The 115,343-nt window shown below is 68.2% G+C and carries 82 protein-coding genes, 1 tRNA gene and 2 riboswitches (2 of these 85 cut by a window edge); of the genes, 49 read left to right on the top strand and 34 right to left on the bottom strand.

Annotation, left to right across the window (positions count from 1 at the left end; translation table 11 throughout):
• On the bottom strand, positions 1-590 hold the start of the coding sequence (locus tag J2X58_RS12145; RefSeq protein WP_310048487.1) for an LTA synthase family protein. 1,303 nt of this gene lie to the left of the window's left edge; 590 of the gene's 1,893 nt are visible here — the first part of the coding sequence; its start codon is at positions 588-590; its stop codon lies off the left edge, out of view.
• Positions 591-765: 175 nt separating this feature from the next.
• On the opposite strand from J2X58_RS12145, the gene glnE reads away from it, so the two are divergent.
• The 4 genes from glnE to J2X58_RS12125 all read left to right on the top strand — a co-directional run bounded on the left by glnE (position 766) and on the right by J2X58_RS12125 (position 6,521).
• On the top strand, positions 766-3,654 hold the full coding sequence (glnE, locus tag J2X58_RS12140) for a bifunctional [glutamate--ammonia ligase]-adenylyl-L-tyrosine phosphorylase/[glutamate--ammonia-ligase] adenylyltransferase (protein ID WP_310048486.1): 2,889 nt from the start codon (positions 766-768) through the stop codon (positions 3,652-3,654).
• Positions 3,655-3,702: 48 nt separating this feature from the next.
• Complete coding sequence (locus J2X58_RS12135; protein ID WP_310048484.1) at positions 3,703-4,632, top strand: nucleoside hydrolase; 930 nt, start codon at positions 3,703-3,705, stop codon at positions 4,630-4,632.
• Between the two features lie 84 nt (positions 4,633-4,716).
• Positions 4,717-4,962, top strand: a complete 246-nt coding sequence (locus J2X58_RS12130; RefSeq protein WP_090056306.1) for a type B 50S ribosomal protein L31 — start codon at positions 4,717-4,719, stop codon at positions 4,960-4,962.
• A 263-nt stretch (positions 4,963-5,225) separates the two neighbouring features.
• Positions 5,226-6,521, top strand: a complete 1,296-nt coding sequence (locus J2X58_RS12125; protein ID WP_310048483.1) for a citrate synthase — start codon at positions 5,226-5,228, stop codon at positions 6,519-6,521.
• A gap of 166 nt (positions 6,522-6,687) precedes the next feature.
• Here the strand turns inward: J2X58_RS12125 and J2X58_RS12120 are convergent, their stop codons facing one another.
• Together J2X58_RS12120 and J2X58_RS12115 are read right to left on the bottom strand one after the other, a co-directional pair.
• Positions 6,688-7,350 (bottom strand): hypothetical protein, encoded by a 663-nt coding sequence (locus tag J2X58_RS12120; RefSeq protein WP_310048481.1) that lies wholly within the window; start codon positions 7,348-7,350, stop codon positions 6,688-6,690.
• Positions 7,351-7,408: 58 nt separating this feature from the next.
• On the bottom strand, positions 7,409-9,970 hold the full coding sequence (locus tag J2X58_RS12115; protein ID WP_310048479.1) for a penicillin-binding protein 1A: 2,562 nt from the start codon (positions 9,968-9,970) through the stop codon (positions 7,409-7,411).
• Positions 9,971-10,206: 236 nt separating this feature from the next.
• Here J2X58_RS12115 and J2X58_RS12110 point away from each other — a divergent pair, with 236 nt between their 5' ends.
• The 11 genes from J2X58_RS12110 to J2X58_RS12060 all read left to right on the top strand — a co-directional run bounded on the left by J2X58_RS12110 (position 10,207) and on the right by J2X58_RS12060 (position 23,644).
• Positions 10,207-11,265 carry a pilus assembly protein PilM gene (locus J2X58_RS12110; protein ID WP_310048477.1) on the top strand — a complete coding sequence of 353 codons (1,059 nt, stop codon included), beginning with the start codon at positions 10,207-10,209 and terminating at the stop codon, positions 11,263-11,265.
• Entirely contained in the window at positions 11,265-12,014 is a 750-nt protein-coding gene (locus J2X58_RS12105) for a PilN domain-containing protein (RefSeq protein WP_310048475.1), read from the top strand. The genes J2X58_RS12110 and J2X58_RS12105 overlap by 1 nt, the downstream gene beginning before the upstream one ends.
• A complete protein-coding gene (gene pilO / locus J2X58_RS12100; RefSeq protein ID WP_310048472.1) occupies positions 12,011-12,661 on the top strand; it encodes a type 4a pilus biogenesis protein PilO in 651 nt (216 codons plus the stop codon). Before J2X58_RS12105 ends, pilO begins: the two co-directional genes overlap by 4 nt.
• Positions 12,661-13,188 carry a pilus assembly protein PilP gene (locus J2X58_RS12095; protein WP_310048470.1) on the top strand — a complete coding sequence of 176 codons (528 nt, stop codon included), beginning with the start codon at positions 12,661-12,663 and terminating at the stop codon, positions 13,186-13,188. Before pilO ends, J2X58_RS12095 begins: the two co-directional genes overlap by 1 nt.
• A 19-nt stretch (positions 13,189-13,207) precedes the next feature.
• Entirely contained in the window at positions 13,208-15,487 is a 2,280-nt protein-coding gene (gene pilQ / locus J2X58_RS12090; protein WP_310048468.1) for a type IV pilus secretin PilQ, read from the top strand.
• A gap of 1,155 nt (positions 15,488-16,642) precedes the next feature.
• Complete coding sequence (locus J2X58_RS12085; RefSeq protein WP_090175365.1) at positions 16,643-17,635, top strand: MoxR family ATPase; 993 nt, start codon at positions 16,643-16,645, stop codon at positions 17,633-17,635.
• Positions 17,632-18,549: a DUF58 domain-containing protein gene (locus J2X58_RS12080; RefSeq protein WP_310048466.1), complete on the top strand. Its 918-nt coding sequence runs from the start codon at positions 17,632-17,634 to the stop codon at positions 18,547-18,549. Before J2X58_RS12085 ends, J2X58_RS12080 begins: the two co-directional genes overlap by 4 nt.
• A complete protein-coding gene (locus J2X58_RS12075; RefSeq protein WP_310048465.1) occupies positions 18,549-19,064 on the top strand; it encodes a DUF4381 domain-containing protein in 516 nt (171 codons plus the stop codon). The genes J2X58_RS12080 and J2X58_RS12075 overlap by 1 nt, the downstream gene beginning before the upstream one ends.
• Positions 19,051-20,037 (top strand): VWA domain-containing protein, encoded by a 987-nt coding sequence (locus J2X58_RS12070; RefSeq protein WP_310048463.1) that lies wholly within the window; start codon positions 19,051-19,053, stop codon positions 20,035-20,037. The genes J2X58_RS12075 and J2X58_RS12070 overlap by 14 nt, the downstream gene beginning before the upstream one ends.
• Positions 20,034-21,953: a tetratricopeptide repeat protein gene (locus J2X58_RS12065; RefSeq protein ID WP_310048461.1), complete on the top strand. Its 1,920-nt coding sequence runs from the start codon at positions 20,034-20,036 to the stop codon at positions 21,951-21,953. The genes J2X58_RS12070 and J2X58_RS12065 overlap by 4 nt, the downstream gene beginning before the upstream one ends.
• Entirely contained in the window at positions 21,950-23,644 is a 1,695-nt protein-coding gene (locus J2X58_RS12060; protein WP_310048459.1) for a BatD family protein, read from the top strand. Before J2X58_RS12065 ends, J2X58_RS12060 begins: the two co-directional genes overlap by 4 nt.
• A 130-nt stretch (positions 23,645-23,774) precedes the next feature.
• Here the strand turns inward: J2X58_RS12060 and J2X58_RS12055 are convergent, their stop codons facing one another.
• Positions 23,775-24,284: an O-acetyl-ADP-ribose deacetylase gene (locus tag J2X58_RS12055; RefSeq protein WP_310048457.1), complete on the bottom strand. Its 510-nt coding sequence runs from the start codon at positions 24,282-24,284 to the stop codon at positions 23,775-23,777.
• A 61-nt stretch (positions 24,285-24,345) separates the two neighbouring features.
• Here J2X58_RS12055 and J2X58_RS12050 point away from each other — a divergent pair, with 61 nt between their 5' ends.
• The 3 genes from J2X58_RS12050 to J2X58_RS12040 all read left to right on the top strand — a co-directional run bounded on the left by J2X58_RS12050 (position 24,346) and on the right by J2X58_RS12040 (position 29,187).
• Positions 24,346-24,822, top strand: coding sequence for a MarR family transcriptional regulator (locus J2X58_RS12050; protein ID WP_255364447.1), 477 nt, complete (start codon positions 24,346-24,348; stop codon positions 24,820-24,822).
• Between the two features lie 120 nt (positions 24,823-24,942).
• A complete protein-coding gene (locus J2X58_RS12045) occupies positions 24,943-26,076 on the top strand; it encodes an efflux RND transporter periplasmic adaptor subunit (protein WP_310048456.1) in 1,134 nt (377 codons plus the stop codon).
• Positions 26,077-26,088: 12 nt separating this feature from the next.
• Positions 26,089-29,187 carry an efflux RND transporter permease subunit gene (locus J2X58_RS12040; RefSeq protein WP_310048453.1) on the top strand — a complete coding sequence of 1,033 codons (3,099 nt, stop codon included), beginning with the start codon at positions 26,089-26,091 and terminating at the stop codon, positions 29,185-29,187.
• Between the two features lie 45 nt (positions 29,188-29,232).
• On the opposite strand, the gene J2X58_RS12035 is transcribed toward J2X58_RS12040, so the two are convergent.
• The 3 genes from J2X58_RS12035 to J2X58_RS12025 all read right to left on the bottom strand — a co-directional run bounded on the left by J2X58_RS12035 (position 29,233) and on the right by J2X58_RS12025 (position 32,023).
• Positions 29,233-30,675, bottom strand: coding sequence for a M20/M25/M40 family metallo-hydrolase (locus J2X58_RS12035; protein WP_310048451.1), 1,443 nt, complete (start codon positions 30,673-30,675; stop codon positions 29,233-29,235).
• Between the two features lie 194 nt (positions 30,676-30,869).
• Positions 30,870-31,265, bottom strand: coding sequence for a large-conductance mechanosensitive channel protein MscL (gene mscL / locus J2X58_RS12030; RefSeq protein WP_310048450.1), 396 nt, complete (start codon positions 31,263-31,265; stop codon positions 30,870-30,872).
• Between the two features lie 71 nt (positions 31,266-31,336).
• A complete protein-coding gene (locus tag J2X58_RS12025) occupies positions 31,337-32,023 on the bottom strand; it encodes a fumarylacetoacetate hydrolase family protein (protein WP_310048449.1) in 687 nt (228 codons plus the stop codon).
• A 121-nt stretch (positions 32,024-32,144) separates the two neighbouring features.
• On the opposite strand from J2X58_RS12025, the gene J2X58_RS12020 reads away from it, so the two are divergent.
• From J2X58_RS12020 to J2X58_RS12005, 4 genes are read left to right on the top strand one after another with little or no spacing between them, the layout of a single operon-like run.
• The gene (locus J2X58_RS12020; protein ID WP_310048446.1) at positions 32,145-33,404 is read left to right on the top strand and encodes an efflux RND transporter periplasmic adaptor subunit; all 1,260 of its coding nucleotides are present in this window, start codon (positions 32,145-32,147) and stop codon (positions 33,402-33,404) included.
• Between the two features lie 18 nt (positions 33,405-33,422).
• Positions 33,423-34,109, top strand: coding sequence for an ABC transporter ATP-binding protein (locus J2X58_RS12015; RefSeq protein ID WP_090056357.1), 687 nt, complete (start codon positions 33,423-33,425; stop codon positions 34,107-34,109).
• Positions 34,110-34,126: 17 nt separating this feature from the next.
• Complete coding sequence (locus J2X58_RS12010; RefSeq protein WP_310048443.1) at positions 34,127-35,293, top strand: ABC transporter permease; 1,167 nt, start codon at positions 34,127-34,129, stop codon at positions 35,291-35,293.
• A 13-nt stretch (positions 35,294-35,306) separates the two neighbouring features.
• Positions 35,307-36,629 (top strand): ABC transporter permease, encoded by a 1,323-nt coding sequence (locus J2X58_RS12005; RefSeq protein WP_310048441.1) that lies wholly within the window; start codon positions 35,307-35,309, stop codon positions 36,627-36,629.
• A gap of 237 nt (positions 36,630-36,866) precedes the next feature.
• Here the strand turns inward: J2X58_RS12005 and yedA are convergent, their stop codons facing one another.
• The 3 genes from yedA to J2X58_RS11990 all read right to left on the bottom strand — a co-directional run bounded on the left by yedA (position 36,867) and on the right by J2X58_RS11990 (position 39,104).
• Positions 36,867-37,781: a drug/metabolite exporter YedA gene (gene yedA / locus J2X58_RS12000; protein ID WP_310048439.1), complete on the bottom strand. Its 915-nt coding sequence runs from the start codon at positions 37,779-37,781 to the stop codon at positions 36,867-36,869.
• A 94-nt stretch (positions 37,782-37,875) separates the two neighbouring features.
• The gene (locus tag J2X58_RS11995) at positions 37,876-38,757 is read right to left on the bottom strand and encodes a methylated-DNA--[protein]-cysteine S-methyltransferase (RefSeq protein ID WP_310048438.1); all 882 of its coding nucleotides are present in this window, start codon (positions 38,755-38,757) and stop codon (positions 37,876-37,878) included.
• Positions 38,758-38,825: 68 nt separating this feature from the next.
• Positions 38,826-39,104, bottom strand: a complete 279-nt coding sequence (locus tag J2X58_RS11990; RefSeq protein ID WP_310048437.1) for a hypothetical protein — start codon at positions 39,102-39,104, stop codon at positions 38,826-38,828.
• An 80-nt stretch (positions 39,105-39,184) separates the two neighbouring features.
• On the opposite strand from J2X58_RS11990, the gene J2X58_RS11985 reads away from it, so the two are divergent.
• Entirely contained in the window at positions 39,185-39,526 is a 342-nt protein-coding gene (locus J2X58_RS11985; protein ID WP_310048435.1) for a Rieske 2Fe-2S domain-containing protein, read from the top strand.
• A gap of 98 nt (positions 39,527-39,624) precedes the next feature.
• On the opposite strand, the gene J2X58_RS11980 is transcribed toward J2X58_RS11985, so the two are convergent.
• The 4 genes from J2X58_RS11980 to J2X58_RS11965 all read right to left on the bottom strand — a co-directional run bounded on the left by J2X58_RS11980 (position 39,625) and on the right by J2X58_RS11965 (position 45,115).
• Entirely contained in the window at positions 39,625-41,442 is a 1,818-nt protein-coding gene (locus tag J2X58_RS11980; protein ID WP_310048672.1) for an SLC13 family permease, read from the bottom strand.
• A gap of 229 nt (positions 41,443-41,671) precedes the next feature.
• The gene (gene poxB / locus J2X58_RS11975; protein ID WP_310048434.1) at positions 41,672-43,405 is read right to left on the bottom strand and encodes a ubiquinone-dependent pyruvate dehydrogenase; all 1,734 of its coding nucleotides are present in this window, start codon (positions 43,403-43,405) and stop codon (positions 41,672-41,674) included.
• A gap of 53 nt (positions 43,406-43,458) precedes the next feature.
• Positions 43,459-44,184, bottom strand: coding sequence for a tRNA (guanosine(46)-N7)-methyltransferase TrmB (trmB, locus tag J2X58_RS11970; RefSeq protein ID WP_310048433.1), 726 nt, complete (start codon positions 44,182-44,184; stop codon positions 43,459-43,461).
• Positions 44,185-44,404: 220 nt separating this feature from the next.
• The gene (locus J2X58_RS11965; RefSeq protein ID WP_310048432.1) at positions 44,405-45,115 is read right to left on the bottom strand and encodes a hypothetical protein; all 711 of its coding nucleotides are present in this window, start codon (positions 45,113-45,115) and stop codon (positions 44,405-44,407) included.
• A 135-nt stretch (positions 45,116-45,250) separates the two neighbouring features.
• Between J2X58_RS11965 and J2X58_RS11960 the strand changes: the two genes are divergently transcribed.
• Positions 45,251-45,324: transfer RNA gene (locus J2X58_RS11960), tRNA-Gly, on the top strand.
• Positions 45,325-45,386: 62 nt separating this feature from the next.
• On the opposite strand, the gene J2X58_RS11955 is transcribed toward J2X58_RS11960, so the two are convergent.
• From J2X58_RS11955 to J2X58_RS11935, 5 genes are all read right to left on the bottom strand, one after another.
• Entirely contained in the window at positions 45,387-47,054 is a 1,668-nt protein-coding gene (locus J2X58_RS11955; protein ID WP_310048431.1) for an XVIPCD domain-containing protein, read from the bottom strand.
• Positions 47,055-47,185: 131 nt separating this feature from the next.
• Entirely contained in the window at positions 47,186-47,689 is a 504-nt protein-coding gene (locus J2X58_RS11950) for a hypothetical protein (protein WP_310048430.1), read from the bottom strand.
• A 261-nt stretch (positions 47,690-47,950) separates the two neighbouring features.
• Complete coding sequence (locus J2X58_RS11945; RefSeq protein ID WP_310048428.1) at positions 47,951-49,006, bottom strand: hypothetical protein; 1,056 nt, start codon at positions 49,004-49,006, stop codon at positions 47,951-47,953.
• Positions 49,007-49,091: 85 nt separating this feature from the next.
• Positions 49,092-51,212, bottom strand: a complete 2,121-nt coding sequence (glgX, locus tag J2X58_RS11940) for a glycogen debranching protein GlgX (protein ID WP_310048427.1) — start codon at positions 51,210-51,212, stop codon at positions 49,092-49,094.
• Positions 51,213-51,317: 105 nt separating this feature from the next.
• Positions 51,318-51,911 carry a TetR/AcrR family transcriptional regulator gene (locus tag J2X58_RS11935; RefSeq protein WP_090056391.1) on the bottom strand — a complete coding sequence of 198 codons (594 nt, stop codon included), beginning with the start codon at positions 51,909-51,911 and terminating at the stop codon, positions 51,318-51,320.
• A 106-nt stretch (positions 51,912-52,017) separates the two neighbouring features.
• Between J2X58_RS11935 and J2X58_RS11930 the strand changes: the two genes are divergently transcribed.
• The gene (locus tag J2X58_RS11930) at positions 52,018-52,572 is read left to right on the top strand and encodes a hypothetical protein (protein WP_310048423.1); all 555 of its coding nucleotides are present in this window, start codon (positions 52,018-52,020) and stop codon (positions 52,570-52,572) included.
• 116 nt (positions 52,573-52,688) lie between these two features.
• Here the strand turns inward: J2X58_RS11930 and cydB are convergent, their stop codons facing one another.
• The 4 genes from cydB to J2X58_RS11910 form a co-directional block, all read right to left on the bottom strand.
• A complete protein-coding gene (gene cydB, locus J2X58_RS11925) occupies positions 52,689-53,702 on the bottom strand; it encodes a cytochrome d ubiquinol oxidase subunit II (RefSeq protein ID WP_310048421.1) in 1,014 nt (337 codons plus the stop codon).
• Positions 53,703-53,707: 5 nt separating this feature from the next.
• Positions 53,708-55,126: a cytochrome ubiquinol oxidase subunit I gene (locus J2X58_RS11920; protein ID WP_310048419.1), complete on the bottom strand. Its 1,419-nt coding sequence runs from the start codon at positions 55,124-55,126 to the stop codon at positions 53,708-53,710.
• A 79-nt stretch (positions 55,127-55,205) separates the two neighbouring features.
• Positions 55,206-56,540, bottom strand: coding sequence for an ATP-binding protein (locus J2X58_RS11915; RefSeq protein ID WP_090056401.1), 1,335 nt, complete (start codon positions 56,538-56,540; stop codon positions 55,206-55,208).
• On the bottom strand, positions 56,540-57,244 hold the full coding sequence (locus J2X58_RS11910; RefSeq protein WP_090056403.1) for a response regulator: 705 nt from the start codon (positions 57,242-57,244) through the stop codon (positions 56,540-56,542). The genes J2X58_RS11915 and J2X58_RS11910 overlap by 1 nt, the downstream gene beginning before the upstream one ends.
• Before the next feature lie 166 nt (positions 57,245-57,410).
• Here J2X58_RS11910 and J2X58_RS11905 point away from each other — a divergent pair, with 166 nt between their 5' ends.
• The 3 genes from J2X58_RS11905 (at position 57,411) to J2X58_RS11895 (ending at position 68,029) form a co-directional block, all read left to right on the top strand.
• Positions 57,411-58,241 (top strand): VacJ family lipoprotein, encoded by an 831-nt coding sequence (locus J2X58_RS11905; RefSeq protein WP_310048416.1) that lies wholly within the window; start codon positions 57,411-57,413, stop codon positions 58,239-58,241.
• Between the two features lie 11 nt (positions 58,242-58,252).
• Positions 58,253-58,459 carry a hypothetical protein gene (locus J2X58_RS11900; protein WP_090056407.1) on the top strand — a complete coding sequence of 69 codons (207 nt, stop codon included), beginning with the start codon at positions 58,253-58,255 and terminating at the stop codon, positions 58,457-58,459.
• A gap of 270 nt (positions 58,460-58,729) precedes the next feature.
• Positions 58,730-68,029 (top strand): autotransporter-associated beta strand repeat-containing protein, encoded by a 9,300-nt coding sequence (locus J2X58_RS11895; protein ID WP_310048413.1) that lies wholly within the window; start codon positions 58,730-58,732, stop codon positions 68,027-68,029.
• Between the two features lie 108 nt (positions 68,030-68,137).
• On the opposite strand, the gene katG is transcribed toward J2X58_RS11895, so the two are convergent.
• Positions 68,138-70,378 carry a catalase/peroxidase HPI gene (katG, locus tag J2X58_RS11890; protein WP_310048411.1) on the bottom strand — a complete coding sequence of 747 codons (2,241 nt, stop codon included), beginning with the start codon at positions 70,376-70,378 and terminating at the stop codon, positions 68,138-68,140.
• A 240-nt stretch (positions 70,379-70,618) separates the two neighbouring features.
• Between katG and J2X58_RS11885 the strand changes: the two genes are divergently transcribed.
• The 9 genes from J2X58_RS11885 (at position 70,619) to J2X58_RS11845 (ending at position 81,932) form a co-directional block, all read left to right on the top strand.
• Positions 70,619-71,941 (top strand): MFS transporter, encoded by a 1,323-nt coding sequence (locus tag J2X58_RS11885; protein ID WP_310048409.1) that lies wholly within the window; start codon positions 70,619-70,621, stop codon positions 71,939-71,941.
• Between the two features lie 164 nt (positions 71,942-72,105).
• A complete protein-coding gene (locus J2X58_RS11880; protein WP_090056415.1) occupies positions 72,106-72,555 on the top strand; it encodes a RimK/LysX family protein in 450 nt (149 codons plus the stop codon).
• 1 nt (position 72,556) lies between these two features.
• A complete protein-coding gene (rimK, locus tag J2X58_RS11875; protein WP_310048671.1) occupies positions 72,557-73,486 on the top strand; it encodes a 30S ribosomal protein S6--L-glutamate ligase in 930 nt (309 codons plus the stop codon).
• A 213-nt stretch (positions 73,487-73,699) separates the two neighbouring features.
• On the top strand, positions 73,700-74,386 hold the full coding sequence (locus J2X58_RS11870) for a response regulator transcription factor (RefSeq protein ID WP_072322110.1): 687 nt from the start codon (positions 73,700-73,702) through the stop codon (positions 74,384-74,386).
• Entirely contained in the window at positions 74,370-75,653 is a 1,284-nt protein-coding gene (locus J2X58_RS11865; RefSeq protein ID WP_090056418.1) for a HAMP domain-containing sensor histidine kinase, read from the top strand. Before J2X58_RS11870 ends, J2X58_RS11865 begins: the two co-directional genes overlap by 17 nt.
• Before the next feature lie 406 nt (positions 75,654-76,059).
• Complete coding sequence (locus J2X58_RS11860) at positions 76,060-76,965, top strand: hypothetical protein (RefSeq protein ID WP_139206103.1); 906 nt, start codon at positions 76,060-76,062, stop codon at positions 76,963-76,965.
• Positions 76,966-77,238: 273 nt separating this feature from the next.
• Positions 77,239-79,539: a TonB-dependent receptor gene (locus tag J2X58_RS11855; RefSeq protein ID WP_310048670.1), complete on the top strand. Its 2,301-nt coding sequence runs from the start codon at positions 77,239-77,241 to the stop codon at positions 79,537-79,539.
• Positions 79,539-81,044 carry an esterase-like activity of phytase family protein gene (locus tag J2X58_RS11850; protein ID WP_310048407.1) on the top strand — a complete coding sequence of 502 codons (1,506 nt, stop codon included), beginning with the start codon at positions 79,539-79,541 and terminating at the stop codon, positions 81,042-81,044. Before J2X58_RS11855 ends, J2X58_RS11850 begins: the two co-directional genes overlap by 1 nt.
• A 12-nt stretch (positions 81,045-81,056) precedes the next feature.
• Complete coding sequence (locus tag J2X58_RS11845; protein WP_139206104.1) at positions 81,057-81,932, top strand: hypothetical protein; 876 nt, start codon at positions 81,057-81,059, stop codon at positions 81,930-81,932.
• 111 nt (positions 81,933-82,043) lie between these two features.
• On the opposite strand, the gene J2X58_RS11840 is transcribed toward J2X58_RS11845, so the two are convergent.
• The 4 genes from J2X58_RS11840 to ahcY form a co-directional block, all read right to left on the bottom strand.
• Positions 82,044-82,961 (bottom strand): branched-chain amino acid transaminase, encoded by a 918-nt coding sequence (locus tag J2X58_RS11840; RefSeq protein ID WP_090175436.1) that lies wholly within the window; start codon positions 82,959-82,961, stop codon positions 82,044-82,046.
• A gap of 100 nt (positions 82,962-83,061) precedes the next feature.
• Positions 83,062-83,556: a DUF4124 domain-containing protein gene (locus J2X58_RS11835; RefSeq protein WP_090056433.1), complete on the bottom strand. Its 495-nt coding sequence runs from the start codon at positions 83,554-83,556 to the stop codon at positions 83,062-83,064.
• Between the two features lie 75 nt (positions 83,557-83,631).
• Positions 83,632-84,462: a methylenetetrahydrofolate reductase [NAD(P)H] gene (metF, locus tag J2X58_RS11830; protein ID WP_090056435.1), complete on the bottom strand. Its 831-nt coding sequence runs from the start codon at positions 84,460-84,462 to the stop codon at positions 83,632-83,634.
• A gap of 225 nt (positions 84,463-84,687) precedes the next feature.
• Entirely contained in the window at positions 84,688-86,121 is a 1,434-nt protein-coding gene (ahcY, locus tag J2X58_RS11825) for an adenosylhomocysteinase (RefSeq protein ID WP_090175442.1), read from the bottom strand.
• Between the two features lie 18 nt (positions 86,122-86,139).
• Positions 86,140-86,221, bottom strand: a riboswitch (S-adenosyl-L-homocysteine riboswitch).
• Between the two features lie 95 nt (positions 86,222-86,316).
• Here ahcY and ppc point away from each other — a divergent pair.
• Positions 86,317-89,022 carry a phosphoenolpyruvate carboxylase gene (gene ppc, locus J2X58_RS11820; RefSeq protein WP_310048401.1) on the top strand — a complete coding sequence of 902 codons (2,706 nt, stop codon included), beginning with the start codon at positions 86,317-86,319 and terminating at the stop codon, positions 89,020-89,022.
• 79 nt (positions 89,023-89,101) lie between these two features.
• Positions 89,102-91,081 carry a Cache 3/Cache 2 fusion domain-containing protein gene (locus J2X58_RS11815; protein WP_310048398.1) on the top strand — a complete coding sequence of 660 codons (1,980 nt, stop codon included), beginning with the start codon at positions 89,102-89,104 and terminating at the stop codon, positions 91,079-91,081.
• A 327-nt stretch (positions 91,082-91,408) separates the two neighbouring features.
• Here the strand turns inward: J2X58_RS11815 and J2X58_RS11810 are convergent, their stop codons facing one another.
• The 3 genes from J2X58_RS11810 to J2X58_RS11800 form a co-directional block, all read right to left on the bottom strand.
• Entirely contained in the window at positions 91,409-93,280 is a 1,872-nt protein-coding gene (locus tag J2X58_RS11810) for an ATP-binding cassette domain-containing protein (protein ID WP_310048397.1), read from the bottom strand.
• 145 nt (positions 93,281-93,425) lie between these two features.
• Positions 93,426-94,466, bottom strand: coding sequence for an aldose epimerase family protein (locus J2X58_RS11805; protein WP_310048396.1), 1,041 nt, complete (start codon positions 94,464-94,466; stop codon positions 93,426-93,428).
• 20 nt (positions 94,467-94,486) lie between these two features.
• A complete protein-coding gene (locus J2X58_RS11800) occupies positions 94,487-95,665 on the bottom strand; it encodes a XylR family transcriptional regulator (RefSeq protein ID WP_090056453.1) in 1,179 nt (392 codons plus the stop codon).
• A gap of 153 nt (positions 95,666-95,818) precedes the next feature.
• On the opposite strand from J2X58_RS11800, the gene xylA reads away from it, so the two are divergent.
• The 5 genes from xylA (at position 95,819) to J2X58_RS11775 (ending at position 102,489) form a co-directional block, all read left to right on the top strand.
• Positions 95,819-97,135 (top strand): xylose isomerase, encoded by a 1,317-nt coding sequence (gene xylA / locus J2X58_RS11795; RefSeq protein ID WP_090175450.1) that lies wholly within the window; start codon positions 95,819-95,821, stop codon positions 97,133-97,135.
• 13 nt (positions 97,136-97,148) lie between these two features.
• Positions 97,149-98,654: a xylulokinase gene (gene xylB, locus J2X58_RS11790; RefSeq protein WP_343124117.1), complete on the top strand. Its 1,506-nt coding sequence runs from the start codon at positions 97,149-97,151 to the stop codon at positions 98,652-98,654.
• Between the two features lie 31 nt (positions 98,655-98,685).
• Positions 98,686-99,702 (top strand): D-xylose ABC transporter substrate-binding protein, encoded by a 1,017-nt coding sequence (xylF, locus tag J2X58_RS11785; protein ID WP_217642657.1) that lies wholly within the window; start codon positions 98,686-98,688, stop codon positions 99,700-99,702.
• Between the two features lie 65 nt (positions 99,703-99,767).
• The gene (locus tag J2X58_RS11780; RefSeq protein ID WP_090056459.1) at positions 99,768-101,315 is read left to right on the top strand and encodes a xylose ABC transporter ATP-binding protein; all 1,548 of its coding nucleotides are present in this window, start codon (positions 99,768-99,770) and stop codon (positions 101,313-101,315) included.
• A 28-nt stretch (positions 101,316-101,343) separates the two neighbouring features.
• A complete protein-coding gene (locus J2X58_RS11775; RefSeq protein ID WP_217642658.1) occupies positions 101,344-102,489 on the top strand; it encodes a sugar ABC transporter permease in 1,146 nt (381 codons plus the stop codon).
• A 119-nt stretch (positions 102,490-102,608) separates the two neighbouring features.
• Here J2X58_RS11775 and J2X58_RS11770 read toward each other — a convergent pair whose 3' ends face one another.
• From J2X58_RS11770 to metE, 3 genes are all read right to left on the bottom strand, one after another.
• Positions 102,609-103,121, bottom strand: a complete 513-nt coding sequence (locus J2X58_RS11770) for a DUF4142 domain-containing protein (protein ID WP_310048391.1) — start codon at positions 103,119-103,121, stop codon at positions 102,609-102,611.
• 120 nt (positions 103,122-103,241) lie between these two features.
• A complete protein-coding gene (metK, locus tag J2X58_RS11765) occupies positions 103,242-104,462 on the bottom strand; it encodes a methionine adenosyltransferase (protein ID WP_310048390.1) in 1,221 nt (406 codons plus the stop codon).
• Between the two features lie 252 nt (positions 104,463-104,714).
• On the bottom strand, positions 104,715-107,006 hold the full coding sequence (metE, locus tag J2X58_RS11760) for a 5-methyltetrahydropteroyltriglutamate--homocysteine S-methyltransferase (protein ID WP_310048389.1): 2,292 nt from the start codon (positions 107,004-107,006) through the stop codon (positions 104,715-104,717).
• A gap of 189 nt (positions 107,007-107,195) precedes the next feature.
• Positions 107,196-107,414, bottom strand: a riboswitch (cobalamin riboswitch).
• Between the two features lie 84 nt (positions 107,415-107,498).
• Between metE and J2X58_RS11755 the strand changes: the two genes are divergently transcribed.
• The 5 genes from J2X58_RS11755 to J2X58_RS11735 form a co-directional block, all read left to right on the top strand.
• Positions 107,499-108,779, top strand: coding sequence for a glycosyltransferase (locus J2X58_RS11755; RefSeq protein WP_310048387.1), 1,281 nt, complete (start codon positions 107,499-107,501; stop codon positions 108,777-108,779).
• 247 nt (positions 108,780-109,026) lie between these two features.
• Positions 109,027-111,414 carry a membrane-bound PQQ-dependent dehydrogenase, glucose/quinate/shikimate family gene (locus J2X58_RS11750; RefSeq protein ID WP_310048385.1) on the top strand — a complete coding sequence of 796 codons (2,388 nt, stop codon included), beginning with the start codon at positions 109,027-109,029 and terminating at the stop codon, positions 111,412-111,414.
• A 423-nt stretch (positions 111,415-111,837) separates the two neighbouring features.
• Positions 111,838-113,910, top strand: a complete 2,073-nt coding sequence (gene fusA, locus J2X58_RS11745) for an elongation factor G (protein ID WP_310048382.1) — start codon at positions 111,838-111,840, stop codon at positions 113,908-113,910.
• A 148-nt stretch (positions 113,911-114,058) separates the two neighbouring features.
• Complete coding sequence (locus J2X58_RS11740; protein ID WP_310048381.1) at positions 114,059-115,255, top strand: molybdopterin molybdotransferase MoeA; 1,197 nt, start codon at positions 114,059-114,061, stop codon at positions 115,253-115,255.
• A protein-coding gene (locus J2X58_RS11735) for a molybdenum cofactor guanylyltransferase (protein WP_310048379.1) crosses the window boundary here: on the top strand, positions 115,252-115,343 show its 5' end (the start). It continues 442 nt past the right edge of the window; only the first 92 of its 534 coding nucleotides appear in the window; the start codon lies at positions 115,252-115,254; the stop codon falls past the right edge of the window. The genes J2X58_RS11740 and J2X58_RS11735 overlap by 4 nt, the downstream gene beginning before the upstream one ends.

Raw genomic sequence — 115,343 nt, 5'->3', positions numbered from 1 at the left:
GCCGCGGACCAGGGCTGCATGCCCAGGCGGTCCTTTCCGTACATCGCCGTCCACGCCGGCACGCCCGCGAGCAGGGTGCCGAAGAGGCCCGCGACGGCGAGGCCCGTCACGAGGCGGCGACCGTGCGTGCGGCGGGCGAACAGGGGCGGCTCGTAGCGCGCGAGCGCGACGATCAGCGCGATGGTGGCGAGGATCGCGAGGTAGGGCAGGGGATCGGATGGGAGGTAGCCACCGAGCAGGTGCAGCCCGCCGTTCTTCAGCTGCTCGATCATCCGGAAATCGGCAGGCAACAGCGGCGAACCGAGATTCTTCATCTTGATCGCGCTCACCGCGAGCACCGCGCCCTGCAGCATGAACGCCACGCCGAAGGACAGCCATGCGCGGCGTGTCAGCACGAGCAGCAGCGAGGCGAGAAGAAGTCCGGGGAGCGCGTTGGCGAACAGGTGCCACGGGCGTTCCGCCCACGCCATGCTGGAAACGCCGGGGTTGCCGTCGAGGAAGCCGGTGTAGAGGACGAACGCCACGGCGAGGCAGGCGATCAGCGCCGCCCGGGTCGTCACGTCGCGCCAACGCGATGAATCGAAAGTCATAACGTCCTCTGCTCGGCCCCTGTCGCAAGGGACGTGGACTGTAACGCAGCGGACATGAATCGGTTGTCAGACTGTCATATGACGAAGCGGCGAAGAATCGCGCCCCCACGCGTCGGAAAGCTCGCGCAAGGCGTCGCAGCGCCGTCCGTCGCGGGTAGTGCACAATGACCGCCTGATGAATGCCACGACGCCTGCTCAGCGCGAGAGCACAGAACTACGCGCACTGATCGACACCCGTTACGCGGATGTGATGGCCGCATGCCGCGCTGCGCGCATTCCATTGCATGACGATGCCGGCGTCGCCGAGCGGGTGCGACGCACCTTGCTCGCCTCCGACTTCGCGTTCGACGTGCTGCGGCGACAGCCGGAACTTCTGGGACCCGCCGGCCTCGAGCGGCTGCGGGCGAGCGCGGACGCGGGCACGCGCGGCGCCACGCTCGACCTGTCGGCGGATGAGGGCCTCTGCATGGCGACGCTGCGCCGGTTCCGGCACGCCGAGGCCCTGCGCATCGTGTTCCGCGACGTCAACGGGCTGGACGACATCGATGAAACCCTGTCGTCGACCAGCGTGCTCTACGAGACGCTCCTCGAGGCGGCGCTGCGCTGGTCGGAGAGCGCGCTGCACGCACGTTACGGACAGCCGCGCGACGGCGCGGGCGTGGCGCAGCGGATGGTCGTGCTGGGATTCGGCAAGCTCGGCGGCAACGAGCTCAACTTCTCGTCCGACATCGATCTCGTCCTCGCCTATGCACACGGCGGCGAGACCGACGGCGCGCGGCCGCTCGACAACGCGGAGTACTTCGTCCGCGAAGCGCGACAGCTGGTGCGCCTGCTCGCGGAGCCCACCGTGGACGGCATCTGCGCGCGGGTCGACCTGCGGCTGCGCCCGTTCGGTCAGGCGGGGCGCCTCGCGCTGCCGTTCAGCGCGATGGAGCAGTACTACCAGCGCGAGGGCCGCGACTGGGAACGCTACGCGTGGATCAAGGCGCGTCCCGTCGCGGGCGATCGGCTGACCGGGCGCGAGCTGCAGGACATGCTGCGGCCGTTCGTCTACCGGCGCTACCTCGATTACACCGCGTTCGCAGGACTGCGCGAGATGAAGGCGCTGATCGACGCCGAAGTCGCACGCAAGGACCTTGCGGGAAATCTCAAGCTCGGCCCGGGCGGCATCCGCGAGATCGAATTCGTGGTGCAGCTCATACAGATGATCCGTGGCGGGCGCGATCCATCGCTTCGCGTGCGCGGCCTGCTCCCGGCCCTCAAGGCCTGCGAGGCACGCGGCTACATTCCCGCCGCCCGTGCGAAGTTGCTGCGGGCGGCCTACGTCTTCCTTCGGCGGCTCGAGAACCGCGTGCAGATGCTGCGCGACGCGCAGACGCACGACATCCCCGACGACGCGCTGTCGCGCGAGCGGCTGGCGCTTGGACTCGGTTACGCGAGCTGGGACGAGCTGGCGGTGGAACTGGCCCGGCATCGCGGCGCGGTGTCCGCGGAATTCGCCGCGGTCCTCGTGCCGGAGGCCGGCGGCACCGCCACGGCGCCGGTCGCCGACATCGCCTTGTGGGCGGCAGCGCGCGACGAATCCCTGACCGCGGCCGCGATGGAGGCGTCGGGCTTCGTGCCGGGTGCCGACGTCGCCGCCGAGATGGTCAGGCTGCCGCAGGCCGCCGCCGTGCGGTCGATGTCGGCGCGCTCGGCCGAACGCCTCGAACGCCTGATGCCGCAGCTGATCGACGCCGCGCGCGGCAGCGTGTCGCCCACGGCGAGCCTGCTGCGCATGCTGCGCCTCGTGCAGGCGGTGGCGCGCCGCTCGTCGTACCTGGCGCTGCTCGACGAACAGCCCAACGCGCGGCGCCGCGTGGCGACCGTGTTCGCGGACAGCGCGTTCCTCGCGGAACGCGTCATCGCGCAGCCCCTGCTGCTCGACGACGTGCTCGACCCGCGCATCGACAAGCTGCCGCTGAAGCGCGCGGACATCGCCGCGGAGATCGCCCGCACGCTCGGCGCTCTGGACGAGCGCGACGCCGAGCGCGAACTCGAGCGCATCAACGAATTCCGCTCGAGCATCGCGTTCCGGCTCGGCCTCGCGTTCAACGACGGTCGCGCCGACGCCACGGCCACCGCGCGGCGCCTCGGCGGCCTGGCGGAAGCCGTGGTCGCGGCGATCCTGGCGCTCGCCACGCGCGAGCTCACCGCCCAGCACGGACGCCTGCCGGGCGAGGGCAGCGGCTTCGCGGTGCTCGGCTACGGCAGTCTGGGTGGCGAGGAGCTGGGCTTCGCCTCGGACCTCGATCTCGTGTTCGTCTACGACGGCCGGCGCGCCAACGCGATGAGCGATGGCCCGCGGTCGGTCGACGGCACGCGCTGGTACCAGCGGCTGGCCCAGCGCGTCATGCACTGGCTCAGCGTGCAGACGCATGCCGGCAAGCTCTACGACGTCGACACGCGGCTGCGGCCCGACGGTTCGAAGGGGCTGCTGGTCGCGAGCGTCGACGCGTTCGAGGCCTATCAGCGCGACCGCGCCTGGACGTGGGAGCACCAGGCGTTGCTGCGCGCGCGCCCCGTGGCCGGCGACCCGAAGCTGGGCGACATGCTCATGGCCATCCGGCGCGACATCCTGGGGACGCCGCGCGACGTCGCGCGGGTGTACGACGAGGTGGGCACCATGCGTGCCCGCTGGCGCGCGGAGCGCGATCGATCGGACGCGTCGCGCATCGACCTCAAGCAGGGGCCCGGTGCGCTGATCGACATCGAGTTCGTGCTGCAGGGCATGGTGCTCGCGCACGCGGCCACGCATCCGTCGATCCTCGACACGCCCGCGAGCAGCGCCCTGATCGACGTGCTGCGCGACGTGGGGCTGCTGACCGAGGCGCAGGCCGATACGCTGCACGTCGCCCACGCCGATCTGTTGCAGATGGGACTGACCTGCACGCTCGACCTGCGCTCGCGCATCGCGGCGCGCACGCCGGAACTGGAGGCGCTGTGCGCGTCGGTGCGCCAGGTGGCGGCCGCGCTGGGCTTCGATTTCGACCGACGCGACGAGGCCGCGGCGCAGGGTGCCTGAGCGTCCGCGCGGCGCTATGCTGTGCGGCCGCTCATGGATGCGATACCGATGACCCGTACCCCGTTGCTGATCGACACCGACCCCGGCGTGGACGACGCCCTCGCCATCCTCATGGCGCACGAGCATGCGGACGTGTCCGCCCTGACCGTCGCCGCCGGCAACGTGGGACTCGGACATACGGTGCGCAACGCGCGGACGCTGGTGGAGCTCATCGGCGCCACCACCCCGGTGTTCCCGGGCTGCCCATCGCCGCTGGTGCGCGATCCGGACGAGGATGCCGCTTTCGTCCACGGTGCCGACGGGTTTGGTGACGTGGGCTTCGACGAGCCGGCCCATCCGGCGCAGGCCGAACACGCCGCGCTGGCGCTCCTGCGGCTGACCCGCGAGCGTCCGGGCGAGCTCACGCTCGTGGCGCTCGGCCCGCTGACGAACCTCGCGCTGGCCGTGCGCCTCGACCCGTCGCTGCCGGAGCGCGTCAAGCGCCTCGTCATCATGGGCGGCGCGGTCACGGGTCACGGCAACACCGGCAAGATCCCCGCCGAGTTCAACATCGGCTTCGACCCCGAGGCCGCGCACGTCGTGTTCGAGGCGTTCCCGATGTTCGACCTCGTGGACTGGGAGGCGACGGTGCGCCATGCGTTCCCGGACGACGTCTACGAAGGCTGGGTGGCCTCGGGCGACGCCAGGGCGACGTTCTTCGAGAAGATCTTCGGCACCGCCCGCCGCTTCAACGCCGAGCACGAGCGCACCGGCTTCATCGCCGCCGACGCCCTGGCCATGGCCGTGGCGATCGACCCCGGCATGATCGTGCGCGCCGAGACCCGCCATGTGGCGATCGAACTGGATGGCCGCCTGACCCGCGGCGCGACCGTCGTCGACTGGCAGCGGCGCCTGGGCGGCCGGCCGAACGCCCGCATCGTGCTCGAGGTCGACCAGGCCCGCTTCGGCGAGCTGATCGCGGGCGCCCTGGGGGCCTGAGCGGGCCCTGGGGCAGGTTGCGCCCCGGCCGGGCGCTGGTTACAATGCCGCTCTTTTCACCCCGCTATTTCTCAGGTTCAAGCCATGAAAGAGAACATCCACCCGAATTACCAGCCGGTCGTCTTCCAGGACCTGTCGTCGGATTTCGCGTTCCTGACGCGCTCGACGATGTCCAGCAAGGAGACCGTCAAGTGGGAAGACGGCAACGAGTACCCGGTGATCAAGCTCGATATCACCAGCCACTCGCACCCGTTCTACACCGGCAAGCAGAAGACGCTGGACGTCGGCGGCCGCGTCGACAAGTTCCGTCAGCGCTACGGCAAGAAGTAATACCGCGAATTCCGCGCGCCGCTCGCGGGGTGGCGTTTCGCGAGGATCGAAGACACGGGGCAGGCCCACGGCTTGCCCCGTGTCTTTTTGCGTCTGCGATCTGCACGTTCGTCTAACGGACGTTTGAATGGGCTGTGTGCGATAATGGGGAACTTCGGTCGCACGTCGTGACCGGTACGGCGCCTCCCCCACGGTGTCGTTTTCCACCATCGGTACGCCGATCCCGCCCGCGGGCGGCGGCAACAGAACAAGAGGAGCTCGCCGTGTCCGACGCCAAAACCGTCAAATTGGTCGATGAATCCAACAAGCCCGTGAGCGAACTGCCGGTCATCGGCGGCACGCTCGGCGCCGAGTGCGTCGACATCGGCACGCTGTACAAGGACACCGGTTACTTCACCTACGATCCGGGCTACGGCAGCACCGCCAGCACCAAGAGCGCGATCACGTACATCGACGGCGACAAGGGCGTCCTCCTGTACCGCGGCTACCCGATCGAGCAGCTGGCCGAGAAGTCCACCTTCCTCGAAACCTCCTACCTGCTCCTCAACGGCGAACTGCCGTCGAAGGCCGAGTTCGCAAAGTTCGAGAGCGAGATCACGCATCACTCGATGATGCACGAGAACCTCAAGGACTTCCTCAAGGGCTTCCACCACAACGCGCATCCGATGGCCATGCTGGCCGCGTCGATTGCGTCGCTGTCGGCCTTCTACCACGACGACCTCGACGTCGATAACGCGGACGACCGCAAGCTCGCCGCCATTCGCCTGATCGCGAAGATGCCGACGATCTCCGCCGCCATCTACCGCCATTCGATCGGCTGGCCGACCCGCTATCCGCGCAACAACCTCGAGTACGTCACCCGCTTCCTGCACACCATGTTCGAAGTGCCGAGCGAGCCGCTCGAGCTGAACCCGGTGGTCGCCAAGGCGCTCGACCTGCTGTTCATCCTGCACGCCGACCACGAGCAGAACGCGTCGACCTCCACGGTCCGCCTCGTCGGCTCGACGGGCGCGAACCCGTACGCCTCGGTCGCCGCCGGCATCACGGCGCTCTGGGGCCCGGCCCACGGCGGCGCGAACGAAGCCGTGCTGCTCCAGCTCGAGGAAATCGGCACGGCCGACAAGGTCGAGACGGCGGTCAAGCGCGCGAAGGACAAGAACGATTCCTTCCGCCTGATGGGCTTCGGCCATCGCGTGTACAAGAACTTCGATCCGCGCGCCAAGATCATCCGCGAGATGTGCCACAAGGTGCTCAACGAGCTCGGCGTCAACGATCCGCTGCTCGACGTCGCGATGAAGCTGGAAGAGGCCGCGCTGAAGGACGATTACTTCGTGGAGCGCAAGCTCTACCCGAACGTCGACTTCTACTCGGGCATCATCTACAAGGCCCTGGGCATCCCGACCGAGATGTTCACCGTCATGTTCGCCATCGCGCGCACGTCGGGCTGGATCTCGCACTGGATCGAGCAGCACGAGACCCCGGGATCGCGCATCGGCCGTCCGCGCCAGATCTACACGGGCGCCGACGTTCGCGATTACGTCCCGAACGACAAGCGCTAAGAAAGAAAAACCCCGCGAAAGCGGGGTTTTTTTGTTCTCGCGGGACCGGTAGGAGCGCGCCCTGCGCGCGACAGCTTTTTGCGAATGGGTCACAGGTCGTGTGATCACGGCCCCAACGGCGTCGCGCGCAGGGCGCGCTCCTACGGCGGAGCCACCCACATCGCCTTCAACTCGACGCGTCGAACGCCGCGATGTCCTCTTCCGCCAGCAGCTGCTGGACCATCGAAGCCGTCGCCCGTCGCATCGGCCTTTCGTCGACGCGATCGAGCGGAGCCTGGCGCAGCGCGTCGACGGGCAGCACCGTGATGTCGAAGGGAATGCCGTCCGCGCCGAACAGCAGCACCGGGTAATCGACCTGATCCGCGCCCGGGTTCGACCAGCGCAGCCGTCGGCTCTGGGTCTCGAGCGGAATGCCCTGCTCGCGCAGGAACAGCCCGGGGGCCTCCGGATCGTCGCTGAAAACGTGCAGGCAGACCGCCGAATGTTCGTCCGCCGTGCCTTCGAGCACGGCGCCGACCAGGCGCGCATCGAACGCGCGCATGAAGCGCATGGCTTCGACGGCGGCCTCGCGGCGAGCCCGCAACGCCTGCGGCTGCGTGTCGGCCTGGAAGATGCGCTGGTGCTCGCGCAACGCATCCTCGATCTCGTTGTTCCGGGGCAGCGCCTGGGTGTCGACGATGCCGAGCCGCTCGGCGGCCTTGAGTTTCGCGTGGTGGAAGTCACGGATGCCATGCTCGCTCATCAGGCGCGCCGCCTCCTGGGCGACGAGGACGCGGTTGCGCTGCGTCCGGTCCTGGGCATGGATCCTGTGGTGTTCGCCTCGTGCCATGACTCACCCCCGTTGAAGTGTTCGTGTACCAGGCGCGCGCACGCTCGCGCGGCGCGCGTCAGAAGATGTCGTAGGCGTGTTCCTGCTGTTCCTCCTGCTGCTTCTGCGTCGCCTGTTCGCGAAGACGATCGACGTCCTCGACCTTCATGATTTCGTTCATGCCGCCGCTCGACGGCAGGCCCGAACCCGGATCGACCTGCACCGTCGCGATGCCGGGCGGCATGGCGAGCGTGTGCGAGGGCTTGTCCTTGAGGACCGCGCCCATGTAGTCCATCCAGATCGGCAACGCCGCCTTGGCGCCGAATTCGCCGCGGCCCAGCGAGCTGAAGTCGTCGAAGCCGACCCACACCGCCGACGAGATGTCGCCGTTGAACCCGACGAACCACGCGTCGCGGTGATCGTTCGTGGAGCCGGTCTTGCCGGCCAGGTCGTCGCGCCCCAGCGCCTTCGCGGCGGAACCGGTGCCGCGCTTGATCACGTCCTGCATCAGCGAGGTGACGAGGTAATCGTTGCGCACGTCGATCACGTGGGGCGCGAGCTTCGGCGCCTCCGAGGCGTTGGCGTGCGCGTCCGCCGGCAGCACCGCGTCGCCGGTGCCGCCGCCCGCGGTGCCGGCCGTCGCCGCGCGGGCCGGGATCAGCGCCGTGGAGGCCTGCGTGGGCGGGCCCGGCGGCGTGGGATTGAGCAGGCGCTCCTGGCATTCGGCGCAGGCGCGTTCGGGGTTCGCGACGTAGACCGGGTTGCCGTCGCGATCGTCGATCCGCGAGATGAAGTAGGGCGTGACCAGGTAGCCGCCGTTGGCGAACACCGCGTAACCCCGCGCCATGCTCATCGGCGAGACCGACGCCGTGCCCAACGCCAGGGAAAGGTTCTGCGGCAGCGCGTCCGGCGTGAAGCCGAAGCGCGTCATGTATTCGCGTGCGAAGCGCAGGCCCATGGCGTCGAGCAGGCGGACGGAGACCAGGTTCTTCGACTGCACCAGCGCTTCGCGCAGGCGCATCGGGCCGCTGAACTTGTTGTCGTCGTTGGCCGGCGTCCACATGCCGTCCGGGCGCGACGGGTCAGGGAAGGCGACGGGGGCGTCATTGACGATCGAGGCCGGCGTGAAACCGCGCTCGAAGGCGGCGGAATACAGGTAGGGCTTGAAGCTCGAGCCCGGCTGGCGCGCCGCCATCACGGCGCGGTTGAACTTCGACCGCGTGAAGCTGAAACCGCCGACGAGCGCGCGCACGGCGCCGTCCTCGGGATCGAGCGACACCAGCGCGGCCTGCACCGCCGGAATCTGCGTCAGGCGCCATTCCAGCTGGGCCGGCTCGGACGCGGCCGGCTTGCCTTCCTCGGTGGCGGCATCCTCGTTGACGTCGTCCTTCACGGCGTGGAACAGACGAACCACGTCGCCGCGCTTGAGCACGGCGTCGGCGCGCGTCGGCGCGGCGCCCGCCCGGCCTTCGTTGACGTAGGGACGTGCCCAGGCCATCGATGCCAGGCTCAGCGTGACCGTCTCCTTGGGCGAGAGGTACACCTTGGCCTCCTTCGCGCCGGTTTCCGTGACGATGCCGGGAATCATGCCCGCGACGCTCGTGTAGCCCGCGAGAACGCGGTCGTAGTCTTCGGGTCCGGCCTGGGCCGAAAGTTCCTCGTGACCTTCGGGTCCGCGGTAGCCGTGCCGGCGGTCGTAGGCCGACAGCCGGTTGCGCAGCGCCTCGTTCGCGGCGGCCTGGCCGTCGCTGGGCACCGTGGTGTGGACGATGTAGCCCTCGGTCAGCGCGTCGTTGCCGAGCTTCTCCAGGACTTGCTGGCGGACCATCTCAGCGAGGTAGGGGGCGTCGACCTCGATCTGCTGTTCGTGCGGGAAGGCGTCGTTCGGCTCGTCGATCGCTTCGTCGTACTCGGCCTTGGTGATGAACCGGTTGGCCAGCATCTGGCCCAGCACCCAGTTGCGGCGCGCGATGAGGCGCTTGCCGTTGTTCAGTGGGTTGACCACCGAGGGGAGCTGGAAGGTGGACGCCAGCGCGGCGCTCTCGGCCACCGTGAGCTGGTCGAGGTTCTTGCCGTAGTAGTAGGCCGCGGCGGCCGCGAGGCCGTACGAGCGGTGGCCGAGGAACATCTTGTTGATGTAGAGCTCGAGGATCTGGTCCTTCGTCAGCTCGTTTTCCATGCGCAGGGCGATGAACATCTCCGTCAGCTTGCGGGAGTAGAGCTTCTCCGGGCTGAGGAAGAAGTTGCGGGCCACCTGCTGGGTGATCGTCGAGCCGCCGGGGCCCTTGTCGCCGCCCGAGAGGACGACGTGGATGCCGGCGCGCGCGATGCCGTGCCAGTCGACGCCGGGGTGGCTGTAGAAGTCCGCATCTTCGGCGGAAAGGACGGCGTTCTTCAGCCGCGCCGGCACGTCGGCGATCCGGACCGGGATGCGTCGGGTCTCGCCGAACGAGGCGATCAGGCGGCCGTCCGAGCTGAGGACGCGCAGCGGCACCTGCATGTGGTAGTCGCGGAGCACCGCCACCGAGGGCAGGCGCGGGGCCAGGAGCCAGTAGGCCACGCCGATGGCGCCCGCCACGAACAGGATGCCGGCCAGTGCCAGGTACAGCGCATAGCGCAGCAGACGCTTGAGGATTCGCATGGAAAAGTGGGGCTCACCGCCGTGTGGTCGAGCGCGAGTATAGAGCCTGACCGGGTCGGGGGCGGCCCGCGCGATCTTTCGACCCGGTGTGAAGGGGGTTCGCTAAGCCGGTGACTCGATTTGTGAATTAGTGCCGGTAAGCGGCCCAGCGGCCCGTTGCTAATCCGTTAAGTTTTAGATTTAATGCCCTCGCGCCGAAGACCAAATTCCGACAAGGCGCGGGGAAGGGGGACAACGTGGGGCTCTTTACACCCAAAGCGGCGCCGTTGATCGGTGTCGACATAAGCTCGACCGCGGTAAAGCTGCTTCAACTCAGCCAAGCCGGCGGACGCTATCGCGTCGAACATTACGCTGTCGAACCCTTGCCGCCCAACGCGGTGGTGGAAAAGAACATCGTCGAGGTCGAGGCCGTGGGCGAGGCCATCCGGCGCGCTCTGGCCCGGTCGGGGGCCAAGATCCGGCACGCCGCGGCCGCCGTGGCCGGCTCGGCCGTGATCACCCGCATCATCCCCATGTCGGCCGACCTCTCGGAAGACGACCTCGAAGGCCAGATCCAGGTCGAGGCCAACCAGTACATTCCGTACCCGATCGAGGAAGTGAGCCTCGACTTCGAGGTGCTGGGCCCCGTTCGCGACAATCCCGAGATGAACAACGTGCTCCTCGCCGCGTCGCGGACGGAGAACGTGGACATGCGCATCGCCGCGCTCGACCTGGGCGGTCTCACCGCCCGGGTCATCGACGTCGAGGCGTTCGCCATGGAGAACGCCTTCGGCATGGTCGCCGACCAGCTCGCGGTCTCGCGCGACGCCCTGGTCGCCGTGGTGGACATCGGCGCGACCATGACCACGCTGGCGGTCCTGAAGAACCAGCGCACCATCTATTCCCGCGAGCAGGTCTTCGGCGGCAAGCAGCTGACCGACGAGATCATGCGTCGCTACGGGCTCTCCTACGAGGAAGCTGGCCGCGCCAAGCGCAAGGGCGGCCTGCCGGAGTCGTACGAGTCCGAGGCCCTCGAGCCGTTCAAGGAATCGCTCGTCCAGCAGGTCAGCCGCCTGCTGCAGTTCTTCTTCGCGGGCAGCGAGTACAGCCGCGTCGACCAGGTCGTACTCGCCGGCGGCTGCGCCGCCATCGAAGGCATCACCGAACTGCTCGAGCAGCAGCTGGGCGTGCCTTGCGTCGTCGCCAACCCGCTGGCGCGCATGGCGCTTTCCAGCCGCGTCCAGGCGCAGACCCTGGCCCAGGACGCCCCCGCGTTGATGATCGCCGTCGGCCTGGCCATGAGGAGCTTCGACTGATGGCACGCATAAACCTGCTCCCCTGGCGCGCGGAGCGCCGCAAGCAAAGGGAAAGGGAGTTCTACATCCAGCTGGGCGTCGCGTTCGCCGCGGCGCTCGTCGCGTTGATCGCGTGGTCGTTCTGGATGGACGCGCGCATCGAGAACCAGGGGGAGCGCAACGCGTACCTCCAGGCCGAGATCAAGCAGCTGGACGACCGCATCACGAAGATCAAGGACCTCGAGAAGGTCCGCTCCGACCTGCTCCAGCGCAAGCAGATCATCGAGCAGCTCCAGGCGAATCGCTCCCAGATGGTCCACCTGTTCGACGAAATGGTGAAGACGATTCCCGCCAGCGCGCGGCTCTCCGGCATGAAGCAGTCGGGCGACTCGATGTCGCTGGACGGCGTGTCGCAATCGAACTCCAGCGTCGCCGAGTACATGCGCAACATCGAGGCGTCCCCGTGGATGGGGCATGCCGACCTGCGCAAGACGGAAAACACACACGATGCCTCGCGCATGCCGTATAGCTTCGGGCTCGACGTTCGCCTGAACAAGCCGGGCGAGGCCGATGGCGCCGCGCCCGCGGGCTCGTCGACCAGCGCGGCTCCGGCGGCGCCCGCCGCCGTTCCGGCCCCCCTGGCGCAGGCCGCTCAGGCGGCGACCGGTCAGCCCGCGTCCCCGGCTCCCGGTGCCACGGTGCCTGCGGCCCAACCAGCCGGGGCGGCCACGCCAGCGCCCGCGTCGGCTCCGACGGGAGCCAAGCCATGAAGTTCCTCGACGATCTGCGCAACCTCGATCGCCACAACGTCGGCGGCTGGCCCAGGCCGATCAAGACCTTCTTCACGGGGCTCGTGTTCGTGGTCGTGCTGCTGGGCGGCTGGTACTTCCAGATCAGCAGCCAGCAGGACGATCTCGAGAGCGCCGAGAGGCAGGAAGAGCAGCTCAAGGGCCAGTTCTCCCAGAAGCAGGCCAAGGCGGCCAACCTGGAGGCGCTCGAGCAACAGCTCGCCGACATGCAGGACATGCTGCGCACGCTCCTGCGCCAGCTGCCCAGCCGCACCGAAATGCCCGAGCTGCTCATCGACATCTCGCAGACGGCGCTCGCGTCCGGCATCGAAACCGAACTTTTCCAGCCCGGTCCGGAGACGCCAAAGGACTTCTACGCGGAGAAGCCGATCACGTTGCGCATGGTAGGTACGTACCACCAGTTCGGGACGTTCATCAGCGGCGTGGCCTCGTTGCCCCGCGTCGTCATCCTGACGCTGCACGACGTATCCCTGAAGCCGAAGGAAGCGAAGGATGCCAAGGGCGGCGGTACGGGCCAGCTCGTGCTCCAGGGCACGGTCAAGACCTATCGCTACCTCGAGGACGACGAAACCGCCAAGCCAGTCAAGCCGGCCAAGGGGGCTAAGTGATGACGCGCAAGCATGCCATCCTGAAGCCGGTCGTCGTTGCGCTGTTCGGTGCGCTGGCGCTGGCCGGCTGCACCCGGGGCATGTCGGACCTGCGCGAGTGGGTCGATGCCGAGAAGCACAAGAAGGGCGAGCCGATTCCGCCTCTGCCCGTGATCCGCACGTTCGAAACGTTCGCCTACCAGGACCAGGGTGCGCGCGATCCTTTCAGCCCCAGCACGGCTGAAATGGACACGAGCGCGTCGACGGGTCCGCGCCCCGACGAGAACCGCCCCAAGGAGCCGCTCGAGATGTTCACGCTCGACAGCCTGAAGATGGTTGGCACGGTTGGTGCTGGTTCCAGCCTGGAGGCGCTCGTGAAGGATCCCGGTGGGGTGATCCATCGCGTCCACCGTAATGAGTACATGGGGCAGGCCTACGGCCGTATCACTGCCGTCGGGGAGGATCGCATCGATCTGGTCGAGCTGGTGCCGAACGGCAGCGGCGGCTGGATGGAGCGTCCCGCAAGCATCGCGGTCGGTGAAAAATAAGAACTCGGGGATGACGCACATGACGACCAAATCCAATCATCTGCCGGGTAGCGCGCGCCATCGGTCGCGCCGCTGGATCCTCGGCGCCGCGCTGGCCGTGACCGGTGCCTTCGCCGGCACCGCATCGGCCGCCAACGCGCTGCAGAACGTGACCTACGACGCGCAGCCGGGCGGCCGGGTGCAGCTGACGCTCGCGTTCTCCGAGCGGGCGCCGGATCCGAAGGTGTTCACGACCAGCAACCCGCCGCGCATCGCGATCGATCTCGCCGATACGACCAACGCGTACAGCACGCGCCACATCGACATCAACAAGGGCGCCACGTCCGGGGTGTCCGTCGTTTCCGCCGGTGGCCGCACGCGCGTCACGGTGGAGCTCTTCCGTGACTCCGCCTACAAGACCAGCGTCAGCGGCAAGAATCTGGTCGTCACCGTCAACAACGGGCCGTCGGCCGCCACGACGACGACCGCCGTGGTCTCCGATCCGACCAAGGCATTGCCCTCCAGCGCGGGCACGCCGCTGTCGAACATCGACTTCCGCCGCGGCCAGAATGGTGAGGGCCGCGTGCTCGTGACGCTCGGCAACGCCGCGTCGACCCCGGAGATGCATCGCGAAGGCGATCGCGTCGTGGTCAGCCTGCCGGGGGCCTCGCTGCCGCCGAACCTTTCCAAGCGCCTCGACGTGCTGGATTTCGCGACGCCGGTCCAGGCGATCGAGCCGAGCTCCCGTCCCGGCGGCGCGCGTCTCGACATCCGCACGCGCGGTGAAGTCGAGGTGTCCGCCTACCAGAACGGCACGGAATACGCGATCGAAGTCGCGCCGAAGAAGGTGGTGACGCCGGTCGGCAAGGCCGCCAAGGGTCAGGAACCGACCTATTCCGGTTCGCGACTGACGTTCAATTTCCAGGACATTCCGGTCCGGTCCGCCCTGCAGCTCATCGCCGACGAGGCCAAGCTGAACCTGGTCGCCTCCGACAGCGTCGGTGGCAGCGTGACCCTGCGCCTCGTCAACACGCCGTGGGATCAGGCGCTGGACGTGATTCTGCGCGCCAAGGGCCTCGACAAGCGCCGCAGCGGCAACGTCGTCTGGATCGCGCCGCAGAACGAGCTGGCTGCCTACGAGCAGAGCCTCGCCGACGCGCGCCAGAAGGCGGAGGACTCGGCTGAGCTCATCTCCGATTACATCCCGATCAGCTACGGCAAGGCGGAAGACATCGCCAAGCTGCTGACATCGGGCAGCATGCAGGGCGGCGGCAGCAGCGCTGGCGGCAGCACCACGCGTGGCTTCCTGTCGGCGCGTGGCAGCGTCTCCTTCGACGACCGCACGAACACGCTTCTGATCAACGACACGCCGGACAAGATCCGCGACCTGCGCGAACTGATCGGTACGCTGGACCGTCCGGTCCAGCAGGTGCTCATCGAGTCGCGGATCGTCGTGGCGACCGACCAGTTCACACGCCAGCTCGGCGTTCGTTGGGGCGCGCAGGGCTTCTATCACAACAACGCGAACCAGATCGTGGGCACGTCGCCCGATCTGACCAGCGGTGGCAGCGGCACCACGGCGGGCGGCACGGGCGGCCTCGTGACGAGCGTCCGCAACAGCGACGTGAACTTCGCCAACGCCGTCAACCAGTACAACGCGAACGGACAGACGGGCGACCTGCCGACCCGCGACCCGTACACGCTGCCGGGCGGTTACAACGTCAACCTGCCGGTCTCCAACCCCGCCGGCAGCATCGGCCTCGCGATCCTCGGTGCGAACTACCTCGTCGACCTCGAACTGTCGGCGGCGCAGACCGAGGGCCGTAGCGAAGTGATCTCCAGTCCGCGCGTCATCACGGCGAACCAGCAGGAAGCCGTGATCAAGCAGGGTACGCAGATCGGTTACGTGACCTACCAGGCATCCAATTCCGGCGGCGGTGCGCAGAACGCGACGGTCCAGTTCAAGGACGCCGTGCTCGAACTGCGCGTGACCCCGACGATCACCGCCGACAGCCGCGTCTACCTGAAGATCAACGTGAAGAAGGACGCCCTCGCGCAGTTGGTACCGAGCCCGGGCGGCGGCGCGGTTCCGCAGATCGACACCCGGGAAATCAATACCTCGGTGCTCGTCGACAATGGCCAGACGGTTGTGCTTGGCGGGATCTATGAGATCACGAAGACCAACACCACGAACAAGGTCCCGGGTCTCGGCGACATCCCCGGCCTCGGTGTGCTGTTCCGCCGAACCAGCCGCGGCAACGATAAGGCGGAACTTCTGATTTTCGTCACGCCGCGTATTTTGAGCGACACTCTGCAGTAGACGTCGTTGATCAGAGAAGCGCCCTGGCGGAAGCCTGGGCGCTTCTTCATTTTCCTATGGGTCCTGGTCCGGATATTCCATCGCTAGGAGTTTGCGAAAAACTGCGAACACCGTCTCTGATCCTCGAAAGCTTGCGGCGTAGCGTAAATTCGCTCCTAAGGAAGGAGTGGTAACGGACATCGCAACCATGAGGATCTTGGTATGACGCTGAATCGATGGGGTTTGTTCTTTGCTATGTGTTTTGTGTGCATGTGCACACCTCTATCCGCTTCTGTAGCGAGCGCAAGCGAAAACATTGCGGATGCTGCTGCTCTTACGATTTGCAGCAATCAGGGCCTACCTGCTGGATACGTAGTCACCGCATCTGACGTGAATTCAGCCTGCCCTGGCATAGCCACTTATCGCTGGACTATCAGTCCAGCAAGCAATGGCATTCAGGCTTGCTTCGGGTCGGGGTACCCAGCGCCATACGTAATCACTGGGATAAATACGGTCAGTTCAGTTTGCGCTGGCTTTCAGGGCGGAATGACCTTGCGCCTGCCTACGAACAATATCGCGATATGCTCGCCGAGCGTCATCTGGGACCCTTGGGTCATCACGGGTAACGGAATTACGACAAGTCAATGCGGGGGCTACGGAATTTCAACGATCGCGCAGGCGTCCGAGGGCCTCGCTGTCTGCAGCAACACTCCGATCCCCTCCGGCTGGACGGTCACCGGCGGCTCGTCCTCTGTTCAATGCCAGCCATGGGCGATTCAGACGCTGCACCGAGTTGCCCTCATGACGTCCGGTAACGGTGGCGCGGCGATTCAGTATCGTCGGGTAGGCGACATGGCGGTCCGTACCACAACTCCTGACACGTGACGATTGTCCTTTCAAAGGCGCAGAGCTCGGCGTCGAGGTAGACCGTGAAGCCTGAGACGGGCGGCGAAGGCTGCCCGTCTCAGAGCTTGGCCACCGGGCTTGACCGCCTCCCGGGGGCAAGGGCTCAGGGCGAGCGGCGAGCGGCCGGCGAGCGCATGTTTGTACGTGCACACGATGCTTGGTTTTGGACCGTTCGGCAGGCACCGGGCGGTGCGTCGAATCCGGGGCCCTAAACTTCCGCCGGATCCTGTGGTCTGATCGGACCTTCAGACTCTTGCGGAAGTGCCACCGATGTCCGACCTGCCGATCGCCCCCGCGCCTCTCCAGGAGGCTTTCGTCCGTCTGCGGGAGGACCTGACGCGAGGCATCATCGGCCAGCCCCATCTGGTCGAGTGCCTGCTGATCGCCCTGCTGGCCGACGGGCACCTGCTCGTGGAAGGCGCGCCGGGGCTGGCCAAGACCACGGCCATCAAGGCGCTCGCCACGCGGGTCGAGGCCGATTTCCACCGCATCCAGTTCACGCCCGACCTCCTGCCGGCCGACCTCACGGGCACGGACATCTTCCGTCCGCAGACCGGCAGCTTCGAATTCGAACGGGGCCCGCTGTTCCACAACATCGTGCTGGCCGACGAGATCAATCGCGCGCCGGCCAAGGTGCAATCGGCCCTGCTCGAGGCCATGGCCGAGCGGCAGATCACGATCGGGCGGCGGACCTGGCCGCTGCCGGATCTCTTCATGGTGATGGCCACCCAGAACCCGATCGAGCAGGAGGGCACGTTCGCGCTCCCCGAAGCCCAGCTCGACCGCTTCCTCATGCACGTCACCATCGGCTATCCCGATGCCGACGCGGAGCTGTCGATCCTGCGACTGGCCCGGAACCAGGCTCGCGAGGCCCTCCACCCCGCACCGCCGCCGCGGCACATGCTGACGCCGCACGACGTCTTCGCCGCCCGCGACGCCGTGCTCGCCGTGCATATGGCGGAGCCGCTGGAGCGATACATCACGCAACTCGTCGTCGCCACGCGCGAGGCGGGCAAGTACGGCGCGGAGCTCGCCCGCTGGATCGCCTGGGGCGCCAGCCCGCGCGCCACGATCGCACTCGATCGCTGCGCCCGCGCCCACGCGTGGCTCGCGCGCCGCGATTACGTCCTGCCGGAAGACATCCACGCCATCGCGCACGAAGTGCTGCGCCACCGCGTGCTCCCGAGCTACGAGGCGGAGGCCGAGGGCGTGCGCATCGATGCGGTGATCGATCGCCTGCTGGACCTCGTGCCGCTGCCGTGAATGCCGTCGCCCCCGTTGCCGATGGGCGCGTCCGCGTGTCGCTGCCCGACCTCATCGCGTTGCGTTCGCGCGTCGCGCGCGCACCGGCACCGCCGGTCGTCTCGCGCGCGCAGCGTGCCGGTCAGCGGCCCGGCCGTCTGCACGGGCGCGGCATGGACTACGCGGAATCGCGCGTCTACCAGGCCGGCGACGACGTCCGTCGCATGGACTGGCGCCTCACCGCCCGCAGCGGCGTCGCGCACACGAAGCTGTTCCAGGAGGAACGCGAAGGCCGCCTGCTGATCCTGCTCGATACCAATGCGAGCATGCGCTTCGGCACGCGTACGCGGTTCAAATCGGTGCAGGCCGCGCGCGCCGCGGCCATGGCCGCGTGGTACGCCGTGCGCGGCGCCGATCGCGTGGGCGTGCTCGCCTTCGGTGGACAGCGCCAGCTGTTACGTCCGCAAGGCGGTGCGCGCGGCGCGCTCGCGGTCGCGGGTGCCATCGCCGCCTGGGACGCGTTGCCGCCGGGTGACGACGAAACGCTGTCCGCCGCCCTCCAGCGCGCCGGCCGGCTGATGCATGGCGCCTCCCGCGTCCTCATCGTGAGCGATGGCTTCGCCGTCGACGACGCCGCGCGCGGCCGCATGCTCGGCCTCGTCGCCAAGGCCGAGGTCGCGGTATTGAACGTCGCCGACCCGCTCGAGCTTGCACAGCCGCCGGCCGGCCGCTATCCCTTCGCGCATCGCGGCGTGCACTACGACGTCGTGTTGCAGGGCGAACGGCAGCGCGAGGATTTCGCGCGGAGCCTTGGCGAAGGCCATCGTCGCCTGACCGCGCTCTGCACGGGGCTCGGTCTGCGCGAACGCACGCTCGACACCAATGCCGATCCGCTCGACGCGATCGTCGCCCTGCTGGGCGCGAGGACGCGCTGATGCCCACGAACGGTCCCGAACTGCGCGACATCCATGTCCCGCACATCTCGCCGTGGTGGCCGCTGGCGCCTGGCTGGTGGATCCTGCTCTGCCTGCTCGCGGTCGCCTGCATCGTCGTCGTCCTGTGGCTGCGTCGCCGGCGTGCATGGAAGCGGCACGTCGACGCGGCACTCGCCGGACTGCGCGATGCGCGCGCACGCTACGCGACCGATGGCGATGCGGGCGCGTTCGCGGCAAGCGCGAGCGAACTCGTGCGGCGCATCGCGCGTACGCGCGACGTGCGCAGCGTGACGCTCAGCGGCGACCCATGGCGCGCCGCGCTCTCGACGATGGCGCCGAAGCACGACATCGCCGCGGTGTCCGCTCTCGACACGGCGAAGTACCGGCGCGACGTCGACATCGATGTCGACGCGACGGCGCGCGATGTCGAGGCCTGGGCGCGCGCCGCGATGCGCAGGCCGTCGCCGTCATGGCGTCATGTCGCCAACGGGAGGCGTACGCATGTCGCTTCCTGAATTCGCGTGGCCGTGGATGTTCCTCGCCCTGCCGCTGCCGTGGCTGCTCCGCCAGGTGCTGCGTCCGGTGAAGCCGGCGCAGGCGCTCAACCTTCCGCAGCCCGGCATCGCGCTCGTCCAGGCGTCGCTGGCGCGCGCGCCGTTCGCCGCGACGCTGCTCCTCGCGCTCGCGTGGCTCTGCCTCGTCGTCGCCGCGGCGCGTCCGCAGCATCTCGGACCGCCCGAGCCCCAGCGTCGCAGCGGCCGCGCCACCATGCTCGCCGTCGACCTCTCGGGCAGCATGTCGCTCGACGACATGCAGCTCGCCGGCCGGCAGGTCACGCGTTTCGCCGCCGTGGAAGCGATCGCGGGCGACTTCATCGACCGGCGCACAGGCGACGAGCTCGGCCTCATCCTGTTCGGATCGCAGGCCTACCTCGTCACGCCGCTGACGTACGACCTGGACGCCGTCCGAGCGCAGCTGCATGGCGCGGTCGTCGGACTGCCGGGTCGCGAAACCGCGATCGGCGACGCGCTCGCCGTCGCGGTGAAGCGCCTCGCCGAAATGCCGGAGCAGGCGCGCGTCGTCGTGCTCCTCACCGATGGCGTGAACAACGCCGGTTCGATCGCGCCGCGCGAGGCGGCTCGCGCCGCGAAGGCCGCGGGCGTGCGGGTCTACACGATCGGCATCGGCGCGAACGCGATGCGCGTTCCCGATTTCTTCGGCAGCCGCGTGGTCAATCCTTCCGCGGATCTGGACGTCGGCATGCTCACCGACATCGCCAACCAGACCGGCGGGCGTTTCTTCCGCGCGACCGATACGGACCAGCTCGCGCAGGCCTACCGCGCGATCGACGCGCTCGAGCCTGTTCCGCAGGAGGGCGCCTCGCTGCGTCCCCGCTACGAGCTGTTCCGCTGGCCGCTGGTCGTCGCGCTGATCCTGTTCGGCCTCGCCGCGCTGCCGCGCTACGTCGGCGGGAGGGCTCACGCATGAGCGCCTGGTTCGGCTCGTTCCATTTCATCGAGCCCCGCTGGCTGTGGCTCCTCGTGGCGGTGCCCGCGATCGCCTGGTTCATCGGCCGGCGGCCCGCGAGTCAGCGCGTGCTCGCGCGCCTCGCCGATCCCGAGCTGCTACCGCACCTGCTCGACGGCAAGGCGTCCACGTCGCGCGCGCCCGTCGCCGCGTTCGCCACCGCCGCGGTGCTCGCGATCCTCGCGCTCGCGGGCCCGGCGTGGGATCGCCAGTCGCAGCCGCTCTTCGCCGAGCGGGCGGCACAGGTGGTCGTCGTGTCGATGTCGCCGCACATGTCGTCGCACGACATCGTTCCCGACCGCCTGAGCCGCGCGCGTTACAAGGTGCGCGAGCTCTACGCGGCGAACCGCGACGGCATGAACGCGCTGATCGCCTATACGGGCGAGCCGTTCACGGTTGCGCCGCTGACCACCGACGCCCACAGCGTCGACGATCTGCTGACGGCGCTCGCGCCCGACACCATGCCGGTGGACGGTGACGACCCGGGCAAGGCGATCGACCAGGCGGCCGACCTGATCCGTCGCGCCGACCTGCGCGGCGGTTCGATCGTGCTGGTGACCGACCGTGCCGACGACGCCGCCGTCGCCGCCGCGCGCCGCGCGCGTGCCGCTGGCGATCGCGTCTCGGTGCTGGGCGTGGGCACGACGCGCGGCGGTCCGATTCCGGCCGAGGACGGGGGTTTCCTCAAGGACGCCCGTGGCGACGTCGTCATGGCCGGGCGCGACGACGCGTCGCTCGCGGCCGTCGCCAGCGCAGGCGGCGGCCGGTTCGTGCCCATCGCCGACGGGGGATCCGACGTCGCGGCGCTCGCCGGCGAGCTGACCAACGAGGGCGACGGCAAGGCGGTCGAGGGCGCGGCATCCGGCCAGTGGCAGGATCGCGGACCGTGGCTGTTGCTGCCGTTGCTCCCGATCGTCGCGCTCGCGTTTCGCCGCGGCTGGCTGCTCGTGCTGGCGCTCGCCTTCGTTCCCCTGTCGCCTGCTCGCGCGGACGGCATCGCCGATCTGTTCCGCACACGCGACCAGCAAGCCGCGCGCGCCTTGGCCGACGGCGATGCGAAACGCGCGCAGTCGCTGGCGCAGGGCGAGGCCATGCGTGGCGCCGCCGCGTATCGCGCGGGGGATTATCCGGCGGCGGAAGCCGCGCTCGCGCACGGTCAGGGTACCGACGCGCAGTACAACCTCGGCAACGCGCTGGCGAAGCAGCAGCGGTACGAGGAGGCGATCGCGGCCTACGATCGCGCGCTGAAGGCCGACCCGTCGAACGCCGACGCGGCGGCGAACCGCAAGGCCGTCGAAGATTTCCTCGCGAAGCAGAAGCAACAACAGAAAGACTCGAAGGACAAGGACAAGCAGGGCGGCAAGGACCAGAACGACAAGGATCGGCAACCGCCGTCCGGCGGCCAGCAGAAGGATCAGCAGCAGGGCCAGCAGGACGGCAAGGACGGCCAGAACGGTCAGAGTGGGCAGCAGTCCGGCGCCGACGGAAAGGACGACCCCGGCGATACGCAGGGTGCGAAGGACAAGGCGGGCGAAGGCCAAGGCGGCGATCGCGGCAAGGACGGCGGCAAGGGGCAGGCGCCCCAGGGCGACGCCGCGACGAAATCGCAGGCCGAGCAGGCGCAGGCGAAACAGGCGCAGGACGCCCTCAAGCGGCAGATGGACGCGAAGCTGGCGGCGCAGGGCGAGGGCAAGGATGGAAAGAAAGGCGAGGAAGATCACGACCTCGGTGCGGTCTCCGCGAAGGACGCCGCGTCGAAGCTGCCGCCGGACGTGCAGCGCGCGCTCATGCGCGTGCCCGACGATCCGGGTGGCCTGTTGAGGAGGAAGTTCATGCTCGAGTACCAACGCCGTCACGGCGCGGAGCCGGAAGAATGAAGCGACGTGCGCGACTGCTCGGCTTCGTGCTCTGCTGCATTCCCTTCGTGGCGATGGCCCAGGGAGCGGCGCCGGTCGCCACGCTCGACCGTAGCAAGGTCGGGCTTGGCGAGACCGTCACGCTCAACATCGAGGTGGCGGACGAGGCGGACGGTTCGCCCGATCTGTCGCCGTTGATGTCCGACTTCGTGGTGCTGGGCACGTCGACCAATCACACGTTGAGCATCGTCAACGGCAAACGCGAGGCGCGAACCATCCTTGGCATCGCTCTGCGCCCGCGTCGCGGAGGCCACCTCACGGTGCCCGCGCTGGCCATTGGCGGGCAGTCGACGCAGCCGGTGTCGGTCGATGTCGCGGCGTCGACCGACACCGGCGCGGCGACGGCCGAGGGCCGGCCCGTCGCGCTCGAAGGCAAGGCCGATCCGGCGACCGCGTACGTGGGCCAGCAGATCGATTACACGCTGCGACTGTATTTCGCCGTCAATCTCGCCGACGGCCAGCTTGGCGATCCCTCGGCGGAAGGCGCCGAAGTGCGGCGTATCGGGCAGGACGCCAACTACCAGACCATGCGCGGCGGTCGTCGCTTCAACGTCGTCGAGCGACACTACGCGATCTTCCCGCAGCACGCGGGCACGCTGGACATCCAGCCGCCCACGTTCCAGGGCACGGCGGTCGATCCGACCGATGCCACCTCGTTCTTCGGCGCGGGCGAACCGGTGAACGCCGTCGCCGAGCGCGTGCGCGTCGACGTGCGCGCGCGCCCCGATGGCGCCGCCGGCGGCGCATGGATTCCCGCTCGCGAGCTGAAGCTCACCCTCGAAGGCATCCCCGCGGACGGTAAGGCGCGCGTGGGGCAGCCGGTGACGCTGACCATGCGGCTCGACGCGACGGGCATGCCGTTCGAGGCGTTGCCGGCGCTCTCGCTGCCGAAGCTCGACGGTGCGGACGTCTATCCGGACAAGGCCGTGACGGGCGGCGGAAGCAGCGGCGCCTGGGTGACCGGTCGCCGCCAGCAGGGTTTCGCCGTCGTGCCAACGCGCCCCGGCACGCTGCACATTCCCGCCACCACGCTGCACTGGTGGAACGTGGTCACCGACAAGCCCGAAGTGGCGACGGTGCCCGCGCACGACATCGAGGTGACCGCCGCGGGCGCGACGCAGGCGTCCGTGCCGCCGTCCTCGACGGCGGGCGGCGCGGCCGCGCCGGCACCGGCGGACACGTCCGCTCCCGCTCCTGCCGTGGGTACGGCCGGTGGCTCGACGTGGCGCTGGCTGTTCGTCGCCGTCCTTTCGCTCTGGCTCGCGACACTGGTCGCGTGGTTCGTGCTGGCGCGCCGGCGCGGTGCGCGCGGCGTCGCCATCGAACCGCGGCCGAAGCCCGAGATCGTTCGCGAAAAGCCCGCGCATGAGCAATTCCTCAAGGTCGCCACCGGCGGTGACCTTGCTGCGGTGGAACATGCGTTGCTGCGCTGGGCCCGTATCGTGCGTCCTTCCATCCATTCGCTCGGCGCGCTTTCCGCGGCCCTGCGCGAGGGGCCGCAGCGCGAGGCGATCGCGATGCTGCAGCGTGCCCGTTTCGCGGATGGCGAGGCGTCCGGCCCGAAGCTGCGGGAGGCGTTCGCGAAGGGCTTCGACTGGGCGCCCTCGGCAGCGAAGAGCGACGAGGCCCTGCCGCCGCTCTATCCCCGTTGAGACGCCCCGTAGGTTGCAGTAGGAGCGGACCTGGCCGCGACAGCTTCTCGCGCCAGTCCGAAAGCTGGCGCGCCAGCTCCAGGTTCACGGCCAAAAGCCATCGCGACCAGGTGCGCTCCTACGGCGTTTCTCAGCCTAGCGCCGACACGTAGACCCGCGTCATCGCCGCGCTGAACGTACAGAACACCACGTTTCCGGGCCTCCACGGCGCGCCCCGGATCGTCCGGACGGCGATGGCGGCGGCCGCATCCGCCGGATACCCATAGACCCCCGCGCTGATCGCCGGGAACGCGATCGACGCGACACCATGCTCCCGTGCCAGCCGGAGGCATTCGCGGTAACACGCCTCCAGGAGGGCCGGCTCGCCCCGCTGGCCACCGTGCCACACGGGCCCGACGGTATGGATGACGAAGCGCGCCGGCAGCGCGAAACCCCCGGTGATCCGGGCCTCGCCAGTGGGACAGCGTACCCCGGGCCGCACCTCCGGCAGCGCGCGGCAGGCCGCCAGCAGGCCGGGGCCGGCGGCGCGATGGATGGCCCCGTCCACGCCCCCGCCGCCCAGCAGGGATTCGTTGGCGGCGTTGACGATCGCATCCACGCGCAGGGTGGTGATGTCGCCTTCGAAAACATGGGGGTTCATGGCAGAGTGTCCTTGTGACGAGCAGGCGCCATTTGGCTACGATGCGAGTGACAGTCCACCCATGCAGCCCAAGGTTATGGCCGACCAGCTCAAAGTAGAAGACATCTCCTTCGCCTACCTGATCAACGACGTGACCTTGCTCTTCCGCAAGCACTTCGACCGGCGGGCGGTGCGGTTCGGGCTGACGCGCGCGCAGTGGCGCGCCCTGAAGGCGCTGCATCGGCGCCCGGGCATGCGCCAGAACGAGCTGGCCGAGCAGCTCGACATGGAGCCGATCGCCGTGGGTCGCGTCATCGATCGCCTGCAGGCGGCCGGTTTCGTCGAGCGTCGCGCCGATCCCAAGGATCGCCGCGCCTGGCGCCTGCACGACACCGACCAAGCACGGGGTGTCATCGACGACATGGAAGATATCGCCCGCGGCCTGCGCCGGGATGCCACCCAGGGAATCTCGACGGACGACCTGCAGACGATGCTCGCCGTGCTGGACCGCATGAAGGAAAACCTGCAGGGCCTCGACGGCCCGTCCGACGACGCCTGACCGGCGGGTCAACCGATCCAGGGGCCGATGCGTTAGTTTTTACGTTTCACCCGTCCCAGAACCCACGCCCGTGTTCCCCAGCGCGGCGACCGGATCCCGATGGAACCGGCCGGAGACCCCATGCAGCGATCCCCAGGGAAGAAACTCGTCCTCATCGTCGGCCTCGTCGCGGTCGTCGCCATCGGCTTCGGCGTCTGGAAGCACGATCCGGATGCGAGGGGCGCCGACCAGCCGGCGAAGAAGGCGACTGCGGGCGTGCCGGTCACGACGGCGGTCGCCACCCGCGGTGAGATCGATCTGTCGCTGAAGGTGATCGGGCGGGCGGAGGCCTATTCGACGGTCAACGTGCGCTCGCGCGTGAACGGCCAGCTGGAATCGCTCGCCTTCACGCCCGGCGAGCACGTGAAGAAGGGCGATCTGCTCGCGCGCGTCGACCAGCGCCCGCTCAAGGCGGCCTACGACGAGGCCCAGGGCAACGTCGCGCGCGACCAGGCCCAACTGGTCAAGGCCGAGGCGGATCTGGAGCGTTACCAGAACATGCTCGGCAAGGGCTTCGTCAGCCGTGCCGATTACGATCTCTACAAGGCGAACCTCGGCGTCGCGCGCGCGGCGCTCGAAAGCGATCGAGCGGCGGCGCGTGCGGCGCAGACGCAGCTGGAGTTCACCACGATCGTCGCGCCGTTCGACGGCGTGACCGGCGCGCCGCTCGCCTATCCCGGCGCCACGCTCACCGCCGATACCACCGACATCGTCGTGCTCAACCAGATCGACCCGATGCGCGTGGCGTTCTCCATCCCCGAAGACAGCCTCGCCGCCGTGCGCAACAGCCTGCGCCGCGGCACGCTGCCGGTGCAGGCGAAGATTCCGGGCGACGACGGCCAGCCGTTGCAGGGCGAACTCGAATTCGTCGACAACGCGGTCGACGCGACCACCGGCACCATCGTGCTCAAGGGGCGCTTCGCGAACGCCGACGGCCGCCTCACGGCGGGGCAGTTCGCGGAAGTCACGCTGCCGACCACGCGGCTCACGGACGCGATCAGCATTCCGGTCGTGGCGTTGCAGAGCTCCACCGCCGGCACGTTCGTCTTCGTCGTGAAGCCGGACGACACCGTGGAGCAACGCAGCATTTCCACCGGGGCGACGACCGCCGATCGCGTGGTGGTCGACAAGGGCCTGAATGCCGGCGAGCGCGTGGTCACGGAAGGCCAGATGCTGCTGGTGGACGGCGCCCGCGTGCGCGTCGACAAGGGCTGAGGGCCACACGCCGTGAACCTGCCGGAACTCTGCATCCGCCGCCCGGTGATGACCACGCTGCTGATGGCGGCGCTGGTGATCTTCGGTATCGCCGCCTACCCGAGGCTTCCCGTCAACGAGCTTCCCAACGTCGACTTCCCCACCATCAACATCAGCGCGAGCCTGCCGGGCGCCTCGCCGGAGACGATGGCCTCGTCCGTCGCGACGCCGCTCGAGGCGCAGCTGTCGACGGTGGCCGGCATCGATTCGATGACGTCGTCCAGTTCACTGGGTTCGACGACGATCACCGTTACCTTCGCACTCGACCGCAGCATCGACGGCGCGGCGCAGGACGTGCAGGCGGCGATTTCCGCCGCGCAGCGCCAGCTGCCGCAGGACATGCCGACGCCGCCGACGTACCGCAAGGTGAACCCGGCCGACGCGCCGATCCTCTTCCTCACCATGCAGTCGTCGACGCTGCCGCTCTCGACCGTGGACGACTACGCCGAGACGGAACTGGCGCAGCGCCTGTCGATGGTCGACGGCGTGGCGCAGGTGAACGTCTACGGCTCGCAGAAATACGCCGTGCGCATCGCCGTCGATCCGGACCGCCTTGCCGCGACCGGCATCGGCGTGGACCAGATGCGTGAAGCGATCGCGGCGGCGAACGTCAACAAGGCCACCGGCTCGCTCAACGGGCAACGCCAGCTGCTGTCGATCCGTTCGGATGGCCAGTTGATGCGCGCCGCCGATTACGGCCAGGTGGTGGTGGCCTATCGCAACGGCGCACCCGTGCGGTTGTCGGACATCGCCGTGCCGCGCGACAGCGTGCAGGACGACCAGAAGGCCAGCTGGTTCAACGGCCACCGCTCGATCACGCTCGCGATCCAGCGTCAGCCCGGCGCCAACACCGTGGAGACGGTGGACAAGATCTTCGCGCTCTTGCCCGCGTTCCAGGAGACGTTGCCGCCGTCGGTGAAGCTCAACGTGATGTACGACCGTTCGGTATCGATCCGCGACTCCGTGCACGACGTGCAGTTCACCCTGGTGCTCGCCGGCATCCTCGTCGTGCTCGTGATCTACCTGTTCCTCGGCAACGCGTCGGCGACGCTCATTCCCGCCGTGGCGCTGCCGATTTCGGTGCTAGGCACGTTCGGTGCGATGTTCGCGCTGGGGTACAGCCTCGACAACCTCTCGCTGCTGGCGTTGACGCTCGCCGTCGGCTTCGTCGTCGACGACGCCATCGTGATGCTCGAGAACATCATGCGCCACATCGAGCTCGGCGAAGAGCCCTTCGAAGCCGCGGTGAAAGGCGCGAACGAGATCGGCTTCACCATCTTCTCCATGACGCTCTCGCTCGTCGCGGTGTTCATCCCCGTGATGTTCATGGGCGGCATCGTCGGTCGGCTGTTCCACGAGTTCGCCGTCGTCATCAGCGTGTCGATCCTCATCTCGGGCTTCGTCTCCATCACGCTCACGCCGATGCTGTGCAGCCGCTTCGTCAAGGCGCACGACCACGACAAGCGAAGCTTCATCGTCGTCGGCTTCGATCGCGGTTTCGCCGCGGTGACCGCCGGTTACACGCGCACGCTGGCCTGGTGCATGCGGCACCCACGCACGGTGCTGCTCGGCTTCGCGCTGAGCCTCGTCGCCACGGGCCTGCTCTTCGTCGTCACGCCGAAGGACTTCATCCCGGCCGGCGACAGCGGCCAGCTTCGCGTCACCTCCGAAGGACCGACCGACATCTCGTTCGCCGCCATGTCCGCACGCCAGCAGGCGCTCGCGGACATCGCCATGAAGGATCCGAACATCGCGGCGGTCATGTCGAGCGTCGGCGCGGGTGGTCCGCGCTCCACCGTGAATTCGGGCTCGCTCCTGCTGCGCCTGAAGGACAGCGACGCGCGCGGTGGCACGACGCCCGACGAGATCATCCAGGGCCTGCGGCGCCAGTTCGCCGAGGTGCCCGGCATCCGCACGTACATCCAGAATCCACCCGCGATCCAGGTCGGAGGGCGGCAGTCGAAGGCCCAGTACCAGTACACGGTGCAGTCCACCGACCTGCATGCGCTGTACGACTGGTCGGGCAAGCTCGTCGCCGCGTTCCAGAAACTGCCGGGCTTCCAGGACGTCACGACGGACCTCGATCTGAACAGCCCGTCGATGGTCGTCAGCGTCAACCGCGACAAGCTCGCGCCGCTGGGCCTGACGATGGATCAGGTGCAGACCGCGCTCGGCACGGCGTTCGGCGAGAACCAGATCTCCACGATCTACGGCTCGGCCACGCAGTACTGGGTGATCCTGCAGGTGGAGCGCCGGATGCAGGACGATCCCGCCGTGCTGTCGCGGCTCTACGTCACGTCGGACAGCGGCAAGCTCATTCCCCTGAACACCGTGGCGCGTTTCGAGCGCAAACCCCAGGTGCTCACGGTGAACCACCAGGGCCAGCTGCCGGCGGTGACGGTGTCGTTCAATCTCGCGCCGGGGGTGTCCCTGAGCGACGCGGTGGCGAGCATCGACCGCGCGACGACGGAGATGAAGCTGCCCGCCACGCTGAGCGGAAGCGTGCAGGGCACGGCGCAGGCGTTCCAGGATTCGGTCAAGGGCATGGGACTGCTGCTCCTGCTCGCGGTGTTCGTGATCTACCTCGTGCTGGGCATCCTGTACGAGAGCTTCATCCATCCGCTCACGATCCTCTCGGGCCTGCCGGCCGCGGCGGTCGGCGCGCTGCTGACGCTGGTGATCTTCAACGCGTCGCTCGACCTGTTCGCCTTCGTCGGCATCATCATGCTGGTGGGCATCGTGAAGAAGAACGCGATCATGATGATCGACTTCGCGCTGGAGCGTCAGCGCGACGCGGGGCTCGCGCCGCACGACGCGATCTTCGAGGCGTGCCGCGTGCGTTTCCGCCCGATCATGATGACGACCATGGCGGCGTTCGCGGGCACGTTGCCGATCGCGCTGGGCATCGGCGCGGGCGCGGAGACGCGCCGTCCGCTGGGCCTCGCCGTGGTCGGTGGCCTCGTCGTCTCGCAGATCCTGACGCTGTACCTGACGCCCGTGATCTACCTGTACATGAATCGCCTGCAGGACAGGCTGGCGCCCAGGAAGAAGCTCGACCCCGCGAGGGCCTGAGCCCTCGCGGGAGCCGATCGTATCGGCGACGATCCCCGGCGGGGATCAGTCGTGCGCCCCGTCCTTCGCGAACGCGCCCGGCGCCGAGCCGAAATCGCCATTGGCCTGCGCGGCCATGTACGCGAACGTCGCATAGACCGCCACGTTCTGCGCCAGCGCCTTCGGATCGATCTTGTCGAGCGTGTCGTTGGCGTTGTGGTGGTAGTCGAAGTAATCGGTACCGTCCTGCGTGAGCGAGAGCGCGGCCATGCCCTTCGCGTGCATCTGCGAGAGGTCCGAGCCGCCACCGCCGGGCTTGTTCGGATCGTACGCGACGCCGATCGGCTCGATCACCTTCGCGATCTGCTCGATCGCGCCGCGCGCTTCCGGCTTCACGCTCGCGGTCATGCGCCAGATGCGGCCCGCGCCGAAGTCGGACTCGGTACCGAGCTGGAACTTCGAGACCTCCTTCGCGTGCGCTTCCGCATACGCGCGGCCGCCCCACAGCCCCATCTCCTCGTTCGCGAACGCGATCACGCGAATGGTGCGATCGGGACGCTGCGGCATGTCCTTGATCAGCTTCGCGGCAGCCGCCGCGATCGCCACGCCGGCGCCGTCGTCGATGGCACCCGTGCCGAGGTCCCACGAGTCCAGGTGACCGCCGATGGCGACGACCTGGTCCGGATGCTTGCGGCCGGTCACTTCACCGATGACGTTCGCGCCTTCGTACGTGCCCGCGAAGCCCACATCGAGATCGAGCTTCAGCGTGACGGGCTTGCCTTGCTTCAGCACGCGTTCGAGCTGGTCGGCATCGGGCAGCGAGAGCGCGGCGGCCGGGATGGCTGCCTTCGGATCCTGGAAGCCGGTGACGCCGGTATGCGGCGTGCGGCTGTGCGGATCGGTGCCGGCCGAGCGAAGCAGGAACGCCGCGGCGCCCATCTTCGCGGCGAGCACGGGGCCGCCGGTGCGCGTGGCGGAGCCCTTGCCGTAATCGTGCCCGTCCTTCTGCTGCTGCATGTGCGTGCTGACGTAGACGATCTTGCCCTTCACGCTGGCCGGGTCGGCCTTCTTCAGCGCGTCGAGGTCGTCGAAGCCCACCACTTCCGCGGTGAGGCCGCCCGAGGGCGTGCCGGCCGAGTAGCCCAGCGCCGTGAGCAGGAGCGGCTGGGGATACGGCGAGACGATCGCGCCGTGCTCGCTGCGGCGCTGCCAGAGCGGGTAGCTGACTTTCTCCGTGTAGACCTTGTCGAAGCCCATGGCCTTGAACTTCGCGACGGTCCAGGCGACGGCGCGCGCATCGGCTTCGCTGCCGGCCACGCGTGGGCCCACCTCGGTGGTGAGCCCCGACACGAATTCGTAGCCGGTGTTGTCGTTCATCGCGCGGTCGCGCAGTTCGGTCGCCGCGGCGACGGCCTTCTCGGGAATCGTCGTGGCCTTGTCGGCGGCGTGGGCGGAGAAGGCGAGCGCGAGGCATGCGGCCAGCGCATGCAGGCGGAAGGTGTGACGCATCGAATGACCCCCAGGGACGGAAACGTCGATTATTGCGCCGGGGAACGCGGGGCAGATAGGCCGGAAGTCATGGGCCGCCTCGTCGTAGGAGCGCGCCCTGCGCGCGACATCTTTTCGCCTCTCCCGGCAAGCTGGCGCACCAGCTGCGAGGCATCGCTCCAAAAGATGTCGCGCGCAGGGCGCGCTCCTACGGGTTAAGGCTTCTGCTTCAGCAGATCGCGGATTTCCGTCAGCAACGCGACGTCGGCCGGCGGGGCGGCGGGAGCCGCTTCCTCGCGGCGTGTGAGCCGGTTGATCGCCTTGACCACGACGAAGATCGCGAAGGCGATGATGATGAACTGGATGAGCACGTTGATGAAGATGCCGTACTGCACGGCGACTTCCTTGACCCCTTCGCTGGCGGGCCTCAGCACCCATTTCCAGTCCGAGAAATCGATGCCGCCGATCAGCCATCCGATCGGGGGCATGATGATGTTGTCGACGAGCGACGTGACGATCTTGCCGAACGCGGCACCGATCACCACACCGACCGCGAGGTCGATCACGTTACCGCGCAGTGCGAATTTCTTGAATTCCGCGACGAAACTCATCGGCCCTTCCTCCTCGTGGCATTGGCGTCGGTCGTCAAACCTAACGATCCGTATGTAGGCATACCGCGAAGTCAGCTCACGCGTCCCTCGAGCGTGACGACATCGCCCAGCGTGGCGACGAAGCGATCCCCGCGGTGGAGCGCGGCCACACCGGCTGGCGTGCCCGTGTAGACGATATCACCCGCCTTCAGTTCGAACAGCCGCGACAGCGCGCTAAGGATGTGCGGCACGTCGAGCACCATGTCCGCGAGCGTCGCCGACTGGCGGCGCTCGCCGTTGACCGTCAGGGCGATGGGCGTCGTCGCGTCCGGGATGTAATCCGTCGCGGGAACGATGGCCGAGACCGGCGCGGAATGGTCGAAGGCCTTGGCGACGTCCCACGGCGCCCCCTTGGCCTTGGCCTGCGCCTGCAGGTCGCGACGGGTCAGGTCGAGCCCGATGCCGTAGCCCCAGACGATGCGCGCGGCCTGTTCGACCGTGAGGTCGGTGCCGCCGCAGCCGAGCGCTACGACCAACTCCACTTCGTGATGCAGGTCGTTCGTGGCGGACGGGTAGGGCACGTCGGCGCCGTCGGTGACCAGCGCGTCGGCCGGCTTGGTGAAGAACATGGGATTCGCCGTGTCGACCGAGGCGCCCATTTCCTTCGCGTGATCGGCGTAGTTGCGGCCGATGCAGAAGACGCGGCGGACGGGGAACCGCTCGGTGCGGCCGACGACGGGGATGCTCGGCGGAGCCGGCGGGGGAATGACGGTATTCATGGCCCAAGCGTATCAGGTGACACCTGTCACGACAGATGACTGATACCGGAAAGTGGTGCACGGTCCGGACGCATCGCATGATCGTGCTGCGAGTCTGACCAGGGGCGAGGGCAAGGGGACGATGAATTCGAACGCCGAGCTGCTCAAGCAGCTCAAGATCGACAAGTCGCACAAGGAGGCGCACGGCGGCGGGGGTGGCCCACAGGCGCGAACCGTGCTGATCGCCGCTCTGGCGGTGCTCGTCGTCCTCGCCATCGCCGGCGGCGCGTGGGCGTTCCTCGCCCGGCGGCCGGTGGAGGTGCGCACGGCGACCGCCGTCGCGCCGACCGCCGCCGGCGACGCCGGGGCGGTGCTCCAGGCCACGGGCTACGTGACCGCGCGGCGCCAGGCGACCGTGTCGGCCCAGATCACCGGCGCGCTGGTCGAAGTGCACATCGAGGAAGGCGACCGCGTCGCGAAAGGCCAGATCCTCGCCCGCCTCGAAGACAACGCCCTGCGCGCCAGCCTCGAGTCTGCGCGTGCGAACGCCGCGGCCGCGCACGCGAACGTCGTCCAGTCGCAGGCGCAGCTCGACCAGGCGCTGCGCGACGCCGATCGCCAGGAGGCGCTGGTCGGGCGGGGGCTCGTGTCCCGCCAGCTCGCGGAGCAGACGCGCACGCAGGCCAACACGTTCCGCGCGCAGCTCAACACGGCACGGCGCCAGGCCGACGCGGCCGATGCCCAGGTCGGCGTGGGGCAGGTCAACCTCGATTACACGGTGGTGCGCGCGCCCTTCGATGGCGTGATCACGGACAAGGCCGCCCAGGTCGGCGAGATCGTCTCGCCGCTCTCGGCCGGTGGCGGCTTCACGCGTACCGGCGTCGGCACGATCGTCGACATGGATTCGCTCGAGATCGACGTCGACGTCAACGAGGCCTATATCGGCCGGGTGCAGCCCGACATGCCGGCGGAAGCCGTGCTCGACGCGTACCCGGACTGGCGTATCCCCGCGCACGTCATCGCCATCGTGCCGGCGGCCGACCGCGGCAAGGCCACGGTGAAGGTGCGCGTGGCGCTGGAAACGAAGGACGGCCGGATCGTGCCCGACATGGGCGTGCGCGTGTCGTTCCTCGAACGCCGCACGCCTGCGCAGGCCGCCGTGCCGAAAGGCGTGCTGGTGCCCGCCGGCGCCATCACGCGTCGCGACGACCGCGACGTCGTCTTCGCCGTGGCCGATGGCAAGGCCGTCCGCCGCCAGGTGACGGCCGCCGCTCAACCGAATGGCGATCTGCGCCTCGTCAGCGAGGGCCTCGCGGCCGGCGACACCGTGATCGTCTCGCCCCCCGCCGACCTCGCCGACGGCGCCGCCGTCCGCGTCGCCACCTCACCGACCACGAACTGACCCCGCGGAGACTCACCGATGGCCACCCTGATCGACATCCAGGATCTTTCGAAGGTTTACGAACGCGGCCGGCAGAAGGTGGAAGTGCTGCACGGCGTCGATCTGAAGATCGAACAAGGCGACTTCCTCGCGCTGATGGGACCGTCCGGCTCGGGCAAGACGACGCTGCTCAACATGATCGGCGGCCTCGACACGCCCACGGGCGGCAGCATCACGGTGGGCGGCGACCGCATCGACCAGCTCGGCTCCGGCGCGCTGGCGAAGTGGCGCGCCGCGCACGTCGGCTTCGTCTTCCAGTTCTACAACCTCATGCCGATGCTCACCGCGCAGCGCAACGTCGAGCTGCCGCTGCTGCTGACGAAGCTGTCCGGTGCGCAGCGCCGGCAGAACGCGTCGATCGCGCTGCAACTCGTGGGCCTCGCCGATCGTGCCTCGCACAAACCGTCCGAGCTGTCCGGTGGCCAGCAGCAGCGCGTCGCGATCGCACGCGCGATCGTGTCCGATCCCACGCTGCTCGTCTGCGACGAGCCGACCGGCGACCTCGATCGCCAGTCGGCGGAAGACATCCTCGGCCTGCTGCGCGAGCTCAATCGCGAGCACGGCAAGACCATCGTGATGGTGACGCACGATCCGAAGGCCGCCGAGTACGCCAACCACACGCTGCACCTCGACAAGGGCTCCCTTGTCGAGCAGGCCGTGAGCTGAGCCAGGAGGATGCCGGCATGAAATACCTGCATCTCATCTGGGCCGCGCTGTTCCGTCGCAAGGCGCGCACGTTCTTCACCCTCATCTCGATCCTTGCCGCCTTCCTGCTCTTCGGCATGCTCGACGCCACGCGCGCCGCCTTCTCCTCGGGCGACAGCGTCATCGGCGTGGACCGCCTGCTGACGACGTCGAGGTATTCGATCATCCAGTCGCTGCCCGCGAGCCTCGGCACGCGCATCGCGGCCGTGCCCGGCGTGGCCGCTGTGGGATCGGCGAACTGGTTCGGCGGCATCTACCAGGATCCGAAGAACTTCGTGCTCAGCTTCGCCGTGAGCGACAACTTCCTCGACATCTACCACGAGATCGAACTGCCAGCCGACCAGCGCAAGGCGTTCGACGCGACGCGCACCGGCGCCGTCGTCGGCGAGCCGCTGGCGAAGCGTTTCGGCTGGAAGGTCGGCGACAAGATTCCGCTGCAGTCGACGATCTTCCCGCAGCGCAACGGCGACAAGACCTGGCCGTTCGACATCGTCGGCATCTACAAGGCGGCGCCCGGCGCGGCGAACGGCACCGATCAGCAGTTCTTCTTCCACCACAAGTATTTCCAGGAGGCCAACGCGTTCCAGGGCATCGGCACGACCGTCGGCTGGTACGTCGTGAAGCTCACCTCCGCCGACAGGGCGGACGCGGTGGCGAAGGCGATCGACGCCCTGTCCGCCAACTCGGACCACGAAACCAAGACGCAGACCGAGCAGGCGTTCAACGCCTCGTTCGCGAAACAGCTCGGCGACATCGGCCTCATCGTGTCCGCGATCATGGGCGCCGTGTTCTTCACGCTGATCCTGCTCACGGGCAACACGATGGCGCAGGCCGTCCGCGAGCGGACCAACGAGCTGGCGGTGCTGAAGACCATCGGCTTCTCCAGTCGCAGCGTGCTGTGCATGGTGCTCGCCGAGGGCGTGCTCCTGCTGCTGCTCGGCGGCGTGCTGGGCCTCGTGCTCGCAGGCGTCGTCGTGCCCATCGTCGCGAAGGGCAGCGGGGGCATGCTCAACCTGCCGCCGCTCGGCATGCAGACCTGGACGCTCGGCATCGTGCTGATGCTCGTCATCGGCGCGCTCGTCGGCCTGCTGCCCGCCATCCGTGCCATGCGACTGAACATCGTCGACGCGCTCGCCGGTCGTTGAGAGGACACTGACGATGAAATCATTGAAGAAGTTCGGCGCCGGCGTGCTCACGCTGCTGATCGTCGCGGTGTTCCTCGCGATCTGGATCGCGTTGCCCTGGCCCGGCATCGTGGCGCTCGCCGTCGTGCTGGCGCTGTGGATGGCGTTGACCCGCCGCGGTCGGCAGACGTGGGAGGTGACGAAGGTCGGACTCGCCACGGTGACCCAGCGGCTCGGCTCGTCGTCGGTCGTGGTCGTGGGGATCGCGGGCGTGGTCGGCGTGCTGGTCGCCATGCTCGCGATGAGCGAAGGCTTCGCCGAGACGTTGCGCTCGACGGGCAACGACCAGACGGCGATCGTGCTTCGCGGTGGCTCGCAGGCGGAACTCAATTCGATCCTCGATCGCGACAGCGCCAACGTCGTCATCCAGGCGCCGGGCGTGAAGAAGGATGCGCAGGGCAAGCCCATCGCCTCGGGCGAACTGGTCGTGGTGGCCAACCTGCCGAAGAAGGGCGATCCGCAGAGCGATGCCAACGTGCCCATTCGCGGCGTGAGCGAAGACGTGTGGAACCTGCGCCAGCAGGTGAAGATCGTGGAAGGCCGCAAGTTCCAGCCGGGGCTGCGCGAACTGATCGTCGGTAAGGGCGCACGCGCGCAGTTCGAGGGCCTCGACGTCGGCAAGAGCATCCGCCTCGCAGGGCAGACCTGGACGGTGGTGGGCGTGTTCGATTCGGGCGACGCGCTCGAATCGGAGCTCTGGGGCGACACGCAGAGCGTCGCGTCCGCCTACCGGCGCGGCAGCAGCGTGCAGTCCGTGACGGTGCTGCTCGATTCACCGAAGGCGTTCGACACGTTCAAGGCGGCCCTGGCCGGCGATCCGCGCCTGAAGGTCGACGTCAGCACGACGCGCGAGTACTTCGGCAAGCAGTCGGAAGGCCTGACGAAGGTGCTGCGCGCGGTGGGCATCACCGTGGGCATCATCATGGCGATCGGCGCGGTCTTCGGTGCGCTCAACACGATGTTCGCGGCGATCCAGGCGCGTGCGCGCGAGATCGCGACGCTGCGCGCCATCGGCTTCCGCGGCCTTCCCGTGGTGGTGTCGATCATGCTGGAGACGATGTTGCTCGCGCTGCTCGGCGGCTTGATAGGAGCAGGCATCGTCTGGGTGATCTTCAACGGCTACACCGCGTCGACGCTGGGTGCGAATTTCAGCCAGGTCGTCTTCCGCTTCCACGTGAGCGGCGACCTGCTCTGGACGGGCATCAAATGGGCGCTGGCCATCGGCTTCATCGGCGGGTTGTTTCCAGCGCTGCGTGCCGCGCGTCTGCCGGTGACGGCGGCGCTTCGCGAGCTCTGACCTCCTCGTCGCGGAAACGCTGGCATGACGCCAGCGCCGCGATCGCGATGCCGAACAGCGTGCCGGCGCGGGCCAGCCACCAGCGCCGGCACCGCGGGCACCGAATGCACGATGGCCCGATCGTTCCCACGGTAAGCTCCGGCGGCTGAGAGAGGCGACGAGGCTAGGGGCGCGTGCCGGTTGCGGATATGGAAGTTTTCTCAAAAATCGCCGCAGGCAGGAGGCCTGCGACGCAGGTCACACTTTGCGCACCCGCATCATCGTGATGATGCCGACGCCGACCAGGATGATCGCCATGCCGGCCAGTTCGAACACGCCCACGTGTTCGCCCGCGAGCAGCACGCCGAACACGACGGCCACGGGCGGATTCACATAGGCATAGCTGGTGGCCAGCGCGGGGCGGACCGTCTTGAGCACGTACAGGTAGGCGCTGAAGGCGACGATCGAGCCGAACACGATGAGGTAGGCGAGCGCGACGGTCGCGCTGGTCTCCGGATGCGCCGGGAGGCGTTCGCCGCGCAGCAGCGCGATGATCGCCAGCGACACGCTCGCGCAGAGCATCTGCGCGGCGGTGTTCATCGGGCCCTTCGGCATGTCCTGGCGTTTCGACCACACGGAGCCGAAGGCCCACGACATGGCGGCGACGATCAGGGCGACGGCGCCCAGCGGTGCGCCCGACAAGCCGGCCCCCAGGTTCAGCACGACGACGCCCGCGAAGCCGAGCAGCAGTCCGGCGGATTCGCCGCGCGTCGGCCACTCGCGGTAGATGCCCCCGAAGACGGCCGCGAACAGCGGCATGCTCGCCACCGCGACGGCGGCGATCCCGGAACTGACCGACTGTTCGGCGAAGCAGACCAGGCCATTGCCGCCGGCGAGCAGCAGCGTGCCGACGATGGCGGCGTTCTTCCACTGCCGTGCCGTCGGCAGCGCGGCGCCACGCAGACGCAGCACGGCGAACAGCAGCACGCCCGCGATCGCGAAACGCAGCGCGGCGAGCAGGAACGGCGGATAGCTGACCAGCGCGTAGCGGATGCCGAGGTACGTCGAACCCCAGATCACATAGAGCGCGAACAGGGCGAGCGGCACCATCCAGCGCGGGTCGCGCACGACGGAGGCGGGGGCCTGACTGGGCGTGAGGGCGGCGTCGGACATGCGGTGTTCCAGGGCTGTCACGCGACGCATCGTGCGCCGCGAATCACGCACGATATCGTCCGCGGGCCGCGGACGGTAGCGAAACCTTCGCCGGTCAGCCTTGAGCGGCTTTCATGGCCCGCTCGGTGGCGAGCAGCTGCTGCTTGATCTCGAGTCCCCATCGCCAGCCGCCGAGGCTGCCGTCCTCGCGGATGATGCGGTGGCAGGGCACCAGCAGGGCGAGGCGGTTGCTGCCGCACGCGCGACCGATCGCCCGCGCGGCATTGGGCACGCCGAGCGCCGCCGCGAGTTCGCCGTAGCTCAGGGTCTCGCCGCGCGGGATGCGGGTCAGGGCATCCCAGACGCGCCATTGGAACGCGGTCGCCGCGACGTCGAGCGGCGGGAGCGCCGGTGCGTCGGCGTCGCTCCATCCCAGCTCGTGCGCGACGCGCGCGATGACCGCGTCCAGCCACTCCTCGCGCCCCTCGTCGACGCGCTCGCGGGTCGCATAGGGGAATTCGTCGCCCAGGCGCGCCTCGAGTGCCGCGTCGTCGGCCCCGAGCGTCACCGAGCAGATGCCCTTCGCCGTCGTCGCGACGAGCAGGCGCCCCAGCGGCGTGGTCGTGGTGGTGTAGCGGATCGACGCACCCGCGCCGCCGGCGCGATAGCTGGCTGGCGTCATGCCGAGCCGCCGGTCGCTTTCCTCGTAGACGCGGCTGCCCGATCCGAAGCCCGCCTCGTAGACGGCGTCCGTGACCGCGGCGCCATCCCGCAGCGCCTCGCGCAACTGATCGAAGCGGCGCGCCCGCGCGTATTCCGCCGGACTCACGCCGTAGCGGCGCCGGAACGCGCGCTGCAGGTGCGTCGGACTGAGACCGGCGACGGCCGCGAGGCTGGCGAGGTCGGTCGGCCCGTCCTCGCGATCGAGGGTGGCGCGGACGCGTTCGAGCGCATCGTCGGCGTGGGGACGCATGGCGTGGGCGTGAGCCTGGTTCATGATGGCCTCCTTCATGGGAAGCCAGCGTAGGCGGGGCAGCGCCCCGCCACCATCCGGTTCTTGCGCCGTCAGTGGTGGTGGGCGGGCTGGCCCTGGCGGATCACCACGAACTCGCCCTCGAGCACGTCCGGGTCCTTCGGCGCGGACGCCTGGGCGCCCACGGGACGGCCACGGGCGAGCTTCCACTGGCGCACCGCGAAGAACGCGAGGCCGCCGGCGAACAGGACGCCGATCACCACCACGCCGAACACGAGCAGCACGCCCACGGCGGCGAGGCCCAGCACCAGCGACAGGGCGCGGACGAGGGGATTACGCGAGCGGCGGATGGGCGGGAAGACGAAGCGCATTGGTTAAAAATCCGTATGGCACAATGACATGCGTGTGAGCCTCTTTACCTTGGGGCATCCGATCCTCATAGACAAGTGCCATGACCCCTATCACCGATGCCGCTCCCCTCTGCCTGCTGACGGACATCCCCGACGGCGGCGCCGTCGAAGTCGAGGCCCTGCTCCGTGGCGAGGCCGAGTCGCTGCTCGTCTACCGTCACGGCGACGAGGCGCGGGCGTACCTGAATGTCTGTCCCCATGCGGGCCGCCGGCTGGATTACGCGCCGGGCAAGTTCCTGGTCCGCGGCGGCACCATCATCTGCGCGGCCCACGGCGCGTCGTTCGCGGCCGATTCCGGCGTATGCACGCAGGGCCCGTGCAAGGGCGACAGCCTGCGGCGCGTCGACGTCCGCGTCGTCGATGGCGCGGTCCGCCTCGCCTGAGATATTTCTCGATCAGCGAGACGCCGTTGGAGCGCACCTGGGCGCGATCGGGATCGTCGCTGCGGTGATCGCGCCCAGGTGCGCTCCTACCGGCCTTGTCAGCGGTACATCAGGTTGATGGTCACGATGGTGATCACCAGCATCAGGATCGTGAGCGGGATGCCCGCACGCAGGAAATCCTTCGAGCGATAGCCGCCGGGGCCCGCGACCATCATCAGGGCCGGGTGACCCGACGACAGCAGGAACGTGTTCGACGACGATACGGCCACGATCAGCGCATAAGCGGACGGGTTGCCGCCGGTACTCACCGCGACACTGATCGCGATGGGCACCATCATGACCGTGGCGCCCACGTTCGACATCACCTGCGAGAAAAGGAGGGTGAGGACCGCGATGGACACCTGCAGGGTCCACTGCGGGGCGTGGCCCAGGATCGCGAGCACTTCCTGGGCGATCCACGACGCCGTGCCCGTCGAGTCCATCGACCAGCCCAGGGGAATCAGGCAGGCGGTGACGAAGATGGTCTTCCAGTTGATGGCCTTGTAGGCCTCGTCCATGTTCAGCACGCCGGTGAGCAGCATGCCCACCGCGCCCGTCATCATCGCGACCGACAGGTCGAGGTGGGTAAAAAGGGCCAGGCACTTGGCCAGCACGAAGAAGCCCACGGCCTGCCAGATCTTGCCGGGGCGCTGTTCTTCCTTCGGAATGTCGGTGACGACGACGATGTCGCGGTCTTCCTCGGCCAGCATCAGGTCGCGCCACTTGCTGTGCAGCACGAGCGTGTCGCCGGCGCGGAGGGTGACGGCGCGGACATCCTCGCGGAACACCTCGTCGCCGCGGTTCACCGCCAGCACCGAAATGCCGAAACGCTTGCGCAGGCGCAGGTCGCCGACCGACTGCTTGATGAAGCGCGAGCTGGGCGGCACCACGGCCTCGGAAATACCGGCGCGGGTGGTGTTGAACTGCTCCCCGAGCTGGCGCATGCGCCACGACACGCGGCAGAGCTGGTTGTTGGCGAACGCGTTGATGGCGTCGCGCGGGGCCAGCACGCCGAGCACGGTACCGACCCAGATCATCTGGTCCGAGGGCGGCGCCACGCGGCTTTCGTTGCCGTTCTTGATCGCCAGGATCAGCGGCGCGCCGTGCAGCTGCTCGACCTCGCCGATGCTCATGCCGACCAGCGGGCTCTCGGCGGTGACGGTCAGCTCGGCTGTTTCGCCCGCGATGCCGTAGGTGTCGGCGAAGTAGCTCTCGGTACGGCCCGGCGTGACCTTGAGGCGCTCGTCCTCGCGCTCGGGCAGCAGCCGGCGGCCGAAGAAATAGAAGAACAGGATGCCCACCACCGCGAGCACGAGGCCGACGGGCGTCACGCTGAACAGGCCGAACTTGGGAATCGTGTGCGCGCCGGGGGGCAGGTTGCTGTTCGCGCTGGCGACGAGGTCGTTGAGGACGATCAGCGGCGAGTTCGCGATCAGCGTGGTGTTCGTGGCCGTCAGGATGCAGAAGGCCATCGGCAGCAGCAGGCGCGACAGCGGCACGCCGGTACGCGCCGACAGGCGGCTGGTCACCGGGATCATCAGCGCGGCCAGCGCCTGGCTGGGGATCACGGCGCTGAACAGGCTGGTGACGCTGTTGACGACGACGCCCAGGCGGGACTCCACGCCGCGCGCCATGCGCATCACGAAGGCCGCGGTGAGGTTGAGCACGCCGGCGCGATCGAGGCCCGCGCCCATGATCATGATGGCGATGATCGCGATGACGGCGTTACCGGCGAAGCCGTTGAACACCTGGTCGCCGGGAATGAGCCCCGTGAGGCCGATGGTGACCACGACCAGCAGGGCGACCATGTCGGCCCGGATCCACTCCAGAACGAGCATGAGCATGGTGAAGCCCACCAGGCCCAGCACGAGGATCATTTCGGGAGTGAGGGTCAGAGCCACTAGCCGGCTGTCCGGATCCGGTCGATGGAGACGTGCGGTGGCATCTACGGCGCCAGCTGCGGTGATTGCCGCAGGAGTATACGCGCTGGGGGTGGCTCGCGGCTGAAGCTGGCCCCGGTAGGAGCGCACCTGGGCGCGATCGAAGGCTTGCGCGATCGCCCATCACGCCCAGGTGCGCTCCTACCGCGAATCGCGGCGGGCGCGGTCAGCGGCTTAGGTTGCTCACCGCCAGGTCCAGAATCGAATCGCCGCGGCCGCTCATCACGGCCTTCAGCGCGTACAGGCTGAAGCCCTTCGCCTGCTCGGCGGTGATCTTCGGCGGCATGGAGAGCTCCTGCCGGTTGCTGACGACGTCGAGCACGGCGGGGCCCTCGTGCGAGAGGACCTCGGCGATGGCCGACTGCAGATCGCTGGCGCGCGTGACCCGGCGACCGTGGATGCCCATCGCGTTGGCCATCGCGGCGAAGTCCGGGTTGTCGAGCTGCACGCCGGTCTCGATGTAGCCGGAAGCCTTCATCTCCAGCTCCACGAAGCCCAGCGTGCCGTTGTTGAGGACGATCACCTTCACCGGCAGCTTCTGCTGCGCCAGCGTGATGAAGTCGCCCATCAGCATGGTGAAGCCGCCGTCGCCCGAGAGCGAGATCACCTGCCGCCCCGGATAGGCGGCCTGCGCACCGATGGCCTGCGGCATCGCGTTGGCCATCGAGCCATGCACCAGCGAGCCCAGCAGACGGCGCTTGCCGTTCATGCGCAGGTAGCGCGCGGCCCAGATCGTCGGGGTGCCGACGTCGAAGGTGAACACCGCATCCTCTTCCGCCAGGTCGCTGACCAGACGCGTCACCTGCTGCGGATGGATGAGGTCGTGACGACCGTCGATGCGCGCCAGTTCGTCGAGGCCTTCGCGCGCCCGCGCGTAGTGCGCCAGGCAACGGTCGAGGTGGCCGCGCAGGCGCTTCGGCTCGATGCGGGGAAGCAGCGCGCGCAGCGTCTCGCCCACGTCGCCGACGACGCCTAGATCGACACGGCAGCGCCGCCCGATGTTGCCCGGGCGGATGTCCACCTGCGCGATCGTCGCGTCCTCCGGATAGAACTGGCGATACGGGAAATCCGTGCCGAGCATCAGCAGCGTGTCGCAATCCTCCATCGCGTGGTAGCCGGAACTGAAGCCGATGAGGCCCGTCATGCCCACGTCGAACGGATTGTCGTACTCCACGAATTCCTTGCCGCCGAGCGCATGCACGATCGGCGACTTCAGCGCCTCCGCGAGCGCGATCAGCTCGTCGTGCGCGCCCGCGGCGCCGCGACCGCAGAGCAGTGTCACGCGCTTGCCGGCATTGAGCAGGTCGGCCAGCGCGTCGAGTTCCCGCTCGCCCGGAACCACCTTCGGCGCCGGCGGCAGCAGGCCCGCGGCCGGCGTCACCTTCTTCACCGGCGACTTGCGCATCGCGACGTCGCCGGGAATGACCACGACGGCGACGCCGCGTTGCCCCACCGCCGCCCGGATGGCCGACTCCAGCACGTGCGGCATCTGCGACGCGTCCGAGACCATCTCGCAGTACGCGCTGCACTCGCGGAACAGCTCGGTCGGATGCGTCTCCTGGAAATAGCCGCTGCCGATCTCGCCGCTCGGGATGTGCGCCGCGATGGCGAGCACCGGCGTGCGCGAGCGATGGCAGTCGAACAGGCCGTTGATCAGGTGCAGGTTGCCCGGGCCGCAGCTGCCGGCGCATACCGCGAGCTCACCGGTCAGCTGCGCTTCGCCGCCGGCGGCGAACGCGGCCGATTCTTCGTGACGCACGTGTACCCAGTCGATGGCCCCCCGCTCGCGCAGCGAGTCGGTGATGGCGTTGAGGCTGTCGCCCACCAGGCCATAGATGCGGCGGACGCCGGCTTCTTCGAGCGTCGCCGCGATGAGGTCGGCGAGATTGGAGATCGACATGGACAGGGGCTCCGGTCGGTGACGTGAAGCCCCATGTTATGCGCCTCGATCAGTCAACGACCTGTCGTCGGCCCCGACCACTCGTACAGGTAATCCCACACGCCGTGCCCCAGCCGCGTGCCGCGACGCTCGAAATGGGTCTCGATGCGCCATGCCGGACGCTCCGCGACCGCGCCCGGTCCGACGCGGTTGCGCCAGCCCTCGGCGGATTCCATCGTCTCGCGCATGTGCTCGGCGTACGCCTCCCAGTCCGTGGCCAGATGCAGCAGGCCGCCCGGCGCCATGCGCGAGGCGAGCAGCTCCACGAAGGCCGGCTGCACGAGGCGACGCTTGTTGTGGCGCTTCTTGTGCCATGGGTCGGGGAACCAGATGCGCACCTCGGACAGGCTGCCCGGCGGGATCTCGTTCTCCAGCACCTCGACGGCGTCGTGCTTATACAGGCGCACGTTCGACGCCTCGCGTGCCGCGAGCACGTTCATCAGGCGGCCGACGCCAGGACCGTGCACCTCCACGCCGATGTAGTCGCGGGCGAGATCGTGCTCGCTCGCCCAGGCCAGCGCTTCGCCGTTGCCGAAACCGATTTCCAGCACGCGCGGCGCACCACGGCCGAACGTCGCGTCGAGATCGCGCACGGCGCCCGCGTAGTCGAGCCCGAAACGCGCCCAGTGGTCGTCGAACGCGCGCTGCTGCGCCGGCGTCATGCGCCCTTCGCGCAGCACGAAGCTACGGATGCGGCGATGGAACGGGCCGTCGCCCGGGGTGTCTTCATCGTGCGCCATCGTCAACGCTCCGGCGAAGAGAAGAGGCGACCGACGAGCGAGCCGTCCGCGGCGGGGGAAAAAGGGTTCATGGGTGGTTCCGGTCGAAAAGTCGCGGCTCGACGGGCGGCAGGGAGGAGCAAGGCGCGTACTCGCGCGCTCCGCGCCTCCGGCGTCATCGGCATCCGCGAATTGTACGACCCATGCCCGCTCCGGGCGACATCGCGAGCGCAAGGGCAGCCTAGCGGCCGTTCCCGCGCCACCCGCCGGGCCCGCTCCGCATCGGAATTCCCGTTCCGGGCTGATTCCCGCCCGACATGCCGGTCCCCGGTTGAGGCGCGCGGCTGTTCGTCATGCCGGTGCCCGGCTGCGCCGGCCGCGGGTACCCGTAGACACCCTGATTCCAGCCGCGATCCCCGTGCCCGGGCCGATCGTTCGACCGATCCGGCGACAACCGGACACCGCCTCCCGTGGCCATGCCGTGGCCGCCACCGCCCGGCGGTGCGGCCAGCGTCAGCGACCCGTTGTTCCGTCCCGGTCCGTGGTCGTGATCATGATCACCGCCATGACCGCCACCCGGCCCGTCGTGATCGTGCCCGTGCCCCGGACGGCCCCGGCCGTCGCCATAACCGCCCCGGTCATACCCGTATCCGGGCGGATAGCCATCGCCGTAGTAGACGCCGCTGTCGACGACGGAGCCGTTCCCGTAGCTGGTCCGCTCCTGATAACCACCGCCTCCGGTCGACACCTGGCCACCCACGTAAAGGCGCGCGGGCTGGGGCAGGGTGCCGGTGCTCACCGTCTCCTTGCGGACGGGCGCCGAGGGGCCGGAGATGTAACTCACGCCCGGCCTGGGCATGTCGGCGGTCGACACGCTGCGCGACTGCGCGGAGGCGCCCCCGGCGACGAGCGCCAGGGCGACGGCGATGGACAACGAAGACGAACGACGCATGATCCGGCCCTCGTGAGGATTCCCCGCCCCGATTATGCGCCCGGCCCTCGCGCAACGCTCAGGCCCCGGCGGACAGGTTCAGCCGGCCGCCACCTTTCCCCCGGCACGCCCGGCGTATTACCATCCGAGCCCGACGCGGGTGTAGCTCAATGGTAGAGCTGTAGCTTCCCAAGCTACTGACGAGGGTTCGATTCCCTTCACCCGCTCCAGCTCTTGTCCCCGGAGCTAGACGCTTCCTCGGCAAAGTGTCTCTGGTCGGCGCTGAAAGCACTCAAAGAGCGCCATGGGTCATCACAGGCCCTTGCGATGGCGCCTGCTGCGGCGCCATCTGCTGGCTTTGTTCCTGCTGTCGAGCCTGCGTCTGTTCGAACTGCTGCATGGCCTGCGGCCACTTGGCGCCGCTCTGTTCCATCGGCGTCATCGCTTCCGCCGTGGGGACACTCGTCCGCAGGTCGAACAAATGGTCCGTGCGCCCAGGCGGGGTCTGCACCGACCACAGCCGCTGGCCGTCGGTCGACAGGGCCACCATGTCGATGCGCTGTAAGCCATCCGCCCGAGCTTGCACGGCGGCTGCGGACGCCAACTGGTCGCTGTGAACATCCGGGGTTCGGCCCAGGCTTTGGTCCAGCGAGACCACGTGCCCACGCGCTTGCTGGTAAAGCGCATGGTCCGGGTGCGACGGGTCATCCAGCCGCTGTGGCGCCACGGGCACGTGCTGGTGCTGGTGCGGACCGTCCGCGGTGTGGTCGAAGGTATGCGGCACGGCCGGCTGCGAGCTGCTGTCGAGATACGGGATGGATTGCTGCGACGGCGTCAGGTTGAGACCTGCCTGTTCCATCATGTCCTCGTGCAACCCGACGTGCTTCATGTTGATCTGGATTTGCGGGGCAGGGCCTCGACCGTGTGTGGCGGCACGTTCTTCCGAGCCAATGACGGCGATTGCCCATCCCGCGTAGTAATTCGGATAGTCCTCGATGCCACCGTGGGCCAAGCGCATGGCCTGACGGTTGTCTTCTGGCGCTGGATTCACTGGGCGGTCGAAGTAGTTGTAGCCCATGGCAGCTATGTTGGACGGCGTGTGCGCCATCGAGAGGTCGGCGTCGAGCTGCACATTGGCCCGCGGTACGAGTGCCCCGTTCCTGACCTCGAGGAAATCGGCGGCACGCGAGTGGTTCGCGCGGTCAATGGCCGCCAGACTCACGCTTCCGCGTTCATGCTCGACTCGACTGCGCAACGCATTCCATCCGGAGATGTGGGCGCTCGCTTCATCTTCACGAGCAGCCTGAATGCGGCGCTCCACCAGTGCGGTGTAGTCATGTACGGGACCGGGTGTCGCAGCGAGCGCCCGCACGTCGGCGACGAAGCTCGCACGAGCTTGCGCCGCGGCTTGCGCATTGAACCCGTGCTGGACTTCGTGTCCGATAACGAACGTCAAATCGTAGGGGTCATAATGCCCCGTCCCGCCTGGAGGTGTGGCGCTCATCAACCGCTCGCTGACAAGATTCATCGAATGCGTCGGCGCGCTGAAACTGCCGCCCACCCCCGCACCGGGGGCGGCGAATGTGAACGACTCGAGGATGCGGTGCTGCGGTTGCATCGGGTCGACCGTGGTGGCCGCGCGCTTGATGTCGGCGGCCAGGGCTGGTGAACCGTTGAGCGTGTCTTGCAAGTTCTTCAACATGTCCGCCGTGACCGGATGCGCGGCACCCGAAGCATCGGGATAGGTCTTGCCGGCGAAGTCCACCACCATCGCTTGCACCCTCAACACCGATCGCAGGTCCGTGCTCTGTCCCGAGATCGGGAACGCGGACGCGGGCAGGGTCATCGTCCGGGTCGAGGAATCGTATTCACCCACGGGGCGGTCGGGCGAGCTCGGACCGGCAACGGCAAAACCGTGCAGCGCGCCGCGAGTCACCTCCGCGTCGAGACGTTGGTTCAAGCCCGGGTCCGACGACAGCGCTGCTCGGAGGGACGCCACGTGGGCCGGGGTAACGCCCGGCTGCTGCGCGAACTGGTCAACCGCGGCGTCAAGTGCAGGGTGAGGCGTAGCCATAGACAAGTCCTTTCTGATCAGCGCGCGTCTGCCGTTTGCAGCGACAGCACACACGCGGCGCCATGCACCTCCGCGCCATCGCGCGCGCTCAATGTCAGCACCATGTCGGCCTTCGCGAACTCGATGGCCTGGACACCGCCGATTTCCGAAGGAACGGACCGTTCAGCCCAACCATGCGCCGTCAAGGCGCTGCGCAGCTGGTCCAGAGGCAGTGCACACACGGGCGCGGCATCGGCAGAACGGTCGGGGTGGTCGAACCAGAAGCGGAATCCGGGTTTCAGGGTGGCCTCGCCTGCCGCGAACTGGACCCAATAGCTCCAACCCTGACCCAGGTCGGGGCTGTGGTAAATCGCCCAGCCCGGGTCGTTGTTCGGGTCCGGCCCCAAGCTGACCCCCATAGCGTGCCCGATGCTCGCTGGCGTGAACGAGGCCGTCGACGAGACAGTCGACAGGAAGGCCAGTACGCGAGCCGCGGCGTTGCGCGCCCCAGGTAGCGCGTGGGCATCATCGGAAGGCGGCATGACATGGTCCTGGCTGGAAGAGTGAGCAGGGGTAACGGTGTTGTGCGGCGCGACTTGATGAGCCGGTGTGGCGCAAGCGACCAGGGTCGTGGCCAGGAGGCTAGCCATCAGGGTGGCAGGGTGCGTCATCGAAGCATCGTCCATGGCTCCTGTGGGATAGGCCGCCTTGCGAGCGGCCGCTCCATCTTAGCGAACTGTCCGCACGCATTTGTATGGCATGGCGCACGGAAGCACCGCACGCCGGTCGCCGGACGCGACGCCTTACTCCAGCCGCACCGGCAACGACGCCTTGCCCGCCTGCGTCCACGTGCCGGTGAACCCGCCTTCCGCCGCCGCGGTCAGATCGAACGTCTCGAGCACGTCCTTCTTATCGTCCTTGCGCTCCAGCACCCAATGTCCTGGCGTCGTCGTTCGTGCGGTGAGTGCGATGGCCTCGCCGTAGCGGTCGTAGAGGTAGATGAGTGAGTCGTCCTGCGTGAGCAGCGAAATGGCTGCCTTGCCGATCGTGCCGCGCCAGACGCCGGCCGTCGGGCGCACGTCGTCCCGCTTGCAGTTCGCCTTGCGATCGACGAGCAGGCAGCGCCCGAACGGGGTCATGCGATCCGCGAGCGATGCGTAGGACGCCGTCCAGGTTTTTTCGCCGGCATCGTCGAGCGCCTGGATGACGTGGGGAAACATGCAGCCGCGCGAGACGGTGAGTTGGGCACCCCACTGGAACGTGGTGTTCCAGTCGTGCCGCGCCATGTCGCCGATGCACTCGTCGTACTGCTCGCGCTGAGCGCGCATGTCGTCCTGCGCTTCGGTCGCGTTGTCACCGAAGCGTGCCGGATCCTGGTGATCGAGGACGTCGCGGATCCCCGCGCGCAAGGCCTTGTCCACGGCCTTCTGGCTTGATGCGATGCCGCTTGGCGTGAGTATGTCGGATGTCGCGACCGGTTGGCCGGTTCGTGTTTCGAACGTCATCCACGTGTGGCCCGACGACGGGTGCGCGCCCATGTACTCGCCCTGGATGTCGAGCGTCACGATCTGTTCGTCCGCGCGGATCACGGTGAACGAGAGGCTCGTGGTGCGGGCGGTCATCGAGTCATCCGGAAACATCGGCTGGCGATAACGACCGGGCACGATGCCGAGCAGCGGATACTGGATCGCGAGATTGATCCTGGCGGCCGCTCGTGGATCGACGCCGGAGATGACCGGCACCTCGAAGTCCTCGGCATGTTTCGTGCCGGGCGGAAACGTGAGCTTGTCCACGCGGACCTGGGCGACTCCCGCCAGCGGCACGAGCATGGCGGCGGCAAAGACGAACGATCGCAACATCCCTGGTGATCCCCTGTCGAGTCGCGGCATCGTAGCAGGCTCTCGCGGCCCGGGCCCTCCCTGGCCCGGCCGATGCGCCCGGGTATCAGGCGACGTCGCAGGCGAGGACGACCATCGCGCGTGGAGGGCAGACGAAGGACGTGCCACTGCTGGCGGCGACGCCCGGTGCGAGTTCGGGCGCGGTCGAAAGAACGACTTTCCAAGCGTCGCAGCTCGCGTCCCCGGGCAGCTGGAACGCCACGCCTTCCGTCCATGCGTTCAGCAGCACGAGAAGGCTGGTATCCGTTCCGGGGCGTTTCACGCCCGATTGCTGCGCGCGGCCATCGATGAGCGCGGCGATCGAGCGGGCGCTGGGATCGGTCCACTGCGCTTCGCCGGCCTCCGAGCCGTCGGGCGCGAGCCATACGATGTCCCTCGTGCCGCTCGCGTCGTCGTATCGGCCGTCGAGGAACCTGCCGCGACGGAGCAGGGGGTAGCGCTGGCGCAAGTCCGTGAGCTCGCGCACGAAGTCCGTCAGGCGGCCTTCGGTCGGGTCGCGCTCCCAATCGATCCACGCGATCTCGCTGTCCTGTCCGTACGTGTTGTTGTTGCCGCCCTGTGTCTGCGCACGCTCGTCGCCCGCCAGGAGCATGGGCGTGCCCTTCGACAGGAAGAGGGTCGCCAGGAGATTGCGCATCTGCCGTTCGCGCAAGGCCCGGATGCCGGCGTCTTCCGTTTCACCTTCCGCTCCGCCGTTCCACGAGTGATTGTTGTCGGACCCGTCCTTGTTGTCCTCGCCATTCGCTTCGTTGTGCTTCTGGTTGTAGCTCACGAGGTCGTACAGCGTGAAGCCGTCGTGCGCCGTGATGAAGTTGACGCTTGCCCAGGGACGTCGGCCGCGCTTGTCGAAGAAGTCGGCCGAGCCGGTGAGCCGCTTGCCGACGTCGGCGAGCTTGCCCTCGTCTCCCTTCCAGAACGCACGCACGTCGTCGCGGAACCGGTCGTTCCACTCGGCCCAGCCCGGAGGAAAATGGCCAACCTGATAGCCGCCGGGTCCGCAATCCCATGGCTCCGCGATCATCTTGACCGCCGCGAGCACGGGGTCCTGGGCGACCGCGTCGAGGATGCCGCCACGCTGATCGAAGCCCGTCGGTTCACGACCGAGGATCGTCGCGAGGTCGAACCGGAACCCGTCGACGTGCATCTCGGTGACCCAGTAGCGCAGCGAATCCATCACCATCTGGATGACGCGGGGGTGACTGACATTGAGCGTGTTACCCGTGCCCGTGTCGTTGATGTAGAAACGCGGATCCTCCGCAAGGCGGTAGTACGAGAGATTGTCGATGCCGCGCAGCGAAAGTGTCGGACCGAGCTCGCTGCCTTCCGCGGTGTGGTTGTAGACCACGTCCAGGATCAATTCGAGGCCCCGCTGGTGCGCGGCCTTGACCAGGTCGCGGAACTCGTCGCGATGTCCGGTCGAGAGGTAACGTCGCTTGATCGCGAAGAACGCGATCGTGTTGTAGCCCCAGTAGTTCCTGCGACCGGCTTCGAGAAGATGCCTGTCGTCGAGGTAGGCATGCATCGGCAGCAGCTCGATGGCCGTGACTCCCAGCGAGCGGATGCCATCCAGCACGGCCGGGGTCGCCAGGCCGGCGCAGGTGCCGCGCACTGCCGCGTCGACGGCCGGGTGGCGCATCGTGTAGCCGCGGACATGCGTTTCCATGATGACCGTCTCGTCCCACGGAACCATGGGCGGTCGGTCGTCGCCCCAGTCGTAATCGTCGCCGACGACCACCGCCTTGGGGACGAATGGCGCGCTGTCGCGCTCGTCGAAGCTCAAGTCCTTGTCGGGATGCCCGACGGTGTAGCCGTAGAGCTCGTCGCACCACACCAGGTCGCCTGCGAGCTCACGGGCGTAGGGATCGATGAGGAGCTTGTTGGCGTTGAACCGATGGCCCTGTGTCGGCTCATACGGACCGTGGACACGGTAGCCGTAGAGCTGTCCGGCTTTCACGTCCGGAAGATAGCCATGCCACACCTCGTCGGTGTATTCCGGCAGATCGATGCGCGTCTCGTTGCCCTCGTCGTCGAACAGGCATAGTTCGACCCGGGTGGCGTGCGCCGAGAAGATCGCGAAGTTGGTGCCGCTACCGTCGAAGGAGGCACCGCGCGGAAATGGCCGGCCCTCCGTGATGCGGATGGCCGGGTCGGTGGGGGTCTGCGTCATGAGCGTGGCGCCGGAGAAAGGTGGCCAAGCATTCAGAGGCTGCGGTGGACGCGGCGTTGACGGCAGGCGATGCGGACGTGCAGCCCCCCGTGGCGTGTCGGGCGATCAGTGCCGGACCTTGGCGCTCGCATCCACCGTGAGCAGCCGTTGCAGCCCGCCCTGCACGATCTCCGGGAACTTCTTCGGGTCGTCGTACGCGCGGGCGGTGAGCATCGCGCCGTAGACGATCGACATGAACGCTTCGGCTTCCGCGCTCGCCGGGCCCATGAGGCGGAAGACGCCCATCTGCGCGCCGGTGGTGAGGATCGTTTCGAGCCAGCGCGACAGATCGCGGAAATGCGCGCGCACCGATTCGGCGAGGCTCTGCGGCAGCGACGGCAGTTCGGCCGCGAGCATGCCGGCGACGCAGAAGGGCGCCGTGGCGTCCGCGATGCACTTCTCCCAGTAGCCGGTGTAGAACCGCAGGCGCTCGACGGGATCGAAGGGCGCGTTCGCGATCAGCTGCGTCTGCGCGAGGATGCCCGTCCGCGATTCTTCGACGACGGCCTGCGCGAGGTCCGCCTTGGTGGGGAAGTGGTGGTGGATGCTGGCCTTGCGCACCTTCACTTCCTCGGCCACGTCGGCATAGCTGAAGCCGTTGTAGCCGCGGGTCTGGATCAGGTAGCGAGCCGAATCGATCAGTTTCTGTTGGGTGCTCATACGGTCAGCCTACCATTAGGTAGGTAGCTGAACAATAACGAGCACATCCCTTGACGAGGCTATCTACCTACTAGTAGGCTGGCAATACTTATCGAGGATCCAGCCCATGAATTCCCTCCGTCAGTTCTACTACATGCGCGCCGTCGTCGCCTTCGCCTGGGTGGCGCTCGTGGTGCTGGTGTCCAACCTCGGCGCGCCTTCGGTGGTCGGTTACGCCCTTCTGCTTCTGTATCCGGCATGGGACGCGCTCGCCAATCTGATCGACGCCGGCCGCAACGGCGGTCTGTCGAAGAACCCGGGCCAGCGCCTGAACCTGATCGTCAGCCTCGTGACGGTCGTGGCGCTCGCCATCGCGCTGGCGAGCAAGGGCAACGCGGGCGGCCTGCTCGTGTTCGGCGTGTGGGCGCTGCTTTCGGGTGCGCTGCAGCTGTTCGTCGGCATCCAGCGCCGGAAGCTGGGCGGCCAGGTCTTCATGATGATCAGCGGTGGCCAGTCGGTGCTCGCCGGCGTCTTCATGGCGATGCAGGCATTCGGCGACGCGCCGACGATCGACAAGCTCGCGCCGTACGCCGCGTTCGGTGGCTTCTACTTCCTGCTCGCGGCGCTGCGCCTTACCTTCCGTCGCGAGCCGGCGCTGAAGGCCGGTCGTCTCGCCCGCTAAAGGTGCGCGGACGCGCTATCGCGGGACCAGCAGCTTCAGCAGGCCCGCGACCAGCGTGACCGCGGCGACGCCCCCGAGGTACAGCGCGACGAACCACATCGCCCGTCGCGCGCGCATCAGTGGTAGCCCTCGTCGCCCTGGCGCACCTTGCCACGGAACACCCAGTACGCCATCGAGTTGTAGGTCAGGATGATCGGGATGATGATCACCGCGCCCACCAGCGTGAACAGCTGGCTGCTGCGCGGCGACGACGCCTCCCAGATATCGACCGACGGCGGGATGATGTGCGGGAAGATGCTGATGATGAAGCCGGTGTAGCCAAGGAACAGGATCGCCAGCGTCAGCAGGAACGGCGTGTGATCGCGCGCCTGGTCGCGGCGCAGGCTGAGGAAGATGCCGACGAGCGCGGCGACCACCAGCACGGGCACCGGCAGGAAGAAGAGCAGGTTGGGCAGCGAGAACCAGCGCTGCGCGATCGCCGGCTCGCCGAGCGTCGTCCACAGGCTGACGACGCCAATGGTGAGCCCCAGCAGCACGGCCAGCGGCCACATCAGCAGGCGCACGCGGCGATGCAGGTCACCCTCCGTCTTGATCAGCAGCCAGCCGCAGCCGAGCGCCGCATAGGTGACGAGCAGGCCGAGGCCGCAGAACAGATTGAACGGCGTGAACCAGTCGAAGGCGCCGCCGGCGTATTCGCCGTTGGTGACCGGAATGCCCTGGAGCAGCGTGCCGAGGATCACGCCCTGCGCGAACGTCGCTACGGCCGAGCCACCCATGAACGCGAGGTCCCAGAGGTGCTGGGTGCGCCGCGCCTTCGCGCGGATCTCGAACGCCACGCCGCGGAAGATCAGGCCGCACAGCATCGCGATGATCGGCAGGTACGCCGCGGGCAGCAGCACCGAATACGCCACCGGGAACGCCGCGTAGAGCGACGCGCCGCCCAGCACCATCCATGTCTCGTTGCCGTCCCACACGGGGGCGACGGTATTGAGCATCACCTCGCGGTCGCCAGCTTCGTTGAGCATGGGGAAGACCAGCCCGATGCCGAGGTCGAAGCCGTCGAGCGCGACGTAGAGGAACACCACGAAGCCGATGAGTGCCGCCCAGATGACCGGAAGATCGATGACCATGGCCGTTACTCGTCGATGGCGTCGGTGGGACGGGAAAGGGGACGGTGATCGAAGCGATCGCGCCCGATGCCCGTGTCGGCGGCCTCGCCTTCCGCGACGTCGCGCGGCAGGTTCGGGCCCTTCGCCATCAGCTTGAGCATGTAGTAGATGCCCGTGCCGAAGACGAGGAAGTACACGATCACGAAGATCATCAGCGACGTGCCCACCTGGTCCACCGTGAGCGGCGACACCGCGTCGCGCGTGCGCAGCACGCCGTAGACCACCCACGGCTGGCGCCCCGCCTCCGTGGTGATCCAGCCCGCGAGCAGAGCGATCAGGCCGGACGGACCCATGAACAGCACGAAGCGCTGGAACCAGCGTGCCTCGTAGAGCCGCCCGCCGCGCCGCAGCGCGAGCCCGAGCAAGGCCATGAGCAGCAGGAGCATGCCCATGCCCACCATCGTGCGGAAACTCCAGAACACGATCGTCGAGTCGGGTCGGTCCTCGGCGGGGAACGATTTGAGGCCCTGGATCTCGCCATCCCACGAATGCGTGAGGATGAGGCTGCCGAGGTGCGGAATCTTCACGGCGTACTTCGTTTCTTCCGCCTGCATGTCGGGCCAGCCGACGAGGTTGAGCGACGTGCCGCCTTTCTCCGTTTCCCAGAGGCCTTCGATGGCCGCGATCTTCGCGGGCTGGTGCTCGCGGGTGTTGAGGCCATGCGCGTCGCCCGCCTCGATCTGGATGGGCACGACGATGAGCAGCATCCACAGCGCCATGGAGAAGGACTTCTTCACGGCTTCGTCCCTACGTCCGCGTAGCAGGTGCCATGCCGCGCAGGCGCCCACGATGGCGGCGGCGACGATGAACGCGGCGAGCGCCATGTGCACGAGGCGATAGGGGAACGACGGGTTGAAGACGATCTTCAGCCAGTCCACCGGCACGACGCGACCGTCGACGATCGCATGGCCCTGCGGCGTCTGCATCCAGCTGTTGGACGAAAGGATCCAGAAGGTGGAGATCAGCGTGCCGGTGGCGACCATGCAGGTGGCGAAGAAGTGGGCGCGCGGGCCGACCTTCGTCCAGCCGAACAGCATCACGCCGAGGAAGCCGGCCTCGAGGAAGAAGGCGGTCATCACCTCGAAAGCCAGCAGCGGCCCGGTCACCGCGCCGGCCACGGACGAGAATCCCGCCCAGTTGGTGCCGAACTCGTAGCTCATCACCACGCCGGAGACCACGCCCATGCCGAAGCCGACGGCGAAGATCTTCGACCAGAAGAAGAACAGCTCCTTGTAGACCGCTTTGCGCGTCTTCAGCCACAGGCCTTCCAGCACGGCGAGGTAGCTCGCCAGGCCGATGCTGATCGCCGGGAAGATGATGTGGAACGACACGGTGAAAGCGAATTGCCACCGCGCGAGGAGTAGCGCTTGTTCCGTCGTGGTCACACCCAGCCCCTTCGCCAATGACACGGCACGAGCGTGGCATGGCGGAACGTGCCGTGGCTTGGCGAAACGCGCCAGCCCCTCAGGACAATGGCAGGATCAACCGGGCCCGCAGGCCGCCGCCGGGCGCCGAATCCAGCACCACGTCGCCGCCGTGGGCGCGGAGCGCCGATCGGGCCGCCGCGAGGCCGAGGCCGACGCCACCGGTGGCCCGGTTGCGCGACGACTCGATGCGATAGAACGGGCGGAACACCGCCTCGCGCAACTCGGGTGCGATGCCGGGCCCCTCGTCCTCCACCTCGATCTCCACCGACGCCGGCGTGGTGCGAAGGGTGACGGTCGCGCGGCCACCGTACTTGAGCGCGTTCTCCACCACGTTGCTCAGCGCCCGGCGCAGGGCAAGCGGCCGGCCGGTATAAGTGATCCCGGGCCGCTCCTCGAAGACCACGTCGTGCCCCTCGTCGCGCAGGTCGTCGACCACGGTGCTCACGAGCTCCGAGAGCTTGAAACGCGTCGTGGGCTCGCGGTCGCTGTCGTCACGGAAGAAGCGTAGCGAGGCGTCGACCATGGCCTGCATCTCGTCCACGTCGCGAAACAGCTTGCGCTGCTGCTCGGCATCGGTGATGAACTCGCCACGGAGGCGCATACGTGTGAGGGGCGCGCGCAGGTCGTGCGAAATGGCGGCGAGCATCTCCGTGCGCGCGGTGACGTAGCGCTGCACGCGCTCCTGCATCTCGTTGAACGCCTGCGCCGCGACGCGGAATTCGAGGGGGCCGGACAGGTCCATCTGCGGCGCGTCCACGTCGCGACCGAAGCGCTGCGCCTGCCGGGCGAAGCGTTCCATCGGCCGGGCCAGGCGCCGGCTGGCCAGCGCCGCGACGACGAGGCTGCAGATGATGACGAACGCGGCGATCAGGGCGAAGCGCGCGCCGGCCGAAAGGCCCCAGCTACGTTGCGGTGCGATGAACTGCACCCACGAGCGATCGGGGAGATCGATCGCGAGCACGTAGAAGGGGATCGGCCGGCCACCGATCCCCGGCTCGCCCGCCTCGTAGGCCAGCACGCGCGCATCCGGCCGGCCGAGCAGCTCGCGGACCTTCTTGCGGCCGGCGTGGAACGTGCCACCTTCGATCGGTATCGGCAGCGCCTTGTCGTCGGCATGCCACTGCACGATGAAGCCAGGGTTGCTGCCTGCTTCGGCGAGCCGCGAGCGCAGCGACGGCGGCGCACCCTGGATGACGCGCACCACGGCCGCCGCCTGATCCACGATACCGATGTCGAAGAGTCCCGGCTTCGCCCACACACCGGCGAACTGCACGAACGCCGCGTTCATGGCGGCCGCGACGACGACGGCCACGACGATGTTGATCGCGATCCAGCGGCCGATCGTGTCGCGTCCGAAATGCCGCCACCGCATCAGGCGGCCTCCACCTTCGCGGCGAAGATGTAACCCACGTTGCGCACGGTGCGGATGAGCTCGGGGTCGCTGGGGTCCTCCTCGATCTTGCGGCGGAGTCGGCTCACCTGGACGTCGATGCTGCGGTCGAACGCCTCGTAGCCACGGCCGCGTGAGAGATCGATCAGCTGCTCCCGCGTGAGCACGCGTTGCGGATGCTGCGCGAACGTCACGAGCAGGGCGAACTCGCCGCCGGAGAGCGGGGTCAGCGTGTGGTCGGACGAGCGAAGCTCGCGCCGGATGATGTCGAGCCGCCAGCCGCTGAACGTCAGCGCCAGGTTCGCGTTCTCGGCCTTGCCGGTGCCGGCGCTGCGACGGAACACCGCGCGGATGCGCGCGAGCAGCTCCCTCGCGTCGAAGGGCTTGGTGACGTAGTCGTCCGCGCCGAGCTCCAGGCCCACGATGCGATCGGTGGTCTCCGTCGCGCCCGTGAGCATGATGATCGGCACCTTGTGGTTCGCGCGCAGGCGGCGGCACAGGCTGAAGCCATCCTCGTCCGGGAGCATGACGTCGAGGATGATCAGGTCGAACGTCGTGGTCGCGAGCCGCGCGTCCATCTCGGTGCCGGACGCCGCCGTCTCCGCCCCGAATCCGTGGTTCATCAGGAACCGACGCAGGAGCGCACGGATTTCGTCGTCGTCGTCGACTATGAGGATGCGCTGCATGGTGGTGCGAACCAGAGTCCAGGGCAGCCCGTTATAGACGGTCGCGGCGGGGAAGTGTCAATTGTTTCGGGGCTGAAATGTCGTTGCCGGGCCGTTACGAAGCGGACAAACGCAGCACGCAATGATCCCGCAGCCTCTGCCGGCATCCCCACCCGGAGTCCCCGTCATGCCAGCAGTCCGCGCCGTTCCCCCGCTTCCGCCGCGCGAGTCCGTCGCGGGCACGTTGCTCGTCCAGGCCGGCCGCGCCGGCATGATCCTGGGCGCGCTGGTCGTCACGGGATGCGCTCAGCAGGCGAAGCCTTCCGGCGATGCCGGAGCGGTCGTCGCGCCCGCGAACGACGAGCCGATCAACCGCAAGGTCTTCGCCTTCAATCGCGGCGTGGACAAGGTGGTCCTGAAGCCCGTGGCGCGCGGTTACTCGCATCTGCCGTCGGGCGTGCGCCGCGGCGTGCGTCATTTCGTCTGGAACCTGCAGGAGCCGATCGTGTTCGCCAACGATCTGCTCCAGGCGAATTTCCTGCGTTCGCTCAACACCGCCGGGCGCTTCATCGTGAATTCCACCGTGGGCGTCGCCGGCATCTTCGATGTGGCAGGGAAGTGGGGCATGCCTCATCATGGCGCCGACCTCGGCCAGACGTTCGGTGTCTGGGGCATCGGCCCGGGCCACACGGTGGAGCTTCCCCTGTTCGGCTCGTCGAACGTGCGCGACACGGTGGGCCGCGTGCTGACCGCCGGGCTGTACAAGCTGGGCGACAACTCCGACACGGTGCAGACGCTGGAGACGGTGCGCACCGTGGGTGGCATCGTCGACGGTCGCGCGCAGGCGCTTCCGCTGACCGACCGCCTCGAAACCTCGCCGGACTACTACGCCGCGTTGCGCGACAACGCCGCGGCGCGGCGGGCGAAGCTGGTGGAGGAGGGGCGGCGCGGCGACGTCCATGCGGAAGAGTCACCCGCCGAAAGCCGCGCGGCGACCGGCCTGCCCATGAATCCCTGAGGAGCATCGCGATGACGCAGTCGCAGGAGAAAGCGCGTGTGCTCGCGGCGGCGAGCGACATCGAGCCCGATGCCGGCCGGCGTCTCGAATGGTACGCGCATGTGCCGATCCGATGCTTCGGCGAGCGGACCGCCGCCGAAGTAGTGGCCGCCGGCGAAACCCGCCGACTCATCGAGATGATCCGCGATATCCGCCGTGCCGAAAAAGAGTGGCGATAGTCGCCGCGTGATGGGTCGATGCGACCCATCCTTCTCAACCGGTTCACAACCGTGCACGCTTTTTCACGAGCGATCACGGGTTGACTCGCAACTTGCCTAGTTTGTGCATCGACGCCTTGAGGCGCTCGCTTAGTCTCAGGCCGCAGTTAAAACACCGTTCCCGAAACGTCGTCTGGCGAAACGCCGGACCAGCGAAGTGCGGCCCGCGTTTTTCGAACGCGATCCGCCGTGGCGGCGAAGGAACACCACCTGCGGCTTCTGGGGATGATAATGAGCAAGCGTCGTGTGGAGTCGGTTCGTCGCAACACCCTTACCCGTGGCATCTATCTCGCACTGACGTCGGTGCTTGCGACACCACTTCTTACAACGCCCGCCGAGGCCGCCTGCTCGCAAACGGGCGTGATCATCACCTGCCCGACCGGCTCTTCCACCACGAATCTCCTGGATGCCACGAACGGCGTCACCGTGAACGTGGAGAGCAACGCGCTCGTGAGCGTTCCCCTGCTCGCTGGCGGGACGGCCATGCGCCTTTCCGGCAACGGCATCACGCTGAACAACGCGGGGACCATCGATCCGTCGCTCACGGGTGGCCTCAGCGTCGCGGCCGCCGGTGCCTATCTCGGCAACGCGTCGGGTGCGGCGAACACGATCAACGTCAACAACCAGGTGGGCGGACGGATCGCCGGAGTGTTCAACCTCGCTTCGCTGCTCGGCGTGGGCGGTCAGGCGCTGCTGGTGCAGAACGGCGCGGGTGGTGTGACGAACATCCGCAACGAAGGCCAGTTCGACATGTCGATCTTCGGCACGGGGATCCTCACGGTGTCGGATACGCCGGCGATCATCAGCTACGGCGGAGCGCAGACCAACGTCGTCAACCTGCGCACGGGCGATCTCTCCAACCCTCTGAACAACACCGGCAAGATCCGCGGACGCATCGGCTTTGGCGGATCGGCCGCGGGCAATACGTTCGTGAACGCGGGCATCCTCGACGGCAGCCTGTACATGGGCAACTCGGCCGGCGCCAACGTCTACACGGCCGTCTCCGGATCGAGCGTGCTCAACACGGGTATCGGTGTCGACACGGCGCTCGTCGACATCGGCATCAGTCTCGCCGGCGCGGGTACCGTCAACGGCGGCACGGGTAGCCTGACCAACCGCCTCGTGCTGCAGAACGCCGCCACCGGTACCGGGTCGGGCGCGACCGGCACCGTCACCACGATCGATGGTGCGCGCTTCTTCAACTTCCAGAACCTGATCGTCAACAGCGGCACCTGGAACCTGGTCAACACCGTGGGCAGCGGCGCAGGCACGCTCAGCACCACGTTGAACGACGGGCAGATCAACTTCAGCAGCGCCGCCAATTTCGGCACGGGCCTGTTCACCGCGAACGGCGGCGCGCTGGCCGCATCCACGGCGGGGCTCACGCTCGCCAAGGACATCACGCTGGGCGGCAACGGCAAGCTCACGCTCGCGGGCGGCAACGCGTTCTCGATGACGGGCGTGCTCTCCGGAACGGGCGGCCTCACCGTGACGAATCCCGGCGTCACGCTCTCCGGAAACAATACCTTCGCCGGAGGCGTGAACCTCAACGCGACGAGCCTCACGTTGACCAACGCGAACGCGTTGGGCACCGGCGCCCTGACGGTGGGTGCCAACGCGACGCTCGCGACCAGCGCGCCGCTCACGCTGAACAACGCGATCAGCGTCAACGCGGGCAACACGCTGACGTTGCCCGGCGCGCAGGCGCTGACGCTCAATGGCGGCCTCTCTGGCGCGGGCAACCTGACCAAGGCCGGTGCAGCGACGCTCACCCTTGGCGGCGCGAGCACGCTCACCGGCGCGTTCTCGATCACCGGAGGATCGGTGGCGCTCGGCGCCGCGGGCAGTCTTTCGCCCACGGCGGCGATATCGCTCGCGGCCGGATCGGCGCTCGACATCTCCGGCGCCACGGCGAACCAGTCGATCGGTTCCCTCGCGGGCGCGGGAGGCACCGTGTCGCTCGGTGCCCGCACGCTCACGCTCGGAGGGCTTGGCGACACCGCGTATGCCGGGACCATCACGGGATCCGGTGCTCTGGTGAAGAACGGGACCGGTATCCAGACGCTCACGGGCACCAACACGTTCACGGGTGGCGTGACGCTCAACGCCGGCGGACTTCGTCTGGGCAGCGGCGCGGCGATCGGCGGCGGCCTGCTCAACGTGGGCGGTACCGCGTCGCTCGACGGCACGACGGCGGCGCTGTCGCTCGGCAACACGATCAACATCGGCACGGGCGCGTCACTGATCCTGCCGGGCACGCAGGACATCACGCTCGCGGGTCCGATCACCGGCGACGGCGGCATCGTCAAGAGCGGCACCACGGCGCTGACGCTCAACGGCGTGAACACGTTCACCGGCGGCGTCGCGGTCAACGGCGGAACCGTGAGCCTCGGCAACAGCAACGCGCTTGGCACGGGACTCTTCAGCGTCAATCAGAGCACGACGCTGACTGGAAGCGTCGGGCTGAACCTCGCGAACGCCATGAACATCGCCAGCGGCGCGAATCTCACGTATCTCACGGCACAGCCGTCGACGTTCAGTGGCGTGCTCGCCGGGCAGGGCGGCCTGCTCAAGTCCGGCACCGGGACGCTGACGCTGACCGGTGCGAGCACGTTCACCGGTGGCCTCAACGTAGCCGCCGGTACGCTGGCCATCGGGGCAGGCGGGAGTCTCGCGTCGACCGGTGCCGTCAACCTCTCCGGTGCCGGGGCGGTGTTCGACATCGCGGGTGCGACCGCCGCGCAGACCATCGGCTCGCTGGCCGGCGTCGGGGGAACGACGGTCTCCCTCGGTGCCAACACGCTCACCTTCGGCGACGCGACGAACCAGACCTTCGCCGGCACGATCGGCGGCACCGGCGGCCTGGTGAAGACGGGCACGGGCGTGCAGACCCTGACGGGTGCGAACACGTTCACCGGCGGCGTGAACCTCGCCGCGGGCGGCCTCGTGCTCGGCAACAGCGGTGCCATCGGATCGGGCACGCTGAGCGTGACCGGTGCCGGCACGCTGGACAGCACCGCGGCGCTCAATCTGGCGAACAACGTCGATCTCGCCGGCGGTGCCCTGAACCTCGTGGGCAGCCAGAACGTCACCCTCGGTGGCACGATCAGCGGCAGCGGCAGCCTGATCAAGAACGGCGGCACGCTGCTGACGCTCAATGGAGCGAACAGTTACAGCGGCGGCACAACGGTCAACGCGGGCGGGCTGCTGCTCGGCAACAGCGGGGCGCTCGGTACCGGCGCGCTGAACGTCGGTGGCGCCGTGACGCTCGACGGCTCGACGGCGCTCAACCTCGGCAACGCCGTGGCGCTCGGCACCGGTGCGTCGCTCAACGTGCTCGGCGGACAAAACGTGACGCTCGGCGGCATCGTGTCCGGCGCGGGCAACCTCGTGAAGAACGGCAGCGCCACGCTCACGCTCGATGGCGCGAATACGTACGCCGGCGGAACGACGGTGAACGCGGGCGGCCTCTTGCTCGGCAACAGCGGCGCACTCGGCACCGGCGCGCTCAACGTCGGCGGCGCGGTGACGCTGGATGGCTCCACCGCGCTCAATCTCGCCAATGGCATCGCGCTGGGCGCCGGCGGTTCGCTCAACCTGCTCGGCAGCCAGGACGTGACGCTCGGCGGTGTCGTCTCCGGCACCGGAAGCCTGACGAAGAACGGCGCGTCAGTGCTGACCCTCGGCAACGCGAACACCTTCAGCGGTGGCGTGAACCTCAACGCCGGCACGCTCGTGCTCGGCAACGGAAGCGCACTCGGTACCGGTGCGCTGAACGTCGGCGGCAACGCGACGCTCGATGCGAACGCGCCGGTCGCGATCACGAACACGATCGGTATCGCGGCCGGTACCAACCTCGCGCTGGGCGGCAGCAACGCGCTGACGCTCGGCGGCGCAATCGGCGGCACGGGCGGCCTGGTCAAGAACGGCGCCGCCACGGTGACGCTCGGCGCCGCGAACACCTATACCGGCGGCACGACGATCAACGCCGGAACGCTCGCAGTGGGCGCGGGCGGCAGCCTCGCCGCGACCGGTGCCGTCAATCTCGCCGGCCCCGGCATCCTCGACCTTTCCGCCGCGACGAATCAGACCGTCGGTGCGCTGTCGGGTGTCGCGGGAAGCGGTCTCGTCCTCGGCGGCAGCACCCTGACCTTCGGCGATGCGTCCAACCAGACCTTCGACGGCGTCATCAGCGGTGGCGGCGGACTGGTGAAGTTGGGCACCGGCGTCCAGACGCTGGGCGGCGCCAACACCTTCGGCGGCGGCGTGAACCTGGTCGGCGGCGGCCTCGTCGTCGGCAACGACGCGGCGCTGGGCACCGGCGGGCTGACCGTCAGCGGCGCGGCCACGCTGGACTCGACCGGCCCGGTCACCCTTGCGAACGACATCCTGCTCAACGCGGGACTCACCGTGCTGGGCAGCAACGCGCTGACGCTCAACGGCCAGTTGACGGGCGCGGGCGGGCTGACGAAGGACGGCGCCGCCACGCTCACGCTCAATGGCATCAACAGCTACACGGGCGGCACCGACGTCGTCGGCGGCACCCTCGCGCTCGGTGCCGGTGCGAGCCTTTCGGCGGCCGGCATCGTGAACCTCGGCGCGGGCACCACGCTCGACCTTTCGGCAGGCAACGGGACGCAGACCGTCGGCACGCTCACGGGATCGGGCACCGTGAACCTCGGTGCGAATTCCATCACCGTGGGCGATGCGACCGACGGTATCTTCAGCGGTTCCATCGCCGGTACCGGCGGACTCGTCAAGGTCGGTGCGGGCACGGAGACACTCACCGGCACGAACACCTATACCGGCGGTACGCTCATCAACGCCGGCACGCTCGCCATCGGGGCGGGTGGCAGCCTTTCGTCCGTGGGCGCGGTCACGCTCGCGGCACCGGGCACGGGCTTCGACATCTCGACGGGCGGCGACCAGACCATCGGCCTGCTCAACGGTGTCGCCGGGAGCACGGTGACGCTCGGCGGCAACACGCTCACGCTTTCGGGCATCGCCAACGGCGCGTACGACGGACTGATCGCCGGTACGGGCGGCCTGGTGAAGAACGGCGCGGGCATCCAGGAACTGGGCGGCGCCAACACGTTCGCCGGCGGCGTCACGCTCAACGCGGGCGGGCTGGTGCTCGGCAACGCGGGTGCGCTCGGCACCGGCGCGCTCACCGTCGGCGGCAACGCGTCGCTCGACACCACCGGCGCGTTCAACGTGACCAACGACATCGATCTCGCGGGCGGCGCGAACCTCGATATCCTCGGTTCCAACGCGCTCACGCTCGGTGGCGCGATCACCGGTGTCGGCGGTCTGATCAAGAACGGCGGCTCGGTCCTCACGCTCACCAACACCAATACGTACACGGGCGGCACGACGATCAACGCCGGCACGCTCGCCATCGGCGCGGGCGGCAGCCTCGCATCGACGGGCGCGCTAAACCTCGCCGGCCCGGGTTCGTTCGACATCTCGGCGGGCGGTGCGCAGACGATCGGTTCGCTGGCCGGCGTCGCCGGAAGCACCGTGGCGCTCGGTGCCAACACGCTCACGCTGGGCGGCACGGGCGATGCGACCTTCGCCGGAACGATCGGCGGCAGCGGCGGCATCGTGAAGGACGGCGCGGGCGTGCAGACGCTCACGGGCGCCAACACGTTCAGTGGCGGCGTCACGTTGAACGCGGGCGGCCTCGTCGTCGGCAACGACGCCTCGCTGGGTACGGGCGCGCTGACCGTCGGCGGCGCGTCCACCCTCGACGCGCTGACCGCCGTGACGCTGGCCAACGACATGACGCTGAACGCCGGGCTCACCGTGCTCGGCACGAACGACATGACGTTCAACGGCGACCTCTCGGGCACGGGCAGCCTGACCAAGGAAGGCCTCGCCACGCTGACCTTGAACGGCACAAATACCTATACCGGCGGCACCTTCATCAACGCCGGCACGCTGGCGCTCGGCGCGGGCGCGAGCCTCTATGCGCAGGGCACCGTCAACCTCGCGACGAACGCGACGTTCGACCTCTCGGCGGGCGCCGGCACGCAGGTGTTCGGCACGCTGATCGGCGACGGCACCGTGAACCTCGGCGGCAACACGCTCACCATCGGTGGGCCGACCGACGGCACGTTCGGCGGATCGATCGGCGGCACGGGCGGCCTGATCAAGGAAGGCACGGGGACCGAAACGCTCACGGGCACCAACACGTTCACGGGTGGCACGACGATCAACGCGGGCACGCTCGCGATCGGCCCGGGCGGTAGCCTGTCGCCGGTGGGCGCGGTGACGCTGGCGAACGCGGGAACGACGTTCGACATCTCCGGCGGCGGCAACCAGGCGATCGGCTCGCTCGCGGGCGTCGCGGGAAGCGACGTCACCCTGGGCGCCAACACGCTCACGCTCAACGGCATCGGCAACACCAACTACGACGGCGTCATCTCCGGCACCGGCGGCCTGATCAAGAACGGTCCGGGCACGCAGGGACTGGGTGGCGCGAACACGTTCAGCGGCGGCGTCGTTCTCAACCAGGGTGGCCTGCTCGTCGGTAACGACGCGGCGCTGGGGACGGGCACGCTCACCGTCGCCGGCAACGGCACGCTCGACGCGAGCACGCCGGTGACGCTCGCGAACGCCATCGCGCTCGACGCCGGCCTGACGATCCTCGGCAGCAACGACATGACGCTGGGCGGCGCGATCACCGGGGCGGGAAGCCTGACGAAGGACGGCGCCGCGACACTGACCCTGACGGCTGCGAACACGTACACCGGCGGCACGACGATCAACGGCGGCACGCTCGCGATCGGCGCGGGTGGAAGCCTCGCGGCCGGCGGGGCGGTGAACCTCACCGGTGCCTCGACCTTCGACATCTCCGCGGGCGGCGACCAGACGATCGGCTCGATCGGCGGCGTGGTGGGCAGCAACGTGACGCTCGGTGCTAACACGCTCACGCTCGGCGGCGATGCGGATTCCAACTTCGACGGCGTCATCGACGGTACCGGCGGACTGGTGAAGAACGGCGCGGGCACGTTGGGACTCGGCGGCGCGAACACGTTCAGCGGCGGCGTGACGCTCAACGCGGGCGGCCTGCTCCTCGGCAACGACGCCGCGCTGGGAACCGGCGACCTCACCGTCGGCGGCGCGGCATCGCTGGACACGACCGGGGCGCTGACGCTCGCGAACAACATCGTGCTCAACGCGTCGCTCGCGTTGCCCGGGGGTAACGACCTCACGCTCGATGGCGACATCTCCGGCGCGGGTGGGCTGACCAAGGGCGGCGACGCGACGCTGACCCTCAACGGCGGCAACAGCTACGCCGGTGGGACGACGGTCAACGGTGGCACGCTCGTGGTCGGCAGCGACACGGCGCTCGGCACCGGCGGCCTCGCGATCGACGACGCGGCCCTCGAAGCGGGCACCGCGGTGACGCTGGCGAACGACGTTACGGTCGGTCCCAACGGCGTCACCGTGCAGGGTGCGGAGGATCTCACGCTCAACGGCAATCTTTCCGGCACCGGCCTGCTCGACAAGAACGACACGGGCAGCCTCACCCTCGGTGGCACGCTGGCCGGGTTCACCGGTGGCATCAACGTCAACGGCGGCATCCTCAACGCGAGCAATCCGTACACCGGCGGCATCTCGGTCGGCGCGAACGCGACCGCCAACCTCGACGGCACGGGCAACATCCTGAATCTGATCGGGCCCATCGCCGGTACGCTCAACATCGGTGGCGGCAGCAACCTCGATCTGGATTACGACGAGCTGCCCGATGTGACCGGCACGGTGAACGGCACCGGGCCGGGAACGACGCTCAACATCACGGGCGACGGCGAAGGCACGCTCGCGAACGGCGTCTTCAACGGCATCGACAACCTGACGACGGCGGCGGGTACGTTGTCCGTGAACGCGGGCACGTCCGTGACGTTCGCGGGCGGCAGCACGATCGGCGGCAACCTCGTGGTCAACGGCACCTTGGGCGGTCCCGTGACGGTGGATCCAGGCGGCGGTGTCGTCGGCGGTGGCACGATCGACGGGCCGGTCACCGTCGACGGCGGCACGATCGCACCCAGCGGTATCGACGGCGCGACGGGCCCGGCGGGCGGAACCGGCACGGCCGGCACCACGCTCACGACCGGTGGCCTCACGCTGAGTGGCGACTCGGTCACGCAGATCCGGGTGAACGGCACCGGCGCCGGCGACAGCATCACGGCGAACGGTCCGGCGACGGTGGGCGGCAGCCTGGTCGTCCTGCCCACCGGCAGCACGTTCGGTCCCGTGAACCGGTACACCATCCTCAACGCCAGCGGCGGCATCACCGGCACCTACGGAAACGTCACGCAGGGCCTGTTCCCGTTCCTCGACACGGGCGTCGTTCAGTCGGGCAACCAGCTGATCCTCACGCTGTCGCAAGCCGGTAGCGGTCTGGGGACGGGCGGTATCCGCTTCGACCAGTTCCCGGGCCTCAGCGGCAATCAGGCCAACATGGCGACGGCGCTGCAGACCATCGCCACGTCGGGCGGCGACCCGCTGCCCACGCTCCTCGGCACGGTGCGCGGACTGCGTGCTGACCAGGTGGTGCGGGCGTTCGATTCGCTGACCGGCGAGACCTACGCCTCGGCGGCGACCGCGGAACTGACGGGGCAGAGCCAGTACCAGGACACGGTGTTCTACCGGCTCAAGCTGCAGCGCGATACGGGTGAGCAGGGCACGGCGGTATGGGCGGTGCCGTACACGTCGAGCAGCGACCTGGATCGCAACGCGAACGTCGCCCGCGCCGACTACCGGATCCACGGCGTCGTGGTCGGTACCGACGCCGCGCTGACGCCGGACCTGCGTGTCGGTGTCCATGCCAACTTCGCGAATTCGCGCACGGAAGTCGACCACCGTGGCGACTACACCGACGTCGACCAGTACGGCATCGGTCTGCACGCGCTCTACTTCAACCAGCAGCGGTTCTGGGTCGAGGGCTTGGCCTCGTACGGGCATCTCGACGCGGACAGCTCACGCCGCATCAGCGTGGGCGCGTTCACGCCGCAGGCGACCGGGCGCTACGACGGCAAGGCCATCAACGCGTCGATCGAGGGCGGCTACCGCTTCCAGCTGAGCGACACGATGCATCTCGAGCCGTTCATCGGCGCGTACTACACGAAGGTGAAGTACGACGGGTTCACGGAGAAGGGGGCGGGCGACGCGGATCTTCGCGTGGGCCAGGCCGAGGCGCGCAGCATGCAGTACGGGATCGGCGCGCGGCTGGTGGGTGACGTCGATCTCGGCGTGCAGGGCACCAAACTCCATCCCATCGTGATGGTTCGCTACCTGCACAACACCAAGGACGAGGATATCTCGGTGAACAACGCGTTCGCCGGTGCTCCCGCGACACCGTTCACGGTGCAGGGCTCGCGCCCGATGCGAAACCACTGGCAGGCGGGCGTCGGCGTGAGCTTCGACATCACGCCGAAGGCCAGCACGTTCGTGTACTACAACGCGGATCGTGCCGAGCACACGAAGAGCGACTCGGTGAACCTCGGCGTGCGCTGGACGTTCTGAGGTAGGAGCGCGCCCTGCGCGCGACATGTGTTGGAGCGATGAGCCACAGGGCCTGTGGCTCATCGCGAGACGCTGTCGCGCGCAGGGCGCGCTCCTACGTCGTGGGTCTTACCGCGTCTTCAGGTCGAAGCGGTCGAGGTTCATCACCTTGACCCATGCCGCGACGAAATCCTTCACGAACTTCGCTTCGGATCCGGCTTCGGCGTAGACCTCCGCCAACGCGCGCAGGATGGAGTTCGAGCCGAAGATCAGGTCGACGCGGCTCGCCGTCCATTTCAGCGCACCCGTCTTGCGGTCGCTGCCTTCGAACGATTCCCGCGCCGGCGACGCCGGCTTCCAGACCGTGCCCATGTCGAGCAGGTTCCGGAAGAAATCGTTCGTCAGCTGTCCGGGACGATCGGTGAAGACGCCTTGTCGCGTACCGTCGACGTTCGTTCCGAGGACACGCATGCCGCCGACGAGGGCCGTCATTTCCGGCGCGGTGAGCGTCAGCAGCTGGGCCCGGTCGATCAGCAGGTGCTCCGCGGGCACGCTGTAACGTGCCTTCAGGTAATTGCGGAAGCCGTCGGCCTTGGGTTCGAGCGCGTCGAACGATTCGACGTCCGTCTGTTCCTGGGTCGCATCGGTGCGGCCGGGGGCGAAGGGCACGGTGACGTCGTGTCCGGCATCACGCGCGGCCTTTTCGACGGCGGCGCTTCCCGCGAGCACGATCAGGTCGGCCAGCGAGATCTTCTTGCCGCCCGCCGCGGAGCCGTTGTACTCGTCGCGGATCGCTTCCAGCTTCGCCAACACCCGCTCTAGCTGCTCCGGCTGGTTCGACTTCCAGCCCTTCTGCGGTTCGAGACGAATGCGCGCGCCGTTCGCGCCGCCGCGCTTGTCGCCGCCGCGGAACGTCGACGCCGACGCCCATGCGGTCGAGACGAGCTCGGACACCGTGAGTCCCGACGCGAGGATCTTCGCCTTCAGCGCGCCGATGTCCGCATCGTCCACGAGCGGATGATCGGCCTTCGGCAGCGGGTCCTGCCAGAGGAGTTCCTCGGCGGGGACCTCGGGACCGAGGTAGCGCGAGCGCGGCCCCATGTCACGGTGCGTGAGCTTGTACCACGCGCGGGCGAACGCGTCGGCGAACTGATCCGGGTTCTCGAGGAATCGACGCGAGATCTTTTCATACGCCGGATCGAGCTTCAGCGAGAGGTCGGTGGTCAGCATCGTCGGCTTGCGCTTGCCGTCGCCGAACGGATCGGGAATGGTCGCCTCGGCCCCGATGGCGGTCCACTGATTCGCACCCGCCGGGCTCTTCGTGAGTTCCCACTCGTTGTCGAAGAGGATGCGGAAGAAATCGTGGCTCCACTTCGCGGGGGTCCGGGTCCACGTGACCTCGAGGCCGCTGGTGATCGTATCGGCACCGACGCCGGAACCGTGCGCGTTGCGCCAGCCCAGGCCCATCTGTTCGAGCTCCGCCGCTTCGGGTTCGAGGTCGACGTTCTTGGCGTCGGCCGCGCCGTGCGTCTTGCCGAACGTGTGGCCGCCGGCGATCAGGGCGACGGTCTCTTCGTCGTTCATCGCCATGCGCGCGAAGGTCTCGCGGATGTCGTGCGCCGCCGCGATCGGATCGGGTTTGCCTTCGGGGCCTTCGGGGTTGACGTAGATGAGGCCCATCTGCACGGCGGCCAGCGGATTTTCCAGATGGCGGCCGCCTTCGGTGCGATCCTGCTCTTCGCCGTGCAGGTGCGGATCGGCCACGAGCGTGCCGTCGCCCTTGTAGCGATGGTCGCCGCCGAGCCACTCTTTTTCGTTGCCCCAGTACACGTCGTTATCGGGTTCCCAGGTGTCCTCGCGACCGCCGGCGAAACCGAACGTCTTGAACCCCATCGACTCCAGCGCGACGTTGCCGGTGAGGATGAGCAGGTCGGCCCAGGAGATGCTCTTGCCGTACTTCTGCTTGATGGGCCAGAGGAGGCGACGCGCCTTGTCGAGGCTGACGTTGTCCGGCCAGCTGTTCAGCGGCGCGAAGCGCTGCTGGCCACGCCCGCCACCGCCGCGGCCGTCGCCGATGCGGTAGGTGCCGGCGCTGTGCCATGCCATGCGGATGAAGAGGGGACCGTAGTGGCCGAAGTCGGCGGGCCACCATTCCTGGGAGTCGGTCATCAGCGCGCGGAGGTCTTCCTTCAGCGCCTTGTAGTCGAGCTTGCCGAACGCTTCGGCATAGTCGAAGTCGGGATCGAGCGGATTGGACTTCGACGAATGCTGGCTGAGCAGATCCACCCGCAGGCGGTGGGGCCACCAGTCGCTGTTGGTCGTGCCGCCTCCCGCGGTGTGTTTGAAGGGGCACTTCGCTTCGTTCGACATGCGTGCTACTCCTCTGGCTTGCCGGGGCCCGGTGTGGGACCAGCGACTGGGACATCGACGCTTCTTCCACGGATCATAGACATCGGCGGCGGATAGCGGCAATCGATTGATCCTATGAAGTCCAGAGGCTCGATCTATCGTCCCGGTATTCGCATGCAAGCGTCGCGGCCGCTTGACCCTTCCGGCTCCGTGCCAGCTAAATAGCCGATGGCACCTCCGTCCTCCCCCACGAACGAACGCATGAGCACGACGACCGCAGACACCGATATCGCCAACCGCCGCACGCTCGGCCGGAGCGACGCGAAGACCCTGATCCTTTCCGCCCTCGGTGGTGCCCTCGAGTTCTACGATTTCGTCATCTTCGCGTACTTCGCCAAGACCCTCGGGCATCTGTTCTTCCCGCCGGGTACCTCGGACTGGGTCGCGCAGTTGCAGGCCTTCAGCATCTTCGCGGTGGGTTACCTCGCTCGCCCGCTCGGCGGGCTGGTGATGGCGCACTTCGGCGACCGCGTCGGGCGCAAGCGCATGTTCACGCTCAGCGTGTTCCTCATGGCGGTACCCACGCTGATCATCGGCGTGCTTCCGACCTACGCCACGATCGGCGTCCTCGCGCCGATCCTGCTCACGCTGATGCGCGTGGTGCAGGGCATCGCGATCGGCGGCGAAGTGCCGGGCGCGTGGGTGTTCGTCGCCGAGCACGTGCCGCCGCGCCGCGTCGGACTCGCCTGCGCGAGCCTCAGCTCGGGCCTCACCGTCGGCATCCTGATCGGCTCGCTGGTGGCCGCCGGCATGAACGCGCGCATGTCGCCCGAGGCGATGCTCGACCACGGCTGGCGCATCGCGTTCCTCCTGGGCGGCATCTTCGGGTTCCTCGCGGTGTATCTGCGCCGCTGGCTGAGCGAGACGCCGGTGTTCGCGCAGATGCGCGAACGCAAGGAACTGTCGACCGAGCTCCCGGCGTGGGTCGTCGTGCGCGATCACCTGCCCGGTGTCGCGCTGTCGATGGTCGTCACATGGGTGCTCACGGCGGCGATCGTCGTGGTCATCCTGATGACGCCGACGCTGATGCAGACGGCGTTCCGGATCGACGCGTCGCGCGCGTTCACTGCCGGCAGCCTCGCCGCGCTCACGCTCTGCATCGGTTGCGTGCTCGGCGGGCTGCTGGTGGACTGGCAGGGCAAGGCGCGCGCGATGCTCGTGGCATCCATCGGCCTGGCGCTGGCGACGTATGCCCTCTACGCCGACCTGAGCACGGGCGGCGCCCATCTCTACGTGCTGTATCCCATCGCGGGTCTGTTCGCCGGTGTCGCGGGCATCGTTCCGGCCGTGATGATCGCCGCGTTCCCGCCGGCCATCCGCTTCTCCGGCATCTCGCTGTCGTACAACGTGGCCTATGCGATCTGCGGCGCGGCCACGCCGGTCCTCGTGGGTTATCTCGCGAAGTCGGCGGGTGGACTGGGTCCCGCGCACTACGTAGGCCTGGTCGCCTTGGTCGGCGTGGGCAGCGCGTTCTACATGATGGCGAGGGCGCGCCGCGCGGGCCGATCCGCCGCGACGCGTTGACGGATATTTCATCGGCGTGACGACGCCGGGGCGGCATCGGCCGTCGCGGCAGTTGCACGCGTCCGGTACCTTCGGCATCCTTTTCCCATCGTGGCGAGCCGCCGCGAACTACGGGTCGTTCCCCGCGTCCCATCGTCGTCCCCCCACACCGTCGCTCCAGACCCATGACTGATGTCATCACCCTCGGCTGGCGCGAACGGCTCGCACTTCCGTCGCTCGGCGTCTCCGTCCTCAAGGCGAAGCTCGACACCGGCGCGCGCTCGTCGGCGCTGCATGTCGAATGGCTGGAAGTGGACGAACGCGAGTCGGGCACGTGGCTGCGTTTCCAGGTGCGCACGACCCGCCGCGGTGGCCTTTCGGCGCCTTGCGAGGCGAGGGCGACCGGCCGCAGGACGGTGACGGACTCCGGTGGGCACAAGTCGGTGCGCTGGTTCATCGAGGCCGAGGTCGAACTCGCCGGCCGCCGTTTCCTCGCGGAAGTGAACCTGACCGACCGGCGGCACATGCTGTTTCCCCTCCTGCTTGGCCGGACGGCGCTCGACGGGCGCTTCCTGGTCGACCCTTCGCTTTCCTACTCGCAGACGCCGCGCCGGGCCGTCCGGGACCCTTCATAAGATCGCCATCCTGTCGCGCAACGCGCGGCTCTATTCCACCCAGCGCCTCGTCGAGGCCGCGCGCCGGCGCAAGCACACCGTCCGGGTGATCGACCCGCTGCGTTGCTACATGAGCATCGCGCCGGCGTCGTTCGCCATCCACTTCAAGGGCAAGCCGCTGGGCCCCGTCGACTGCGTGATTCCGCGCATCGGCGCGTCGAGCACGTTCTACGGCACGGCCGTGCTGCGCCAGCTCGAACTGATGGGCGTGTTCACGCCGAATCCGTCCGACGCCGTGCTGCGCGCGCGGGACAAGCTGCGCTGCCTGCAGATCCTGGCGGTGCAGGGAATCGACATGCCCGTGACCGCGTTCGGCGACAACCCCGACGACACCTCCGACCTGCTCGCGATGCTCGGCGAGCCGCCGCACGTCATCAAGCTCAACGAGGGCACGCAGGGCACCGGCGTCGTGCTCGCCGAGAAGCGCTCGGCGTCCAAGAGCGTCATCGAAGCCTTCCGTGGCCTTTACGCGAACTTCCTCGTCCAGGAGTTCATCAAGGAAGCCAACGGCCAGGACCTGCGCTGCTTCGTCGTCGGCGACCAGGTGGTCGCGTCGATGCAGCGCTCCTCGGCCCCGGGCGAGTTTCGCGCCAACATCCATCGTGGCGGCACCGCGGCCGCGGTCGAGCTCACCGACGAGGAGCGCAGCGTCGCCATCCGGGCCGCCTCGGCGCTCGGGCTGGAGGTCGCCGGCGTGGACCTGCTCAGGTCGTCGCGTGGGCCGTTGCTCCTGGAAGTGAACGCTTCCCCGGGCCTCGAAGGCATCGAGGGCAGCACCGGCGTGGACGTGGCCGGCGCCATCGTCGCCCATTGCGAGGCGCGCCTGGCCGACCGGCCGGTCGTGCCGAAGCCCCGCCGTGCCCGGGCCGTGAAGGGGTTAACGGCGATTTAAAGGGCGGTCCCCTATAAAGGTGCCACTGTGATTCCGCGACGCGGGGTGACGGTATCGGGGCAGTAGTTCTTTCGGCCCGGGCGGGGTTCCTCGCCCGGGCCTCTCTTTTAGGCGCCGCCCCGCCCGGTGCTGTCCGCTTCACGCATTCCCCGTTAAGCTTGCAGTCGCAATACTCATAAGACTCAAAGCGACCGCACAATCGGAGTGCCCCGCATGCGCGTTCTGGTCATCGAAGACAACACCGACATCGCGACCAACATCGGGGATTACCTCGAGGATCGCGGCCACGTCGTCGATTTCGCCGGCGATGGCGTCACCGGGCTGCACCTGGCCGTCGTCCATGACTTCGACGTGATCGTCCTGGACCTCACCCTGCCGGGCATGGACGGCCTGGACGTCGCGAAGAAGCTCCGCCACGAGGCCCACAAGCAGACCCCCGTGCTGATGCTCACGGCCCGCGACTCCCTGGAGCACAAGCTCACGGGTTTCGAGTCCGGCGCCGACGACTACATGACCAAGCCGTTCGCCCTGCAGGAACTGGCCGCGCGCCTGGAAGTGCTGGCGCGTCGCGGCAAGGGCCCGCAGAGCCGTGTTCTGAAGGTCGGCGGACTCACCTATAACCTCGACACCCTCACCGTCACCCGCGAGGGCAAGTCGATCCAGCTGAACCCCATCGGCCTGAAGCTCCTGCAGGCGTTGATGGAGGCCAGCCCGTCGGTCGTCACGCGCCAGGACCTCGAGCAACGGGTCTGGGGCGAGGAGCTTCCGGATTCCGACTCGCTGCGCGTCCATATCCACGGCCTGCGCGCGGCCATCGACAAACCCTTCGAGAAACCGCTGATCCACACGCGTCACGGTATCGGATATCGCATGGTCGATCCGGATGCGGTCCAGACGTAAGCTCCGTTTCCGCCTGATCGTCACGTTCACGCTGTTCGGCTTCGGGCTGAGCGCGCTCTTCGCGTACGCGGCGCTCAACATCCGCGAGCGCGTCGAGGAACAGCTGATCAATTCCGCGCTGCAGGACGAGGTCGATTCGCTCAACGCGAAGGTGCGCGCGAACCCGAACGAGCGGCCGCCGTTCGAGATCGTCAAGGGCGCGACGTTCAGCGATCGCACGATCTACAAGGCGCCGCTCAACTGGCAGTCGCTGGAGACGGGCGTGCACGACCTGCACGAGACCGGCAGCGACGGCAAGAGCCATCACTACAAGGTGGCGGTGCGGCGCGAAGGCGGCATCATCAGCTTCCTGCAGTTCGACGTGTCGCGCGACGAACTCGGCAAGCGGCAGCTGCTCACCAGCGTCATCGCGGCGGTGTTCCTCTTCGGCCTGCTCTCGCTGGTGATCGGTGTCTGGCTGTCGTCGCGCGTGCTGCGTCCCGTCACCGATCTGGCGAAGCGCCTGCGCGATTTCCGCCGCGTCGGCAAGGCCGAGGCGCTCGCGCCGCATTTCGCCGACGACGAGGTCGGCGAGCTGGCGGTGGCGCTCGACGAGTACGCGATGCGCCTGACCTCGGTCGTCGAACGCGACCGCGAGTTCAATTCCGACGTGAGCCACGAGCTGCGCACGCCGCTCGCGGTCATCGCGAGCACGACCGAGCTCCTGCAGGGGTCGCCCGACCTCACCGACAAGTTGCGCGAGCGCCTGAAGCGCATCGAGCGCGCGTCGCGGCAGGCGACCGAGCTGATCGAGGCGCTGCTGCTGCTTTCGCGCGCCGAGCGCCGCGGCCCGACGCGCGGTGAGACCACGGATGTTGCGAAGGTGGCCGCGGACGTGATCGAGAGCCAGCGGCCGCAGATGGGCGGCAAGCCGATCGAGATCGAACTCATCGCCGATGGCTCGGTCACGGTCAACGCGCCCGCGTCGGTGCTCTCCGTGGCGCTGACCAACCTGATCGGCAACGCGATCAAGTACACGATGGAAGGCATGGTGACCGTGCGCGTCATGGACGGCCGCATCGACGTCATCGACACCGGGCCGGGCATCAAGCCGGAGGACGCCGAGAAGCTGTTCCAGCGCGGCATCCGCGGCGAAAGCGCCACGGGCGGCGGTGCCGGCCTCGGCCTCGCGATCGTCCGTCGCCTGTGCGAGCTGTACGGCTGGGACGTCTCCCTGCGCCCGCGCCCCGAGATGGCCGGCGCCATCTCGACGATCGATTTCCGCTAATCTGCAATTAATTGTCTGTATTGATTGACTTTTCTTCATCGCCTGCATCCTTCCGTCGGGCGCTGGCAGTGTGTGAGGGCTTGTCCGACAGCATGGGGCTTGGGCTGGTAGTACCATTTCGCCCTGAGCGCTCTCTGCGCTCAAGTCATCTGTGTATTTGTTCCTGCATCAAGGAGTGCCGTCATGGGTGCGATCAAGAAGGACACCAAACGCAGCGGTTACTTCGCGGCCACAAAGAACTCGTATGCGAGATTCGACGGGTCTGGCATGTCCGTAGATGTGGAGAGCTTTCTGCGCACGGAAGACGGCCGACGCCGGTTCAGAGAATTAACGAAGTCGGCATTTGGCTCGAAGGCCAAGCCTCCTGTGTCTAAGGCAAAGAGGTAGTGCGGCGAGGCAAGGACGCGTGCCATTCAACCAGCTTATCCTTCCGCTCCTCGGCGGATACATATTTGTAAATCATACCTATCTGACGTGTTACTGGGCTTCGCGCCATCCGAAAGAACACATGGTGTTCTTGTCCGCTGTAGCGGGTGCGGTACTGCTTGTCATAGCAAGGACGATCGCCTTCTTGCTCGCCCTCACCGAGTTTGGCCAGGCATGCTGGGCTAAACTCCATAGCGTCGTGCCCTTTCCTGGTATCGGTACTGCGGTACTGGCGTTCATCCTTGGCTTCGTCCTTCGGCATTGGTTTAACAAGGCGTGGACGAAGTCGCGAGCACCACTCTGGCTGTACGCGGCTGGCCAATTCAACAAGCTCGAAGAGGTTCTCTTTAGGAGCGCCTATCCGGTCAAGCCGAGCCACGCGGTAAGGCGCCATCCTTGGCGACATCTCGCGCTAGGCCTTATTGGATGGCATAGAATTCAGGGGCTACTGTCACGGCTTCCGTTCGTACGAGTGCCATCTGCTTACTTGGTCGAAAGTGAGCATGTCTCGCCTCAGCCCGTGATGATCTGCATGAAGAATCGTAAGGTCTACGTGGGTTTTATCGAGTTCGCGCTTCCTATGCGCGCTGAAGTCAAGACGTTTATTACGCTGCTTCCAGCTTGGAGTGGCTATCGGGACAAGGACACTTTGGCGGTGATCCCGACTACCGACTACGAAGAAACCTATGACTACATTGTCAACGCGGCGGCGGGCGGAGACGCGCTCGATCTCGGCAAGTTCCTGAAGGCACTATGTATCGACGACGTTGAGACAGTGAATCTATACGACGATGACGCATTCGTTGCGTTCAGTCCGCCGGATGATAGCGAACCCGGTGATGCGCAGAATAATGCCCACGAGACTCCTGACTGGAGCGTCATGTAGGTCCTTGAGTGGGACGGATTAATTGATCCCTGAAGGGAGCACCGGGCGCTCGGCGTCGCCCTCCGCCCCGCCGCCCGAGGTGGTCGCGATCGATTTTGGCTAGCGACGGCGAACCGTCATACCGGCTGTCATCAGGATTTCATTTGGACGTCCGACCATGCACCGCTTCACGGCGCGTGTCGGGCAGGCTCAGGGGAGCGACGCCGCAGCGCGCCAGCGTGAGAAGGGACGTCGCTCTTGTTCAAGCCCACCATCCTGGCCGCCGCTCTCGGCATGGCCTTCGCTTCCGGCGCGTTCGCGACGGACACCGATACCACCGCCGACGCCTCGACGGCCAAGCGGGACAAGGCGCAGGAGCTCGACGCGGTCTCCGTGATCGGCACCGGCGAAACCCGCCAGGTGCAGCGCCTGCGTCCCGCGGAGCAGAAGGTGCTCCCGCCCGGCACGAGCCTGCAGAAGGTGCTCAACACGCTGCCGGGCGTGAACGCGCAGTCGGTCGACGCCCTGGGGACGAACGAGCAGTCGTTGACCCTGAGCCTGCGCGGCTTCAGCGGCACGCGTCTCGGCTACACGCTCGACGGCATGCCGCTCGGCGACAGCGCGTACAACAACTACAACGGCCTTTCGATCAGCCGCGCGCTCATCTCCGAGAATTTCGGCGGCGCGGAGCTCTCGGAAGGCATCGGCAACCTCGGCACGCCGTCCACCAGCAACCTCGGCGGCACCATCGCGTACACGTCGAACGATCCGTCGAAGACGATGGGCGGCCGTGTCGCGCAGACGTTCGGCAGCGACCATAACCGCCGTACGTACGCGCGCTTCGACACCGGCGAATACGACGGCTTCTCGCTGTACCTGTCCGGCGCGCGCACCGAGTCGGATCTGTTCAATCACCAGAGCGCTTACAACCAGTCGACCACGAAGCAGTTCAACGGCAAGGCCGTCTGGGACTTCGACTGGGCGCGCCTGACCGGCTTCGCGGACACCTCGCGCACCACGCAGGCGGACTACTTCTACCTGTCGAAGAGCGAGCTCGCGCGCGGCCTCGGCTGGGACTGGGGCGGCTACGCGCCCAACTGGCAGCGGGCGGTGGGCAAGGCGTACTGCAACAGCGGCACGTTCAATGCGCGCCTGTGCGATCGCAGCGGTCCGGACACCGACGCGGACGGCGCGTTCACCGCGGGCCAGATCCTCCGCGACGACGATCTCTACTACCTCGCCGGCGATTTCTTCCCCAGCGACGCGGTCACCATCCACGCCCAGGTCTATCATCACGAGGACGCGGGCGAAGGCCACAACTGGAACAGCGGCACGTATTCGTACCCGGGCACGGCGCGCCAGCTGCCCATCATCTTCCGCAACACGCTGTACACGATCAACCGCTCGGGTGCGATCCTGTCGGCCGCGTGGGACTTCGCCAACCAGCACATCGAGGGCGGCGTCTGGTACGAGCACAACGTCTCCAGCGCGTCGCGCTACAGCAGCTACGTGACCGGTCCGCGCGACCTCAGCGGCCGTATCGACGAGACGCCGAACATCGGCGTGTTCGACCAGCGCACCGTGTGGAACACGCGCCAGGCGTTCCTGCAGGACACGATCCGCTTCCTCGACGACGCGCTCACCGTCGACGTCGGCGTGAAGAGCCCTCACGTCACGTCGCAGGCGACGGCGCTGCCCGGCGTGGCACTGACCCCGATCAGTCCCACGTCGAACAACCAGTTCGCCAGCGGCAAGCTCAGCGCGAGCAAGGCGCTTCTCCCGCAGTTCGGCGCGCGCTACAAGCTCGCGGAGGGCCAGGAAGTCTTCGCGAGCTTCGCCAAGAACATCGCCATGTTCCAGGGTGGCTTCAAGCTCGGTCCGCAGGCCGTGAGCCAGGCGATCTGGAACGCGCAGGGCGACCTGAAGCCCGAGAAGTCGCGCAGCCTCGAAGCGGGCTATCGCCTCGAGAGCGGCCCGGTGGCGGCGTCGCTCGCGGCGTACAAGGTGCGTTTCGACAACCGCCTCCTCCAGTACAACCCGTGCGACTCCCGCCAGCCGGTCGGTCCGCGTTGCGGCAACCGCTTCTACAACGTCGGCGGCGTGGACAGCCACGGCGTGGAGCTGACGTTCGTCTGGACGCCGACGGATCACCTGCGCTGGTACAACTCCGCCTCGCTCAACCGCTCTACCTATGCGAGCGACTACACGCAGGCCGGCGTCGTCCAGCCTACGAAGGGCAAGATCCAGACGGACACGCCGAAGAAGCTCTTCGCGACCCAGATCGATTGGACCCAGGGTGCATGGTTCGCGTCGCTGCGCGGCAAGTACACCGGCGAGCGCTTCTACACTTACACCAACGACCGGGGTTTCGGTGGTTTCACCGTGTGGGATCTCTCGGGTGGCTACGACTTCGGCGCGATCTCGTTCGCGAAGAGCGTCCGCCTTTCGCTCAACGTCACCAACCTCGGCGACAAGCGCTACGCGAGCAACCTGGACTCCAGCGTGTTCGCGCCAACGGACCCGACCGGCACGATCTACGTGTTCCATGCGTCGGCACCGCGCCAGTACTTCGCCACGCTGGACGTGCGCTTCTGATGCGGCGCGTCCTCGCCGGGCTCGCCGCCATCGTCGTGATCGGCAGCGCCTCGGCGCAGGCCATCGAGGTCCGCCGGCCGGATATCGCCTCGACGCCGCTACCGCGGTCCGTCGAGGCGGGCGGCACGGTCTACGTGGATCGCGGTCTCGTCGCCTCGGGCTCGCTGCCGGCCGGCACGGTGGATTTCCTCGGCGACACGCTGGGCTCGTTCTCGTCGCTGAGCATCGAGCCGGGCACGTGGAAGCGTGAGGGCGACACCTATGCCGGCGTGCTCTGGACGCTTCCCGATCGCGGCCGCAATGATCCCGAGCACGACGTCTTCTTCGATTACCGCGGACGCATGCATCGTTTCCGCGTACGCCTGTCGCTCGCGGGCGACGGCAAGGGGCGTTTCGACCTCGTGCCGGATGGCGGCAGGGTGTTGCGCGATTTCAACGGGAATCCGTTCACCGGTGCCGAGCCGCGCGGCGGTACCCTCCGCGAACGTGGCATCGTTCTTCCCGCGCCGGCAAGCGGCATAGGCTCGGGCAACGTATCGCTCGACGCGGAATCGCTGCAGTTCACGCGCGATGGCGGCTTCTACGTCGGCGACGAGTACGCCGCCAACGTGTACCGCTTCGGTGCCGACGGACGGCTCAATGGCGTGATCGTTCCGCCGCGTGCCGTGCAACCGCTCGACGCGAACGGCAAGCCCGACTTCACGTCGCTGCGGCCGCCCGCCACGGGTCGTCGCAACAACCAGGGCGTCGAAGGCATGGCGATGTCGCCCGACGGCACGCGTCTGTTCGTCGTGCTGCAGAGCGCGCTCGTGCAGGACAGCGCTCCGGGCGATGCCTCGGGGCGCGCGCTGACTCGCGTGCTCGTCTACGACACGAGCCGGAACGCCGTGCCCTCGCGCCCGATCGCGCACTACGTCGTCCGACTCCCGGTGTACGACGACAAGGGCGCCGGCGGCACGCCGAACCGGACCGCCGCGCAGAGCGAGATCCGGGTGCTCGACGACCATCGCTTCCTGATGCTGGCTCGCGACGGGGCGGGATGGGGTGCCGAAGGCGATCGTCCGATCGTGTTCAAGAGCGTGCTGCTCGTGGATACCTCGGGCGCGACGAACCTCGCCGGCACCGCATACGAGACGGCGACCACATCGGTGCGCGTCGCCGGTGGCGACCTGCGTCCGAATATCCGTCCGGCCAGCTCCACGCCGCTGGTCGATCTGCTCGATCCCGCGGATCTGGCGCGCTTCGGCCTCGCGATCGACGCCGCGTCGCCGGGCAAGGCGCTTCTGTCCGAGAAGTGGGAAGCGATGGACCTGGTGTCCGCGCTCGATCCCGCACATCCGGACGAGTGGTTCCTCATCGTCGGCAACGACAACGATTTCGTCGCGAAGCACTGCGTCATGGATGGCCAGCGCTGCGACTCGGCCATCGACAACGACAACCGCATCCTCGTGTACCGGCTCACCTTGCCGGGCATGCGTTCCACCGCCGCCTCCCACCACCACTGAAGGGTCATGCGCATGATGAAACGTACGGTTCTCTCCCTGCTGTCCGCCACCCTGCTTCTCGGCGCGGCCACCAGCCACGCGAACACCCCGGCCTATGTCGACAGCAAGGAGTACAAGGTGCTCCTCGACGCGTCGCGTTTCGCGTCCAATCCGTCGACCGCCGCGGCGCAGCTTCTCAAGGACGTGTCGACGCGCCTGACGGCGCTGAAGTTCGACAAGACCATCTCGGGCAATTTCAGCGCGGGCGATCGCGACACGCTGGCTTACTACGACACCGCGCACAGCTGCTCGCTCTACGGCCGCGGCTACACGGTGCGCACCCGTGCGGGCGATCATTCGGACATCCAGTTCAAGTTCCGTCATCCCGACGAGGAACTCTCGTACTGGACCGACGTGTCGGGTGCCGGCAAGAACAAGTCCACCAAGCTCGAAACCGACGTGACGCCGGGCAGCCTCGTGCTCGCGCACTCGACGAAGCAGGATGCGACCACGACGCCGACGACGGTGTCGGCGCTGATCAAGCAGTTCCCCGGTGCGTCCGCCCTATCGGACATCTCGACCGCCACGCTCTCGCCGGTGGCCGGCGTGACCGTCACGCAGCAGGAGTACGACGGTCCCGAGGCGGATATCGGTCAGTCGGTCGCCGAGTTCACCCTGACGCTGTGGTACATCAACAACGCGTCGACGCCGTCGGTGGCGGAGCTGTCGTTCCGCGTCGACGCCGACGCCGACGACTACTTCACGACGCCGGTGCTCACGCGCTCGCAGACGCTGAACACCGCGATCGGCTCGATCGGCAACGGCTGGAACATCGCCAACGACGGCGGCAAGACGAGCTGGCTGTACGCCTATCGCTCGTCGTCGTACCCGAACGGGTTCTGCAACTAAGGTCGTTGGAGCGACCCTGGCCGCGACGGCTTTTCGCGAAGAGCGACAGTTCCTGCCCCTCTTTCGCCAACGGCGTCGCGGCCAGGGCCGCTCCCACATGCTGCCCGCGGCTTACAGCGGTTCGAGCCAGCCCCAGCGGTCGGCGGTCTTGCCGTTGAACAGGCCGAAGAACAGTTCCTGCAGGCGGCGGGTGATCGGACCGGCCTGGCCGCTGCCGATCTTCTTGCCGTCCACCGAACGGATCGGCGTGACCTCGGCGGCCGTGCCGCACATCAGGATCTCGTCGGCGAGGTAGAGGTACTCGCGCGGGAGGTCGCGTTCGATCACGTCGATGCCTTCCTCGCGGGCGAGCGTCATCAGCGTGTGGCGCGTGATGCCCGTGAGGATCGAGGCGCTGGCCGGCGTCGTGTGCAGCGCGCCGTCGAAGACGAGGAACAGGTTCTCGCCCGCGCCTTCGCTGAGGAGGCCCGTGTTCGCGAGCGCGATGCCTTCGCCGAAGCCGAGGCGACGCGCTTCGCGCGCGATCAGCTGGCCGGAAAGGTAATTGCCGCCGGCCTTCGCGCCCGCCGGGATCGTGTTCGGAGCGAAGCGCTGCCAGCTCGACACGCAGGCGTCGATGCCGTTCTGCAGGGCCTCGGGTCCAAGGTACGGGCCCATGGGCCAGGTGGCGACGGCGACGTCGGTGGGGCAGTCGGCCGAGAGGCCGAACCCGCCGAGACCGCGGAAGGCGACCGGGCGCAGGTAGGCGGCCTTGAGCTCGTTCCTGCGGATCACCTCGCGGCAGGCTTCCGCCAGCTCGTCCATCGAGTAGGGGATCTCGATGTCGTAGATCTTCGCGGAGAGGTACAGGCGCTTGAGGTGGTCCGTCAGGCGGAAGATGGCCGCGCCGTCGGGCGTTTCATAGCTGCGGATGCCTTCGAACACCGACGAGCCGTAATGCAGCGCGTGCGCCATCACGTGGACGGTGGCATCGCGCCAGGGCTTGATCTGCCCGTTCTGCCAGATCCATTCGGGGTAGTTCTGCGACATGGGTACGCTCCGTAGGGGACCGCCCATGATACCGGGTACGTTGGGGCGCCACATGGCGCGATGCAGTATGTGGGAAGTGTTTCCGGCAGGTAGACCTGGCTCAGCCCGGCGGGCGGAGCCAGAGGCAGCCCGCGTCCCGGACCACCGCGAAATGCGCGCGGCGGGTGGGGCCTTGGGCGCCGGGAGGGGCTGTCACGGCGTCGATGCCGGATCCCTCGCCGCCTTCCAGCGCCACGAGCGATTGCCGCACCAGGGACTCCATGGCGCGCAGGTTCTCGACGGTGCCCGCGCTCCCGTAGCCGTTCCAGAGCACGAGGCCGCCGATGCGGTTGGCGCTGCGGGCGGCGAACGCCTGGGCCATGCCCTCGCGCAGCTCGCCGATGTCCTTGGCGCAGAGAAGGCCCGCGGTCGGCACGCCCGGCGTGCTCGCGGCGGAAGACGGGGTGGGCAGGAGGGACGCCGCGCCCACCGCGCTGCACGGCTGGTCGCTGAACACCGGCCGCCCGTCCTGGCCGACGCATCGATGGATCGCCGTTTGCGCGGCGGCGGGCAGGGCGAGGCAGAGCAGGAGCAGCAGGGCGATGGCGCGGATCACGGAGGCGGCGCGGCGGCGAACGGTGCGCCATCATCCCGTTCCGCGCATGCGCGGAGGGTGACGGCGCGCACGTTCTCAACGCGCGGCGAGGCGCTCCAGGACCGACGTCGTCGCCCGCGCACGGTTGATCGTATAGAAGTGCAGGCCGGGCGCTCCGCCGTCGAGCAGCCGCTGGCAGAGTTCGGCCACGACATCGGCCCCCAGTTCGCGCACCGCGCCCGCGTCGTCGCCGTGGGCCTGCATGCGCTTGACGATCCAGCGCGGGATCTCGGCGCCGCACTGATCGGAGAAGCGGCGCAGCTGGCTGAAGTTCGCGATGGGCATGATGCCCGGCACGATGGGGATGTTCACGCCGAGCTTCGTGACGTCGTCGACGAAGCGGAAATAGGCGTCCGCGTTGAAGAAATACTGCGTGATCGCGCCATCGGCGCCGGCATCCACCTTGGCCTTGAAGTGGCGCAGGTCGGCGAGGGCGTTCTCGGCCTGCGGGTGCATTTCCGGATAGGCCGCGACCTCGATGTGGAAATGATCGCCGCTGTGCTCGCGGATGAAGGCGACGAGCTCCGCCGCGTAACGGAAGTCGCCCGGCGTGGCCATGCCGGACGGCAGATCGCCGCGCAGCGCGACGATGCGTCGGCAGCCGGATGCTTTGTACGCGTCGAGCAGGGCGCCGATCTCCGCGCGGGTGCCGCCCATGCACGAGAGATGCGGCGCGACGGAAAGCGCGTGCTCCGAGCGCAGCCGGCGCACCGTTTCGTCCGTGTAGCTGAGCGTCGAGCCACCGGCGCCGAACGTCACCGAGACATAGTCGGGAGCATGGCCCTTGAGGCGCCCCACGGCGCTATCGAGCTGCTGGCGCTGCTCGTCGGTCTTGGGCGGGAAGAACTCGAAGCTGATGGCGGGCATGGCGCGACCTCGGAGGGATGGCCGAAGTATATATCTTTCCATCCAGATGGAAAGATGGCTAGCCGTCTCCGTAGGAGCGCGCCCTGCGCGCGACAGCGTTTCGCGAAGCGCATCAGGCCGTGTGGCTCCTGGCTACAAAACATGTCGCGCGCAGGGCGCGCTCCTACGGACGGCAAAAAAAGGGCGCCCGAGGGCGCCCTTGTCGATCCGGGGAAATCCCCTCGATCAGTAGCGGTAGTGGTCGGCCTTGTACGGGCCTTCCACCGGCACGCCGATGTAGTCGGCCTGGTCCTGCGTCAGCACCGTGAGCTTCACGCCGATCTGCTCGAGGTGCAGGCGGGCGACTTCCTCGTCCAGCTTCTTCGGGAGGCGGTAGACCGTCTTCTCGTAGGCGTCCTTGTTCTTCCACAGGTCGATCTGCGCCAGCGTCTGGTTCGAGAAGCTGTTCGACATGACGAAGCTCGGGTGGCCGTGGGCGCAGCCGAGGTTCACCAGGCGGCCTTCCGCCAGCATGTAGATGCTGTTGCCCGTGGCGCCGAAGGTGTAGCGGTCGACCTGCGGCTTGATCGTCTCGCGGCTGACGTCCTTCGCGTTGTTCAGGCGGTCGATCTGGATCTCGTTGTCGAAGTGGCCGATGTTGCAGACCAGGGCGTTGTTCTTCATCTTCGCCATGTGTTCCAGCGTGATGATGTCCTTGTTGCCCGTGGTGGTGACATAGATGTCGCCGATGCCGAGGGTGTCTTCGACGGTGGTGACCTGGAAGCCTTCCATCGCGGCCTGCAGGGCGTTGATCGGATCGATCTCGGTCACGATCACGCGGGCGCCGAAGCCCTTGAGCGAATGCGCGCAGCCCTTGCCCACGTCGCCGTAGCCGCAGACGACGGCGGTCTTGCCGGCGATCATGAGATCGGTCGCGCGCTTGATGCCGTCGGCGAGCGACTCACGGCAACCGTAGAGGTTGTCGAACTTGCTCTTGGTGACCGAGTCGTTGACGTTGATCGCGGGCACGAGCAGCTTGCCGGCCTCGGCGAGCTGGTACAGGCGATGCACGCCGGTCGTGGTCTCTTCCGACACGCCCTTCCACTCGGCGGCGATCTTCTTGAACCAGCCCGGACGCGCGGCGGCGGTCTTCTTCACGAGGTCCTTGATGACCTGCTCTTCGTGATTGCCGCTCGGGGTGTTGACCCAGTCGCTGCCGTCTTCGAGTTCGACACCCTTGTGGATGAAGAGGGTGGCGTCGCCACCGTCGTCGACGATCAGCTGCGGGCCGAGCTCGCCCGGATGGGTGAGCATGTCGAGCGTGCACTCCCAGTACTCTTCGAGCGTCTCGCCCTTCCACGCGAAGACCGGCAGTTCGCCCGCGGCGAGCGCGGCGGCGACGTCGTCCTGCGTCGAGAAGATGTTGCAGGAAGCCCAGCGGACCGAGGCGCCCAGCTCGCGCAGCGTCTCGGCGAGCACGGCGGTTTCCTTGGTGACGTGCAGCGAGCCCGAGAGGCGGACGCCCTTGAGCGGCTTCTCGCCGGCGTAGCGGGCGCGGATCTGCATCAGGCCCGGCATTTCCTCTTCCGCCATGCGGATGCGGCGGCGGCCGAGGTCGGCCAGCGACATGTCGCGGACCTTGTAATCCTGGAAGGCGGTGTCTTTGGTGACGGCGTTCATCTGGCGTAGCTCCGGAGATTCACGGGGGCGCCGTTTGGTGGGACGCCGCGCCGAGCCTGGCCTATGGGTCGAACCCACGGTCGCAGCGCCCCTCGGCGGGCAAAACGGTCCGGCGATTGTATCGCGGAATCCGGATGCAGGGATGAACACATCTTTTTCGGTACTCTCGGGGTTTCGATGCCACGTGAGACACCGATGGAAGCCGCACGCGATCCCGAGTTCCTGCCCCACGACGGTCCCCTGCGCGAGGACGTACGCCGCCTCGGCGCCCTGGTCGGCCAGATGCTCGCGGAGCAGGGCGGCCAGGCGTTCTTCGAGCGGGTGGAGCACGTCCGGACCGCCGCCATCCACCGCCGGCGCAGCGGCGCCGCCGTGGATGCCCTGGCGGACTCGCTGACCGGCCTGGACGCCGCCGACGCCGAATCGCTAGCCCGCGCCTTCGCCACGTATTTCCAGGCGGTGAACACGGCCGAGCGCGTGCACCGCATCCGCCGCCGTCGCGACTACCAGCGCGAGGGCGGGGCACCCCAGCCCGAATCGCTCGCCGCCGTGCTCGCCCTGCTGAAGAAGGACGGCGTCACGAAGGAGGAGCTATCGCGCCTGCTCGACCGCCTGGACGTCGAACCCGTGTTCACCGCCCATCCGACCGAGGCGGTGCGTCGCTCGCTGTTGGAGAAGGAACAGGAGATCGTGCGCGCGCTCGTCGACGAGTTCGATCCGACGCGCACGCCGCAGGAGCTCCGCGACGACGACGCCCGCATCCTCATGGCGCTGTCCGCCGGATGGCAGACCGCCGAGGCGTCGCCGGTGCGGCCGAGCGTGCAGGACGAGTTCGACCACGTCGGTTTCTACATCTCCCGTCCGATCTACCGCGTGCTGCCCGCCCTCTACGAATCGATGCAGCAGGCCATCGCCGATACCTACGGCGAGGACGTCGTCGTTCCGCGCCTCCTTCGCTTCGCCACCTGGGTGGGCGGCGACATGGACGGCAATCCGAACGTCAACGCGGAAACGATCGCGGCCACGCTCGCCGCGCAGCGCACGTTGGTGCTGGAGCGCTATGTCGAGGACGTCGTCGCGCTCGGTCGCCTGCTCAGCCAGACGCAGGACCGCGTGACGCTCGACGACCGGCTGCAGCGCCGCATCGAGGACTACCGCGAGCGCCTCCCCGAAGCGGCCGCGCGCATCCGGCCGCGCCATGGCGACATGCCGTACCGCGCGTTCCTGACGTTCGTCGCCGCGCGCCTCGCGGCCACGCTCGACGAAGGCGAGGAGGGCTATGCCACCGCCGCCGAATTCATCGACGACATCGCGCTGATCGAGAAGAGCCTGGTCAACCACAGCGGCCGCCACGCGGGCGCGTACGCCGTCGGTCGCCTGCTCTGGCGCGCCCGCACGTTCGGCTTCCACCTCGCGCGCCTCGACGTGCGCCAGGATGCCCGTGTGCACGACGAGGCGCTCGCCGCGCTGCTCGATGACGCCGACTGGCAGAACCGCGACACGGCGGCGCGCGTGAAGACGCTGCGGCCCTTCGCGGCCGGCGAGCGCAGCTTCGTGGCGGGTGAGGGACACGAAGCGGCGGGGATGCTCCGCGACGTGTTCGCCACGCTGGCCGACTCGCGCAAGCGCTACGGGCACGAGGCGACCGGCCTCTACATCATCAGCATGGCGGAGACCGCCGCCGACGTGCTCGCGGTGCTCGCGCTCGCGCGCCGCGGCGGCCTGCTCGAAGACGGCCGCGTGCCGCTCGACGTGGCGCCGCTGTTCGAGACGATCGACGACCTCAGCGGCGGCGCGCAGACGCTGCAGGCGTTGCTCGACGATCCCGTCTACCGCGCGCACCTGAAGGCGCGTGGCGATCGCCAGTGGGTGATGCTCGGCTACTCCGACAGCGGCAAGGACGGCGGTACCGTCGCCTCGAAGTGGAGCCTGCAGCGCGCGCAGGTGGAGCTGCTCGAGGTGGCGGCGAAGGCGGGCATCCGCGTCGCGTTCTTCCACGGCCGCGGCGGCTCGGCGAGCCGCGGCGGCTCGCGCATCACGCCGGCGCTGATGGCCTCGCCGCGCGGCTCCGTCGCCGGCACGCTCCGCGTGACGGAGCAGGGAGAGGTTATCCATCGCAAATACGGCATCCGCGCGCTAGCGGTGCGCAATCTCGAGCAGACGCTCGGCGCCGTGATGCGCGCCTCGCTGCGTCCGCGCGACGCGGAAGCGCGCGAGGCGGGTTGGAAGGACACGATGGCGCGCCTGTCGGACGAGAGCCGCAAGGCCTACCGCGCCTTCGTGGACACCGAGGGTTTCGTCGACTACTTCCGCGGCGCCACGCCGATCGACGTGATCGAGCGGATGACCCTGGGCTCGCGTCCCGCCCGCCGGCGCAGCATGAAGGGCGTCGAGGACCTGCGCGCGATCCCCTGGGTGTTCTCGTGGACGCAGTGCCGCGCGGTACTCACCGGCTGGTACGGGCTGGGCTCGGCCCTGGACGCGGTCGCGAAGGACTGCGGCGAGGACACCCTGGTGAAGATGGCGCGGGACTGGCCGTTCTTCTCCACGATGCTCGACGACGTCGAGATGGTGCTGGCGAAGGCCGATATCGACATCGCCGAGGCGTTCTCGGTGCTGGCCGGGCCGCTCCACGAGCGCTTCTTCCCGATGGTCCGCGCGGAATTCGAGCGCACCGTGCGCTGGGTGCTGAAGCTGAAGGGGGCCGACGAACTGCTGGCCGGCGACCCCCGGCTGGCGACGTCCATCCGCCTGCGCAACCCGTACGTCGACCCGATGAGCCTGCTCCAGGTCGACCTGCTCCGGCGCTGGCGCGCCACGGGCGGCAAGGACGAGGCCCTGCTCAAGGCGCTGGTCGCCTGTGTGAACGGCGTCTCACAGGGGCTTCAGAATACGGGCTGAGGCCTAAAGACCGGCCCGGACCTGCCGTAACAGCCGGTTCGGGGCACCGTCGCGTGCCCATCTGGTCTGAAGGCTTTCCATGAACGAGAACGGTGATCGCGCCCCCCGGCGCGGCATGAGCGTCGGCGCGCGGCTGAACCTGCTGGTGGTGGGCATCGTCGCCGTGGGCATCGCGCTGCTGACGGTGGCGACCACGACGATGGCGTCGCGGGAACTGGAGGTGCGGGCGCGCGAAGACCTCGCGCGCGGCAACCGGGCCATCATCGCCCTGGTGAACACGTTCGGCGGCGCGCTGCTGGCCGAGTCCGACCGTTTCCTCGACGTCTACAAGAGCTACTACCCCGGCCGCTTCACGGTGGACGACACACACCGCGTGACCATGGCCGGTCATACGGTGCCGCAGCTGTTGCATGACGGGAAACCGCTGAACAACGACTTCACCCTGACGGACGAATTCTCGGCGCGTGCGCATGTGGTCGCGACGCTGTTCGTCCGCGACGGCAACGACTTCATCCGCGTGACGACGTCGCTGAAGAAGGAGGACGGCTCGCGCGCGGTCGGCACGTCGATCGACCATGCGCATCCCGCCTTCCCGCTGCTGCTCACGGGTGCCTCGTACGGCGGTCCGGCGGTGCTGTTCGATCGTCCCTTCGTCACCCGCTACGAGCCCATCAAGGACCAGGCGGGTCACGTGCTCGGCGCGTTCTTCATCGGCGTGGAGATCGGCAAGGAGATGAAGGCGCTGCAGGACGAGATCGCGGGGATCCGCATCGGCCGCAACGGTTACTACGCCGTCGTCGACGCCGCGGCGGGCAAGCGCTACGGCACGTTCGTGGTGGACCCGTCGCTCAAGGGCGCCGCCGCAGTGCCGGGCGCCGCGCTGAAGGTGCTCGATGCCGAGGGGCAGCCGGTCTTCGGCCGGATGCTGTCGGGGAGCGCCGGCGAACTGCGCTACAGCCTCGACGCGGACGGCACGCGCGTCGAGCGCCTGGCCGTCTACGCGACCGATCCGGCATGGCACTGGCTGGTGGCCGGCATCGCCGACATGGACGAGCTGTACGCGCCGGTGCGTCGCATGCGCGGTATCGCCGCCGCGACCAGCATCGCGCTCGTCGCCGTGCTGGCGGTGCTCGTCTTCGTCGCCATTCGTCGCCGGGTCACGCAGCCGCTCGCGCAGGCCGTCGAAGCGGCGCGCCGGCTCGCGGAAGGCGACCTCACGGCACGGCTCGACTCCACGCGGCGCGACGAGATCGGCCAGCTCATGCGTTCCATCGACGGCATCGGCGACGGGCTCGGCGACATCGCGCGTTCCGTGCGCAAGGCGGCGGCCAGCATGGCGGGCAGCACGTCCGAAATCGCGGCGGGCAACGCCGATCTGTCGACGCGCACCGAAGCGCAGGCCCACGAACTGCAGCTCACCGCGGCCAGCCTGGATCAGCTGACACGCACGGTGCGCGACAACGCCGGCCATTCGGCGCGAGCCAGCGCGCTGGCGACCGACGCGAGCGTGGCGGTGCAGCAGGAGGCCGGTGCCATGCAGGAGGCGGTCGACGCGATGAACGGCATCCAGGCGTCGTCGCAGCGTATCGCCGACGTCGTCGACATCATCAACGGCATCGCCTTCCAGACGAACATCCTCGCGCTGAACGCGGCCGTGGAGGCCGCGCGCGCCGGCGAGCAGGGCAAGGGCTTCGCGGTCGTCGCGGAAGAGGTGCGCAACCTCGCGCAGCGCAGTTCGTCGGCATCGAAGGAGATCGCCTCGCTGATCGGCGAATCGGTCGGCCGCGTCGACGCGGGCCACGGCCTCGTGACGGAGGCCGGACGGAACATGGCGATCGTGATCGGCCGCATCCGCGATGTCGCGGAGCTGATGGGCAACATCAGCCGCGCGTCGGGCGAGCAGTCCGAACAGATCGGCCGGATCAACCACGCGGTATCGCGCATGGACGATTCCACGCAGCAGAATTCCGCGCTCGTGGAAGAAGCGGCCGCGGCGGCGAAGAGCCTGGAAGACCAGGCGGCCGAGCTCTCGCGGGTGGTCGAGGTGTTCCGCCTTTAGCGCGAAACCCGTAGGAGCGCGCCCTGCGCGCGACAGTCTTTCGCGAAGAGCGTCAGGCCCTGCCGCTCCTGTCCTCAAAACATGTCGCGCGCAGGGCAGCGACACGGCCGGCCGTCGGAGCGCGCCCTGCGCACGACAGTTTTTCGCGAAGAGGATCAGGCCCTGTGGCTCCTGGCCTCAAAACATGTCGCGCGCAGGGCAGCGACACGGCCGGCCGTAGGAGCGCGCCCTGCGCGCGACAGTTTTTCGCGAAGAGGATCAGGCCCTGCGGCTCCTGGCCTCAAAACATGTCGCGCGCAGGGCGCGCTCCTACGAAAGCCTGCCGCCTCAGCCCTCGAGCTCTTCCCAGCGCGCGAACGCCGCGTCGAGTTCGGCCTGCAGCTTCGCCAGCTCGTCGTTGCCGCGCGTGATGGCCGCGGCGTCCTGTTGGAAGTATTTCGGATCGTTCATCGCCTCGGTGCGGCGGGCGATTTCCGATTCCAGCGCTTCGAGCTTCGCGGGCAGCAGCTCCAGCTCGCGCTGTTCCTTGAACGAAAGCTTCTTCTTCGCCGCGGCCACGGCAGGCGCGGGAGCCGGAGCGGGCGCCGGCGCGGCGGCCTTCGCCGCCTGCCGGGCCGCGGCCACCACGGGCTTCTGTCGCAGCCAGTCGCTGTAGCCGCCGATGTACTCGCCGACCTCGCCGTCGCCCTCCAGCACCAGCGTGCTCGTCACGACGTTGTCGATGAAGTCGCGGTCGTGGGAGACGAGCAGCAGCGTGCCGGTGTAATCGTTGAGCAGTTCTTCCAGCAGCTCCAGCGTCTCGACATCGAGGTCGTTGGTCGGTTCGTCCATCACCAGCAGGTTGGACGGCTGCGCGAACAGCTTCGCGAGCAGGAGACGGTTGCGCTCGCCACCGGAGAGGCGCGTGATCGGCGCGCGGGCGCGCTCGGGCGAGAACAGGAAATCCTGCAGGTAGCCGATGATGTGCTTGCGCTGTCCGTTGAGCTCGATGTATTCGCGGCCTTCGGCCACGTTGTCCAGCGCGTTCATGCGGTCGTCGAGCATGGAACGGTGCTGATCGAAATACGCGATCTGCAGGCCCGTGCCCAACGTGACCTCGCCGTCCTGCGGCACCAGCTCGCCGAGCAGGATCTTCAGCAGCGTCGACTTGCCGGCGCCGTTCGGACCCATGATGCCGACGCGGTCGCCGCGCATGATGGTGGTCGAGAAATCGCGCAGCAGCGTGCGGCCGCCATAGGCCTGGGTCACGTGCTTCGCGTCGATCACCTTGCGGCCCGACGCCTGCGCGGTGGCCAGCGTGATCTTCGCGTTGCCCGCCTGCTCGCGGCGCTCCATGCGCTCGCGACGCAGCGCCTTCAGCGCGCGGACGCGACCCTCGTTGCGGGTGCGGCGTGCCTTGATGCCCTGGCGGATCCAGACCTCTTCCTGCGCCAGCTTGCGGTCGAAGTGCGCGTTCGCCTGGGCTTCGGCGTGCAGGCGTTCCTCGCGCCGGCGCAGGTAGTTGTCGTAGTCGCCGGGCCAGCTGGTGACCTGGCCACGATCGATCTCGACGATGCGCGTCGCGAGCGAGCGCAGGAAGCTGCGGTCATGGGTGATGAAGACGATGCTGCCGTCGAAGCTCTTGAGGAAGCCCTCGAGCCAGGCGATGGCCTCGATGTCGAGGTGGTTCGTCGGCTCGTCGAGCAGGAGCAGGTTCGGATCGCGCACCAGCGCCTGGCCGAGCAGCACGCGACGCTTCATGCCGCCCGACAGCTCGGAGAAGTCGCTGTGCGCGGGCAGCTCCAGTCGCTCGATGACCTGCTCGATGCGCGAGTCCAGATCCCAGGCGTTCTGCGCCTCGATCTTCGCCTGGACATCGCCGAGGGCGTCCATGTCGCCCTGCTCGATCAGGTGGTGGTAGCGCGCGAGCAGATGGCCGAGCTCGCCGAGGCCGTCCGCCACCACGTCGAAGACGCTGCCCGTGGTGTCCTGCGGCACTTCCTGCGTGAGCCGCGCGATGCGCGTGCCGCCCTGCAGGCGGATCTCGCCGTCGTCGGGATGCAGCTCGCCCGCGATCAGCTTCAGCAGCGTGGACTTGCCGGCGCCGTTGCGGCCGACGATGCAGACGCGCTCACCGGTATCGAGGGAAAGATCGACCTGTTCGAGCAGGAGCGGGCCGCCGACGCTGAAGTCGACGTTGAGCAATTGGATTAATGACATGCGGGCATTGTAATGCCCGCCGCCGCCCGTAGGAGCGCGCCCTGCGCGCGACATGTGTTCGCGGAAGGCTGCGAGCTGGCGCGCCAGCTCGGGGTCACCGCCTCAAAGCATGTCGCGCGCAGGGCGCGCTCCTAGGAGGGGGCGATCAGGGCGTATCGACCCTGTACCGCGTGTGCTGGCGCCAGACCACGCCCGGCCGCAGGATCGCGCCGTCCGCGTCCGGCCCGTTCACCTGGTCCGGGAACGCCTGGGCTTCGAGCGCGAATCCGGCGAACGGCCCGTACGTGTCGCCATGGCGGCCCGTCTGGCCGGTCAGCTTCTGCCCGCTGTAGAACTGCAGGCCCGGGCGGTCGGTGTCGATGGTCAGGCGGCGTCCGCTGGAGGGCTCGGTGACGACCGCCACGGTGCGCAGCGTGCCCGCCGGACCGCGCGGGACGTAGCAATGGTCGAAGCCGCCCACGAGCCGCAGCTGCGGGTCGGGCCAGTGCAGCCGCGAGCCGATCGGCGCCGGCTCTCGGAAATCGAACGCCGTGCCGGCCACGTGTTGCCGGCCGACGGGGATGGCGCCGGCGTCGATCGCGAGGAACTCGTCGGCGCCGATGCGGATCACGTGATCGCGGATGTCCGGGCGCCGGTCGTTGAGGTTGAAGTACGGGTGCGCGGTGAGGCTAAGGGGCGTCGGCGCGTCGCTGGTCGCCTCGTAGCGCAGATCCAGCGTCCCGTCGTCCTCGAGCCGGACGCGCAGATCCACGCGCAACTCGCCCGGAAAACCGCCGTCGCCCTCGGGCGACACCAGCCGCAGGACCAGATCGTCGCCATCGGTATCGGCGTCCCAGCGATGGCGATGGAACCCGTCGTGGCCACCGTGCAGGTGATTGCCGCCATCGTTGCGGTCGACCTTGTAGTCGATCCCGTCCAGGCGGAACCGGCCGCCGCGGATGCGGTTGGCCCAGCGCCCGACCACGGCGCCCATGTACGCGTTGGAATCGAGGTAATGCTGCGCGGTGGGGTGCCCGAGCACCACCTCGCCCAGGCGGCCGTGGCGATCGGGCGATTGCCACGAGAGCAGCGTGGCGCCGAGGTCGCTTATCTCGACCTGGCCGCCGCGCGCGTTGCGCAGGGTCCAGCGGTGCAGGGGTGTGCCGTCGGGAAGCTGGCCCCAGGCGGTGGCGGTGGAAACGGGCATGGAACGATCCGTGGAGGCGGTCAGGTGGCCGCCGCCTTGCGATGGAGGTCGAGGTACTGGCGCGGCGTGCAATCGTACTCGCGCCGGAATACCGCATACATGTATTGCAGCGACGTGAAGCCGCAGCGCAGCGCGACGTCGGCCAACGGTGTGTCGGTGTTCGCGATGAGGTCGCAGGCGGTGTCGAGCTTGTGCTTGAGGATCACCTGGTGGACGGTCTGCTTCAGCTCCCGCTTGAAGTGCTCTTCCAGCACCGTGCGCGAGACGCCGACATAGTCCGCCACCTGCTCGGTCTTGATGCCGAGGCATCCGTACTGGCGGATGTAGTGGCTGGCGCGCATCACGTGCGGGCTGCGCATCGGCTGGTAGCGGCTCGAGACCTGCACGTTCATGCCGACGGGCGGCACGAGCACGCGCGTGGTCGAGCAGTCCACGCCACGCAGCATCTGGTGCAGGAGGTGCGCCGCGGTGCGACCCATCTCTTCCGCGCCCTGGATCACCGAGGTGAGCGGGATGCGCGTCAGCAGCTGCGCCATGGGGTCGTTGTCGATGCCCACGATCGCGATCTGTTCGGGCACGGCGAAGTCGCCGATCACGCAGGCCTGCAGCAGCTGGCGGGCGCGCGCGTCGGTGGCCGCGACGATGCCGATGGGCTTGGGCAGGGCGTCGAGCCACGCGACCAGCGCCTCGACGGCCTCGCCCCAGCCGCCGGCGCTGGTGGACGCGCCGTCGTAGACCACGGCGTCGACGGCTTCCTCCGCGACGATCGCGCGGAACGCGTGCTCGCGCTCCTGCGCCCAGCGGCTGCCGGGATGCGGGGGAATGCCATAGAACGCGAACCGGCCCAGGCCCTGCTCGATGAGGTGATCGTAGGCGAGCCGCACCAGCCGGGCATTGTCGGTGGCGATGTACGGAATGCCGACCGGGTACGCGGACGGGTCGTGGTAGGAGCCGCCGACCGCCACGACCGGGATGTGCAGGTCGCGCAGGGCTTCGGGGGCTTCCGGATCGTCGAAGTCCGCGATGATGCCGTCGCCGCGGAACTGCTGGATGTCGCGCATGCGGGTGCGGAAATCCTCTTCCATGAAGAGGTCCCATTCCACGCGCGTGCTGTTCAGGTAATGGCCGATGCCGGCGATCACCTGGCGGTCGTAGACCTTGTTGGCGTTGAACAGCAGGGCGATGCGGTGCGGTTTCATGACCGGTGAAAGTAGCAGGGATCGCCGCCGCCGACCATGACGCAGCGCGGCATTGAAAATGCTTTTCGCCCCAGCGGAAATCGCAATTGCGCGCGCAGGCCCCGGATCGTCAGGATCGTCGGGATTCGTCCCCACGTTCGTCAAGGAATTGTTATGTCGTACTTTTCCAGCATCGCCCCGATCCGTTACGAGGGCACCGGCAGCGAGAACCCGCTCGCCTTCCGCCACTACGATCCGAAGAAGGTCGTGCTCGGCAAGACCATGGCGGACCACCTGCGCCTCGCGACCTGCTACTGGCACACCTTCGTGTGGCCGGGTTCGGACGTGTTCGGCGCCGGCACCTTCGATCGCCCGTGGCAGCAGGCCGGCGAGCCGATGGCGAAGGCGCGCGAGAAGGCCGACGCCGCGTTCGATTTCTTCACCCGTCTCGGCACGCCGTTCTACACCTTCCACGACACCGACGTCGCGCCGGAAGGTAACGGCCTGGCCGAGTACCGCGAGAACTTCGCGGCGATGGTCGACGTGCTGGAGCGCAAGCAGTCCGAGACCGGTGTGAAGCTGCTCTGGGGGACCGCCAACCTGTTCAGCAATCCGCGCTACGCCGCGGGCGCCGCCACCAGCCCGCAGCCCGACGTGTTCGCTTACGCGGCCACGCAGGTGCGCCACGCCATGGAAGCGACGCATCGCCTCGGTGGTGCCAACTACGTGCTGTGGGGCGGCCGCGAGGGCTACGACACGCTGCTCAACACCGACCTGAAGCGCGAGCGCGAGCAGATGGGCCGCTTCTTCCGGATGGTGATCGAGCACAAGCACAAGATCGGCTTCAAGGGCACGATCCTCATCGAACCCAAGCCGCAGGAGCCGACCAAGCACCAGTACGACTACGACACGGCGACCGTGTACGGCTTCCTCAAGGAGTTCGGCCTCGAGAACGAGGTGAAGACGAACCTCGAGGCGAACCACGCGACGCTCGCCGGCCACTCGTTCCACCACGAGGTCGCCACGTCGATCGCGCTCGGCGTGTTCGGCTCCATCGACGCCAACCGCGGTGACCCGCAGAACGGCTGGGACACCGACCAGTTCCCGAACAGCGTCGAGGAACTCACGCTCGTCACCTACGAGATCCTGAAGGCCGGCGGCTTCACCACCGGTGGCTTCAACTTCGACACGAAGGTGCGCCGCCAGAGCCATGCGGCGGAAGACCTCTTCCACGGCCACATCGGCGCTATCGACGCGCTGGCGCTGAGCCTCGAGCGCGCGGCGAAGATGATCGAGCGCGACGCGCTGGCCGACTTCAAGGCGAAGCGTTACGCCGGATGGGACGACGCGTTCGGCAAGAAGATCCTGGATGGCGGCTTCACGCTGGCTTCGCTTTCGGACGATGCGGTAGCGCGCGACATCCACCCGAAGCATGTGTCGGGGCAGCAGGAGTTGCTCGAAAACATCGTGAACCGTTATATCTACGGTTGATATGGAACCCGACATGGAAGCGCAGGAACGCATGTACCTCGGCATCGACCTGGGCACGTCATCGGTGAAAGCCGTCCTCATGGACGAGGCGGGAGCGGTGCGCGCCACCGCTTCCAGCCCGTTGCAGGTGTCGCACCCCCATCCGCGCTGGTCCGAGCAGGATCCCGCGGCATGGTGGGCGGCCACCGAATCGGCCGTTGCGGATGTTCTCAAGGGCGTCGATGCGCGCCGCGTGGCGGCGATCGGGCTTTCCGGGCAGATGCACGGCGCGACGCTGCTCGACGCGTCCGACAACGTCCTGCGCCCGGCGATCCTCTGGAACGACGGCCGCTCGGACGTCGAGTGCGCCGAGCTCGAACGTGTGCCGGGTTTCCGCGAGATCACCGGCAACCTCGCGATGCCCGGCTTCACCGCGCCGAAGCTCGCGTGGGTCCGCCGCCACGAGCCCGACGTGTTCGCGCGCGTGGCGAAAGTGCTGCTGCCCAAGGATTACCTGCGCCTTCGCCTTACGGGCGAGTACGCGACGGACGCGTCCGACGCGGCCGGCACGTTGTGGCTCGACGTGCGGCGCCGGCAGTGGAGCGACGCGATGCTGGCGGCGACGGGCCTCGACCGTTCGCACATGCCCGAGGTGTTCGAAGGCAGCCAGCCGACCGGCCGCCTGCGTCGCGAACTGGCGGACCGCTGGGGCATGGATACCGTGCCCGTCGCCGCCGGCGGTGGCGACAACGCCGCGGGCGCGGTGGGCGTCGGTATCGTGCGCGACGGTCAGGCCATGCTCTCGCTCGGCACGTCGGGCGTGTACTTCGCGGTATCGGATGGCTTCCGGGCCAGTCCCGAACAGGCCGTCCACAGTTTCTGCCACGCGCTGCCCGATACCTGGCACCTGATGTCGGTGATGCTCAACGCCGCGAGCTGCCTCGATTTCACGGCGCGCCTCACGGGGTTGCCCGATGTCCCAGCGTTGCTCGCCGAGGCGGAAGCGCGGGGACTCGCCAAACACGGTCCGCTGTTCCTGCCCTACCTCACGGGCGAACGCACGCCGCACAACGACGCCCACGTCCGTGGCTCGTTCACGCACCTGGGGCCCGACACGGATCGCGCGGACCTCGCCAACGCCACGCTCGAAGGCGTGGGGCTGGGCCTGCTCGACGGCCTCCTGGCCGTGGAGTCGACGGGCCTCGTCGCCGACGAGATCACCGTGATCGGCGGTGGCTCGCGCAGCGCCTACTGGACGCAGATGCTGGCCGACATCCTCGGCAAGCGGCTCGTGCTGCGCAGCGGCGGAGAGGTCGGCCCGGCGCTCGGCGCCGCCCGGCTGGCGCGCCTGGCGGTCGAACCCGGCGCGTCGCTCGACGACGTGTGCCCGATGCCCGCGATCACCGCCGCGCGCGAGCCCGATGCAGCGCGTCATGCTTATTTCCTGCAAACGCGCCACCCTTTGTTCCGCCGATCCTACGAACGACTGAAGCCGCTATACGCCGACGCCATTCCCGGCGACGATTTCCGCCCGCACTGACGGGCGATTCCATAGACCCATGGAGACGAGCATGAAGCAGAAGGCCCTACACACGGTGCTTGCCGTATCGATGATCGCCGCCGGCGTATTCGCGACGCCGCAGGCGCATGCGAGCAAGGACAAGCCCGTCATCGGTTTCTCCATCGACGACCTGCGCGTCGAACGCTGGACGCGCGATCGCGACTACTTCAAGGCCGCGGCCGAAGCGAAGGGCGCGACGGTCTCGGTGCAGTCCGCCGACGCCAACGAGCAGAAGCAGATCCAGCAGATCGAGAACCTGATCTCGCGCAAGGTGGACGTCATCGTCATCGTGCCGTTCAACGCCAAGACGCTCACCACCGTGGTGGCCGAGGCGAAGAAGGCCGGCATCAAGGTGATCTCGTACGATCGCCTGATCCTCAACGCCGACGTCGACGCGTACATCTCGTTCGACAACGACAAGGTCGGCCAGATGCAGGCGCAGGGCGTCGTCAACGCGACGGGCGGCAAGGGCAACTACTTCCTGCTCGGCGGCGCGCCCACCGATAACAACGCCAAGATCCTCCGCGAGGGCCAGATGAAGGTACTCGATCCGCTGGTCAAGAGCGGCGCGGTGAAGATCGTCGGTCAGCAGTGGACGAACGAGTGGCTCGCGACGAACGCGCAGACGATCGTCGAGAACGCGCTGACCGCCAACAAGAACAACATCCAGGGCATCGTCGCCTCGAACGACGGCACCGCCGGCGGCGCGATCGCGGCGCTCAACGGCCAGAAGCTCGCCGGCAAGGTCGCCGTGTCGGGCCAGGATGCCGATCTCGCCGCGATCAAGCGCATCAAGGCCGGCACGCAGACGATGACCGTCTACAAGCCGATCAAGGCGATCGCGACGGACGCCGCGAACCTCGCGGTCGACCTGGCCAAGGGCGGCGCGCCGAAGTTCACCTCGAAGATGAACAACGGCAAGAAGGATGTCGATACCATCCTCCTGACCCCGACCGAACTGACCAAGGCGAACGTCGACCTCGTGGTGAAGGACGGCTTCTACACCCAGGCGCAGGTCGGCCCGTAAGTCAGGCGATACCGGCGGCGCCCCGCATTCCGCGGGGCGCCGCTCGTGAAAGAAGGAAGAACGCGGTGAGCGAATACCTGTTCGAGATGCGCCAGATCGTCAAGGAGTTCTCCGGCGTGCGCGCGCTCAATGGCATCGACCTGGCGGTACGGCCGGGCGAATGCGTCGGCCTGTGCGGCGAGAACGGCGCCGGCAAGTCGACCCTGATGAAAGTGCTCTCCGGCGTGTACCCGTACGGCACCTGGGAAGGCGAGATCCTGTTCGACGGCAAGCCGCTCAAGGCGTACTCCGTGCGCGACAGCGAAGAGGCCGGCATCGTCATCATCCACCAGGAACTCATGCTGGTGCCGCAGTTGTCGGTGGCGGAGAACATCTTCCTCGGCAACGAGATCCGCAAGTTCGGCGGCGTCATGGATTACGACGCCATGTACGCGCAGGCCGAGGCGCTGCTCGCGCGGCTGAAGCTGAAGGACGTCAACGTGGCCGCCCCGGTGATGAACTACGGCGGCGGCTATCAGCAGCTCTTCGAGATCGCCAAGGCGCTCGCGAAGAACGCTCGCCTCCTGATCCTGGACGAGCCCTCGTCGTCGCTGACCTCCGCCGAGACCGACACGCTGCTGTCGATCATCGAGGATCTCAAGCGCGACGGCGTCGCGTGCGTGTACATCTCGCACAAGCTCGACGAGGTCGCGCGCGTCTGCGACACGGTCACCGTCATCCGCGACGGCAAGCACATCGTGACGAAGCCGATGAGCGAGATGACCACGCACTCGATCATCACGGCGATGGTCGGTCGCGACATCGAAAACCTGTTCCCGAAGGTGGAGCACGACATCGGCGAGGTGATCTTCGAAGCCCGCCACGTCACCTGCTGGGACGTGACCAACCCGAACCGCAAGCGCGTCGACGACATCTCGTTCGAGGTGCGCCGCGGCGAGATCGTCGGCATCGCCGGGCTGGTCGGTGCCGGTCGCACGGAACTCGTTTCCGCGATCTTCGGCGCCTATCCGGGCCGCTACGAGGCCGAGGTCGTCATCGAGGGCAAGCCGGTCAAGGTGCGCAGCCCCGAACAGGCGATCAAGGCGGGCCTGTCGCTCGTTCCCGAGGACCGCAAGCGCCAGGGCATCGTCCCGCTGCTGGGGGTGGGCGACAACATCACCCTCGCCACGCTGTCGCATTTCGCCCGTGCCGGCCAGATCGACCGGCAGGCGGAGATGCAGGTGGTCGATGCCGAGATCAAACGGCTGCGCGTGAAGACGGCGAGTCCCGAACTGGCGATCGTCGGCCTGTCCGGCGGCAACCAGCAGAAAGCCGTCCTGACCAAGATGCTGCTGCCCGAGCCCAAGGTGCTGATCCTCGACGAACCCACGCGCGGCGTGGATGTCGGTTCCAAGTACGACATCTACAAGCTGATGTTCGAACTCGCCGCACGCGGCGTCGCGATCATCATGGTCTCGTCCGAGATGCCCGAGGTGCTCGGCGTGAGCGATCGCGTGCTCGTGGTGGGCGAGGGCAAGCTTCGCGGCAACTTCCCGAACGTCGGCCTGACCTCCGAGCAGGTGCTCGCCGCCGCCATCTCCCATGCCGCCGAAGGGCCGGCACACGCCGCCTGATCCCATTCGCGTTACCAGGAAGCCTTCCATGCAGGCCCAGAAAGTCCAGCAACTGTTCGTCCGCTACAAGATCCTCGCGCTGCTCATCGCGGTCGCGCTGATCTGGCTCTTCTTCCACATCAAGACCGACCAGGCCTTCGTCACGCCTGGCAACCTGTCCAACCTGTTCCGGCAGATGGCGATCACGGGCATGCTCGCCTGTGGCATGGTGTTCATCATCATCGCCGGCGAGATCGACCTGTCGATCGGCTCGCAGCTCGGGCTGCTCGGTGGCGTCGTCGCCATCCTCACCGTGAACATGGGCTGGGGCACTTGGCCGTCCATCGCCGCGGTGCTCGCGCTGGGCCTGGTCATCGGCGCGTTGAACGGCTTCGTCGTGACGAAGATGCGCGTCCCGTCGTTCATCGTCGGCCTGGGCGGCATGCTGGCGTTCCGCGGCCTCGTGCTCTATCTGACCGGAAGTTCCACGATCGCTCCCGCGCCGGACGACCTCATCGCGCTCGGCCAGGGCTTCGTTCCGCCGGTCCTGTCGGTGTGGATCGGCGCCTTCATCTTCCTCGCCATGGTCGCGCTGACGGTCCGCCGTCGCATGCGCCGTGCGTCGCTGGGATTGCAACAGGCCGCCACCTGGATCGACGTCGCGCGGCTCGTCGCGATCGGCGCCTTCATCTTCGGCTTCGTGCGCGTGCTCAACGACGCCAACGGCATCCCCATCCCGGTGATGATCCTGCTGGCGCTGCTGGCCGTGTTCACTTACGTGTCGACGCAGACCGTCTTCGGCCGCCACATCTACGCCGTGGGCGGCAACATGGAAGCCACGCGCCTGTCCGGCGTGAACGTCGCCCGCGTGAAGCTCGTGGTCTTCGCGATCATGGGCCTGATGTGCGCGTTCGCGGGCATCATCACCGTGGCCCGCACGGGTTCGGGCTCGCCGTCCGCCGGTACGGGCGCCGAGCTCGACGCGATCTCCGCCTGCTTCATCGGCGGCACGTCGATGCGCGGCGGTTCGGGTACGGTCTACGGCGCGCTCATCGGCGCGCTGGTCATGGCCAGCCTCGACAGCGGCATGCAGCTGATGGACGTCGACAATTCCTGGCAGCTGATCATCAAGGGCGTGATCCTGGTGCTGGCCGTGTGGGTCGACGTGCTCTCCGGGTCGAATCGCAACGCCTGATTCTTCCGTAAGCTCCAATCGCCGATACGATCGGCTCCCACCCTCCGGTAGCAGGCCGCCGACCGAAGGGTGGGAGCCGATCGCATCGACGATCGCAGCGCACGGTCCCCCTCATCGCCTCACTTCTGCGGCAGCGCCTTCGCTTCCTGCAGGTGGTGCTTCAGGGTCGGCAGGGTCTTCTTCGCGAAGGCCTTCAGCTCGGGGCTCGAGCCCTTCTCGATCTCGACCTCGAACATGGCCACCGCCTCCTCGTGGTCGGCGATCATCATCTTGCGGTATTCGCGGTTGAAGTCGGCGCCGTTCAGCCGCGACAGGGCGTCGATCATCTTCGAACCCTCCGGGGTCGGCTCGTGCGCGATCGAGTAGCCCTTGTCGCCGGACTTCAGTTCCTTCAGCTCGTCGTTCGCCTTCGTATGGTCCGTGACCATCTTCTGCGCGAAGCTCTTGACCGCCTTCGACGTGGACTGCTTGAGCGCGATCTCGCTCGCGGCCACCTCGGTCACGCCCGCGGCGGAGGCGTTCTTGTAGAAGCCGGCGTCGGTCGCCGTCCCGCCCTGGGAATCCTTGTCCTGGGCCTGCGCGGCGAACGACAGAGCGGTGGCGAGGAGGGCGGTGGACAGGATGCGGATCATGGGTAGGGTCTCCGGTGACGAAGGCCCTTATGTCGCACCCCGCCCATGAAACCGCCGTGAGGCCCACAGGCCAAAAAAAGGGCGCCCGGAGGCGCCCTTTCGTACGGCTTGATGCGTCGCTTACTTGCGGCGCGCGACCGTCGCGCCGAGGCCCGCGGCATCGCGCAGGATCTCGGCCTTGTCGGTCTTCTCCCAGGAGAACGCCGTGAACGTGTTGCCGTTCTTGTCGGTGATCTCGTAGGGCTTGCGGCCGAAGTGGCCGTTCGAGGCGGTCGGCTGGTACATCGGGTGCACCAGGTCGAGCATCTTGATGATGCCGTACGGGCGCAGGTCGAAGTGCTTGCGGATGAGCTTCTCGATCTTCTCGTCGGGAATCTTGCCGGTGCCGAACGTGGTCACGGAGATCGAGGTCGGCTCGGCCACGCCGATGGCGTAGCTGACCTGGATCTCGCAACGGTCGGCGAGGCCGGCCGCGACGATGTTCTTGGCGACGTAACGCGCGGCGTAGGCGGCCGAACGGTCGACCTTCGACGGATCCTTGCCCGAGAACGCGCCACCACCGTGACGGGCCCAGCCGCCGTAGGTGTCGACGATGATCTTGCGGCCGGTCAGGCCGCAGTCGCCCACCGGGCCGCCGATGACGAACTTGCCGGTCGGGTTGATGTGGAACTTCGTGCCCTTGTGCAGGAGCTTCGCCGGCAGCACGGGCTTCAGGATCAGCTCGCGCACGCCTTCGATGAGGTCCTTCTGCTTGACGTCCGGATCGTGCTGCGTGGAGAGGACGACGGCGTCGATGGCGACGGCCTCGCCGTTCTCGTAGCGCAGGGTGACCTGGCTCTTCGCGTCCGGGCGCAGCCACGGCAGCGGCGAGTTCTTCTTCTTGCGGACCTTGGTCTGCTGCTCGACGAGGCGGTGCGCGTAGTGGATCGCGGCCGGCATGTATTCGCTGGTCTCGTTCGTCGCGTAACCGAACATCAGGCCCTGGTCGCCCGCGCCCTGTTCTTCCGGCTTCTTGCGGTCGACGCCCTGGTTGATGTCCGGCGACTGCTTGCCGATGAGGTTCAGCACGCCGCAGGTCTCGCCGTCGAAGCCGACTTCCGAGCTGTCGTAGCCGATGTCGAGGATGACCTTGCGGGTGAGCGCTTCGAGGTCGATCCACGCGCTGGTGGTGATCTCGCCCGCGACGATGGCGACGCCGGTCTTCACCAGCGTCTCGCACGCCACGCGCGCGCGCGGGTCCTGGGCAAGGATCGCGTCGAGGACCGCGTCCGAGATCTGGTCGGCGATCTTGTCCGGATGGCCTTCGGAGACCGACTCGGAGGTGAAGAGGTAGTTGCTCATCGCTGGGATATATCCTTCTTTACGGATAAAGAGATAAATGGGGCGCGCCATGATACACGCCCCCGGTCCGGTTTGCAGGGGGAAGGGTACCCCCGCGGGGTGACGGTTGCATGGATGTTCAGGGCGCGCCGCCGTGGGAGCGGACCTGGCCGCGACAGCTTTTCGCAGCGGCCCTGGAGCTGGCGCGCGAGCTCCCGGACTGACGCGAACGGCTGTCGCGGCCAGGTCCGCTCCTACAAGGGGGGCGCGAGGCTAGATTGTGGCCGCCAGGCGCTCCCTTGCCGCCCGCGCCACCGTCACCATGCCTTTCAGGGCCTCGGCGACCTCCGGCCAGCCGCGGGTCTTCAGGCCGCAGTCCGGGTTGATCCAGAGCTGGTCGGGGCGCAGGACCTGGAGCGCCCTGGCCACGAGGTCGGCCATTTCGGCCTCCGCCGGGACGCGCGGGGAGTGGATATCGTAGACGCCGGGGCCGATCCCGTTCGGGTAGCGGAAGGTCGTGAAGGCCTCGAGCAGCTCCATCCGTGAGCGGCTCGTCTCGATCGAGATCACGTCCGCGTCCATCGCGGCGACCGCCTCGATGATGTCGTTGAACTCCGAGTAGCACATATGGGTGTGGACCTGCGTGCCGTCGCTGACGCCGCCCGCCGTGATGCGGAACGCGTCCACCGCCCAGGCGAGGTAGGCCGACCACGCCGCGCGTCGCAGCGGCAGGCCTTCGCGCAACGCCGGCTCGTCGATCTGCACGATGCCGATGCCCGCCTTTTCCAGGTCGTGCACCTCGTCGCGCAGCGCGAGGGCGATCTGTCGGCAGACCTCGTCGCGCGGCAGGTCGTCCCGCACGAACGACCACTGCAGCATCGTCACCGGTCCCGTGAGCATGCCCTTCATCGGCCGGTCGGTGAGCGACTGGGCGTACGCGGACCACGCCACGGTCATGGGCGCGGGACGCGCGACGTCGCCGTAGATGAGCGGTGGCTTCACGCAGCGCGAGCCGTAGCTCTGCACCCAGCCCAGCGACGTGAACGCGAAGCCCGCCAGCTGCTCGCCGAAGTATTCGACCATGTCGTTGCGCTCGGGCTCGCCATGCACGAGCACGTCGATGCCGGCCTCCTCCTGGAAGCGCACGGCGCGACGTACTTCGTCGCGCAGCACCTCGGCGTACGACGCGTCGTCGAGCCTGCCGGCGCGGTGCGCGGCGCGGGCGTTGCGCAATTCGGCGGTCTGCGGAAAGGAACCGATCGTCGTCGTCGGCAGGTCGGGCAGGGCGAACCGCTCCCGCTGGACCGCGGCGCGGAAGGCGTAGGCCGAACGTCGCTGCGCGAACTGCGGCGTGAGGCCACGGACACGCGCACGCACACCGGCGCGCACGACGTCCGGCGACGCGAGGCGCCGCGCCACGATCGCCTGCTGCCGCTGGAGCGCTTCGCGCGCGGAAGCCGAGCCAGCGACGGCGTCGGCGTAACGACGCAACTCGCCGATCTTCTGCCGCGCGAACGACAGCCACGCACCGAGGTCGCCCGGCAGCCGCTTCTCTTCCGACGCGTCGATCGGCACGTGCAACAGCGAGCACGATGTCGAGAGCCAGAGACGTTCGTCGCCGAGGCGATCGCGCAGTGCCTCGACGCGGGGCAGGACAGCCTCGGGCGCGCCGAGCCAGATGTTGCGTCCGTCGAGGATGCCGGCGGAGAGCACGGTGTCGCGAGGCAACGCGTCGATCAACGCATCGACCGACGCGCCCCCGCGGACGAGGTCGACATGGATGCCGGCGACCGGCAGCGAGGCGGCGAGGTCGACGTTGTCGCCGAGGTCGCCGAAATATGTGGCGAGGAGGATGCGTGCGCGCGAACGTTCCGCGATGCGCGCATACGCGTGGCGGTAAGCCTCGCGCGTCGGTTCGTCGAGATCGAGGACGAGCGCGGGCTCGTCGACCTGCACCCAGTCCGCGCCGGCGTCGGCCAGCGCGTGGAGCACGTCGATCCACGCGGGCAGCAGCGCCTCGAGGAGGGCGAGCGGATCGCTGCCGTCGACGGTCTTGGACAGACGAAGGAACGTGACCGGTCCCAGCAGCACCGGGCGCGCCGTGTGCCCCGCGGCCACGGCCTCGCGGAATTCGGCGACCACCTTGGCCGGCCGGGCGCGGAACGTCTGTTCCGCGGACAGCTCCGGCACGATGTAGTGGTAGTTGGTGTCGAACCACTTCGTCATCTCGAGCGCATGCAGGTCGAACGTATCGTCCTGGTGTCCGCGCGCCATGGCGAAGTAGCCCGCCAGCGGATCCTGCTCGTGCAACCGCCGGTAGCGCGGCGGAATGGCGTCGACCGTCACGGCGGCGTCGAGCACGTGGTCGTAGAGCGAGAAATCGTTCACCGGCACGCTATCGGCGCCCGCCTCGCGAGCGAGCGACCAGTGCCGCAGGCGCAGTTCGCGCGCCACGGATTGCAGTTCATCGGCGGAAATTTCGCCCTTCCAGTGGCCTTCGAGCGCGCGCTTCAATTCGCGGCGTCGGCCGATGCGGGGAAATCCGGGGTAGGTGACGTGTGGCATGCATGGATCCTCTTCGGGGAAAAGAGGAGGGAAGGGCGGCCGCCCACGCACCGCCGTCCACCCGCGCGCGATGCGTGCCGGTGGGCCGCGTCATGAGGGATGGCCGTCGACCTTCGCCCCCGCGGGCGAACCGGGCGCCCGTCTTTCGACGGCACCCAGGTCGGACGGAACGGACGCGTCCATGACGACGCATGCGCTCCGGCCGGCGGCAGGTCTTCGGGCTCGTGGATGTGACGCCGTGGGGCGTCGCCTCGCCCGTCGCTTCCCGGATCGCCATCGATCCAGTGCCTGTGACGGGTTCGTCTCCACATACCGCTGCGGGGCAGCGCCGGAATCGCACCGGCTTCCCTCTTAGCTTTATCTCTCTATTCGAATATCGAGATAAAGACCGCTGGCAGCCGGCAAGGTAGTCGTCGACGGCCGGCAAGTCAATGCGCGCGCGCCGTGCACGCGGTAGCCGCGACAATGCCCCGGTCGGCAAAGGAGCGAGGCATGGCGGGACGACACATCGTGATGGCCACGGTCGGGTCGCAGGGCGACCTGTTTCCGTTCCTGGCCGTCGGGCGCGAGCTGGTCGCGCGCGGGCACCGGGTCACGGTCGCGGCGCACGCGATCCACCGGGACGCCGTCGCGGCGGCGGGACTCGCCTTCCTGCTTGCGAGCGGGATCGCGGAACCCGAGGACAAGGCGGCCTTCGCGGCCCGCGCGTTTCATCCCCTGCGCGGACCGCGTTTCGTCGTGCGCGACCTGGCCGCGGCGGATGTCGCGGCGAGTTACGCCGCCCTCGCTCCCGTCTGCGCGGAGGCCGATGCGATCGTCACGACGACGCTGGCGTTCGCCGGGCAGATCATCGGCGAGACGGGGCGCCTCGCATGGCTCTCGGCCGTGCTGTCGCCGGCCGTCTTCCTTTCCGCATGGGACCCGCCTGCGACGGGTTACGCGTGGCTCGACACGTTCCTGCGCGGTTCGCCACGGCGCGGCGGATGGCTGGGCCGCCTCGCGCGCGCCGTCACGGCGCCATGGACGCGCCCGGTGCGCGATTTCAGGGTGTCGCTGGGACTGCCGCCGGTTTCTCCGTGGGGCGATCCGTTCCATCAGGGACAGCACGCGCGGGACGGCGTCCTCGCGATGTACTCCCCGCTGCTCGGCGAGCCCCCGCCGGATGCGCCCGCGCGAACGCGTATCACCGGGCAGTGCCGTTACGCGCCCGGCGGCGACCGGCTCGCGCCGGAACTCGCCGCGTTCCTCGACGCGGGCGACGCGCCGATCGTCTACACGCTGGGCTCGGCCGCGGTCCATGCCGGGGCATCGTTCCTGCGGGAAAGCATCGACGCGTCCGTCGCGCTGCACCGGCGCGCGGTGCTGTTGACCGGATCGCCCGAGATGCGCGCGCGTCTTCCGGCGGCGTTGCCGGAAGGTGTCCTCGTGCAGGAATACGCGCCGCATGGCGCGCTGTTCGCGCGCGCGGCGGCGGTCGTGCATCACGGTGGCGTGGGCACGACGCAGGAAGCGCTTCGCGCGGGACGCCCGCAGCTCGTCGTGCCCCACGGCTTCGACCAGCCGGACAACGCGGCGCGCGTCGAGCGGCTCGGCGTCGGACGTGTGCTGCGCGCGTCGCGCTATCGGGCGGATCGCGCGGCGGCATTGCTGCGCGAAGTGCTGGGCGACGATGCGGTGGCGCGTCGTGCCGCGGAGGCCGCGCGCGTGATCCGGCGCGAGGACGGTGCGCGCGAGGCGGCCGATGCGATCGAGGCCGCCATGCGGGAGCGCTGAGGGAGGCGTGCCCGCTGCCGCGGGATCGCCGATACGATCGGCTCCCGCACGCTGCCTGCCGAAGGGTGGGAGCCGATCGCATCGGCGACGGGTGCTGCGTGTCCTCGCAAGATCGTGCACCCGAAGATCGTCGTCCTGCGAACGCGACGCGTACACGCGGGATATACCTGCCATGCTTATCTTTGGACGTTCACCACGCGGCATCGGGCGCGACGCGTACGACCGCGTCGCGCACCGGAGATATGCCATGTCACCCATCATTCGTTCACACCGCCCGCCGCGCGTCACGGGCGCCGTGATCGCCGTCATCGGACTCGCGCTCGCGTTCGGCGGCGCGTGGCTCGTCGCACTCGGCGGCAGCTTCTACTACCTGATCGCCGGGCTCGGTGTCGCGGCGACGGGTGTGTCGCTGATACGCGGATCGTCGACGGCGCTGTGGCTCTACGCGCTGCTGCTGCTCGGCACCACCGTGTGGGCCGTCGGCGAAGTCGGTCTCGTCGGGTGGCAACTCGAGCCTCGACTCCTCGTCCCCGTGCTGCTCGGTATCTACCTCCTGATGCCGTGGGTACGACGGAAACTGGTGCCGTCGCGCGGCGCGGCTGCGGCGGTCGTCGTCGCGGTCGTGCTCGCGTTCGGCGTCGGCGTGGCGGGCTTCATGCAGCCCGTCGGCACGCGGGGCGAGGCCACCTTGCGCAACGACGCGGGTGGGCACGACGCGTCGGTCGCCGACGGCGACTGGCGGTTCTATGGCCGCACGCCGCGCGGCGACCGCTTCTCGCCGCTGGACCAGGTCGACACGAAGAACGTGAAGGACCTCAAGGTGGCGTGGACGGCGCGCACCGGCGACACGATGCGGCCGGGCGAAGACCAGGGCGGCACCGACGCGGGTCATGAATTCAACTTCGAGAACACGCCCATCAAGGTGGGCGACACGCTCTACGTGTGCACGGGTCACAGCTGGGTCGTGGCGTTCGACGCGGCTACGGGTCAGAAGAAGTGGAGCTTCGATCCAAAGGCGAATACCGACGCCGACGTCTACCTCGCGTGCCGCGGCGTCGCCTATTACGAGGCCCCGCCGGGCACGGCGACGGACTGTCCGCGCCGCATCATCGCGCCCGTGCTGGACGCGCGCGTGATGGCGCTGAACGCCGAGACCGGAAAACCCTGCGAGGACTTCGGCGAGCACGGCTTCGTGTCGCTGACCCAGTACCTCGGTCACGTGCCGGCGGGCTTCCATTTCGTCACCTCGCCGCCGCTCGTGCTGAAGGATCGCGTGATCCTGGGCGGCTGGGTTTACGACAACCAGGCGGAGGGCGAGCCGTCCGGCGCCGTGCGCGCGTTCGATCCGCTGAGCGGCAAGCTGGTCTGGGCCTGGGACGTCGGCCACGATCCGCAGAACTGGACGCCCGGCCCGAACGAGCAGCTGACCCGCGGCACGCCGAACGCATGGGGCGTCTACACCGCCGATCCCGACCTCGGGATGGTGTACCTGCCGATGGGCAACGCGACCCCGGATTACTTCGGCGGCCATCGGCGCGACTTCGACGAGAAGGTGTCGAGCTCCACGGTGGCGCTGGACATCGAAACCGGGGCGCCGAAATGGGTTTACCAGAACACGCACCACGACCTGTGGGACATGGACGTGCCGGTCGGCCCGTCGCTCGTGGATCTGCCCGATCCCAAGGGAGGCACGATCCCCGCGCTGGTGCAGACCACGAAGCGGGGCGAGTTTTTCGTGCTCGACCGTCGCACGGGTGCGCCCATCACCGAAGTCCAGGAGAAGCCGGTGCCGCAGAACGCGGTGCCGGGCGACAGGACGTCCCCGACACAGCCGTATTCGGTGGGCATGCCGTCGCTCACGCCGAAGGACCTCACGGAACAGCAGATGTGGGGCGCGACGCCCTTCGACCAGCTGATGTGCCGGATCGAGTTCCGCAAGGCGGCGTACGAGGGGCAGTTCACGCCACCGCAACTGAAGGACACGATCGTGTATCCCGCGTTCGACGGCGTGATCGACTGGCACGGCGCGTCGATCGATCCGTACAACAAGCTGCTCATCGCCAACGCCAACTACATTCCGTTCATCATCAGCCTCGCGCCGCGCGGTCCGGCCGAAGAACGCGGCCTGGTGAAGCCGTGGGACGGGTCCGGCAACGAGCCCAAGGTGGGTGGCGGCCTCGCGCCGCAATACGGGACGCCGTACGTCGGAAAGGTCCATCCGTGGCTGAATCCGCTCGGCGTTCCCTGCAATCCGCCGCCGTGGGGCACGCTCGCGGCGATCGATCTGGTCACGCACAAGCTCGTCTGGGAACATCCGCTCGGCACGACGCGCGACACGGGCCCCTTCGGCACGCACGTCAACGCGCCGCTGCCCACCGGCATCTTCAACATCGGCGGCAACATGACGACGCGCGGCGGCCTCGTATTCATCGGCGCGACCGCCGACAACTACCTCCGCGCGATCGACGAGCGCACGGGCAAGGAGCTATGGCGAGCGCGCCTTCCGGCCGGCGGCCAGGCGAACCCGATGTCCTATTCGGTCAACGGCAAGCAGTACATCGTCATCGCCGCGGGCGGCCACAGCGGGCTGGGCACGAAGTCCGGCGATTATGTCGTGGCGTACGCCCTGCCATGACCGCGACGCGTCGATCCCGGGGGCTTGAAACGGATTCGGGCCACCCCATCTTGCTGCTACCCTGGTGACACGCGTCGCCTCCCGAGCCGAAGAGACCCACCATGTTCCGCTGCAAGCACGATCTGCTGAACGTCCCACCGATCGCCCCATGGGCGCGTCGCGGGTGCGCGCGTTCCGTGCCAGGCGGGATATCGTCGTAAGACGTCTCTCGTCCTCGAAGAACACCGAAAGCACCCGCGAGGGTGCTTTTTTTTGTGCTTTTTTCCATGCAAGCCCACACCGGAGTGTCCGTGTCATGAAGAACTGCCGCGACCCCCGGACCTGATCGCCGCGCTCGAGCCAGGGGCGGCGACGGATCCGGGGAGTGCCTCGCCCGACGTCGATGCTTATCCCTGGCGAACCCCGAACAGGAATCCGTTTGTCATGAGTACCACCCGCGAAACCCGTATCCCCGTCGACCGTTGGCGCAACCTCGGCATCATCGCGCACGTCGATGCGGGCAAGACCACGCTCACCGAGCGCCTGCTCTACAAGACCGGCACGATCCATCGCACCGGCGAGGTGCACGATGGCGCGACCACCACCGACCACATGGAACTCGAGCGCGAGCGTGGCATCACGATCGGCGCCGCCGCCGTGCGCGCGAACTGGACGCCGGAAGGCGGCCTGCCGCATCGCCTCACGCTGATCGACACGCCCGGGCACATCGACTTCGCCATCGAGGTGGAGCGTTCGCTCCGCGTGCTCGACGGCGCGGTGACCGTGTTCTCCGGCGTGGCCGGCGTGCAGCCGCAATCCGAAACGGTGTGGCACCAGGCGCGCCGTCACGGCGTGCCGCTGATGGCGTTCATCAACAAGATGGATCGCCCTGGCGCGGACTTCGACGCCGTCGTCGCGCAGATGCGTGAGAAGCTCGGTGCGAATCCGTGGGTCGTCGCGCGTCCCGTGATCGAGGGCGAGCACATCGTCGGTCTCGTCGACCTCGTCGCCGAGCGTACCTGGCGTTTCGACGACGCCGGCACGCCGTCCGTGCACGCGTGGAACGCCGACGAGCGTGACGCGCACGCCGACGCGCGCGCCGAACTCGTGGCCGCGGTCGCCGATCGCGACGAAACGCTCGCCGAACTGTGGCTCGCCGAACAGCCCATCGACGCGGCGGCGCTGACCGCGGCGTTGCGCCGTGGCACGCTGGCCGGTACCGGCTCGCCGGTGCTTCCGGGTTCGGCGTTCCGCAACGTCGGCATCGAGCCGCTGCTCGACGCGCTCGTCGCGTACCTGCCGTCACCCGTCGACCGTCCCGCGGTCGTCGCGCATACGGACCACGGCGACGAGACGATCGCGCCCGACGCGGACGCGAAGCTCGCGGCGCTCGTCTTCAAGGTCGTCAACCAGGCGCACGGCCCGCTGGCGTTCATCCGTGTCTACTCGGGCCGCCTGCACGTCGGCGACGCCGTGTGGCGCAGCGGTACCGACCGCGTCCAGCGCATCGGTCGGCTGGCGGTCGTGCGCGCCGAAGACACCGAGGCCGTCGACGTCGCGGAAGCGGGCGACATCGTCGCCATCGCGGGCTGGAAGGATGTGGCCACGGGCGAGACGCTGTCGGACGCGCATCACCCCGTGCGGCTGGAGACGATCCAGGCGCAGCCGGCCGTGCTGTCCTGGCGCCTCTCGCCCGAGCGTTCGGCCGATCTGCTCAAGCTCGGCAACGGCCTGGCGCGCCTGGCGCAGGAGGATCCGTCCTTCCGCGTGGGCACCGATCCCGATACCGGCGAAACGCTGGTCTGGGGCATGGGCGAGCTGCACCTCGAGGTGATGGTCGAGCGCCTGCGTCGCGAGTGGGGCGTGCAGGTCCGCACCGGCTCGCCACGCGTGGCTTACCAGGAGACGCCGGCCCGGGCTTCCGGACCCGTCGAGGGCAAGCTGGCGAAGCAGACCGGTGGTAGCGGTCAGTTCGCGCGCGTGATGCTGTCGATCGCCCCGACGGGCGACGACGCGAACGCTTACGAGGACCGCACGACGGGCGGCGTGATCCCGAAGCAGTTCCAGGCCGCCGTGGAGAAGGGCGTGTCGTCGGCACTCGTCGAAGGTCCGCGCGGGTATCCCGTGGTGGGCGCGGCGGTGGCCGTGCTCGACGGCCAGGCGCACGCGGTGGACTCGAACGAGATGGCGTTCCATCGCGCCGCGCAGCTCGCGGTGAAAGCGGCGCTGGAGGCGACCGGCACCGTGTTGCTCGAGCCCGTGATGCGGGTGTCGGTCAGCGCGCCGGGCGCGGCGGTGGGCGACGTGCTGGGCGACCTGCAACGTCGCGGCGGCCAGATCGTCAACCTGGTCGACCGGCAGGAGCGCACAGAGATCGATGCCGACGTTCCGCTGGCGCAACTGGACGGCTACAGCACCGCGCTGCGGTCGCTCAGCCAGGGCCGCGCGTCCGCGACGGTGGCGTTCCACGCCTATCGCCCGGCCGCGACGCAGGACGCGGCGCGTCGTAGCGCGTAATGAAGGCGTGCCGGGGTGCGAGAGCACCCCGGCACGTTCTGTCTTGCGCGAGTTCACCCGCGTTTAGCGGGAAGCGCGCTCGCGGACGCGTTCTCCGCGTGCCACCCAACCCGCCCAAATCATGCGCCGGCGGGTTACGCTGCGCTCCATGATTTCCTATCCCGACGCCCTCGCGCTGCTACTGGATACCGCGGCGCCCCTCGGTCGCGAAACCGTCGCCATCGACGCGGCCGCGCGACGTTTCCTCGCAGGTGACGTGATCAGTCCCCTGGCCCTGCCGTCGTTCGACAACGCTGCGATGGACGGCTACGCGCTGCGCGCCGCGTCGGACATCGTTCCCGCGGGTTCCTCGTTCGCCGTCGCCGCCATGCAGGCGGCGGGCGACACCGCGCACGCGTTGCCGGGAGCGGAGGCCTGCGAAATCGCCACGGGCGCGCGGATGCCGGAGGGCTTCGACACCGTGGTTCCGGTCGAGCGTAGCGAGCGTCAGGGCGAGCGTGTACGTTTCCTCGCCGACGAACGTCGCGGCCAGAACGTGCGTCACGCGGGCGCCGACATCGCGGTAGGTGCGCGCGCTTTCGCGGCGGGACGCCGGATCGATGCCGCGGCGATCATGCTGCTGGCGGCGCTCGGTATCGAAGAGGTCGACGTCATGCGGCGGCCGCGCGTGGCGGTGATCACGACGGGCAGCGAGCTCAACGCGCCCGGACCGCTGCCGCCCGCGGGCATTCACGACTCCAATGGACCCTTCCTCGCCGCGAGCCTCGCGCACTGGGGCGTCGAGTGGCTGGGTCGTACCCGTGTGCCCGACACCGGCGACGCGTTCGTCCTCGCGATGCGGCGTGCGCTGGACGAGGGCGCCGACCTCGTCGTGACCACGGGCGCGGTGTCCGCCGGACGTTTCGACTTCGTCCCCGCGGCGCTGGCCTCCCTCGGCGCGCGCGAACTCTTCCACAAGGTGGCCATCCGACCGGGCAAGCCGCTGCTCGCCGCGCGCTTCGCCGATGGCCCGCTCGTCCTCGCGCTGCCGGGCAATCCCATCGCCGTGGCGGTCGGGTATCGCTTCTTCGTCGGCCCCGTGCTGCGCGCGATGGCCGGGCTCCCGCCCGAGTCGCCCACGCGCGTGCGCCTCGCGGCGTCGATGCCGGCGAAGGAAGGCACGCGCCATTTCGGGCTCGGCACGCTCGCCTGCGATGGCGACGGGCAGCAGGTCGCGCACCTGGCGGAAGGGCAGGCGGCCTACCGCATCCTTCCCTACACGCAGGCCACGACGTGGTTGTCGAACGTCGCCGCGTCCGGCGACACGGCCGACGCGTGGCCGCTCGATCCGGCGGACGCCGCATGATCCTCGGGCTCGTGCTCGCCGGCGGCCGATCCTCGCGCATGGGCGAGGACAAGGCGCTGCTGCGGATCGACGGCGTGACGCTGCTCGA

This window comes from Luteibacter sp. 3190 (assembly GCF_031456385.1).
In the GTDB taxonomy this organism is placed as follows: domain Bacteria; phylum Pseudomonadota; class Gammaproteobacteria; order Xanthomonadales; family Rhodanobacteraceae; genus Luteibacter.
Note: the sequence above shows the minus strand (reverse complement) of the source record. Positions and strands in the feature narration are given on the sequence as shown.

Coding starts and splice junctions, on each gene's coding strand:
- glnE (WP_310048486.1), top strand. CDS start 766: ATGAATGCCACGACGCCTGCTCAGCGCGAGAGCACAGAACTACGCGCA.
- J2X58_RS12135 (WP_310048484.1), top strand. CDS start 3,703: ATGACCCGTACCCCGTTGCTGATCGACACCGACCCCGGCGTGGACGAC.
- J2X58_RS12130 (WP_090056306.1), top strand. CDS start 4,717: ATGAAAGAGAACATCCACCCGAATTACCAGCCGGTCGTCTTCCAGGAC.
- J2X58_RS12120 (WP_310048481.1), bottom strand. CDS start 7,350: ATGGCACGAGGCGAACACCACAGGATCCATGCCCAGGACCGGACGCAG.
- J2X58_RS12115 (WP_310048479.1), bottom strand. CDS start 9,970: ATGCGAATCCTCAAGCGTCTGCTGCGCTATGCGCTGTACCTGGCACTG.
- J2X58_RS12105 (WP_310048475.1), top strand. CDS start 11,265: ATGGCACGCATAAACCTGCTCCCCTGGCGCGCGGAGCGCCGCAAGCAA.
- pilO (WP_310048472.1), top strand. CDS start 12,011: ATGAAGTTCCTCGACGATCTGCGCAACCTCGATCGCCACAACGTCGGC.
- J2X58_RS12095 (WP_310048470.1), top strand. CDS start 12,661: ATGACGCGCAAGCATGCCATCCTGAAGCCGGTCGTCGTTGCGCTGTTC.
- pilQ (WP_310048468.1), top strand. CDS start 13,208: ATGACGACCAAATCCAATCATCTGCCGGGTAGCGCGCGCCATCGGTCG.
- J2X58_RS12085 (WP_090175365.1), top strand. CDS start 16,643: ATGTCCGACCTGCCGATCGCCCCCGCGCCTCTCCAGGAGGCTTTCGTC.
- J2X58_RS12075 (WP_310048465.1), top strand. CDS start 18,549: ATGCCCACGAACGGTCCCGAACTGCGCGACATCCATGTCCCGCACATC.
- J2X58_RS12070 (WP_310048463.1), top strand. CDS start 19,051: ATGTCGCTTCCTGAATTCGCGTGGCCGTGGATGTTCCTCGCCCTGCCG.
- J2X58_RS12065 (WP_310048461.1), top strand. CDS start 20,034: ATGAGCGCCTGGTTCGGCTCGTTCCATTTCATCGAGCCCCGCTGGCTG.
- J2X58_RS12060 (WP_310048459.1), top strand. CDS start 21,950: ATGAAGCGACGTGCGCGACTGCTCGGCTTCGTGCTCTGCTGCATTCCC.
- J2X58_RS12055 (WP_310048457.1), bottom strand. CDS start 24,284: ATGAACCCCCATGTTTTCGAAGGCGACATCACCACCCTGCGCGTGGAT.
- J2X58_RS12050 (WP_255364447.1), top strand. CDS start 24,346: ATGCAGCCCAAGGTTATGGCCGACCAGCTCAAAGTAGAAGACATCTCC.
- J2X58_RS12045 (WP_310048456.1), top strand. CDS start 24,943: ATGCAGCGATCCCCAGGGAAGAAACTCGTCCTCATCGTCGGCCTCGTC.
- J2X58_RS12035 (WP_310048451.1), bottom strand. CDS start 30,675: ATGCGTCACACCTTCCGCCTGCATGCGCTGGCCGCATGCCTCGCGCTC.
- mscL (WP_310048450.1), bottom strand. CDS start 31,265: ATGAGTTTCGTCGCGGAATTCAAGAAATTCGCACTGCGCGGTAACGTG.
- J2X58_RS12025 (WP_310048449.1), bottom strand. CDS start 32,023: ATGAATACCGTCATTCCCCCGCCGGCTCCGCCGAGCATCCCCGTCGTC.
- J2X58_RS12020 (WP_310048446.1), top strand. CDS start 32,145: ATGAATTCGAACGCCGAGCTGCTCAAGCAGCTCAAGATCGACAAGTCG.
- J2X58_RS12015 (WP_090056357.1), top strand. CDS start 33,423: ATGGCCACCCTGATCGACATCCAGGATCTTTCGAAGGTTTACGAACGC.
- J2X58_RS12010 (WP_310048443.1), top strand. CDS start 34,127: ATGAAATACCTGCATCTCATCTGGGCCGCGCTGTTCCGTCGCAAGGCG.
- J2X58_RS12005 (WP_310048441.1), top strand. CDS start 35,307: ATGAAATCATTGAAGAAGTTCGGCGCCGGCGTGCTCACGCTGCTGATC.
- yedA (WP_310048439.1), bottom strand. CDS start 37,781: ATGTCCGACGCCGCCCTCACGCCCAGTCAGGCCCCCGCCTCCGTCGTG.
- J2X58_RS11995 (WP_310048438.1), bottom strand. CDS start 38,757: ATGAACCAGGCTCACGCCCACGCCATGCGTCCCCACGCCGACGATGCG.
- J2X58_RS11990 (WP_310048437.1), bottom strand. CDS start 39,104: ATGCGCTTCGTCTTCCCGCCCATCCGCCGCTCGCGTAATCCCCTCGTC.
- J2X58_RS11985 (WP_310048435.1), top strand. CDS start 39,185: ATGACCCCTATCACCGATGCCGCTCCCCTCTGCCTGCTGACGGACATC.
- J2X58_RS11980 (WP_310048672.1), bottom strand. CDS start 41,442: ATGATCCTCGTGCTGGGCCTGGTGGGCTTCACCATGCTCATGCTCGTT.
- poxB (WP_310048434.1), bottom strand. CDS start 43,405: ATGTCGATCTCCAATCTCGCCGACCTCATCGCGGCGACGCTCGAAGAA.
- trmB (WP_310048433.1), bottom strand. CDS start 44,184: ATGGCGCACGATGAAGACACCCCGGGCGACGGCCCGTTCCATCGCCGC.
- J2X58_RS11965 (WP_310048432.1), bottom strand. CDS start 45,115: ATGCGTCGTTCGTCTTCGTTGTCCATCGCCGTCGCCCTGGCGCTCGTC.
- J2X58_RS11950 (WP_310048430.1), bottom strand. CDS start 47,689: ATGCCGCCTTCCGATGATGCCCACGCGCTACCTGGGGCGCGCAACGCC.
- J2X58_RS11945 (WP_310048428.1), bottom strand. CDS start 49,006: ATGTTGCGATCGTTCGTCTTTGCCGCCGCCATGCTCGTGCCGCTGGCG.
- glgX (WP_310048427.1), bottom strand. CDS start 51,212: ATGACGCAGACCCCCACCGACCCGGCCATCCGCATCACGGAGGGCCGG.
- J2X58_RS11935 (WP_090056391.1), bottom strand. CDS start 51,911: ATGAGCACCCAACAGAAACTGATCGATTCGGCTCGCTACCTGATCCAG.
- J2X58_RS11930 (WP_310048423.1), top strand. CDS start 52,018: ATGAATTCCCTCCGTCAGTTCTACTACATGCGCGCCGTCGTCGCCTTC.
- cydB (WP_310048421.1), bottom strand. CDS start 53,702: ATGGTCATCGATCTTCCGGTCATCTGGGCGGCACTCATCGGCTTCGTG.
- J2X58_RS11915 (WP_090056401.1), bottom strand. CDS start 56,540: ATGCGGTGGCGGCATTTCGGACGCGACACGATCGGCCGCTGGATCGCG.
- J2X58_RS11910 (WP_090056403.1), bottom strand. CDS start 57,244: ATGCAGCGCATCCTCATAGTCGACGACGACGACGAAATCCGTGCGCTC.
- J2X58_RS11905 (WP_310048416.1), top strand. CDS start 57,411: ATGCCAGCAGTCCGCGCCGTTCCCCCGCTTCCGCCGCGCGAGTCCGTC.
- J2X58_RS11900 (WP_090056407.1), top strand. CDS start 58,253: ATGACGCAGTCGCAGGAGAAAGCGCGTGTGCTCGCGGCGGCGAGCGAC.
- J2X58_RS11895 (WP_310048413.1), top strand. CDS start 58,730: ATGAGCAAGCGTCGTGTGGAGTCGGTTCGTCGCAACACCCTTACCCGT.
- katG (WP_310048411.1), bottom strand. CDS start 70,378: ATGTCGAACGAAGCGAAGTGCCCCTTCAAACACACCGCGGGAGGCGGC.
- J2X58_RS11885 (WP_310048409.1), top strand. CDS start 70,619: ATGAGCACGACGACCGCAGACACCGATATCGCCAACCGCCGCACGCTC.
- J2X58_RS11880 (WP_090056415.1), top strand. CDS start 72,106: ATGACTGATGTCATCACCCTCGGCTGGCGCGAACGGCTCGCACTTCCG.
- J2X58_RS11870 (WP_072322110.1), top strand. CDS start 73,700: ATGCGCGTTCTGGTCATCGAAGACAACACCGACATCGCGACCAACATC.
- J2X58_RS11865 (WP_090056418.1), top strand. CDS start 74,370: ATGCGGTCCAGACGTAAGCTCCGTTTCCGCCTGATCGTCACGTTCACG.
- J2X58_RS11855 (WP_310048670.1), top strand. CDS start 77,239: ATGGCCTTCGCTTCCGGCGCGTTCGCGACGGACACCGATACCACCGCC.
- J2X58_RS11850 (WP_310048407.1), top strand. CDS start 79,539: ATGCGGCGCGTCCTCGCCGGGCTCGCCGCCATCGTCGTGATCGGCAGC.
- J2X58_RS11845 (WP_139206104.1), top strand. CDS start 81,057: ATGATGAAACGTACGGTTCTCTCCCTGCTGTCCGCCACCCTGCTTCTC.
- J2X58_RS11840 (WP_090175436.1), bottom strand. CDS start 82,961: ATGTCGCAGAACTACCCCGAATGGATCTGGCAGAACGGGCAGATCAAG.
- metF (WP_090056435.1), bottom strand. CDS start 84,462: ATGCCCGCCATCAGCTTCGAGTTCTTCCCGCCCAAGACCGACGAGCAG.
- ahcY (WP_090175442.1), bottom strand. CDS start 86,121: ATGAACGCCGTCACCAAAGACACCGCCTTCCAGGATTACAAGGTCCGC.
- ppc (WP_310048401.1), top strand. CDS start 86,317: ATGGAAGCCGCACGCGATCCCGAGTTCCTGCCCCACGACGGTCCCCTG.
- J2X58_RS11815 (WP_310048398.1), top strand. CDS start 89,102: ATGAACGAGAACGGTGATCGCGCCCCCCGGCGCGGCATGAGCGTCGGC.
- J2X58_RS11810 (WP_310048397.1), bottom strand. CDS start 93,280: ATGTCATTAATCCAATTGCTCAACGTCGACTTCAGCGTCGGCGGCCCG.
- J2X58_RS11805 (WP_310048396.1), bottom strand. CDS start 94,466: ATGCCCGTTTCCACCGCCACCGCCTGGGGCCAGCTTCCCGACGGCACA.
- J2X58_RS11800 (WP_090056453.1), bottom strand. CDS start 95,665: ATGAAACCGCACCGCATCGCCCTGCTGTTCAACGCCAACAAGGTCTAC.
- xylA (WP_090175450.1), top strand. CDS start 95,819: ATGTCGTACTTTTCCAGCATCGCCCCGATCCGTTACGAGGGCACCGGC.
- xylB (WP_343124117.1), top strand. CDS start 97,149: ATGGAAGCGCAGGAACGCATGTACCTCGGCATCGACCTGGGCACGTCA.
- xylF (WP_217642657.1), top strand. CDS start 98,686: ATGAAGCAGAAGGCCCTACACACGGTGCTTGCCGTATCGATGATCGCC.
- J2X58_RS11775 (WP_217642658.1), top strand. CDS start 101,344: ATGCAGGCCCAGAAAGTCCAGCAACTGTTCGTCCGCTACAAGATCCTC.
- J2X58_RS11770 (WP_310048391.1), bottom strand. CDS start 103,121: ATGATCCGCATCCTGTCCACCGCCCTCCTCGCCACCGCTCTGTCGTTC.
- metK (WP_310048390.1), bottom strand. CDS start 104,462: ATGAGCAACTACCTCTTCACCTCCGAGTCGGTCTCCGAAGGCCATCCG.
- metE (WP_310048389.1), bottom strand. CDS start 107,006: ATGCCACACGTCACCTACCCCGGATTTCCCCGCATCGGCCGACGCCGC.
- J2X58_RS11755 (WP_310048387.1), top strand. CDS start 107,499: ATGGCGGGACGACACATCGTGATGGCCACGGTCGGGTCGCAGGGCGAC.
- J2X58_RS11750 (WP_310048385.1), top strand. CDS start 109,027: ATGTCACCCATCATTCGTTCACACCGCCCGCCGCGCGTCACGGGCGCC.
- fusA (WP_310048382.1), top strand. CDS start 111,838: ATGAGTACCACCCGCGAAACCCGTATCCCCGTCGACCGTTGGCGCAAC.
- J2X58_RS11740 (WP_310048381.1), top strand. CDS start 114,059: ATGATTTCCTATCCCGACGCCCTCGCGCTGCTACTGGATACCGCGGCG.